This window comes from Sphingomonas aliaeris, from assembly GCF_016743815.1.
Lineage (GTDB): Bacteria > Pseudomonadota > Alphaproteobacteria > Sphingomonadales > Sphingomonadaceae > Sphingomonas > Sphingomonas aliaeris.
Genome location: NZ_CP061035.1, coordinates 1788195 through 1902719, shown reverse-complemented (window position 1 = coordinate 1902719; position 114525 = coordinate 1788195). Strand labels below are relative to the sequence as shown.

The window sequence follows — 114525 nt, the reverse complement described above, 5'->3', positions numbered from 1 at the left end:
CGGCGGCTGGCGTGTCGATAAGGCGCTGGTCTACGCCCACACGTTGCAGGAATCGCGGTTCCGCACCGACGTCATCAGCAAGGCGGGCGCTTACGGCCTGATGCAGGTGATGCCCGCCGCCGCGACCGATATCGCGCGCAAGCATGGGCGGACGTACGATCGTACGGCTTTGTCGCGGCCTTCGGTCAACATGGAAGTCGGGCAATCCTATCTGGAGCAGCTGCGCGACCTGCCGCTGACGGGCGGTCTGCTGCCGAAGGTCATCGCCGCCTACAATGCGGGGCCGGCGCCGGTGCAACTTTGGAATGCTCTGTCGCGGGACGGTGGCGATCCGTTGCTGTACATTGAATCGATCCCGTTCTGGGAGACGCGCGGTTATGTCGCGACCGTCCTGCGCAACTACTGGATGTACGAGGCGCAGGGCGGGAAGACTGCCTCGCCCAGCCGCATGGCGCTGACGCAGGGCATGTGGCCACGCTTCCCGGGCATGGCCGGTGCCGCAGCCGTCCGCCTGACGAACAGCGCAAGCCGCGTCATCGCCAGCATCGCCCGCTAATGCCGATCGACGAGGGCAAGACGTTCCTGCCCGTCAGGATCGCGGTCCTGACCATATCCGACAGCCGCAGGATGGCCGACGACCGGTCCGGCCAGACGCTGGTGGATCGCCTGAGCGCGGCGGGACATGTGCTAGCCGACCGCAGCATCGTGACCGACGATGTGCCTGCGATCGTCGCCAAGCTGGAACGCTGGGTCACGGACGACCAGGTCGATTGCATCATCACCACGGGCGGCACCGGCGTGACTGGCCGGGACGTTACGCCCGAGGCGATCGAGCGGGTCGCGGACAAGATGATCCCCGGTTTCGGGGAACTGTTCCGCTGGCTCAGCTTCCAGACGATCGGCACCTCCACGATCCAGTCCCGCGCCTGCGCCTGCGTGACGCGCGGGACCTATATCTTCGCGCTGCCTGGTTCGACCGGCGCGGTGAAGGATGGGTGGGACGGCATCCTCGTCCACCAGCTCGACAGCCGCTTCACCCCCTGCAATTTCGTGGAACTGATGCCGCGTCTGATGGAGCGCTGAGGCCGCGACACCCTATTTAGTCGCCGTGGTTCCGGACGTCGTCTTCGCCGCCTCTTCTTTCTCGCGAAGGAAGGTAGCAAGCGACCCGTCCGTCTGCGTGAACCAGTCGACGTAATCGGCGAAGTTCTTGTACGTCGATCGCCCGATCGCGCTGACATAGACATATTCGACCAGATCGCCGTCGCCATCCACCGCGATCTTCAGGAACCGCTTTTTGGCGTTCCATTCGTTCGCCAGCTCCGCCGAGAAATATGGCTGCTTCTTGTACCAGGAGGAGAACTCGAACGAGTCGCAGCCCGTATCGTTCTTGCAGTTATAGAAGTTGAGGGTGAATTCGTTGCCGTTCGCCGCGCTGGCGATGTACGTGCTGCCGGTCTTGCCCTTCTTTATCTCGGCCTTGTAGCCGGCCTGAAGTAGAAGCCCCGCAACCGTCTTGATATCGCCGAGATCGACGGTGCGTTCCTGTGCCGTTGCAGGTCCCGCCGCCGCACCGGCGACAAGCATCGCGATCAATCCAGTCTTCAGCATAAAACGACCCCCGTCCTGTTTCCAAGGATGGTATAGAGCGGAAGCGAGACGGGACAATGCCGCATTCGTTCTTGCTTCGTTCTCGCGTGATCGATACGGTTCGGCATGGCCGCGAAGCGTGCAGTACGGGGTGCGACCCTGAACACCGGGAGCGCGCGGTTCAATCTGCCCACGCGCGAAGAGGACGGTGACTGGCTGGACGATCGCGAGACGCTCGACGGCGCCCCGCCCCGCCTGCGCACCACCGTCACGGTAGAAACCCCGCGGACGATCATCACCCGCAACCAGTCGCCCGACATCGGTTTTGACCGCTCGATCAACCCGTATCGCGGCTGCGAACATGGATGCATCTATTGCTTCGCGCGACCGACGCATGCCTTTCACGATCTGTCGCCCGGGCTGGATTTCGAAAGCAAGCTGTTCGCCAAGCCGATCGCGGCGGATCTGTTGCGCGCGGAACTGTCGAAGCCCGGCTATATCCCGCTGCCGATCGCTTTCGGTACGAACACCGATCCCTATCAGCCGATCGAGAGCGACTGGCGGATCACGCGCGCCTGTATCGAAGTGCTGGCGGAAACCGACCATCCGTTGACGATCACCACCAAATCCGACCGCGTTACACGCGATCTGGACCTGCTAGCGCCGATGGCGGCGAAGGGGTTGGTGGCGGTCGCGATGTCGATCACCACGCTCGATCCCGCGATCGCCATGACCCTGGAGCCCCGCGCGCCTGCCCCCGCCCGGCCACTTGCGGCGGTGAAGCGGTTGAGCGAGGCGGGTATCCCCACCTATGTATCGATCGCACCGGTCATCCCCGCCATCACGGATCACGAGATCGAGCACATCCTGGAAAAGGCGGCAGACGGCGGGGCGCGGGCGGCATTTTTCATGCCGGTCCGCCTTCCCCACGAAGTTGCACCCCTGTTCCGCGCGTGGCTGGACGAGCATTTCCCGGATCGTGCGGGCAAGGTAATGGCGACGATACGGTCCATGCGCGGCGGGCGGGACAACGACCCGGAGTTTCACAGCAGGTTCCGCGGTCAAGGCGCGTTCGGCGATCTTCTACGCACCCGCTTCACGATCGCATGCCGGAAATACGGGCTGAACATCGAACGGATATCGGTGCGGCGCGACCTGTTCAGGCCACCCCGCGGTCCGCAGGGCGACCTGTTCGGTTGAGCCGGATTATGCCGCCCATTCAGGCCGCCAGACGATAATCCTTATAGCGCGCGCGAAGTTCGGTCTTCAGGATCTTGCCAGTGGCGGTGTGCGGCAGGTCCTCGACGAACACGATCTCGTCCGGCAGCCACCATTTCGCAACATGGTTCGACAGGTGCGCGGCGATGTCGGCTTCGGTTACGGCGCTGTCCGCCTTGCGCACCACCAGCAGCAACGGGCGCTCATCCCATTTCGGATGATAGATGCCGATCGCGGCGGCCTCCGCCACGCCGGGACAACCGACCGCGGCATTTTCCAGATCGACTGAGCTGATCCACTCGCCGCCGGATTTAATCACGTCCTTCGCACGATCCGTGATCTGCATCGTGCCGTCGGAATGCAATACCGCGACGTCGCCGGTATCGAACCAGTTGTCCGCATCCACCGCATCCTCGGGCGCGCCGAAATAGCGCTGGACCACCCACGGGCCACGCACCTGCAACCGCCCCGACGATATCCCGTCGCGAGGCTGTTCAACATCGTCGTCGTCCAGCACGCGCAGTTCGACGCCGAACGGGATGCTGCCCTGCTTCTGCAACATGTCGAGTTGCGCATCGCGGCTGAAATCCTCCCAGCCCGGCGGCGGACAGGCGGCCGTAGCGACCGGCGACGTCTCGGTCATGCCCCACAAGTGGATGACCTTGATATTCATGTCGAGGAACCGCGAAATCATCGCGCGCGGTGCGGCCGAGCCGCCGACGGTGATCTGCTCGACCGTGCCGGGCGTCTCGCCGGTCGTATCGATATGCTGGAACAAAGCGAGCCAGACGGTCGGCACGCCGCTGGCCAGGGTCACGCGCTCGCTGTTCATCAGACGGCACAGCACCGCAGCGTCGTTGACCTGGCTGAACACCATCTTCGATCCGGCAAGCGGTGCGGCGAAGCACAGGCCCCACGCCGCCGCGTGGAACAGCGGCACGATCGGCAGGATCGACGTGCGTGCGCTGAGCGTCATGACGGAGGGCGACCCGGCATGCATCGCGTGCAACAGGGTCGATCGGTGCGTGTAGAGCACGCCCTTCGGGTTGCCCGTCGTCCCGCTGGTATAGCAGAGCATGCACGGCTCGCGCTCGCCGCCTTCGTACCAGCTATAATCGCCGGTCTCGGAATCGAGCAGGGCGTCGAAACTCCCCGCGCCTTCGGAATCGAAGCAGATGTAGTGCTCGATGCTGCTCCATTCGGACTTCAGGCGGTCGACGATCGGCTGGAACTGCTTGTCGTAGATCAGCACGCGGTCTTCGGCATGGTTCGCGATATAGACGAGTTGCTCGTCGAACAGGCGCGGATTGATCGTGTGCACGACGCCGCCCATCCCGATCGTACCGTACCATGCGACCAGATGGCTGCCGTGGTTCATGGCCAGCGTTGCGACACGATCGCCGGGCTTCAGGCCGAGCCGTTCAAGCGCCTGCGCCAGCCGTTTGGAATCATGCGCGACGCCGGCCCAGCTGGACCGGGTTTCATGTCCGTCCGCCCAGCGGGTTATAATCTCGCGATGCCCGTGTTCGCGCGCGGCGTGATCCAGCAAACGCGGCACGCGCAATTCGAAATCCTGCATTCCACCGAGCATCTGTCTCTCCTACCGCTTGCCGGCGCGTATGACGCCGATGCGGATCTTTATGGAAGCAGCATAATCATGACGCGCGCGGGGGCAATCCCGCCAGTGTAACGAATTGGTTCTGGCGGGATTCGTTCGATCAGCCGACCAGTGCGAGCCGCGTTTCGGACGTCTTCAACTCAACGTTGGTGATGTCCGCGATCCCTTCGATCCGGCCGGCGAGTTCGCCGTCGAGCAGGAAGTCGCGTCCGAGCAGGATGCGCGCCGCGCCGCCGTCCGGCAAGGCGGCATTGATCCAGACTTCACCGCGCGCACCGCGATGTTCCGAGATGATTTCCCACAATTGCCGCATCGCATGTTCCGATCCGACATCCGCGACGATGTTGAACCGGGCGGTGCTGGCCAGTTGTTCGAACGGCTGGATTCGCTTGATCGACACGCGCGGCGTATCCTCGCCCGGACGGCGATCGAGTTCCACCGTGATGACGCCGCACCCGCCGACACGGGCTGCCTCTTCCAGATCGCCGGCGACGACATCGTCGAAACACGTCGCGAAGAACTGGCCCGAGGGATCAGACAGGGTCGCCATCATGTACCTCTTGCCGCGTGCGGAAGTACGCCAGCGGGCATCCTCGACCAACGCCGCCATCGTAGCACCGGCGCGCGTGCCGTCATCGGGGATCTGCAGCTCGGCGAGCGCGGCATATTGGCGCACGCCATGTGCCTTGGCGAGATGCGCGTGGCGATCGACCGGATGCGCGGAGAAATAGAAGCCGAACGCCTCCTTCTCCTGCTCCATGCGCTGCGCCAGCGTCCAGCGCGCCGAGAGCGGCAGCTTGATCGCGGGTTCCTTGGCATCCTCGCCCCCGAACAGCCCCCCCTGCCCGCTGACCTTCGCCTCCTGCGTTCGCGCGGCGGTGGCGAGCAGGGTTTCGGCCACCGCGAAGATCCCTGCGCGGTTGGCGTTCATGCCGTCGAATGCGCCGGCACCCGCCAATCCTTCCAGCTGGCGCTTGTTGAGCAGGCGCGGATCGACGCGGTGCGCGAAATCGTCGATGCTGGCGAACGGTCCGTTCTGATCGCGCTCCACGACCAGCTTTTCCATCGCGCCCTCACCGACACCCTTCAGCGCCGCGAGTGCGTAGCGGACGACGAGACCGTCATCGGTTTCCTCGACCGAGAATTCCGCCTCGCTGGCATTCACGCAAGGGGCGACGCAGGTGACGCCCATCCGACGCATGTCGTCAGCGAAGATCGCCAGCTTGTCCGTCAGGTGCAGATCGTAGCACATCGATGCCGCGAAGAATTCGTGCGGATAATGCGCCTTCAGATACGCGGTCTGATACGTCAGCAATGCATAGGCGGCCGAGTGGCTTTTGTTGAAGCCGTATCCGGCGAACTTGTCGATCAAGTCGAACAGTTCGTTGGCCTTTGCCGGCGTGATGCCGTGCGCATTGGCGCAGCCCTCGACGAAGGTCGCGCGCTGGGCGTCCATCTCCGCCTTGATCTTCTTGCCCATCGCGCGCCGCAGAAGATCGGCACCGCCCAGGCTGTAGCCGGCGAGGATCTGCGCCGCCTGCATGACCTGTTCCTGATAGACGAAGATCCCGTAAGTCTCCTTCAGGATGCCTTCCAGCAACGGATGCGGATATTCGATCGTTTCGTTGCCGTTCTTGCGCCGGCCGAACATCGGGATGTTGTCCATCGGGCCCGGCCGATACAGCGCGTTGAGCGCGATGATGTCCTCGAAGACGGTCGGTCGGACGGCAGTCAGCGTGCGGCGCATGCCTTCCGATTCGATTTGGAACACGCCGACGGTGTTGCCGCTCTGGATAAGCTTGAACGTCGCTTCGTCGGTCCATTCGAGCGAATCGAGATCCAGCGTGATGCCGCGCTTCGCCAGCAACTGAACGGCCTTCTTCAACACCGACAGCGTCTTCAGGCCGAGAAAGTCGAACTTCACCAGTCCGGCGCCCTCGACATATTTCATATCGAACTGCGTGACGGGCATGTCCGACCGCGGATCGCGGTAGAGCGGGACCAGCTGCGCCAGCGGTCGATCGCCGATCACGACGCCCGCCGCGTGCGTCGATGAATGGCGCGGCAGGCCCTCCAGCTTCATCGCCAGATCGACCAGATGCCTGACGTTGCTGTCGGCCTTATATTCGTTCGCGAACTCGCCGACGCCGTTCATCGTCCGCTCGAGCGTCCAGGGGTCGGTCGGGTGGTTCGGGATCAGCTTGGCCAGGCGATCGACCTGGCCATAGCTCATCTGCAGCACGCGGCCGGTGTCCTTCAACACCGCACGTGCCTTCAGGCGACCGAAGGTGATGATCTGCGCGACGTGATCGCTGCCATATTTCTGCTGGACGTAGCGGATCACTTCCTCGCGCCGCGTTTCGCAGAAATCGATGTCGAAATCCGGCATCGACACGCGTTCGGGGTTGAGGAAGCGTTCGAACAGCAGCCCCAGTTTCATGGGGTCGAGATCGGTGATCGTCAGCGACCAGGCGACGACCGAGCCCGCGCCCGAACCACGGCCCGGACCGACCGGAATGTCGTGATCCTTCGCCCATTTGATGAAGTCCGCGACGATCAGGAAGTAGCCGGGGAATCCCATCGAGACGATGACGTCGAGTTCGAAATCGAGCCGCTTGCGGTAATCGTCCTCGGTCGTGTCGGGGGCGAGCCCCTTCTTCAGCCGCTCGGTCAGTCCGGCATGCGCATCGCGCCGCAAGGCTGCCGCTTCGGCATCGCGATCGCCCGCAAGGCTCGGCAGGATCGGCTTGCGATACGGCGCGGACACGGCGCAGCGTTGCGCGACGACGAGCGTGTTGGCGATCGCTTCCGGCAGATCGGCGAACAGCGCGCGCATTTCCTTTGCGGGCTTCATCCACGCATCAGGCGAGGAACGCGGGCGATCCTCCGTCGCAATATAGGTGGAATTGGCGATGCACAGCATGGCGTCGTGGGCCGCGCTGAAATCCTCATCGGCGAAGCAGCACGGGTTGGTCGCGACCAGCGGCAGGCCGCGGGCATAGGCCATGTCGAGCAACGGCCCCTCGGCCCGCCCCTCGATCTCGTCCAGCCGGCGGGTGAGTTCGATATACAGGCGATCGGGGAACAGCGCCTGCAATCGGTCGGCATAGAGCGATGCGCGGTCCGCCTGCCCTTCCGCGAGCAGACGGGTCAGCCCGCCCTCCCGTCCGGCGGTCAGCGCGATCAGCCCGTCCGCATGCTTTGCCAGCGCCTCGAAATCGACATGCGGAGATTGTTCGACCGGACGACCGAGATGCGCGTGGCTGACCAGTGCGCAGAGGTTTTCATAGCCCGTCTCGTCCTGCGCATAGAGCGCGATCCAGTCGAGCGGCGGCTCCATCCCCTCGGGCATGTCGGGCCGGGCGATTCCCAGCATCGTTCCGATGATCGGCTGCACGCCTGCGCCCTTGCAACCATCCGAATAGGCCATTGCCGCATACAGGCCGTTGCGATCCGTCAGCGCGGCGGCGGGGAAACCTAGTTCCTGCGCGCGCTTGGCGATCGCCTTCGGTTCCATCGCGCCGTCGAGCATCGTGTAGGAGGAGAAGATACGAAGCGGAACGAAGGCGGAATGCGACATGCGTGTGACTATGGGGGCGTAGGGTTGATTCGGGAAGCGCGCTTCGTCGAATGCTCGGCGTGATGAGGCGGGCGGTTCAGATTACATTGGTTCACGCGGAGACGCGGAGGCGCGGAGAAGAAGCGCGCCGTGGCGCCGCCGGCATAATATGCAAGCGCTCCTTGAAGGGGCCGCTGCCTGCGGCGCAACACTCCGCGTCTCCGCGTCTCCGCGTGAACCAAATTCGCTAGGTATGACGCCTAGAGCAGCTTTTCGATATCCCTGCGGATGTCCTCGGGCTTGGTCGTCGGGGAATAGCGTTCGACGACCTTTCCGTCGCGGTCGACCAGGAACTTGGTGAAGTTCCATTTGATCCCCGACGTGCCGAGAAAGCCCGGCGCCTGCTTCTTCAGTTCCACGAAGAGCGGATCGGCGTTCGGACCGTTGACGTCGACCTTGGCGAAGACCGGGAAGGTGACATCGTAGGTGAGCGAACAGAAGTTCGCGATCTCGGCCGCGTCGCCCGGTTCCTGCGCGCCGAATTGATTGCACGGGAAACCGAGCACCTCCAAGCCCTTGTCGGCATAGTCGCGGTGGAGCGCTTCCAGCCCTTCATATTGCGGCGTAAAACCGCATTTGGACGCGGTGTTAACGATCAACAGCACCTTGCCGGCATAGTCCGACAGAGCGGCGGCGGTGCCGTCCGGTGCCGTGACACTCAGATCCGTGATCGCCGTCATGCTATCGCTCCCATCAGGCCAGATGCCCTTCGTGTAGCCGAACCACGCGATCCATCTTCGCCGCCAGCCGTTCGTTGTGCGTCGCGACCAATGCCGCCGATCCCTCGCCGCGGACAAGGCGCAGAAATTCGGTCAGCACGACGTCCGCCGTGGCTTCGTCCAGATTGCCGGTCGGTTCGTCCGCCAGCACCAAAGCCGGGCGATTGGCGAGCGCGCGCGCCACCGCCACGCGCTGTTGTTCGCCGCCCGACAATTGGCTCGGTCGATGCGTCAGCCGGTGCCCGAGACCGAGAGCGGTCAACAGGCTGATCGCGCGCTCGTCCGCCTGCGCCCGCGGCGCGTCGCGGACGAGTTGCGGGAGGACGACGTTCTCGGTTGCGTTGAAGTCGGGAAGAAGATGGTGAAACTGGTATACGAAGCCGAGCTGGTCGCGGCGCACCAGGGTGCGGCCGTGCGCGTCCAGTTTGGCGGCCTCTTCGCCAGCGATCATGATCGATCCGGCGAACCCACCCTCCAACAGGCCAACCGCCTGAAGCATGGTAGATTTTCCCGAGCCGGAGGGCCCCAGCAACGCGACGATCTCGCCCCGCCCGACGGTCAGATCGACGCCGCGGAGAACGTCGATCGTGACGCCCCCCTTGCGAGAAACTCCGGGTCAGTCCGGTGACGTGGAGAATGGCGTCATTCATAGCGCAAAACCTGAACCGGATCGGTGCTTGCCGCCTTATATGCGGGATACAGGGTCGCGAGGAAGCTGAACACCAGCGCCATCAGCGCGATCACGACGATCTCGACCGGATCGGTCTTGGACGGCAATTCGGTGAGATAGCGGATCGAGGGATCCCACAGATTCTGCCCCGTCACGAACTGCACGAAGTTCACCACACCCTGTCGGTAGAACAGGAAGATGAAGCCGAGCACCAGCCCCGCGACCACGCCCAGCGCGCCGATCGTCGTGCCGACGACCATGAAGATGCGCATCAGACCGCCGCGCGTCGCGCCCATCGTGCGCAGGATCGCGATGTCGCGAGTCTTGGCCCGGACCAGCATGATCAGCGACGAAAGGATGTTGAACACGGCAACCAGGATGATGATCGACAGAACGGTGAACATCGCCACCCGCTCCACCGCCAGCGCCTCGAACAGTTGCGCGTTCATCTGACGCCAGTCGGCGATCACCGCCTGCCGCCCGACTTTTTCCTGAAGTGGTGCGAGGATCGTCGCGACGCGGTCGGCATCCTCCGTCTGCACCTCGACCATTCCGACGCTGTCACCCATCAGCAACAGCGTCTGCGCATCCTCCATCGGCATGATGACGTACGCCTTGTCGTAATCGTACACGCCGATCTCGAAGATCGCGCCAACCGTGTAGGACACGATCCGCGGTACGGTGCCGAACGGCGTCGTCTGCCCCTGCGGACTGATCAAAGATATCTCGCTGCCGACCGTCGCGCCGAGCGCATCGGCGAGCCGCGACCCGATCGCGATCTTGTTGCTGCCGACCGTCAGCGTGGCGAGCGATCCCAGCACCACTTTCCCGTTGATCGTCGCATTGTTGCGGATGTCGGCGACGCGCATCCCGCGCACCAGAACCGCCTCGACCCGGCCGTTATAGCTGGTCATCAAAGGCTGTTCGATCAGCGGCGTAGCGGAGGTCACGCCCGGCGTGGCACGCGCGGTCGCCACGATATCGCGCCAGTCGGGCAAGCGCCCGCCGATACCCTGGACCACGGCATGGCCGTTCAGGCCGACGATCTTGTCGAACAGTTCGGCGCGGAAGCCGTTCATGACGCTCATCACGATAACGAGCGCGGCGACTCCGAGCATCACGGCGACTAGGCTGATGGAGGCGACGAGGAAGATGAACGCCTCGCCCTTGCCGGGCAGCAGATAGCGCCGGGCGATCATGCGTTCGTAACGGGAGAGGATCATGGTGGCTGCTCTAGGCGTGCCCCTTGCCGCTGGCAACCGAAACACCCTGTTGCGGAATCGTCACAGGGCCGCCGCAATCCGACCATGCAAGCCACATAGCCGGTGACAAACCGCGCCGCGCTGCCTAGCAACACTGTCACTGACACACAGGCAATGGCCGTGGTTCGGGGAATGCTTTCAGAGCCGCCTTAGGGTGTGGCGCGATAGCGGGACAAAGGGGGCTGACGAGCGATCGTCACGCAGGACGCCCGGGTCGGAAACGGCCCGGGCGTTTGCATGTCCGGCGACGTGCACGGACGATTATTCCGTGACCGGTCTGATTTCGGTTCGCCTTTTCCGCCGTTCGTGAGTTGCTGCCCCGATGCGTCTTACACCTCCCTTATGCCTGATCGCCTGCTGTCTGACGGTCCCGGCGTTCGCGCAAAGCGCACCGGATGACGAGGGCGAGATCGTCGTCCTGGGATCCGGGTTGAAGCTGCCGCCGGGAACGCCAGCCTACGGATCCTCGATCATCGATCGCGCGCGCCTGAACAACGAGGCATCCGATCGCGTCGAGAATGTGTTGAAGGACGTTGCCGGTTTCCAGCAGTTCCGCCGCTCGGACAGCCGGTCCGCCAACCCGTCCGCGCAGGGCGTGACGTTGCGCGCGCTTGGCGGCAATGCGTCGAGCCGCGCGCTCGTGCTGTTGGACGGCGTACCGCTGGCCGATCCGTTCTTCGGCTATATTCCGTTCACGGCCTTGTCCGCCGATCGTCTGTCGGGTGTGCGGATCACGCGCGGCGGCGGATCGGGGCCGTTCGGGGCGGGCGCGGTGGCCGGTACCGTCGAACTGGTCAGTGCGACCCGCGCCGATCTGCCGACCTACTCCGGCAGCGGCTTCTACGGCAGCAACGACGCGATGAGCGTTACCGGCAGCATCTCGCCCGATCTGGGCGGTGGCTATGCCACGGTGTCAGGACGGTTCGAGCGCGGCGACGGTTTCTTCACGACACCGGACAATCAGCGCGTCCCGGCGACGGTCCGCGCCCGCTATCGCGACTGGTCGGCCGGCGTGCGCGCCGTCGCACCGATCGACGTCGATACCGAGCTTCAATTCCGCGGGCTGCTGTTCCGCGACGACCGCACGTTGCGGTTCAGCGGGGCAGACAGCGCATCGGAGGGCCAGGACGCCAGCATCCGATTGGTCCGGCGCGGACGGTGGCAGGTCGATGCGCTCACGTATGTCCAGGTGCGCAACTTCGCCAACAAGGTGATCAGCAGCACCAACTTCCGCCTGACGCTGGACCAGCGCAACACGCCGTCCATGGGCATCGGCGGCAAGATCGAAATCCGCCCGCCGGTCGGCGCGGATCATGTCCTGCGCATCGGCGTGGACACGCGACTTGCGGACGGCGAACTGTTCGAGGACGCGTACAGTACCGTCACCGGCCTCGTCACCACGCGGCGCAATGCCGGAGGGAAGACGAGCACCACCGGGCTGTTCGTCGAGGATGACTGGAGCATCGGCCGGCTGGTGCTGACCGGCGGCATTCGCGCGGATCGCTGGACGATCACCAGCGGCTTCTTCCGGGAGGCGAATGCGCTCGGATCGGTGATGAGCGACCAGAGATATGACGATCGTGCAGGGACCGCGGTGACCGGCAGGGCCGGCGCGCTGTACCGCGCAAGTGACGCGGTCGCGGTGCGCGTCGCCGGCTATACCGGCTTCCGCCTGCCGACGCTGAACGAACTCTACCGCCCGTTCGTCGTCTTCCCCGTGACAACACAGGCCAATGCGCGATTGGGGCTGGAGAAACTGCGCGGCGTGGAAGCCGGGATCGACGTGCGACCGGCGGATGGGGTCCGGATCGGTCTGACCGCCTTCTACAACCGGTTGGAGGACGCGATCGCCAACGTCACGATCGGCACCAATCTGCGCCAGCGTCGCAACGTGGATGCGGTGGTGGCAAAGGGATTGGAATTCACCGCCGGCATGACGCGCGGCTCGCTCTCCTTGGATGCATCCTATGCGTTCAGCGACAGCGGCGTGCGGGCGACCGGGGTGTCGGCGGGTCTCGACGGCTTCATTCCCGCGCAAAGCCCGCGTCACGCCGCCAGCGCGACCCTGGGCTGGGTGCCGGCGCGGGACTGGTCGCTGTCCGGCACATTGCGTTATGTCGGCAAGCAATATGAGAATGATCTACAAACCGATATCCTGCCCGGCGCGGTGACGGTGGACGCAGTGGTACGCGTTCCCGTCGCCAAGCATGTATCGCTGGTCGGACGCGCGGAGAATCTGTTCGACGAGACCGTCGTCACGCGCAATCAAGGCGGCTCGATCGATCTGGGCACGCCGCGTACGGTGTGGATCGGCATAAGAGTGAATTGAGGCCGTTCGATCCAGGAATGGCCGAACCAAGGAAGGATAAGCGGTGAGCGACGACATCTATCCGGTGCCGGAAACCTGGGCGAAGACCGCACGTATCGACGCGGCAACCTATGCCAAGGACTATGCCCGATCGCTGTCCGATCCGACCGGATACTGGCTGGAGCAGGCACAGCGGCTCGACTGGATGACCGCGCCGACACTGGCGGACGAAAGCGACTTCACCGAGGAAAAGTTCGCGGTGCGCTGGTTCGCGGACGGGGTGCTGAACGTCTCCGCCAACTGCCTCGACCGGCATCTGGAGGCGCGTGGGGATCAGGTCGCGATCATCTGGGAGCCGGACGCCCCCACCGCCAGCCCGCGCCACATCACGTACCGCGAGCTTCACGCCGAAGTCTGCAAGTTCGCCAATGCGTTGAAGGCGAAGGGTGTGCGCAAGGGCGACCGCGTCACCCTGTACCTGCCGATGATCCCCGAGGCAGCGGTTGCGATGCTTGCCTGTACGCGGATCGGCGCGGTACATTCGATCGTGTTCGGCGGCTTCTCGCCCGATGCGCTTGCGGGCCGCATCACCGATTGCGACTCGCGCATCGTCATCACCGCCGACGAAGGCTGCCGGGGCGGGAAGAGCGTCGCGCTGAAGACCAATGTGGATGCCGCCGCAAAATTGAGCAGCAGCGTCGAGACAATCATCGTCATCAAAGCAACCGGCGCGGACGTGCCGATGACCGAAGGGCGCGATTTTTGGTATGGCGACCTGATCGCCGAAGCGGATGCGGATTGCGCGCCCGAACCGATGAATGCGGAGGACCCGCTGTTCATCCTCTACACGTCCGGATCGACCGGAAAACCGAAGGGCGTGCTGCATTCGACCGGCGGGTATCTGCTATGGGCCAGCCTGACTCACGAACTGGTGTTCGATTACCGCGACGGCGACGTCTATTGGTGCGCGGCCGATGTCGGCTGGGTCACCGGGCATACCTATATCGTCTACGGCCCGTTGGCGAACGGCGCGACGACGTTGATGTACGAAGGCGTGCCGAACTGGCCGAGCCCGTCGCGCATCTGGCAAGTGGTCGATCGCCACAAGGTCAACCAGCTGTACACCGCGCCGACCGCCCTTCGCGCGCTGATGAAGGAAGGCGATAGCTACGTGACGGCGACGGACCGGTCGTCGCTCCGCTTGCTGGGGACGGTCGGCGAGCCGATCAATCCCGAGGCGTGGCGCTGGTATCATCAGGTCGTCGGCGAGGGACGCTGCCCGATCGTCGATACGTGGTGGCAGACCGAGACGGGCGGACAGATGATCACTCCCCTGCCCGGCGCGACCGCGCTGAAGCCGGGCAGCGCGACCTTCCCGTTCTTCGGCGTCGAACCGAAGCTGGTCGATGCGGAGGGCAAGGTGCTGGAGGGCGCGGCGGAGGGCAATCTGGTCATCACGCGCAGCTGGCCGGGCCAGATGCGCACCGTGTGGGGCGATCACGACCGCTTCTTCCAGACATATTTCAGCACCTATCCCGGCACCTATTTCACCGGGGACGGATGTCGTCGCGATGCGGACGGCTATTACTGGATCACCGGGCGGGTGGACGACGTCATCAACGTCAGCGGGCACCGGATGGGCACCGCCGAGGTCGAAAGCGCCCTGGTGCTGCACAAGACGGTGGCGGAAGCCGCGGTCGTCGGCTTCCCGCACGATATCAAGGGCCAGGGCATCTACGCCTATGTCACGTTGAATTCGGGCGAGACGCCGAGCGACGAGCTGCGCAAATCGCTGGTCGCATGGGTGCGGCAGGAGATCGGGCCGATCGCGACGCCCGATGCGATCCAGTTCACGCCCGGTCTGCCCAAGACCCGGTCGGGCAAGATCATGCGGCGCATCCTGCGCAAGATCGCCGAGGGCGACATTTCGAGCCTCGGCGATACCAGCACGCTGGCGGATCCGTCGGTGGTGGACGACCTTGTCGCCAACCGCGTCGGCAAGCCAGCGGACGCCTGAAACGAAACAACCGGCAGATGAGAAGGCCTCATCTGCCGGTTGCCGGAAACTTTGGTGCACCCAGAGCGATTCGAACGCCCGACCCTCAGATTCGTAGTCTGATGCTCTATCCAGCTGAGCTATGGGTGCGTGGAGGCGGTGCAATACGAGCGGGTTTGCGAGGACGCAACCCTGTATCTTGCCTGTTCGGACATTGCGCGTCGCTTTTTCCACGCATAAGCAGTTTCACGATGACATTTTCCCCCGCCCCCGCCCGTCTTTTCCTGTTGGGCGGCGTGCTTTTCGCCGCCGGCGGCTGCGTCGAGCAGCGCAATGCGACCTATCCGTCGCTGCTTCCCCGTCCGATCGAGACTCGCAGCGATGCCGAACCCGTCGTCGTGGTGCCGGTGGCGGAGCCGGATCCGGCAACGGACAAAATCGTCGCGGCCAGCCTGACTGCGGTCCAGACGAGCAAGCGTGACTTCGCGATCGCGGCGCAGCGGGCCAAATCGCTTGCCCGGGTGGCGAAGGGCGATCCGGTCGGCGGGAATCGCTGGATCGAGGCGCAGACCGCGCTTGCCGAACTCGATATCTTCCACGCGCAAAGCCTGACCGTCGTCACCGACCTTGAGCAGGCGGAACTCGCGCGTGCCGCGGAGGGCAAGCCGGCGTATCCGGCGTTGGAGAGCGCACACGCTGTGGCGCAGGCGGAGTTGGAGGCGCAGAAGGCGACGGTCGCGCGGCTGCAGGCGCTGCTGCCGCAAGCCTGACGTGCGTCGGGTCTACCGGAACGCCTTCACCAGCGGCAGGATGGTCGAATAATCGTCCGTCCACGGCGTGAAGCCCGGATAATTTCCCAGCGTCTGCCAGCGATCGTCGCGCGCCTTCAGCGTCGCGATGACCGACGGGTCCCGCGACAAAGCGATCCATGCCGATCCGGTCACCGCGACGCCCGCATTCGCGGGACGATCGAACGTCAGGGATGCCGCCTGCCACCCACCCGACCGTGCGGCGGCCGAGACGACCGGCTCTAGATCGAGGAAACGGTTGGAGATATGCACGAGCAACACGCCGCGCGGCGACAGGACGCGGCCGTACGCGGCGAACGCCTCGCGCGTCATCAGGTGCATGGGAACGGAATCGGACGAGAAGGCGTCCATCGCCAGCATGTCCAATGTCGCGGGGGCGGTCGCCTGCAATCGCAACCGCGCGTCGCCTATCTCGATCTTACCGCCGGGCAGGCAGCGCGAGAGGAACGTAAACTGTTCGCGGGCGATCCGCGCGACCGCCGGGTCGATCTCGTAGAAGCGCCAATCCTGTCCCGGGCGTGCATAGCAGGCGAGCGTGCCCGCCCCCAGCCCGACCACGCCGACCCGCGCATTCGGGCCGTATAGCGTCGGCAGTGCGAGCATCGCCTGCCCGACACCCGATTGCGGGACGTAATAGGCCGTCGGCGTCCGTTCCCGCGCGACGCTGCCGAGCAATTGCGTGCCGTGAATCGTCGTGCCGTGCGCCAATTGGCGGACCGTGGCGTCATGCGTCACGGTGTAGACCCCGAAATAGCTGCGCACCCGCGCATCGGGTTCCATCGATATCATGATCGATCGGTATCCGCCGAACGCCACCAGCGCTCCCGCCAGCACAATCACGAACGCAACGCGCGCACCGATGACGGCGAGCCCCAGGACCGCGATCGTCAGGAACACCAGCCCCGGCGCGGGCATTGCCTCGTCCGTGGCGTGCGAGGCGTGGTTCATGACCACCAGCACTACGGCCGCCATGATGGCCGCGATGGCAAGCGTGAGCAGCCGGGATCGCGTGGGCGATCCGTTCCACAGACGGCGCACCGGCGCGATCAGGAAGCCTTGTGGCGCCAGCGCCCCCGCCGTGAGGATCAGCAGCGGATATTCGTACGTCCAGTCGAACACGATCGGCGCGATCAACGCCGCGAACACGCCACCCAGCGCCCCGCCGACCGACATGGCGAGGTAGAAACCGGTCAGCCGGTCCGGTGCCGGACGCAGGCGGTACATCGCGGTGTGCAGGGCAACCGACGCCATGAACAGCAGGATCAGCGCAAGCCCGGCGTTCAGATACGGCTTTTCCTGATACCCGCCGACCATCACGCCGCCGAAGAGCAGAATAGTGATCGGCGCGATCCGCGTCAGCATGTCCGCCAGATCGCGATTGGCGGCGAAGGCGATCGTGAAGCTCAACAGGTACAGACCGAGTGGCAATACCCACAGGAGCGGCATGGCGACGACATCGGTGGTGATGTAGGTCGACGTGGCGAGCATCAGCCCGGACGGCACGAACGCGAGCGCGATCCACAAGGCGATGCGTACGGGGCGTGGCGCAGGAGTGGCTGCCACACCGTGCGCCTCACCGGTTTCCGCCGTCCGCGGCAACCTCCATGCGCAGGCGGCGACCAGCAGCACGACGAGCAGATATCCGCCCGTCCACAGCCAGCTCTGCGACCGGATCGCGAGCATGGGTTCGACCAGCAGGGGATAGGCGATCAAGCCGCCGAAACTGCCGAAATTGGACGCGGCATATAACGCGTATGGATCCGCGCCGTGGCTCGAAACGCTGAACCAGCGTTGTAGCAGCGGAGCCTGTGCCGAGATCGCGAAGAAGAGCGGCCCGATCGACACCGCGAGCAGCCACGGCACCCAGAAGGTCGGGGCCGCATCGGCCGGCAATTCCATCGTGCTGAGATGCAGCGGCAACCACAGCATCGCCACCACCAGCACCGCCAGATGCACCAAGGCTTGCCGCCGCGCTGCGAAACGGCCGAGCCAATGCGCATAGGCATATCCGCCGAGCAACAACGCCTGATAGACGAGCATCGCCGAGTTCCACACAGCCGGCGCGCCGCCGAGCCGGGGCAATGCCATGCGCGCGACCATCGGCTGGACGAGAAACAGCAGGAACGATCCGCTCAGGATCGCCACGACGAACAGCAGCCGAATGGGCGTGGACGTGTCCTTGGCGGCTATGCTCATCCGGCGCGGTCGATATGATAAAGAATGTGACGTTTGAGCGGACTGCCATCCGGCACTGCGGGATGATCGAAATCTCCACCGACGATACGCGTCATGCCGAGCCGTTCCATCAGGCCCCAGCTTGCCGCATTCTCCGGCACCGTGATCGCGACCACCCGTTCGCATTCCAGAGTGTCCCACGCCCAGTCGAGGCTCGCCTGCGCCGCCTCTCTGGCATAGCCCTGCCCCCAATATTCGCGCGCGAACCGCCAGCCGATCTCTAGCGCCCCGGCAATCGGGGTGTCGGGCGAACCCGGCTTCAACCCGCAGACTCCCAGGATCGCGCCGTCGGCGCGTCGCTCGACGGTCCAGAAAGTGTATCCGAAGTCGGCCAGATACCCCTCCATGCGCACGATCATCGCGTCGTGCGCGGCGTCGTCCGGCACCGGCAGCAGATAGAGCATGACGTCCGGATCGGAGCACATCGCGCGCATCGCGGCACGGTCCCGCACCTCGTCATAGGGCCGCAGGATAAGGCGTTCGGTTTCGATCATGAAGCGTCCGGTCGGTCTATCGCAAATACGACGGTCTCACGCAGCGCAGGATTGCGCGCGTGCGCCGGATGGATGAAATCAAGGTCGTGCAACCGCTGCATGCCGAGTTCCGACATCAGCGCCTGGCTCGGCAGGTTGCGCGCGGCGGTGATCGCCACGACGCGCGGCGCATCGGTATTCGCCCAAGCCCAGTCAAGGGTCGCCGCCGAAGCCTCCCGCGCGAAACCCTGCCGCCAATGATCGCGCGCGATCAGCCAGCCGATCTCCACCTCGCCCGCGATCGGCGTGTCCTCCGCCCCCGGCTTCAGTCCGCAGAAACCGATCGCTTCCCCTGTATCGCGACGCTCGACGACCCAGAAGCCCAGCCCGACGCGACCATAGCCGCGATGTCGCTCTATCGTCGCATCGCTGTCCGCCGCGGACTTGACCGGGCCGAGCGTCGCCATGACCTGCGGGTCGGCCCACATTGCGTGTAACACCGGACGGTCGGCCGCCACAGGGGCGCGCAGGATCAGCCGCTCCGTCTCGACCGCCACCCCTTGCGTCATCCGGCGAGCAATCTCGCCGCGTGCAGCGCGTGATAGGTGAGGACGCCGGAACATCCGGCGCGCTTGAACGCCATCAGCGTTTCGAGAACGACCGCGTCGCGTTCCGCCGCGCCGACTGCGACCGCCGCCTCGATCATCGCATATTCCCCCGACACTTGGTACGCGAATACAGGCACCTGAAACTCGGACTTCACACGCAATATTATGTCCAGATACGGCAAGCCCGGCTTGACCATCACGCTGTCCGCACCCTCGGCGAGATCGAGCGCGACTTCGCGCAGCGCTTCCTCGGCATTGGCCGAATCCATCTGGTACGTCTTCTTGTCGCCTTTCAGCAGCCCGCGCGATCCGACCGCGTCGCGGAAGGGGCCGTAGAAGCCGCTGGCATATTTCGCCGCATAGGACATGATCTGGACGTTGTGGCGCCCGCCGCCTTCCAGCGCATCGCGGATCAGTCCAACGCGACCGTCCATCATGTCGCTCGGCGCGATGATGTCCGCACCCGCCGCCGCCTGATTAAGCGCCTGCCCGACCAGCACTTCTGCGGTCTGGTCGTTCAGCACATAGCCGCCTTCGTCCAGCAAGCCGTCATGGCCGTGCGCGGTATAGGGATCGAGTGCGACGTCGGTCAGCACGCCGACCTCCGGCACCGCATCCTTCAGCGCACGGATCGCGCGGCACATCAGGTTGTCCGGATTGAGCGCTTCCTCTCCGCGATCGGTACGCAGATGCGCGGGCGTATTGGGGAACAGAGCGATGCAGGCGATCCCGAGATCGCGCGCTTCCTTCGCCCGCGCCACGATATTGTCGACCGACCAGCGCGACACGCCGGGCAGCGATGCAATCGGATCCTCGATCCCCTGCCCTTCCGAAATGAACAGCGGCCAGATCAGATCGGCCGGCGTCAGCACGGTTTCGGCATGCAGGCGGCGGCTCCACACGCTGGCGCGGGTGCGGCGAAGACGGAGAGCGGGATAGGCAGCGGACATGCCACGGCTTTTGAAGCCTGCGTTCCGGCGACGCAAGGGTAAGGCACGAAGCTTGCCAAATCAGGCGGGGTGACGTTGTATCATTCGGGCTCGAGGGGCCAGCCAAAGGGGATGTCGGATGATTCGCATGAACACGATAGCGGTAGTGCTCGCGATTGTGCCGGGGGCGGCGATCGCACAGGATGTCCCCTCCCCCAATACGATCCGCGTCATCGCCACCGGCAAGGCCAGCACGCCTCCGGATGTCGCCACGATCGACATGACCATCCGCGGCGAAGGCAGGACGCCGGACGCGGCGACGAAGTCCTTGGCGGATCGTCAGAAGGCGATCTTCGGCGCGCTACAAAAGCTCGATCCGAAATTGACCGTCAACACCGGTTCGATCGGGTTCCGGGAGGTCCGCATCGGCCGGTGCGACGCTAACGGCGGGATGCTCGGCCTTGATCTGGCCGATGCAGCGGAGAGGATGGAAGCGATGACGGACGATCTGTCGACCGGTGCAAATTCCGGCGTCCCGGCGCAGCCCAAGGGCCCCTGCCGCCTGTCCGGCCATATCGCGCAGAGCGAAACCGAAATCGTCATGGCGTCGGTCAAGGATGCCGGCACGGCGGTGGGTCTCGCCGGTCGGCTGGGCGCGGCCAATGCGCGCATCGGTTCGTTCGGCCTGCGCGACACGGCCGCCGCCATCCGGTCCGCCAGCGCCGACGCGATGCGGAATGCCCGGATCAGGGCAGAGCTGTTGGCGACCGCCAGCGGATCGAGGCTCGGGGCGCTGATCTCGGTAATGGACAATGATGTGGGCGGGCGAGACGCATTCTACCGTCCCTTGGGGATTGCCCCGCGGATAGTCATGACGTCGGTTCAGGCATCACCGCCGGTCGAGGTCGCCGTCAGCCCGAAGCCGGTCGAAACCAATGCGCAGTTGATCGTGACGTTCGCGATCGTAAAATGATCGCACGGGCGGGATTGTGACGCCCCCGAAACCGATTGATGTGCGTTAGGGCGCCATGAGCAGAACGATCACATCCGCCGCGATGATCATCAACACCAAATCCCGCACCGGGCAGGCGCAGTTCGATGCCGCGTGCGAGGCGATGGAATCGCTCGATTTCCCGGTCGACGCGCGCGCGGTGCCCGATCCCGAGCGGCTGGAGGACGAGTTGCGCGCCGCGCTCGCCAAGAAGCCGGACCTCGTCATCCTGGGCGGCGGCGACGGAACGATCAGCGGGCTGGTCGATCTGCTCGTCGGGCAGGATGTGATCCTCGGCGTGCTCCCGCTCGGCACCGCGAACAGCTTCGCACGGACGCTCGGTATTCCGCTGGATATTCCCGGCGCGGTCGAGGTGTTGCGCACCGGCGCGCCGCGCCGGATCGACCTGGGCATGATAGACAACGATTATTTCGCCAACTGCGCCGCGCTCGGCATGTCGCCGCAGATCGCGAAGACGGTTCCGCATGGCCTGAAGAAGGTATTCGGGCGGGTCGGTTATCTTGCCTGGGCGACGTATCAGTTCGCCAAGTTTCGGCCGTTTACCTTGATCGTCGGGGAAGGCCCGACCGCGGTGCGGTTGCGCGTCGTGGAGGTTCGCATCTCGAATGGTCCCTATCACGGCGGCACCGAACTGGTGGATGCAGCCGAGGTCGATTCGGGGGAGATCGTCGTTCAGGCCGTAGTCGGCCATGTTAAGCGCCGGTTGGTCAAGAACTGGGCGGCGAGCTTCTTCCGCCATAAGGCCCGTCACGAGGACACGCGCGACTTCCACGGCAAGGCGCTGCGGATCGACACGATCCCGAAGCTGCCGATCTCGATCGACGGTGAGGTTCTCGCGACCACGCCAGTCATGGCGAAGGTCGCGGCGGGGATCATCGAGGTGATGGCGCCCCGCTGACGCCGAGGAAGCGGGTCAGCCGGTCGGGTGCGTGCGGCCGGCCGGCTCGGTCGCGGCGTGCGCCTGTTCCGGGCCATCCTCCGATTCTGACGGCACGACCAAAGTGTCCTTCCGCCACGTCCCGCGCAGATAGAACGAGATCGCAAGCGCCAGCGAAACGGCCGAACCTAGCGGAAACGCCCACCACAAGGCGTCCGCACCCAGATAGGGCCGCGCCAAAATCGCGAAGCCGATCCGCACCGGATAGAGCGAGACCGCGAGGATGATCAGGGGCGCCAGCGTCGCGCCGTTCGCACGCACGGTTGAAAACAACACCATCGTCGCTCCGAACATCACGAACGTCCAGCTGCTGATCAACTGGATATGCCGTGCGATCGGGATCGCCGCGCTTTCCGGGCTGATGAACAACGCCATCACCGGGCGGTCGAACAGGATGATCGCGGTGATCACGGCGAGCGTGATGATCGTGTTGTACAGGATACCGGACCGCGTGATCGCATTCACCCGGTCCCACCTGCCCGCACCGATATTCTGCGCCGCCATGCTGCTGACCGCGACGCCGATCGCCATCGCGGGCATCTGGATATAAGTCCATAATTGCTGCGATACGGCATAGGCGGCGACGGTATCGACACCCAGCCGGTTGACCAGCCCGACCATCGTCAGCCCCGCCGTCGACATGACCAGCATCTGCGCGCCCATCGGCAGGCCCTTCGCGACGATCGTGCGGACGAGCGCCCGGTCTGGCAGCAGGTAGCGCAATTCCGCACCGCGCAACCGGATCGGCAGGTCGCGCGCATAGACGTAGCCGATCAGCCCGAAGGTCGATGCCAGCGCGGCGACCAAAGTGGCGGTCGCGGAACCTGCGATGCCCATTTCGGGGAACGGGCCGATGCCTTTGATCAGCAAGGGGTTGAGCGTCGGATCGACGACCACGCTCAGGACCATGAACCAGAGCGGCGTCACGCTGTCGCCCGTCCCGCGCAGGCCCATCTGGACGAGCACGCCGAGCATCGACAATGGCAGCCCGAGGAAGATCACGCGCAGATAGGACAAAGCCAGCGGCTGCGCCTCGGCCGGTGTCGCCAACAGTTCGAGAATGTGGGGCGCGAATATCCAGCCGAGCGTCGCGATGATCACCGCCCCGCCGACGACCAGCCCTACGGCGGACCCGAATGCCCGCCGCGCGCCCTCGATATCGCCGCGCCCGACCGACTGGCCGACCAGGATCGTCGCCGCCATGCCGAACCCGAAAACGGCGGAGAACATGAGGAACATGATGATGTTGGCGTTGCTCGTCGCCGCCAGCGCACCTTCGCCAAGGAACTGGCCGACCCAGATCGAATTGATCGATCCGTTGAGCGATTGCAGGACGTTGGACGCAAGCGTCGGCAGCGCGAAGGCAAGCAACGTCGCGCCGATCGGCCCGACGGTCAGGTCGCGTTGGCGGCGGGTGGTGGAGCGAACGGCCATTCTCTTCCTTCTCCCCTCCCGGGAAGGGAGGGGCCGGGGGTGGGTGGGCCGATGGGTCGGGCATGGCACGCCCCAAACCAACCCACCCCTGACCCCTCCCTTTCAGGGAGGGGAATCGAATTAGCCCAGCCGCGACAACGCCGCGCCGAGCCTTTCAGCCTCCGCTGCCTTGTCCGCATGATCGGCCCGCGCCTTCTCGACCGCCTCCGGCTTCGCGCGTTCGACGAAACTGGCATTGCCGAGCCGCCCGGCCAGCGCATCCCGCTCCTTCTCCGCCGCCGCGATCGCCTTGGTCAGGCGCGCGCGTTCGGCGTCGAGATCGATCACCCCTTCCAGTGGCAGGACGAAGGTCGCTTCATCCACGACCACCTGAACCGCACCGCCCGCCGGGCCATCGCCTTCGGTCAGATCGACGCGGGCGAGCCGGGCAATCGCCGCGCTCTGCCGCGCCAGCCTTCCCTGCGTATCCGGACCGGCATCGCGCACGTGCACCGGCATGCGGACGCCCGGCGACACGCCCAGTTCGTTGCGCGCGGCGCGAACCTCGCTGACCAGACGGATAAGCCAGTCGACTTCCTTCGCCGCCTCAGGATCGATCGCGCGGGCATCTGCCATCGGCCATTTGGCGACGATCAGGTCGTGGTCGCGCGGGCCCATCTTGGACCACAATTCCTCGGTGATGAACGGCATGAACGGGTGTAGCAGGACCAGCAACTGATCCAGCACCCAGCCCGCGACCGCACGCGTCTCATCCGCCTCTGGGCCGGTCGCGGGGGCGTCCATCTGGCCGAGCACGGGCTTGATCAGTTCGATGTACCAGTCGCAGAACCGGCTCCAGCCAAACTGGTAGATCGCGTTCGCCGCGCCGTCGAAACGGTAATCCGCCAGCGCCAGATCGACCGCCTGCACCGCCTGGATCGTCTCGGCAATGATCCAGCGATTGACCGCCAGATCGGCCTTCGGCGCCTCCAGCGTCGTGCTCGCGACGATGCCGTTCGACTGGCAGAACCGCGCGGCATTCCACAGCTTCGTCGCGAAGTTGCGATAGCCCTCGACGCGCTTCTCATCCATCTTGATGTCGCGGCCCTGGCTTTCCATCGCCGCCATGAAGAAGCGCAGCGCATCCGCGCCATACTGGTCGATCAGTCCGAGCGGATCGACCGTATTGCCCTTCGATTTCGACATCTTGGACCCATCCGCCGCGCGGACCAGACCGTGCAGGTACAGCGTGCGGAACGGCACGTCCTTCATGAAATGCAGCCCTTGCATCATCATCCGCGCGTCCCAGAAGAACAGGATGTCGAAGCCGGAAATGAGCACATCGTTGGGGTAGCGGCCGTGGAGATTGTTCTTGAGCCCCTCCCCTTCAGAGGAGGGGTTGGGGTGGGGCAGTCCGGGAAGCTGGCTTCTCTGCGAGGCATCCCCCACCCCTTGCCCCTCCCCCTGAAGGGGAGGGGTTAGAGGAAACGTCATCAGGCCAGCCCAGCGTCGCGAACGGCCAGAGCGCGGAAGAGAACCATGTGTCGAGAACGTCGGGGTCTCGGATTAGCGTGACCGAAGAATAGGATTTACCACTATTAACCGAATGCTCTTCTAAATAGGCAAAGAGTGGCGCCCAAGCCTGATCAGCCACCTGAAACTTGCAGTCAGACCCGTAGTAATCTTCGATTTGCTTTTTAAGCTCGCACTCATCTTCGGCAACGAAGCATTTTGTCGGAAACACTCCAGTGCCGTCCATTATGCGATCGTCTGTCTTCAAAGGCCCGAACCACGCCGGAATCCGGTGCCCCCACCAAAGCTGGCGGGATACGCACCAAGGTTGGATCCCCTCCATCCAGTTGAAGAACGTCTTTTCCCACGTCTTCGGCACGATCTTGATCGCGCCCGAACGCACCGCCTCGATCGCCGGCTGGGCAAGCGTCGCCGCATCGACATACCATTGGTCGGTCAGCCACGGCTCGATCACGACGCCCGAGCGATCGCCGAACGGCGTCTGGATCGTGCGTGGTTCGCTGTCGTGTTCGACGCCCTCCTTGTCGACGTGCGGGACAAGGAACCCCTCGTCCTTCAGCCGCGCGACGACCGCCTTGCGTGCCTCCGCGGTGGACAGGCCGATCAACTCGGCCGGGATCAGGCCGTCCGCGACCTGCGTCACGTTCGCCTTCGCATCCAGCATGTTGAGCATCTCGCCCGCTTTCATGCCCGCGCGCTTGCCGACCTCGAAGTCGTTGAAATCATGCCCCGGCGTAATCTTGACCGCGCCCGACCCCAGTTCGGGATCGGCATGGTCGTCGGTGATGATCGGGATCAGCCGCCCGGTGATCGGCAGGCGCACCTTCTTGCCGACGAGGTGCGCATGCCGCTCATCCTTCTCGTTCACCGCGACAGCCATGTCGGCGAGCATCGTCTCCGGCCGCGTCGTCGCGACCTCGATGAAGCCGGACCCGTCCTCTAGCGGATAGCGCAGGTGCCAGAACTGCCCCTTGATCTCGCGCGTCTCGACTTCAAGATCGCTGATCGCAGTGCCGAGGCCAGGATCCCAGTTCACCAGTCGCTTGTCGCGGTACAACAAACGAGTGCCGTCTGGTTTCACGGTGTTGTAAAGCTCGACGAACACCTTGAGGACGGCCTTCGAAAAGCCCGGATCCATCGTAAAGCGTTCGTTCTTCCAGTCCATCGAACAGCCGAGCCGACGCAACTGCTGCGTGATCGTGCCGCCGCTTTCCTCTTTCCATTCCCACACCTTGGCGACGAATTCGTCACGGGTGAAATCCGTCCGCTTCTGCTGCTTCAGCGCCATGTTGCGCTCGACCACCATCTGCGTGGCGATACCGGCATGATCGGTGCCGACGACCCACAATGCGTCCTTGCCCTTCAACCGGGCATGCCGCGTCAGGATGTCCTGCAACGTATTGTCCAGCGCGTGGCCGATATGCAGGTTGCCCGTCACGTTCGGCGGCGGATTGACGATCGTCCACGGCTCGGCGCCGGGACGATCGGGGCGGAACTGGCCCTCCTTTTCCCAATGCGCATACCAGCGCGATTCGATTTCGGCGGGGTCGAAGGTTTTGGGAAGTTCGGTCATGCGGGAGGCTTTAGCCAAGCCTCCCGCATTCGTCACCCCGCCGAGTTACTTCGCCGCGGTACCGGTATATTTGTCCATCCAGCCGAGCACTTCGCCATACCATTGGCGGGAATTCTTCGGCTTCAGCACCCAGTGGTTCTCGTTCGGATTGACCAGCAGGCGCGACGGAATGCCGCGGCGCTGCAAGGCGGTGAAGGTCGCCAGACCCTGCGTATAGGGGATGCGGAAATCCTTCTCGCCGGTGATCACCAGCATCGGCGTCTTCCAGGCGGTGACGTAATTGACCGGATTCCATTTTTCGAACGCGGCGGGGTCCTCGAAATAGGCCTTCCCGCCATGCTCCCATTCGTCGAACCACAATTCCTCGGTCTCGTACGCCATCGCACGCGCGTCGAACACGCCGTCATGCTGCACGATGCACTTGAAGCGATCGGGCCACTGCCCCTCGATCCAGTTCATCATGTATCCGCCATAGGACGCGCCGAGGGCACAGGCATTGCCCTCGTCCAGCCAGCCGAACTTCGCCGTCGCCGCCTTCAGCCCCTTTTGCAGATCCTCCAGCGGCCAGCCGCCCCAATTGTTGCGGATCGCATCGGTAAATGCCTGGCCGTATCCGGTGGAGCCGTGGAAATCGACCGCGACCAGCCCGTATCCTGCGCCCGCGAACACCGCCGGGTTCCAGCGATAGGACCAGCTGTTGTTGCTCGATCCCTGCGGTCCGCCATGCACCATATACGCGATCGGCACCTTGCCCGTGCTGCCATACGGCTTCACCGCATAGCCCCAGACGGTGTCGTCGTTCGCGCCCTTGAAGCTGAAACGCGTGACGGTCGGCATGTCGATACCGGCCAGCTTGTCCGCGTTGATCGAGGTCAGCCGCGTCATCCGCTTGCCGTCCAGGCGATAGAAATCGTCCGGCGCAGTCAGGCTGTTCATCGCGAAGACGATCCCCTTCGCGGTCGGCACCACGCCCGAAACGTGCCCGGCCTGCGTCAGCCGCGTGACCTTGCCGGTCGCCGCATCGACCGCGAACGCGGGGTTTCCTGCGTATCGTCGGCGGTAACGTAGATCGTTCTGCCATTGCCGCTCCACGCGATCGACCCGACCGATCGATCCCAGTCCTGAGTCATTGCGCGCACCTGCCCGCTGGCGAGATCGCGGACCATCAGCACCTGACGATCGGCTTCATATCCCGCCCGCGCCATCGCGAAATAGGCGAGCGACCGGCCATCGGGCGAAACCGTCGGCAGATTGTCCGTCCCCTTGTTCGCCGCGGTCAGGTTCACGGGCGCAGTGGACCCGTCCGCCGGGACCGCGAAGATATCGAGGTTGGTCGACAGTGGCTCGATCCGTCCCGCCTCGCGCAGGGCGAAATAGACGGTCTTGCCATCCGGGCTCCACGAGACTTCCTCGCCACCGCCATACGGTTTGGACGGCGCATCGCCTAGCAACGTCTTGGCGATCGCGACGCCGTCCCCCGGCGCGCCATCGGGACCCAGCGGCAGGACGAACAATTGCGATCGCGTGCCATCGGCCCACGTATCCCAGTGCCGCACGAACAACTGGTCGTAGGTGCGACCCTGCCCAGCATTGGGGTCCTTCTTGATCATCGCGGGGGCGAGGCTCGGCGCGCCCGGCAGTCGATCCGCCCAGACGAGGATCCTGTTCCCCGCCGGCGCGACCTTGAACCCTCCAAAGCCGCCCTGAAAACCGGTCAGCTTCTTCGCCGCCGATCCATCGATACCGATCGCCCAGATCGCATCATCGCCGCCCTTGTCCGACTGGAAGTAAATCGTGCGGCCGTCGGCGGAGAATTGCGGCGCGGTTTCGTTGACGTCCGCTTCGGCGGTAAGCCGTTCGGGCTTCGCGCCGCGCCGCGTCAGGTCCAGACGCCACAGGTCGAAACGCCCGCGATCGGCCGCCAGATCGGTTTCGCGCTGTTGCCACACCAGCCAGCGCCCGTCGCGCGACACGTCGGGCGAGGACGCGCGGGACAGCATGGTCACGTCATCGATGGTGATCTGGCGGGCAGCGGCAGGCGTGGCGGCTACGGCGATGGCGAGCAGGCTCGCGGACAGGAACGTCTTCATGGCCGGATGATAGGCCGAATATCCGTGCGGTAGCAACGCCCCCGCACGGCCCGTCAGCGGATCATTGCTGACCGGTAATCCGCGCGATTTCCTTTGCCACCATCTGCTCGACCAAAGTCGGCAATTTGGCGTCCAGCCAGTCGCGCAACATCGGCCGCAACATTTCGCGGACCAGGCCCTCCAGCGTGTCGGATGCACCGCTTTCCGGCTTCACGACCATCCGGGACAGCGCCTCCAGCGGACCGCGCGTCGCCTGCGTCGCTTGCGGCGACAGGATCGAACCGGTGGGCGCGGCTGCGGGTTCGGCGGCTGGTGCTGATGGGGCGGGGGCTTCGGCCGCCAAGGCAGCGGCGCGGACCTGCTCCGCGGGCGTGAGCGATTCGACGCGCGGCGGCTCTACGGCGACAGGTTCCGCGCGGGCAACCGGCGGCGCCGGAGGAATTGGCGGCGTCGGTTCCGGGGCAGCGGACCGCACCGGATCGCTCAGTTCCAGCACCTCGTCCCGTGCGAAATCATGCGCGTCGGCGCGCGGGATCGGCAGCGGCTGGCGCGGGGCGGCGGCGGCACGGCGCGCATTGCGTCCGGCGACCGCGGCGTCGCCCTCTTCCGCGATGATGCGTTTGATCGAGGAAAGGATATCCTCCATCGACGGCTCGGCGCTGATATCACCCATCGACACGACCCTTGAATGCCCGGCTGACGTCAGCAGCGCTCACTTCGGCTTAGTTGCGGGATTTTCCGGGGCTCTGTCAACTGTCGCTCGATCCGCCGGTCCTCTGTCCACCGGCGTGTCGAGGATCGGATCCAGCGGCCGCGTGACTTCGGCGCCCTGCGGCCGGGTCGTCGTGGTGCGCGTCGCGACGGGTGCCGGCTCGCCATCCGATCCGAAGTCGGAGAAGCGGCCCTGCACGCGATCGTAATTCGCGATCGGATCGTAGAGCGGTCCACCGTCCAGGCCCAGATCGCGCGCCTCGGCCCGACCCATCGCCGCCTGCAATGCAAAACGCGCGACATAAGAATCGCGCTTCGCCGTCACCAAGGTCACCTGCGAGTTGAGCAGCTCCTGCTCCGCGTTCAGGATGTCGAGGATCGTGCGGTTGCCGACGCTGTTCTCGGCGCGGACGCCTTCGAGCGACAGGCGGTTGGCGTTCACCGCGATCTCGGACGATGCGATCACCTGCTCCGACGATCGCCACACGGCATAGGCCGCGCGTGTATTCGCGATCACCGCGCGTTCGGCTTCCGTGACCCGCTCGATCGCCTGGCCGCGGAGCGCCTCGGCCTGGCGGACCTGCGCGGCAGGACGGCCGCCCTGAAACAAGGGCAGGCTCAGCGACAGTCCGGCACCGGCGCTCGTTCCGTTCTGGCTGCCCACGGGAAGGTTGGTCCCCTGCCCCAGCGTTCCCAGATAGTTGAAGTAGTTGCCCGTCACGCCGATCCCGACCTGCGGCAGACGCGCAGCGCGTGCGACCTTGATGTCGTACGCCGTCGCATCGCGCGTCTTCTGTGCCGCGAGGAAGGAGGGGTTGTTCTGCAACGCGACTTCGACCGCCGCATCCGGGCTCGGCGGGGTACCCGGGATGGCCGGCGGCGTTTCCAGCGACCCCGGCTCCTCGCCGACCAGACGGATATAGTTTTCGCGGCTGGAGATCAGACGGGCTTGTGCGCTCTGCAACTGCCCGCGGGCCAGCGCCAGTCGTGCCTGCGACTGCGCGACGTCGGTCCGCGTCAGGTCGCCGACCTGGAACCGGTCGCTGCTCGCCTGCAAATTGACGTCCAGCACGCGGACGTTCTGCTGGTTCAGCCCGACGATCGCCTCGTCGCGAATGACGTCCATATACGCGCCCACCACGGCGGTGAAGAGATCGGATTCGGTGCCGCGAAGCCCGAAGCGGCCAGCATCCACCCGCGTCTCGGCGGCCAGGACCGAATTGTGCACCGCGCCGCCCGAATAGATCGGCACCTGCAACGCAGTCTGCGCCGTGGCCGATCGTTCCGGCGAATTGATGCTGGTGCTGCCCGGGCCGCGCAGGACCTGCTGGTTGAACCCGCCCGTCAAATTGACGCCGGGACGCCCCGCCGCCTTGGCGATCGGCACGTTCTCGTCGATCGCGCGGACGTTGGCGCGCTGCGCAGTCAGTGTCGGATTGGTCTTGTACGCCTTGGCCAGCGCATCCTTCAGCGTTTCGGCGCAGGCGGGTGCGGCAACCAATGCGTACGCAGTGCCGAGAAGCAGGGAAGTGCGACGCATTACGGCTAAAACTTTCAGAAGGTGAAGGATTTCGCGACCGCGAAGCCAGGCAACGGTACGCAGTCGATATCCGCAAACGGCAGCAATGCGAAGCCGCCTTCGGTCCGGCGTCCGGCCGCCAGACGCGTGACGCCGCGATCCGACAGGCCACCGACCACCCGGCCTTCGGTCGCCACCTGCGCGACCAGCGCGTCGGGCATGTGCTCGATCGCGCCATCGATGAACAGCAGGTCGTACGGCGCGCCATCGGCATGCCCGGCCTCCAGCGGTCCTTCGACCACCGTCACCTTCGCATTGCCCGCCAGCGCATTCCGCGCGAGTTCGGCAAACGCGGGATCGCTTTCGACGGCGGTCACCGATGCGACGATCTCGGCCAGTACCGCAGCGGTATAGCCGCCCGCGGCACCGATCAGCAGGACGCGGTCCGTATGCTGCAACAACGCCTCGGTCAGAAGCCGTCCGGTCGCGATCGGAACGTTCTGGAAACGTCCCCGGCCCAGCGGCACCGCCGTGTCGCGATAGGCCATCTCTCGCGCGTCTTCCGGCAGGAAGTTCTCGCGGGGAACGCGGTCCATCGCCGCGACGACGCGGGAGTCGCTGACGGCATTGGTCCGCAACTGGCTTGCCACCATTGCATGGCGCATTGCGACGTATCCGTCCGAATCAATCGAGTTGAGCTTCATCTTGCCACCCTTGTCGCATAGCTGTTTTAGCCGTGCAATACACTTGTTCTATCCCGGCGCTTGTATCGCGCCACATCGCACACGCCAAGCGACCCCTTGTCGAAATAGAATAGAAGTGTTGACACAAGCCCCTCCCCGACGCATTTCGCCGCCTCGCTCGTCGAGGCCCGATGGCGGAGTGGTGACGTAGAGGACTGCAAATCCTCGCACCCGGGTTCGATTCCCGGTCGGGCCTCCAGCGAACGAGATGCATCCGCATATCCCGTCCGTCGGGGCCAGGCACATCCGTACTATGCAGCCGACGACCATCGCGCCCTCCGCGGATAATCCTGCATCCTCGGGCTATCGTTCGGCATCGGACCGGCGACGGTTTGCGGGTCTGGCGATGGCGATCGTCGCGCATCTAATCGTGCTGCTCATCATGCTGCGCATCGCGCCTACCCTGCCGACGAAGGAGCAGGAACCGCCAACCACCTTCACGCTGAACCCGGTCCCCAATCCCGCGCCGACCCCCGGTCCGGCGACGCCCAAGGTCGACAAGGCGCGTGAGACCGACAAGGGCTCGCCGCCAAAGACCCCGCCCGTGGCGCCAAAGCCGCTCGCGCCGACCGTGACCCCGACCAAGCCGATCGAACTGCCGCAACTGATCGGCGGCAAGGATATGTTCGACGCGGTCGGGGTGGCGACGTCGAAGCCCGGTCGCGACGGCTCGGGCGACGGACAAAGCGTCGCGGGGGCGGACAGCGGCTCGGCTTACGGTCCGGGGTCGGGTCCCGGCGGCCAGCGACTCTACAATGCCGAATGGTACCGCGAACCGACCGATGCGGAACTCGGCGGCTACCTTCCGCCCCGCGCGCAGCCCGGCTGGGGCCTGATCGCGTGCAAGACGATCGAGAACTATCATGTCGAGAATTGCCGCGCGCTCGGCGAATCGCCGCTCGGCTCGGGACTGGCACGCGCATTCCGGCAGGCGGCATGGCAGTTCCGGGTACGTCCCCCGCGCATCGGCGGGAAAGAACAGGTCGGCGCCTGGGTAAGCATCCGCATCACGCTGTCCGATGGCGGGCAGGTCAGCGCGCGCTAGATCATCCGTTCCAGCGCGGCGATAAACGGCGCGTCGGCCGGCGGCATGTCGAGCGTCCGCATCTCCGCCAATGTGACCCATCTCACCGCGACCGCATCCAGCGCGACCGGATCGCCCGACCAGGACCGGCAGAGATAGAGCAGCAGCAGGAGGCTCCGATCGCCCAGCAATTCGCTCGCGAACGTCGCGGGGCGCAGGGCGGCGGGATCTACGACGATGCCCAGTTCCTCGTCCAGCTCGCGGACCAGCGCCGCCTCCGGCGTCTCGCCTGGCTCAAGCTTGCCACCGGGGAATTCCCAAAGCCCCGCCATCTGCTTGCCCGGTGGACGCTGCTGGACGAGAACGCGTCCCGCATCGTCGATCAGCGCCGCCGCCACCACGGGAAACAGCGCGACGGCCTGAATTTCGACGGAAATCTTTGTCATTCGTTAACGCTCTCCATCTAGATTCCGCCGGCAGCATAAGCGCTTTCCGGGACACGCAGGCGAATGATCATACGCTTCATCACGCGGCTGGCCCGCGACAGCAAGGGCGCCACCGCGATAGAATATGGCCTGATCCTCTCGTTAATCGTCATCACGATGATCGGTGCCTTTGTCGAGGTCGCTAACACCACCGTCGGCATGTGGGGCAACGTGAACACCAAGATGGAGCGCGCGCGCACCAACAGCTAAGTTCCCGGCCGCCGCTAATTTATTTCGACGCTTTAAGTTTTCCTCAACCCTGCCCGCCTAGTTTCGCAAATGTCGATACCGGTTCTCCGGTTCGGCCGGGTGACTGAAGATTGAAACTGGAGACCGGAAATGCAGAAGATTCGTAACTTCATCAAGAATTCCAAGGGCGCGACCGCAATCGAGTACGGCCTGATCGCCGCGCTGATCGCCGTTGCTGCAATCGCTGCCATGCAGGGTCTGGGCAACCAGCTGAAGACCACCTTCGGCAACGTTTCGTCGAACATGAAGGCTTCGTAAGCCGCAACGCTTCACGAAGTTCGGGGGCGGCGAGACGATGTCTCGCCGCCCTTTTCTTGTTCGATCGCGAAGGACGGGTCGAGGTCTGCCGACTTGGCCCGATGTCGGCGTTTTACAGCCGGCCCATCGCCAGGAACTTCTCACGCCGGTCGCGACGCAGCGCGGCGGCGTCCAGCGCAACCAGCCCATTCAGCGCCGCGCCGATCGCGTCGCCCAGCGCGGCGATCGCGCCCGCCGGATCGCGGTGCGCGCCACCGAGCGGCTCCGGCACGATCGTGTCGATGATGCCCAGCCCCTTCAGATCCTGTGCGGTGACCTTCATCGCCTCCGCTGCATCCGGCGCGCGGTCGGCCGTGCGCCATAAAATCGATGCGCACCCCTCGGGCGAGATCACCGAATAGACGGCGTGCTCGAACATCAGAACGCGGTTGCCCGCGGCAAGCGCGATCGCGCCGCCGGAACCGCCCTCGCCCACGACCGCCGCGACCATCGGCACGCCCAGCGACAGGCAGGTCTCGGTCGAGCGGGCAATCGCCTCCGCCTGACCGCGTTCCTCCGCCTGCACGCCGGGAAACGCGCCAGACGTGTCGACCAAAGTCACGACGGGAAGTCCGAGATCGGTCGGCCAGTTCCATCAGGCGGATCGCCTTGCGATACCCCTCCGGCTTGCCCATGCCGAAATTATGCCGCAGCCGGCTGGCCGTATCGTCGCCCTTTTCATGGCCGATCACCATGACGCGCTGACCGCGGAACATCGCGAAGCCGCCCAGGATCGCCTGATCGTCGCCGAACGCGCGATCACCCGCCAGCGTCGTGAAATCGTCGAACAGGCCGGCGACGTAATCCTTGAAATGCGGCCGTTCGCCGTGACGCGCCACCTGCGTCTTCTGCCACGGCGTCAGGCGCGCATAGGTGTCGCGCAGTGCCTTGTCGGACTTCGCCTGCAACTTCGCGACTTCCGCGCCGATATCCACCGTGCCGTCGGCGGCGGTCTCGCGCAGTTCGTCGATCCGACCTTGCAGTTCGGCGATGGGTTTTTCGAAATCGAGGAAGCTTGCCATAGCGCCGGGCGGTTAAGCCCCCGCTGGCGTCCGTCAACGTGAGCCGTTGCGCGTCGCGTCGGTCAGGGGATGACGTTCGTTGACCAAGGCAACCAGCCGCGCGCTGTCGATATGCGTATAGATCTCCGTCGTGGCGATATCGGCATGGCCCAGCATCGACTGCAAGGCCCGCAGATCCGCCCCGCCTTCCAGCAGGTGCGTTGCGAAGGCATGCCGCAAGACGTGCGGGCTCACCCGGTCGGGAGGGATGCCCGCCTCTGCCGCCAACGCCTTCAGCAACTGATACAGGCGGATGCGCGACAGATGCGACTTGCCCGAGGGGAACAGCCACATCCGGTCCGTGGCGACATGCGCGCGCCACACCGCCACCGCAGCGCGCGCGCGATCGGAGATCGGCACCAGCCGCTCCCGACCACCCTTGCCGCGCAGGATGATGAAAGGACGATCAGGCGCGATCGCGTTGCGCGGGAGGGATACGAGTTCGGTCGCGCGCAGACCGGATCCGTAAAGCAATTCGACCAGGGCGGAGAGCCGCAGGTCGTTCGGGTCCGGCGGATCACGATCGATCCGCGCGGTGATCGCGGCGAAAAGGCGATCGACGTCTTTGTGATCCAGCGTCTTGGGCAAAGCACGCTGCGCACCGGGGCGTGGCAAAGCGGCACCCGGATCGTCTGCACGCACCCCTCGTCCTGCAGGAAAGCAAAGAAGCGCCGCAACGCCGCCGATTTTCGCGCGACGCTGGAGCGTGAAAGATCCCGCCACTCCGCGCCCAACCGGGTCAAATCAGCTTCGTTTGCCATCGCCAGCCCCCGGCCGAGGAATTCGGACGCCAGCGCCAGATCGCTGCGATAGGCCGCAATCGTGTTGCGCGCGGCCCCCGCCTCCGCCGCCATCATCTCCAGAAACCGATCGATTGCCGCCCGATCGCTCATCAATAGCCCCTCCCCTTCAGGGGAGGGTTGGGGTGGGGACGATCCGCAAGGTGCTTGCGTGGGGCTCGCGCATCGTCCCCACCCCAACCCCTCCCCTAAACAGGAGGGGCTCGAGAAAACTCGGTCGTCACGACCGCGCGATCGCCTCCGCGGCGATCATCCGCGCCTGACCGCCAAGCCCGACCGCGCGCATCGCGCCCAGCGAGCGATACAGCACTTCCGGCGGGACACCGCGCCACTGCGTCGTCTGCATGCCGATCGCCGCGAGCAGGATCACGAGACCCGGCTGGTTCATCCGCGCCGCGCGGTCGATCGCGCGCGTCCAGCTATTCTCCGCACCGATCCGGACGCCGAACGATTCGGCACCGCTCGATATGTCCTCGGGCGACAGCCGACCCAAACCGGCGAGACCCGCGAACAGCATGCGACGCCGCGTGCCGTCCGTATCGTCCGCGCCCGAATATCCGCCGATATCGCCCGCCGAATAGCGCCGGCCGGCATCGGGGTCGGCCAGCGCCAGCATCGCCCAGGCGTCACTGCCCTTCTCGGCCTTGTCGCGCCAGCGGAGCGCCGATCGGTCCAGCCCGGCCGACAGCATCGAGCGGACGAGCCGATCGACATCCGCGCCCTCCGTATCGACCGGCAGGCGCGCTGCCGCCCGCGCGGTCAGGATCAGGCGAGCATAGCGCCCGTCCGCAGTCTTCGGTTCGTCCCACAGACCTTTCAGCGCGGTCATGCGCTCGGTCCGCGTGCCCGCCGTATAGGCAGTGCGCAGGTCGCGTGCGATGCCAAGTTCCGCGCTCGCCTGATCGTCGTCATTGTCCAGCGAACCGTACAGATCGACCAGCGCGGCATTCGATAGCACGCCGCGCGCGGCGGCATAATCTGCGGGGGCGATCCGGCCGCGCACGTCGATCATCGGCGACAGTGCGCGCCATGCCTGAACGCGGGGATTGACCGTCGCGATCAGCGTTTCGGGGATTTCGGTACCGCTGGCGAGTGCCATGCCGAACCGCCATGCGGTCAGTTGATCGACCGAATTCCATTCGATCGTCACCGCCTGACGTCCCCGCGCCCCCATTCCGGCGACCTTGCGGGCGAGCAGGATGTCGATCCCGCGCGCGGCACCGGACCGTTCGTTCGCCGTCAGTAATTTGCTGGCAGGCTGCCCGGCAAGCCCCGCGCAGATGCTTTTCGCGACCACCCAGCCGCGTTCGCGCGCGGACGGCGCGGCCTTGTCGGCGACCGGGCAGAACGCCCCTGGATCGCCGGTCGCCAGCCCCGCCTGCATCAGCGCATTGTAAAGCTTCGGGGTGTAGTTCTCCGGATCGACGCTCTGCGCGATCGCCCGGCCGGCGACCGATTCGCCCATTCGCACCAGCAGCCAGGACCGTTCGGCGGCGAAATCCGCGCCACTGACCCGCGCCGGCGTGTCGAGCCGCGATACCAACGCCTTGCGCAGCGCCATCGACAGCCAGCGCGATGCGATCGGCGCCCCCAGACGCCGCATCAATTCCTCGACATAGACGCCGTCCGCCCCGCGGAACGCATCCGGCGCCAGCCCACCGTCCTGCGGCCCGGCCACGCCGACGCGGTCCAGCGACCGGTGCGCCGACAGCGCGCGGGCATAGGCCTCGGCTGCACGCACCGCCGCTGCCGCCTGCGCATCGGCCAGCACGGCGGCGACGACCGGATCGACCACCTCTTCGCCAGCCTCCAGAGTCGCGCCCGGCACCGGCGGGGCCGGCGGGGTGGCCGGACGGCCGAGCGTCGCGGGGTTCAGCGTAAGCCCGCCCTGCGACGGCGCGCGCGGGCGCGGCGTGGCGCCCGGTGCGGGGCTTCCCGCCGGATCGTTGAACCCGGGCGGCAGCAGCGATTCGGGACTGTCCTGACCCAGCGCGGGCAACCCCACGCCGATCAGGCAGACGGCAATGGCGAGACGCGCGGTGTTAGTTCGAAAGATTCGCAAGCGGCACCACTTTCTCGACACGCACGGGGGACTTTTCCTGTGCCATGCCGGACAGCACGAACAGTCCGCCCACCACCACGACCAGAATGACGACGAGCGTAACCACCAAGCGAGACATGACAAAACCCTGTACGAACAAAGGAAGGAGCGGCGCGCCATAGTCTTTTGCCGCAGACGCGGGCTCGCTGTATAGCCCCGGCGCGATGTTGCAAAGCCATCCCCCCGAACCACCGGCATCCGATCCCGGTCAGACGCCCTATGCGGGGCGGCCAATCGTGCTCGTCGGGTTGATGGGGGCGGGCAAGTCGACCGTCGGGCGGCGCCTCGCCAGCCGCCTGCGACTGCCGTTCGTCGATGCCGATACGGAGATCGAGACCGCCGCCGGCATGTCGGTCAGCGATATCTTCGAACGTTTCGGCGAGGCGCATTTCCGCGACGGCGAACGCCGCGTGATCGCGCGGCTGATCGACGGCACGCAAAAGGTGATCGCGACGGGCGGCGGCGCCTTCATCCACGACGACACGCGCGCGCTGATCCTGGATCAGGCGGTCGCGATCTGGCTGGACGCGGATGCCGCCGTGCTGGCCGATCGCGTGCGCCGCCGCGACACCCGCCCGCTGCTGCGCGGCAAGGACCCGCGCACGGTGTTGATGGAACTCGCAAAGGTCCGGAATCCCTTCTACGCGCTCGCCCCGATCCGCGTCGCCAGCAACCACGCCCCGCACGAACATACCGTGTCGGCGATCCTGAAAGCGCTTGGACTATGACCGTAATCCCCGTCTCGCTGGATGATCGCAGCTATGACGTCATCGTCGAGAACGGGCTGCTCGCACGGGCGGCTGGGCATCTCGCCCCGCTGTCGCGCGGACGGACGATGGCGATCGTCACCGACGAGAATCTGCACCCGCATCTCGCCACGCTGCAGGCGTCGCTGTCCGCCGCGGGGGTCGCGAGCGAAAGCATCGTCCTGCCACCGGGCGAGGGCACGAAGAGCTGGGCGATGCTGGAACGGCTGACTGATCGGCTGCTCGATCTCGGTGTGGAGCGCGGCGATCACGTCATCGCGCTCGGCGGCGGAGTGATCGGCGATCTGGTCGGGTTCGCCTGCGCGATCCTGAAACGCGGCTGTGGCTTCGTGCAGATACCGACGACGTTGCTGGCGCAGGTCGATTCGTCGGTCGGCGGCAAGACCGCGATCAATTCGCGCGCGGGCAAGAATTTGATTGGCGCATTCCACCAGCCCGCGATGGTGCTGGTCGATCCGACCACTCTGGACACCCTGCCCAACCGTCAGGTGCGCGCCGGTTATGCCGAAGTCGTAAAATACGGCCTGATCGACGATGCCGATTTCTTCGACTGGTGCGAGGCGAATGCAGGCGCGTTGCTGGCGGGCGACGCGGCGGCGCGCAGCCATGCGATCGGGCACAGCATCGCCGCCAAGGCACGCATCGTCGGGGAGGACGAATTCGAGACCAAGGGCCGTCGGGCGTTGCTCAATCTCGGCCATACGTTCGGCCATGCGCTGGAGGCGGAAGCGGGCTTTTCCGACCGGTTGCTGCACGGCGAGGGCGTCGCCGCCGGCATGGCGCTGGCCTATGGTTTCTCGGCTGCGCAGGGCATCGCGCCGGTCGGCGATGCGGCACGCGTGTCCGCGCATCTGCGCTCGGTCGGCCTTCCCGATGGCCTGGCCGCCGCAGGCAGCACGGATGACGGCGCGACATTGGTGGCGCACATGATGCACGACAAGAAGATGTCGGCGGGCACCCTGCCCTTCCTACTCGCGCGCGGAATCGGCCAGACCTATGTCGACAAGACTGTCGATCTCGCTGCCGTCGCGGCGTTCCTCGATAGTCAGCCGCGCTGAATGCCGCGCGGCGTCGCCAAGGCGGACCTGCCCGAAAAGACCTGCCCGGTGTGCCAGCGGCCATTCGCCTGGCGCAAGAAGTGGGAACGCGACTGGGACGAGGTGGTCTATTGCTCCGAACGCTGCCGTCGCACGGGCAAGGCGGGGTGAGCTAATGGCTTCATACCAGCCCCGCGTAATCTCCCACCCGTTCGTCTTGAGCTTGTCGAAGGGCGGGTTTAGCAGGACTGGTGCTTCGACAGGCTCAGCACGAACGGGTGGGAGATGAAATAGGACGGTCAGCCCCGCGCGGCCTGCCACGCGAGCCACAGCCAGCCAGCGATCAGCAACGTACCGCCGATCGGCGTCACCGCCCCTAGCCAGCGCGGCAGGCCGAGCGCCATCAGATATAGCGAGACGGCAAAGATCGCCCCACCGGCGAGAAACAGGATGGCCGGCCCCCGCGCGCCCAATTGCATCGCGACCAGCGCCGCGATCGCGTGGATCAACTGATACTGGCCGCCGGTCTTCAGCCACTCGATCGCATCACCGCTTGCGCCGTGCGCACCGAACGCGCCCGCCCCCACGGCCAGCGCACCGGACAGGCCGGCCAGAATGACGATCCAGTTCATAGCGCGAGTTTCCCCATCACGACGTGCCAATGTGCGTAGATCAACGCCGCAGCCACGACGATCGCGGCGAGCGTGACGGCAAGGACCGCACCCGACACCATGTCCTTCACTGCCTTTATCTCCGGATGGATGCCGGGATGCAGCATGTCGCACAAAGCCTCGATCGCGGAATTGACCAGCTCGATCGCCACCACAAGCGCGCAGATCAGCGCGACGATCGCCCACCAGATCGGTTCGGGCCGCACGATGAGCAGCAGGACAGCGCCGAAGATGACGATGCCGACATGCGCGCGAAAGCTGCGCTCGCGCTGGAACGCGGTGCGCCAGCCGGCAAACGCGAAGCCGGTCCGCGCGATCAGCGACCGGTTCTTCACTTCACCACCGCGCCGCCGGGGGCAACGTCCGGGCGCTTGTCCTGCGTGATGATCCGGTCGCGCGCCGCGCTCAGGTCCCCGGTCTCATACTGCGCCTTCAGCCGTTCCTTGTCGCGCGAGCGGTAATGATCCTCGCTGCGATCGATTTCGGCATTGTCGATGCCGATGCTCTTCATCGCCAGCCGCGCCATCTTGACGGCCGATTCCATCACCTCGCGGACGACGCCCTCGACATGCGAGATCCTTCAGCTTGAGCAGCGACCGCCGGTCGAACGCGCGAACGAAGATCGCGGCCTTGGGAAATGCCTCATGCACGCCGTCGACCAGTTCGGGAGTCATCTGGTCGCCGTCGATGCAGAACATGATCAATTCCGCCTCGCCCGCGCCCGCCTGTCGCAGCAGGTCCAGCCGCGTACCGTCCCCGTAATAGACCTTCGCGCCGAACCCGCCGGCGATGTCGATCATCTCGATATCGGTGTCGATCAACGTCACGGGGATGCCTTGCGCGATCAGCATCTGTGCGACCGTCTGCCCGAACCGGCCATAGCCCACGATCAACGCATTCGCCCCGTCCGCCATTGGGCCATCGCGTTCGCCGCTGTTCACCGGCTCGGCGCAGATCCGCCGGGTGATCATCATCAGGAACGGCGTGGTCGCCATGGACAGCGTGACGATCGCACCGAACAGGCTGGCGGCTTCGGGCGCGATCAGTAGCGCCTTCTGCGCCTGCGCGAACAGCACGAAGCCGAATTCTCCGCCCTGGCTTAGCAACAGCCCGAGCGCGAGCGCCGCGCGCCACCGCATCCGGAACAGCATGCCGATGCCGAAGATGATCAGCCCCTTCGTCGCGATCAGCGCCAGCGCCATGGCGGCGACGAACAGCGGCCGGTCGGCGATCGCGTGCAGATCCAGCATCATGCCCACGGCCAGAAAGAACAGGCCGAGCAGGATCGAGCGGAACGGCTCGACATCCGCCTCCAGCTCGTGCCGGTACGGGCTGTCCGCCAGCATCACGCCCGCGACGAAGGCGCCCAATGCCGTCGACAGGCCCAGCGCCTCCATCACCGCCGCGCTGGCGATGACCGTGAACAGCCCGGCGAACACGAACATCTCGCGCTCGCCCATATTGCCGATGATCCGGAACAGCGGGCGCAGGATGAAGCGTCCGGCGATGATCAGTCCCGCGATCGCCAGCACGGTATAGACGAACAGCAGCCACCCCGGCGGGCCGTTCGCATCGGCCGGATTACGCGACATAACCGCGACGATCGTGATCAGCGGGACGATCGACAGGTCCTGGAACAGCAAAATGGAAAAGGCCCGCTCCCCGAACGGCGTCCGCATGCGGCCCGCGGATTGCAGCATCGGCAGCACCTGGGCGGTCGAGGACAAGGCCAGCGGCAGGCCGAGCGCGAGCGCGGCCGCGATCGACGAATGCGTCGCGATCCACACGACCAGCGACACCGCGACGCCGCACAAGACGACCTGCATCAGCCCCAGTCCGAATATCTCCTGCTTCATCCGCCACAACCGGCTGGGGTTCAGCTCCAGCCCGACGATGAACAGCAGCAGCGTGATGCCCAGTTCCGCGACGCCGATCTTCGATTCGGCATCTCCGACCAGCCCCAGAACGTGCGGTCCCACGACCGCCCCCGCCACGAGATAGCCCAAGGTCGCACCCAGCCCTAGCCGGCGGAACAACAATACGAACACCAGTCCGAACCCGAGCAGTACGACTCCGTCCTGCAACAGCGAAACCGCCTCCCCCGTATCGTGCATCAGCGCGTTCCGCCCTTGGCCGCTGCGATATCGGCAGCCTCGGCCGCCGCTTCGAACGCCAGGCGGATCGACGCATGCCGCGCGCTGTGCGGCAAGGCGGGCGTGAACAGGTCGATCCCGGTCCATCCGGGCAACGGCCCCCTCGCCCGCCAGCCACGCCGTCAACCCATCGCGCGCGGCGGCAAGCTCTTCCGGCGTCTTGCCGATGATGTCCGCCGACAGAAGCGAGGAAGACGCCTGCCCCAGCGCGCAGGCACGCACCAGCATCCCGACCGCACCGACGCGCCCTTCCTCGTCAAGATTTACGTCAACGGTCACCCGGCTGCCGCAGATCGGCGATCTCTTCTCCGACGTACCCATCGGGTCCGCCAGCCGCTCCTGATACGGAATGGTCGCGGCGAGACGCAGGATTTCGGTATTATAAAGAGGCGCGTTCATCCCCGCGATGTAGGACAGGACGCCGCCAAGCACACCCCCTGTTCGAATGACGGGGTACCGGTTGCTTGGCCGCGTCGGTGGCATGCCGGTACTTCGTCAGGGAATACACTCACGCCCCGCTCCAACCGTTCGTCCTGAGCTCGTCATAGGGCGGATTTCGCAGGAAAGGTGCTTCGACAGGCTCAGCACGAACGGATTGCACTGGATCGGCGCGTTCCATCGGCACCCCGTCCCCTCCCGTCCCACCCGTTCGTTTCGAGCGAAGTCGAGAAACCGGCCGCACAACTCGGAACAAGTTTCTCGACTACGCTCGAAACGAACGGCGTTGAGTGAACTCAGCCGTCGCTTCGCTTCCCCCAGGCGCATGATCAACGGTGTTAGCGGGATAAATGCGCAACCAGGCTAACAGGCAGATCTGCCATCCCCCCACCGTTCGTTTCGAGCGAAGTCGAGAAACAGGCCGCCGAACTCGGACCATGTCTCTCGACGATGCCCAAAACGAACGGACGGTGCGGGAGCGAGCCGCGATCCGCAAAGCCCGCCGGAACTCGTCACAACCGGCAAAGGCGCACCCTAAGAAGCAGGCCCGGCCCCATCCCTCGGTCCGAACACCGGCTGCCCCTTGCGACGCCGATCGACGAAATCGGCGATGCTCGCGCTCGTTGCGTTGAGCAGCGGATAGGTTTGCGATCTCACCAGCCAGGTCGGGCGCCTCGAGGGCCCGCCGCTCATCGTGTCGGTGACCAGCACCACCAGCAGGAAGACGAGGCTGGACAGGATCAGTCCCTTGATCGCCCCGAACCCGAAACCAAGCGCCCGATCGAGCGGGCCAAGCACGGACGTGCGCGTGCGCGAACCGAGTGCGTTCGCCACCATCCGGCCACCGAAATAGGTCACCCCCGCAAGGATCGCGAACGCCAGCACCGCTGCGCCGGACACCGTCCCGACCACGCCCGACAAGGCCGCCGCCATCGGCGTGTGGAACAGCTTGATCACGAACACGATCGCGACCCAGGCGAACAGCGACAGCACTTCCGCCACGAAGCCGCGCATCAATCCCATCACCGCCGACCCGAGCACGGCGATCAGGACGAGGATGTCGAGTGCGGAAAGTCCCATAAGCGGCGTCGGATCCCAATATCGTCCCGCCGAAGCGTAGAGCGGATGAAGTCCGCCCGCTAGCCACGCCCGAGCATATGGTCAACGAACCCGCCGAGCGTCCGGAAACCGGTCAGGCTGAGCGGAGTCTTTTCCGACGTCAGCGCGGACGGCACCAACGCGCGTTCGAAGCCCAGCTTGCCCGCCTCCTTCAGGCGCAGCGCACCGTGCGCCACCGGCCGCAATTCGCCCGACAAGGCGATTTCGCCGAACGCCACCGCATCGACCGGCACCGGGCGTTCCGACAGGGCGGAAACCAGTGCCGCCGCCACCGCGAGGTCCGCCGCCGGGTCCTGCACGCGGTATCCGCCCGCAATGTTCAGATAGACTTCGCACGCCGAGAAACTCAGCCCGCACCGCGCCTCCAGCACCGCCAGCACCATCGCCAGCCGTCCCGAATCCCATCCGACCACCGCGCGCCGCGGCGTCGCGCCGCTCGCCAGCCGGACGACAAGAGCCTGTATTTCCACCAGCACCGGTCGCGTCCCCTCCAGCGCGGGGAAGACCGTGGTCCCCGTCACGCTTTCGTCGCGCTGCGTCAGGAACAAGGCAGAGGGGTTGGATATCTCCGCCAGTCCTTCGGCGACCATCGCGAAGACGCCGATCTCGTCCGTGCCGCCAAACCGGTTCTTGATCGCGCGCAGGATGCGATACTGGTGGCTGCGCTCGCCCTCGAAGCTCAACACCGTGTCGACCATATGTTCCAGCACGCGCGGCCCGGCGATGCTGCCATCCTTCGTCACGTGCCCGACCAGCACGACCGCCGTCCCGCGTTCCTTGGCGAAGCGGATTAGTTCCTGCGCCGACGCCCGCACCTGGCTGACCGTGCCCGGCGCACCTTCGATCAAGTCGGAATGCATCGTCTGGATGGAATCGATCACCAGCAGGTCGGGCGGCTGTCCGTTGCCAAGCGTCGTCAGGATATCGCGCGTCGATGTCGCCGCCGCCAGTTGCACCGGCGCGTTGCCGAGACCGAGCCGCCGCGCGCGCAACCGCACCTGATCCGCCGCTTCCTCACCCGAGACATAGGCGACCGATCGCCCCGCCAGCGCCATCTTCGCCGCCGCCTGCAACAGCAAGGTGGACTTGCCGATCCCGGGATCGCCGCCGATCAGCGTTGCGGACCCTTCGACAAACCCGCCGCCTAGCGCGCGATCGAGTTCCGCGATCCCGCTCTGCATCCGGTCCGGCAACGCGACCTCGGCATCCAGCGAGACCAGCTGGAACGACCGCCCGCCCGACTGGAGGTTATGCTTGGCCTGAAACGGCGTGACGGTCGCGCCGGCTTCCTCGACCAACGTATTCCATTCCGAACAATCGGCGCACTGCCCCGCCCAGCGATGCGACACAGACCCGCACGACTGGCAGACATAACGTTTCTGAGGCTTGGCCAATGGCTTTCACGCGTCCCGGTTGATCGGATATTCCCAACATAGCAGCGGAACGAATGCGGAACAAGATCATCCGCGCGCCGGTATCTTCAACCCCCGCTGCACTGCCGGTCGAGCAAGCCCCCGTTCCAGCCACGCCGCCACGTTGGGATAATCGTCGAAGCCTACGATCTCGCGCGCTTCGTAGAAGGTGATCAGGTTGTTCACCCATCCGATCATCGAGACGTCCGCGATCGAATAGGCCTCGCCAAGGAACCACGTCTTTCCGCCAAGCACGCCATCCATGACGCCAAGCAGCCGCTTCGCCTCCGCGACGTAGCGATCGCGCGGGCGCTTGTCCTCCCAGTCCTTACCGGCGAACTTGTTGAAGAAACCAAGCTGCCCGAACATCGGCCCGACCCCGCCCATCTGGAACATCACCCACTGGATCGCACGCCAGCGATCCATTGAACCCTCGCCCAGAAACCGCCCGGTCTTCTCCGCCAGGTACAGCAGGATCGCGCCGCTTTCGAACAGGCCGATCGGCGCGCCGCCGGGGCCGTCCGGATCGATCATCGCCGGAATCTTGCCGTTCGGGTTGAGCGAGACGAACGCGTCGGATTTCTGGTCGTCCTGCGCGAAATCGACCAGATGGACCTCGTATGGCAGCCCCGTTTCCTCCAGCATGATCGATGCCTTCACCCCGTTCGGCGTCGGCAGCGAATAGAGCTGAATCCGGTCGGGATGCGCGGCGGGCCAGCGCGCGGTTATCGGGAAGGCGGACAGGTCGGTCATGCGGATGCTCCTTCGATCGTGCCGGAAAGATAGTCATGGCCCCCGCGCTTCGCTATGCCGCCGCCACCATGCAGCCGACGGACCTCCGCGTCGCCCTTTTCAGCGGCAACTATAACTACACGCGAGACGGCGCCAATCAGGCGCTCAACCTGCTCGTTGGCTACCTCCTGTCGAAGGGCGTTGCGGTGCGCGTCTATTCGCCGACCAGCAGCAAACCGGCCTTCGCACCGACGGGGGATCTGGTGAAGGTGCCCGCCTTCAAACTGCCGGGCGGGCGCGACGAATACAAGCTTGCGCGCGGCCTTCCCGCCGCAACCCGCGCCGATCTGGCGGAATTCGCGCCGAACATGATCCACGTCTCGGCACCGGAATTTCTCGGCCACCGGGCGGTCAGCTATGCCCGCCGCAACAACATCGCGTCGCTCGCGTCGCTGCACACGCGGTTCGAGACCTATGGCAGCTATTACCGGATCGGCTGGCTGGCGCCCGCGGCGATCCGGCTGCTGACGCGCTTCTACAACCGGGTCGATCGCGTGGTGACGCCGGGCCAGTCGATGGCCGATTTGATCCGCGACTGGGGCGTGACGACGCCGATCTCGATCTGGTCGCGAGGCGTCGATCACGACCGCTTCTCGCCCAAGGTGCGCGATCTCGCGTGGCGGCGGTCGCTCGGCATTGCGGACGACGAAGTAGCGATCGGCTTTCTCGGGCGGCTCGTGCTGGAAAAGGGGCTGGATATCTTCGCGGACGTGGTCGCCACGTTGAAGGCGCGCGGCGTGCGGCACCGCGTGCTGGTGATCGGTGACGGCCCGGCACGAGACTGGTTCGCCGAACGCGTGCCCGATGCCGCCTTTGCCGGCTTTCAGCGCGGCGCGGATCTGGGCCGCGCGGTCGCGTCGATGGACGTCCTGTTCAACCCGTCCGTCACCGAAACGTTCGGCAACGTTACGCTGGAGGCGATGGCGGCGTCCGTGCCCGTCGTCGCCGCCCGCGCGACCGGCGCGGTCGACCTGATCGAGGACGGCGTCAACGGCTTCCTCGTCCCGCCGCGCGATGTGGAGGCTTATGCGGACGCGATCCAGCGGCTCGTCGAAAATGACGAAGCCCGCCACGCACAAGGCGCAGCGGGCCATGCCAAGGCGGCGACCTATCAGTGGGACAGCGTCAACCAATCGGTGCTCGACGCGTATCTGGAAGTCCTCGCCGCCCGCGCCTGAACGCCGGCGCTAGCGCCAGTCGTATGTGAGGGGCGCCTCGCGAAAGGCGAAGCGGTCGACATGCCGCGCGACGGCATCCTTCAACGCCTCCAGCTGCCCCTCGGCCGACGCCTCGATCTTCACTGTCAACGCATCCGCCCCGGCGTCGAACGTGACCAGGGCATCGCCCGGCCAATCCGCCCCGCGCGCATCCTTCGGAAACGCGACGGTGCCGTGATCGGCGGTGAATTCCACCGACAAATTATGCTCCCAGTGCTTGCACACCTGTTGCAGGTATTTGCTCGCACTGGCCGTCGGGACGATTGCGGTCGATGTGGTTTTTTCCATATCCTCGCTCATTTCAAACGCTCGATCTTCTGTGCGACCTCGTCCAGCAACGCGGCGACTTCATGCAGCCGGTCGGCGTCCATATCGTCTTCGTTCAGCCGCTGGTGCAAGACCTGGCGGAGATTGCCCATCGCGCGCCGGATCGGCCCGCCATCGGTCCGCTGCCGTTCCGCACCCACCTCCGCAAGCCGCGCGAACAATGCCGCGACCTCGTCCGCGCGCTCGGCCAGCAACGCTTCGCCAGCGCTGGTGACCGCGAACTGCTTCTTCGCGCCCTCGGCCTTGCGCTCCTCGATCATGCCCATGTCGTCCAGCATCGTGATCGTCGGATAGACGACCCCGGGGCTCGGCGCATAGGCGCCGCCGGTACGGGCCTCGATCTCGCGGATCAGGTCGTAGCCGTGGCGGGGTTGCTCCGCGATCAGCCCGAGCAGGACGAGCCGCAACTCGCCACCGTCGAACATGCGACGCCCGCGGCCGGGACCACGTCCACCGGGGCGATCCTCGTCACCGCCGCCCCACCGGAAGGAGAGACCACCCCGTCCGCCAAAGCCACCGCCACCACCACCACCGCGATGCATGCCGTGCCTTTTGTGGCCACCGCGGTCACCTCTTTCGAAAACTATCATTCCAATGTCCTTATATCTTCTAGATGGGTCTAAGATATATCTCAGATTGTTTTCCGCAAGGGGTCGATCGAATGAAATCCCGATGGACGGTGGATGTCAGCGTGGCGGAGGCGGACAGCCAAGCACTGGTCGTGCCAGCCTCCACCGCCTATCTTGCGCGACAATGGCCGACCTGTTCGCATCTTTCGATCCGCCCGCCCGCGAGGCTGCTCCGGAAAACGCGCCCCTTGCCGACCGGCTGCGGCCGCGCACGCTTTCCGAGGTGGTCGGGCAGGATCACATTACCGGACCGGAAGGCGCGATCGGCCGGATGGTCGCCGCGGGGCGACTATCCTCGATGATCCTGTGGGGCCCGCCCGGCACCGGCAAGACGACGATCGCGCGGCTGCTCGCCGATGCGGTCGACCTGCGCTTCGTCGCGATCTCGGCGGTGTTCTCGGGCGTGGCGGACCTGAAAAAGGCGTTTGCCGAGGCGCGCGATCATGCCCGGATCGGCAAGCGGACCCTGTTGTTCGTGGACGAAATCCACCGCTTCAACCGCGCGCAGCAGGACGGCTTCCTGCCCTATGTCGAGGATGGCACCGTCACGCTTGTCGGCGCGACGACGGAGAATCCCAGCTTCGAACTGAACGCCGCCGTGCTCAGCCGCGCACAGGTGCTGATCCTGCACCGCCTCGATGCCGCCGCGCTCACCAAATTGCTCGATCGTGCGGAGGATACGGAGGGTCGCCCCCTGCCCCTGACCCCGGAAGCCCGCGACGCGATGGTCGCACAGGCCGACGGCGACGGCCGGTTCCTGCTCAACCAGGCGGAAACCCTGTTCTCCGTCGACCTGCCCGAACCGCTCGATCCCGCCGGCCTGTCCGCGTTCCTGCAACGCCGCGTCGCGGTGTATGACAAGGATCGCGAGGGTCATTACAATTTGATCAGCGCGCTGCACAAATCGATCCGCGGCAGCGATCCGCAGGCCGCGCTTTATTATCTCGCGCGAATGCTGACCGCGGGCGAGGAACCCTTGTTCGTCCTGCGGCGGCTGACGCGCGCGGCGGTCGAGGATATCGGCCTCGCCGACCCCAACGCGCTGGTGCAGTGTATCGCGGCGAAGGACACGTACGACTTTCTGGGCTCGCCGGAGGGGAACTCGCGATCGCGCAGGCATGCCTGTATCTCGCCACGGCACCCAAATCGAATGCCGGGTACAAGGCGCAGAAGGCGGCATGGCGGTCGGCGAAGGAAACCGGATCGCTGAGCCCCCCGGACAACATCCTGAATGCCCCGACCAAGCTGATGAAGGACATCGGCTATGGCAAAGGCTATGGCTACGACCACGATATGGCGGATGGCTTTTCAGGGCACGATTACTGGCCCGAGGGGATGGAGCCGCAGACCTTCTACGAACCGGTCGAGCGCGGTTTCGAACGCGAGATCGGGAAGCGACTGGATTACTGGCAGAAGCTAAGGGACGAGATGCGCCGCTGAGCGATACCGACGAAAAAGCCTCCCCGGCGCGAACCGGGGAGGCGATGGTATTTCGGTGACCGGCGGCTCGCGCCACCGGCCGCCAGGTTTCAGAAGTCGAAGCGCAACGATGCCGAGATAGTTCGGCCGTTGAGCGCCTGTGCCTCGGTGATGCCGCTCGCCGGAACGGTGGGGGCAGAAACCGAGATGAGCGCGATCTTGTCGAGCACGTTGAACGCGTTCAGCGACAAACGCGTGCGGGCGTCGATGCGATACTGAACGTACGGACTGACGATGACATAGCCGGGCTGCTTGAGCATGTTGCCGTCCTGCGCGAAGCTGCTCGTCGTGCCGTTCACCAGCGTCCCAATCGTCACCGCCCCGGATTCGAGCTGCGGCCGCGCGGCGAAGAAGAAGTTCGCCTGGTGCCGTGGCCGGTTTCCGTTCAGCGTCGCATCCAGCACGTCCTTGTCGATCTTCGCGCGCGTGTAGGTGCCGTTGAGCGTCAGGCTGAACGGCCCGTTGTGCCACGCGCCCTCCAACTCGACGCCCTTTGCAGTGTACGAGCGGTCGATCGGCACGACGATCGACGCGCCGTTGGCGTCAGTCGAGATCTGGAAATTCCGATCGCTGGTCGATGCCCAGAAGCCGGTCGCATAGGCCGAGAAGTCGCTGGAGCGGATCTTGACGCCCGCTTCGGCTTGCTTGACGTAACCGAAAGCGGTTTTCGGATCGGTCAGACCGCCCCCGATCGGATCGTGCGAGGGCGAGAAGAACAGGCGATCCGCGCCCGCACGCGCGCCACGGCTGTACCGGACGAACGTCGATAGCGAGTCCGCGAAGCGGTAATTGGCGCTGAGCGAGTAGGACAGATAGTCATAGTCGTAATTGACGTTGCCCGGCTGGCTCAGCGGTAGCGTCGCGACCTGTCGTTCGGTCGGCTGGATCACGCCGTCGCCGTTCATATCGACCACTGCATAGCCGTTACGGCCGCCGCCGAGATCGGCCCCATAGAGGCGCCCCGTCACCTTGCCGGTATCGAGACGGAGGCTGCCGCCGATCGCCAGTTTGCCGAGCTTGTAATTCAATGACGCATAAGGCGCGATGACCCGGTAATTGACGTCGAACCGCTCGTGATAATTCTGTGGCGCCTGAAGCGTGTAGGCCAGGACGCCGTTCTGCGTGATCGCGCCATCCGGCGTCGCGATATTGACGAATGAAGACGCGCCATTCGCGGCGACATCCTGTACCGTGGTCGTGAAGCTCCAGAACATGTCGATGTCCTGCGAGGAATAATACACGCCCCCGCTCGTGGTCAGCGTCCCAGAACCGACGTCCCAGCCCCGGCTTGCGCGCACGTCGTTGGTCACTGTTCCCAGATCGTTGAGTTTCGCATTAATCGACAGCCCCAGGATCATCAACGTGTCTGCGCTGACGGCCTGACCGGTCTTCGGACCGTTGGCATAGGTTAGGTTGCCGGTGCCTCGAAAGACGTTTGCCGGCGCGATCGCCATGGTAGCAACCTGATTGAACTCACCCGAGTTCGCCGAGAACCGAAACCGCTCGGTCACCGACCATTCGTCGACCTCGAACTGCGCTTCAAGTCCCACTGCGCTGGACACCGCGCGGATGCCGTTACGCCCGCTGGCGGTCGTCACCCGATTATCCTGGTCGAGCATCGGAAAGGACGTGTTGAATTGCGACATCGTGGAGTCACGCCGGACATCCAACCCGGGCAGATTGGCATAATTCGGCGAACCGTTCGTACCGGTCACTCCGATCGGAAACATCGCATAGGTGGGCTGGCGGTCGTTCAGATACTTGCCGTACAGGCGGATATACCCCCCGCCGGCGAATTCGCGCGTTAGGTTCGCTTTGATCTGTCCGCCCTTGAAGGCGTTGAACCCGACCGCGCGCGGGCCTTCGCCCTCGCGGTAGAAGCCACCGACGTTGAAGCGCCAGTCCGCGGCGATGCGACCGCCATAGTTGAAGTCCATGCGATACCGGTCGTGGTCCAGGCCGGCGCTGGCCATGATCGAGCCGCCCTCGACCTCGCCTGTCTTGGACAGGAAGTTGACCACGCCACCCGGCGCGTTGGATGCGAAGGTCGACGCCGATCCGCCGCGGATCGTCTGGATCTGCGACAGACTCAGGTCCGGGCGCAGGAACGCGTCCGACGACGCGAAATGAATATCGCCAAATTCGAGGACCGGCAGGCCGTCTTCCTGCAGCTGCAGGAATTTCGCCCCATCCGCCGCGAGCGGCAGGCCGCGGATCGAAATGGCGGAAAAGCCGTCCGTGCCGGACCCTTCGGACCGGATGCCCGGAATGTTGCCGATGATCTCTGCCACCGATACCGCGGAAATCTTCTGGATGTCGGTGTCGTCCAGCGTGCTGGCCGAGATCGCCGTGTCGAACATGTCGCGACCCTTCGCCACTCCGGTCGTGAACGCCTTGGGTTTCGCGTTGGCGGACTGCTCGTCCGACTGCGCGACGTTCGCCGGCTCGTCGGCCGAAACCGCCTTCGCCAGTGCCGGCGCAGAGAGGGCGAGGTACGAGATCGAGACGATTAGGGAGAAGCGCTTCATGATGAACTCCAGTGCGGGAATGTCACCATCTAGATATCAATGGTAAAAATGTGGTAAATTATCAGTATATCGGCAAATCTTTGGAAAAATCATATTGACATCAAACAATATTGTGCCACTTAATCAATGGACGCATATCAGAATTTGCAGGTTTGGACTAAGACTTATCTATCTTGAAAAAGCCTGATCTAATTTGAAAACATCATTAAACTTATCATCGTTATCTTAATTCTTCAGCGCATGTGTCGGAAAATTGCCATCGAACGTGATCGGGCCAAGCCGGATTGGTGGCGGCCGATCCTATTATAAGAGAGATTAGACCCGGACGATCCGCCGATGGTAGATACGCGCTCAAACCGACCGCATGCTCCGGAGTCCGACGTCCTTTGCCACATTCCGCCCGATGATCGGCATCGCATTGCCCCCGGTCGTTCGGATCCAACCCAGCCGGCTGCAACGTCATGGTTGGTCGCGGAAGCGGCAACGGCCGGCCGGCAGAACGCGATGACCCGTTTCAGGCAATTCGCCGCGATCGACTGGTCCGGCGCGGTGGGCGCGCGGCAGAAGGGGATTGCGGTCGCGATATGCGATACCGGCGTCGACGCACCCACGCTTATCCTGCCGACGGAAGGCTGGGCGCGACACGCCGCGCTCGACTGGCTGCTCCACGACATGCCGGCCGATACGCTCGTCGGCCTGGATCTCGGCCCGTCCCTGCCGTTCGCCGACACAGGCGCCTTCTTTCCGGGCTGGGCCGACAGTCCGCCCGACGCCCGCGCACTCTGGGCACTGGTCGATCGGATCTGCGCCGACGACGCGCATCTGTCGGCAACCTCGTTCGTCGACCATGTCGAGGCATCGCGCCACTTCCGGCATCATGGCGGGCGCAAGGGCGAGTTCTTCGAACGCCACGGGCGGCTGCGCGCCACCGAACAGGCGCAGCGTGCTCAGGGCCTCAACCCCTATAGCAGCTTCAACCTGGTCGGCGCGGCGCAGGTCGGCAAGTCGAGCCTGACGGGCATGCGTGTGCTCCACCAGCTTGCCGGCCGCGTCCCGATCTGGCCGTTCGATCGCCCGACCGGGGGATCGCTGATCGTGGAAATCTACACCAGCATCGCTGCGCTGGGCGCCGGTCGGTCGAAGGGCCGCACCAAGATGCGGACCATCGCCGATCTAAACGCCGCGCTCACCACGATCGGCAGCCTGCCCGTGCCCGGCAATGGCCCGATCGACGATCACAGCAGCGACGCGATCCTGACCGCCGCATGGCTCCGCGCCAATGCCGATCGTGCGGACTTGTGGCATCCCCCCGCCATGACGGATGAAATTGCCCGCACCGAGGGCTGGACCTTCGGCGTAACCTGACGCAAAAGAGCGCCGCACCCGGGCCGGTTTAGCTCAGTTGGTAGAGCGCCAGTTTTGTAAACTGGATGTCGCGGGTTCGATTCCTGCAACCGGCACCACTTCTTTCGTCTCCGCGAAACCGCCACCGCCGCGGGATTCGGTTCCGCCCCCGGCACAATCTCCCTCGATCGGCGTTACCGCTCCCGATGATCGCACACCAGATAAAGGTCGCCAGCTACAACATCCACAAGGGTATCGGGCTCGATCGCCGTCGCGATCCGATGCGTATTCTGGAAGTCCTGCGCGAAATCGACGCCGACGTGGTCGCGCTTCAGGAGGCCGACCGACGCTTCGGGGCGAAGGCCTGCGTCATTCCCGTCCATACGCTGGAGGAGCATTCCCCGTGGAAGGCGATCCCGTTCGGCGTCAATGCCGGGTCGATGGGCTGGCACGGCAACGTCCTGCTCGTCCGCAAGGACGCGGTGGTGATGGACAGCGAGGCGATCCACCTGCCCGCGCTGGAACCACGCGGCGCGGTGATGGCGGATGTCCGCGCGAACGGCGTTCCGGTGCGTATCGTCGGCATGCATCTCGACCTGTCCGGCCTATGGCGGCGACGTCAGGCACAAGCGATCACCACGCATGTCGACGCCTGCGCGACACGGCATCCGACCGTGATGATGGGCGACCTCAACGAATGGAGCGCGGGCAGCGGATGCCTGCGCGATTTCGGCAAGGACTATGATTTCGCCACCACTGGCCCGAGCTTCCACGTCCGCCGCCCGGTCGCGCGGCTCGACCGGATCATGGTCTCGCGTGACTTCAAGGTGCTGGACGCGGGCGCGCATCAAAGCGCCGCATCGCGCAAGGCGTCCGATCACTTGCCGATCTGGGCGGTGCTGGAGGCGGCGTGAACGGATCGGGACGGACTGTCGGCCAATCCTCCTATACTGGAGAAGAGGGACCCCCGAAGCGGGGCGCAACCGGGACGGGTAGAGGCTGCTGACAATGCGGGAAAAGGAACTCCGTCTCGCTCTGGTCTGCTATGGCGGCATCAGCCTCGCCGTCTACATGCACGGTATCTCCAAGGAGATCTGGCGTCTCGCCCGCGCAAGCGAGGCCTTCCTGTCCGATACCCCGCCCGCCAGCGGCAGCCAGGCGGTCTATCGCGCCCTGTTGCAGGAAATACAGGACGATACCGGCCTGCGCCTGCGCGTGCTGGTCGATATCATCGCGGGGGCGAGCGCGGGCGGGCTGAACGGCGTGTTCCTGGCGCAGGCGATCGCGACCGGGCAGAGCCTCGAACCCCTGACGCAGCTCTGGCTCGATTCTGCCGATGTCGAGGCGTTGATCGACAAGGACGCCGCGCCGCAATCGCGCATGTCCAAGGCATGGGCGATCCCGATCGCGTGGATGGCGGCGGGGCGCGAGGGCGGCAAGGTCGACGAGACGGTCGATCCCGAAACGCGCGAGGAAGTGCGGCGGAAACTGTCCCACTTCGTCCGCTCGCGCTGGTTCGAACCCCCGTTCGGCGGAGAACGCTTCACCGGCCTGATCCTCGATGCGCTGGAGGCGATGGCGACGGGTCCGAAAGGCCCGCGCCTGCTCCCCTCGGGCCAGCCGCTCGATCTGTTCGTCACCGTCACCGATTTCCGCGGCCATCCCGAACGGCTGCAACTCCACTCGCCTGCCGAGGTGATGGAGACCGAACATCGCATCGTCGTGCCGTTCACCGATCACGGCACGCCGTGCGAGACGCTCGCCGACCATGCCGAACTGACCTTCGCCGGGCGGGCGACAAGCAGTTTCCCCGGCGCCTTCCCGCCCTTCACGGTCGGCGAACTCGACACCGTGCTGGAGACGCGGGACGCGGAATGGCCCGGCCGCGCGGCGTTCCTGAAACGCATCCTGCCGCGCCAGTTCGCCGCCAATGTCGCCGACAAGGCGGTGCTGATCGACGGATCGGTCCTTGCCAACGCGCCTTTCCGCCCGGCGATCGATGCCTTGCGCGAACGCCCGGCCCGGCGCGAGATCGACCGCCGCTTCATCTATATCGATCCGTCGCCGGGGATGAAGATCCACTTCGGCAACGCCGCGCTCGACAAGCCGAGTTTCTTCCAGACGATCCTGGGCGCGGTCAGCGAATTGCCGCGCCAGCAGCCGATCCGCGACAATCTGGAAGCGATCGCCGAACGCTCAGCACGGATCGAACGCATGCGCGGCATCACCACCGCGATCCGCGGCGAGGTCGAGGCTCAGGTCGGATCCCTGTTCGGCTACACCCTGTTCCTCGATTCGCCGACGACAGCGCGGCTGGCGGGATGGCGTCGTCGCGCGCAGAACGCCGCCGCGACCAAGGCGGGCTATGGCTATGCCGCCTACGGCCATTTGAAGGTCGCCGGCGTGATCGAGAACATCACCGCCCTGCTCTACCATGCCGGGGGCGAGCCGGGTCCGGGCCGCTGGTACCGCATCCGCGATCATATCGCCGCCGCCGTCGCCGCGCGCGGGGTCGGACGCGATCGGCTCCGGCTTCACCGGCGGGGCGAGCAAGGAGACGATCGACTTCCTGCGCGCCTACGACCTCGCCTTCCGCATCCGCCGCCTGCGCCTGCTGGGCAGGCATCTGACCGAATTGGAGGCGGAGGAAGGGCATGGCGATCTCGGCGGGATGCGCGACGCGATCTACGAATCGCTCGCGGCCTATCTGGAAGTCAAGCGGACCGAAGCGCATGCCCATCTGCAACGCGACGTGCGCGAATTGCGCGGCGATGCCGGGCCGTTGCTGGATCGGCTGGGAGAATCACTCGATCTGACCCGGCTCGACGCCGAGACCGACGCCCGCCTCGCGACTGCTTTCGCCGGCCTGCCGCGCGAAACGCGACGGCCGATCCTCCTGACCTATCTCGGCTTCCCGTTCTTCGACGTCGCGACCCTGCCGCTGCTGCAAGGCGAAGGCACCGACGAATTCGACCCGATCAAGGTCGACCGCATCGCCCCCGACGACGCCCGCTCGATCCGCCCCGGCGGCGCGGAGGCGACGTTGAAGGGCATCCGCTTCAACAAGTTCGGTGCATTCTTCAGCCGCGCCTACCGCGAGAACGACTATCTGTGGGGCCGGCTGCACGGCGCGGAACGGATGATCGACATCATCGTCTCCACCCTGCCCGCCAAGATGCGTCTGAAACCGGGCCGCGTCGCCGTGGTGAAACACGCCGCATTCAAGGCGATCCTGGACGAGGAAGAACCCAAGCTCACCGCCGTCCCGGGGCTGATCGAGGCGCTCCGCCGCGAGATCGGGTGACCGCCCCTCCCACACCGCCCACCGTCATCCCCGCGCAGGCGGGGATGTGGATTCACGTTTGAAGTGCACCGTTTGAGAGAGCGATGAATGCCTCGGCGGGTGTCTGGAAGTCGAGGCATTTTCTGGGGGTATTGTTGAGGCGTTCGGCATAGGCACAAAGTTGGCGGTGGGTGATCGTATTGAGATCGGTCTTGCGGGGCAGGACGCGGCGCAGCCGTCCGATGGTATTTTCGACCCCGCCTTTTTGCCAGGGGCTGCGGACATCGCAGAAGAAGGTGGCGACGCCGAGACGATCGCGCAGGCGATGATGCTCGGCGAATTCGGTGCCATTATCGAAGCTGATGGTGCGCCGCATGTCGCGGGGGATGGCGCCGAGCCGCGCTGCGATACGGCTGGCGGTCAAGGCGGCTTTGCGGTGCGGTGGCTTGTCGAGGATGGTGAAGCGGGTCTGTCGTTCGTGCATGACGAGGATGTTGTGGCCGTATCGGGCGAACAGCATGTAGTCGGCCTCCCAGTGGCCCGGCTGGTCGCGCCGGTCGGCCTCTGCGGGCCGTTCGGACAGGGGTATACGGTGCTGGATGAAGCTGGCCGGACTGCCGCCGCGGCGTGCATATCGCCCGCGCCTGAACTTCGCGCGGGGCAGCAGGCGGTGCCAATGGTCTTTCTGCGCCGAGCGGTGATAGACGTAGCGATAGATTGACTCATGGCTGATCACGGTGCGACCAGCATCACGCGCCAGCCGGCCGGCGATCTGTTCGGGGGAATGTCCCATCGCAAGGCCTTTCCTCACGATCTCTCGCAGGTCCGGCTGGCGTACCAGCTTGAAGCGGCCGTCCCAGCGCCGCCGCCGTGCCGCCAGCGCATGCGCCCGCGCCGGGGCATAGCCACCGTCCCAGACCTTCGTCCGCTGGCTATTGCGCCGCCGCTCGCGACCGATCGTCGTATGATCCCGGCCGATCGCCGCCGCTATCGCACGATCCGACAGCCCGGCGGCATGCAGCCGCGCGATCTCGATCCGCTCGTCTAGGCTGAGCTGCCTGTATCTTCGCCCCATCGCACTACCACCCTAGCAGCGGTGCACTTCTTTCGTGAGTCCAGGGGATCCATAATCACCGACCTCCGACGCAAGACCCGTCGCCCGCCCCCTCTGAACCGTCGTAAAAAGAACCGCACCGTCCCCCCGGTATGGTTTCCCGCCTGCGCGGGACTGACGACCGCAAACACAGGCCCCACCCCAAACCCCGCCCCACTAGTCAACCGCGCTGACCCACGTTAGCCTGCACGCATGCAATTCCTGAAAATCCTGTTCTGGTGCCTGCTCGCCTTTCTCGCTGCGATCTTCACCATCGGCAATTGGACCAACGTGCAGATCAAGCTGTGGGGCGGGCTGATCGCGGAAGTGAACCTGCCGCTGCTGCTGTTCGTCGTCTTCCTGCTCGGGCTGCTGCCGACGATGGCCTATTATCAGGCGGTGCGCTGGCGGCTCCGTCAACGCCTGACCACCGCGCAGAATGCCGTGGAGACGCTGCGCGCCACCGCCGCCGTCCCCGCGCCCCGTCTTGCCGCCGATCCCGAACCCTTGCCCGTCGCCGCCCACGCGATCCCGCCGGCCTCCATCCCCACCGCCGTACCGCCGGGTGGCGCGTAATGAGCAACCGCATCTTCGTCGCACTCGACACGCCCGATCTCGCCAGGGCGAAGGCGCTGGCGCAGCGCGTCCATCACCATGTCGGCGGCCTCAAACTCGGGCTCGAATTCTTCATGGCGAACGGCCGGTCGGGCGTTCGCGAGATGGCCGAACTAGGCCTGCCGATCTTCCTCGACCTCAAGTTCCACGACATTCCCAATACCGTCGCCAAGGCGATCCAGGCGCTGCGTCCGCTCGAACCCGCCATCCTGACCGTTCATGCCTCGGGCGGTCGCGCGATGCTGGAGGATGCCAAGGCCGCCGCGCCGACCGGCACGAAGGTCGTCGCGGTGACGATGCTCACCAGCCTGGACGATACCGATCTGGCCAGCACCGGCGTCCGCGGCAGCGCGCACGATCAGGTCCTGCGCCTGACCGAACTGGCGATGGAAGCGCAGATCGACGGCATCGTCTGTTCGGGCGAGGAAGTCGGCGCGGCGAAGAAGGCGTGGCCGAAGGGGTTCTTCGTCGTCCCCGGCGTCCGCCCGTCGAACGGCACGATCGGTGACCAGAAACGCGTCGTCACGCCCCGCGCCGCGCTCGATTCCGGCGCGTCGATCCTCGTCATCGGCCGTCCGATCACACAGGCCGAAAATCCGGACCTCGCCGCGCGCGAGATCGAAGCGACGCTGTAAGACCGCACCGACGCCATATCGTTAGGCTCTCTTTCACCCGATACCGTGTACAGCCGCGCCATGACACTCAACGCCAAGATCTGCGGTCTCTCGACTCCCGAAACGCTGGACACCGCGATACGCGGCGGGGCCAGCCATGTCGGCTTCGTCTTCTTCGCCCCCTCGCCGCGCAACCTGTCGCGGGAACGCGCGCAGCAACTGGCGGCGCGCGTGCCGAATCATGTCACGCGCGTCGGCGTATTCGTCGATCCCGACGACGCCTTGCTCGACTCCGCGATTTCCGCCGGCAGCCTGCAAGCCTTGCAACTTCACACCACCTCGCCCGAACGCGCCGCCGCGATCCGCGCGAAGACGAAGCTTCCGGTCTGGGCCGCAGTTGCGGTGAAACAGAACGTCGATCTTGCCGCCGCCGCCCGCTACCAGGGCATCGCCGACCGCATCCTGTACGATGCCAAGACGCCTGCCGGCGCGACCTTGCCCGGCGGCATGGGTGTCCGCTTCGACTGGACTTTGTTGCAGGGTTTCCGCCATCCGCTGCCCTGGGCGCTGTCCGGCGGGCTCGACCCCGTCAACATGGCGGAGGCGGTCCGCATCACCGGCGCCGAACTGGTCGACGTCTCGTCCGGCGTCGGATCCTCGGCGGGGATCAAGGATCCGGGCAAGATCGCTGCCTTCCTGAAGGCCGCGTCCGCACTCTAACGGGCTTGGCTCGGCGGGCGGACCCGCTTAAAGCCGCCCGATGAACGCCCCACAAACGCCAGATCAAGCAACGCTTAACCCGGCACCGTCCACCCCGAATTCCTTCCGCGCCCAACCCGACGACCGGGGGCATTTCGGGGATTTCGGCGGTCGCTACGTCGCCGAGACGCTGATGCCGCTCGTGCTGGATCTCGACAAGGCGTACCGCGCCGCCAAGGCCGATCCCGCCTTCACTGCGCAGTTCGAGGATCTGCTCGAACATTATGTCGGCCGTCCCAGCCCGCTTTATTATGCCGAACGCCTGACCGAAGCGCTGCGCGGATCCGCGCCCGAGGGCAAGGGAGCGCAGGTCTGGTTCAAGCGCGACGAACTGAATCACACCGGCGCGCACAAGATCAACAATTGCATTGGGCAGATCCTGCTCGCGATCCGCATGGGCAAGACGCGCATCATCGCCGAGACGGGCGCGGGCCAGCACGGGGTCGCCACCGCGACCGTCTGCGCGCGGTTCGGCCTGCCCTGCGTCATCTATATGGGCGCGAAGGACGTCGAGCGTCAGGCACCGAACGTATTCCGCATGAAGCTGCTCGGCGCGGAAGTTCGCCCGGTGAAGAGCGGCGCGCACACGCTGAAGGATGCGATGAACGAGGCGATGCGCGACTGGGTCGCGAACGTCCACGACACGTTCTACATCATCGGCACCGCAGCCGGCCCGCACCCCTATCCCGAACTCGTCCGCGACTTTCAAAGCGTCATCGGCCGCGAGGCGCGCGAACAGATGCTGTCGCGCATCGATCGCCTGCCCGACCTGCTCGTCGCGGCGATCGGCGGCGGATCGAACGCGATCGGCCTGTTCCACCCGTTCCTCGACGATACCGACGTCAAGATGCTGGGCGTCGAAGCGGCCGGCCACGGCCTCGACAAGGAACATGCCGCGTCGCTCGCGGGCGGATCGCCCGGCATCCTGCACGGCAACAAGACGTACCTGTTGCAGGACGAGGACGGCCAGATCACCGAGGCACACTCGATCTCCGCCGGTCTCGATTATCCCGGCATCGGCCCCGAACATTCCTGGCTGCATTCGATCGGCCGCGTCGAATATACTTCGGCGACCGACGTCGAGGCGCTGGACGCGTTCCAGTTCCTCTGCCGCACCGAAGGCATCATCCCCGCGCTGGAACCCTCCCACGCCATCGCCGTCGTCGCGAAACGTGCGCGCGAGATGGACCGCGACCAGATCATCCTCGCCAACCTCTGCGGCCGCGGCGACAAGGACATCTTCACCGTCGCCGAAGCGCTGGGAGTGGAGATGTGAGAGCCGTTTCTCGAGCGGCTTTGTTGGTGACCGCAGCGGTATTGGCAGGTTCAGCGGTCGGCTACCTTGCCGCGATGGCAGGGTTGTCGAGCAATCTCCGTTCGTTTTTGGCAACTTTCGTCGGTGTGATTTTCGGCGTGTATGGCCCAAAATGGCTCAAACGTTCGTCGCCAAAGTCGGGAATGAAATGGTCCAAATGACCCGCCTCTCTACCGCCTTCGCCAAGGCCCACCCCGCGCTCGTCACCTTCGTCACCGCGGGCGACCCGACTCCGCACGCCACCGCCGCCGTGCTCGACGCGCTGGTCGCGGGCGGCGCGGACGTGATCGAACTCGGCATGCCCTTCACCGATCCGATGGCTGACGGCCCCGCGATCCAGGCGGCGAACCTGCGCAGCCTCGCCGCGGGTACGAAAACCGCCGATATCCTGAACATCGCCAAGGCCTTCCGCGCGCGCCATCCGGATACCCCGCTCGTCCTGATGGGCTATGCCAACCCGATGACGATCCGCGGCGCCGACTGGTTCGCCGCCGCCGCGCGCGACGCGGGCGTCGACGGCGTGATCTGCGTCGATATCCCGCCCGAGGAGGATGAGGAACTCGGCCCCGCATTGCGCTCCGCCGGAATCGACCTGATCCGACTCGCCACCCCGACGACCGACGCCGCGCGCCTGCCGACCGTGCTGAACGGCGCCAGCGGCTTCGTCTATTATGTCAGCGTCGCCGGCATCACCGGCCTGCAACAGGCGGCACAATCCTCGATCGAGGACGCCGTCGCCAAGCTGAAGGCCGCCACCATCGTCCCCGTCGCGGTCGGCTTCGGCATCCGCACGCCGGAACAGGCCGCTGCCGTCGCGAAGGTCGCGGACGGCGTCGTCGTCGGCTCGGCGATCGTCGATCTGGTCGCACAGCACGGCGCAGCGGCAGCAGAGCCGGTCCGCGCCTATATCCAGTCCCTCTCGTCGGCGATCCGCGCCGCCCGAATGGAAGTAACCGCATGAGTTGGCTCAACAACGTCCGCAACGCGCTGTCGTTCGTCGTCCCCCGCAAGGAGACGCCCGAAAACCTCTGGCACAAGTGCAAGGGCTGCGGCCAGATGGTGTTCCTGAAGGAACTGGAGGACAATCTCCACGTCTGCCCGCATTGCGAGCATCACGATCGCATCGGCCCCGTCACGCGCTTCGCCTATACGTTCGACGCGGGCAGCTACACGATCATCCCGCTACCCAAGGTGCCGGACGATCCGCTCAAGTTCCGCGATACGAAGAAATATGCCGACCGCATCAAGGCCGCCCGCGCCGCGACGTCCGAAGGCGACGCGCTGATCAACGCGCGCGGCACGATCGACGGGCACAAGGTCGTCGTCGGCGTGCAGGACTTCGCCTTCATGGGCGGATCGATGGGCCTCGCGGTCGGCGAGGCGTTCATCCGCGGCGTCGAAAATGCGATCCTGGACGATTGCCCGTACATCATCTTCACCGCCGCCGGCGGCGCGCGCATGCAGGAAGGCATCCTCAGCCTGATGCAGATGCCCCGCGCGACCGTCGCGATCGCGATGCTGCACGATGCGGGCCTGCCCTATATCGTCGTGCTGACCGATCCGACGACCGGCGGCGTGACCGCAAGCTATGCGATGCTCGGCGACGTGCAGATCGCGGAGCCCGGCGCCCTCATCGGTTTCGCCGGCCAGCGCGTGATCGAACAGACGATCCGCGAAAAGCTGCCCGAGGGCTTCCAGCGCGCGGAATATCTGCTCGATCACGGCATGCTGGACATGGTCACGCACCGCAAGGAGCTGCGTGCGACGCTGGCGAAGGTGGTGGATTACCTGTCGGTAAAGCGCGCGGCGTAACCTTCTTCTCCCCTCCCGCTTGCGGGAGGGGCCGGGGAGGGAAGTCAACGAAAGCGAGGGAATGGAACAGAGAACCCGATCCCGCGAACTTCGTCAAAACGCAACGGAGGCCGAACGCCTGCTGTGGCGCGCCATCAGCGCGCGCAAGATCGCAGGCGCCCGCTTCAACCGGCAAGTCCCCGTCGGGCCATTCATCTGTGACTTCGTAGCGCGATCGTCGAAGCTGGTCATCGAGGTGGACGGCGGCCAACACACGCCGGAGGCCGATGCAAGCCGGACCGCTTATCTTAAAAGCCACGGATATGAGGTCATCCGCTTCTGGAACACGGATGTTCTGCAAAACCTCAACGGCGTAGTTGCAGCGATAACGTCGAAGCTTGCGGCACGCCCCTCCCCCAACCCCTCCCGCGAGCGGGAGGGGAGCAAGAAGGCCGCTCCTCTGGCGGATTGCGCAGCATCGGAGGGTAGCCTCTAAGATGCCCGACCACGCCACCTCCACCAACCCTGCCGTCCAGCACCAGCTCGACCGCCTCTGGGCGCTCTCCCCCGGCGCCGACATCCTCGGCCTCGAACGCATCACCGCGCTCCTCGCCCGGCTCGGCAATCCGCAGGACCGGCTGCCCCCCGTCTTCCACGTCGCTGGCACCAACGGCAAGGGATCGACCTGCGCCTTCCTGCGCGCGGCGATCGAGGCGGCGGGCTATACCGCGCACGTCTATACCAGCCCGCATCTCGTCCGCTTCAACGAACGCATCCGCATCGCCGGCACGCTGATCGACGACGACGCGCTCGCCGCCTTGCTCGACGAGGTGCTGAACGTCGCCGACGGCATCGGCGCGAGCTTCTTCGAGGTCACCACCGCCGTCGCCTTCCTCGCGTTCAGCCGCACGCACGCGGATGCCTGCATCATCGAGGTCGGGCTTGGCGGGCGGCTCGATGCGACCAACGTCATCGCCCGCCCCGCGGTCACCGGCATCGCGCAGCTCGGCATCGACCACCAGAGTTTCCTCGGCGACACGCTCTTGCAGATCGCGGGCGAGAAAGCGGGCATCGCCAAGCCCGGCGTGCCGCTCGTCACGATGGATTATCCCAAAGCGCTGCGCGACCGGATCGCCGAAATCGCCGCCGCCGCCGGTGCGCCGGTCCTCGCGCGTGGCACCGCGTGGCACAGCGACAGCGCACGGACGACGATGCGCTACAGCGATCCCGGCTTCACGATCGCCACGAACCGCCCGCGGCTCGTCGGCACGCACCAGTCGCGCAACCTCGCGCTCGCCATCGCGATGCTCCGCCATCAGGGCGTGTTGAACATTCCGGAGGCGGCGTTGCGCGCGGCGGCGGACTGGGCGCATTGGCCCGCCCGGATGCAACGCCTCGGCAACGGCCCGCTTACCGCGCGCCTGCCCGAAGGAAGCGAAGTCTGGCTGGACGGCGCGCACAATCCCGCCGCCGCGAAACCGCTCGCCAAGGCGCTGCGCCGCATCGCGCGCGGCCGCCCAGTCACGTTGATCACAGGCATGCTCGCCAACAAGGACGCGCCCGGCGTGTTACGCGAACTGTCGCCGCAACTCACCCACGTCATCGCCGTCCCGGTGCCCGGCCACGCGCATCACACCCCTGAAAAACTTGCCGAAATCGCCGCGAGCCTCGGTCCCACCGCATCCACCGCGGACAGCTTCAATGCCGCGATCGACCTGCTCGACGACAGTCCCCGCCTCGTGCTGATCGCCGGAACGCTCTACCTCGCCGGTGAAGTGCTCGCCGCCAACGACGAGCAGCCAACCTGATCTCTTATTGATATTGACTTGCAATAACGAACAGGCGACCTTGCGCTCAAGCCAAGCGGAGTCGCCTATCATGAGCACTGCCAACTCGATCGCCCAGAACACCGCCGCCGCATTGCCGCACGCAATGCCCCCCTGCGCCAACGCCCGGCTGGCGCTGTTCGCGGTGCGCCGGATGGGCGCGAACGGCCTGTCCGACGCGCATGTCGCGCACACCTTCATCAATGGGTTCGGGGAAAATTTCCGTCGGCCGCTTGTACTGATGCGCGCGCTGATGGCCGATCTCGCGGCAAATTCCAGCTGCCCGATCGCCATCGCACCGTGCTGCTGCGGGCGCATCACCTCGGCCGAAAGCGCGCTGCTGACGATCCTCGCCCGCGCGGAAACCGCTCCGGACAGTGCGCGCCTCCTCCTGTCCGATCTGCTCGGCATCCGCCGCATCGACGGCGTCCTGGCCAGCGCCACTGCCGTCGCGCAATCCTTCGCCGATGCGGGGCGCCCGATCGCGGCGTGATCGCCGAAGGGCTGTCTTATTTCGTTCACCAAGGCTAACCTCCCCCGCAATGAACGTGGGGGAGCAAAAACGGATGAACGGCACGACGGACGGGCCCGGCAGCACCTGGATGGACGGTCTGCGCCCCTATGTCGAAAAGGCGCCACTCGCTTCCTTCTTCCTCGGCATATCCTCGGGCTTTCCCTACGCGATGATCGGCGCGACGCTGACCAGCCGTCTGGCGCAGGACGGTATCGACAAGAAGACGATCACCGCCTTCACGCTGGGTTTCCTCGTCTACAATCTGAAGCCCTTATGGGCATGGGCGGTCGATGGCGTGCATATCCCCGTGCTCGGCCGGCTGGGACAGCGCGTGTCATGGCTGCTCTTCGCGGGCATCCTCGTCATGGCGGCTGTGGTCAATCTCGCCCTGGTCGATCCGAAAGCGGATATGGGCGCGACGGTGCTCGCAGCGGTGCTGGTCGGCTTGGCCGGCGCGACGTTCGACATCGTCATCGACGCGTACCGGATCGAACAGTTGAAGCCGTATCAGCTCGGCGTCGGCTCGGGCATGACGCAATATGGCTGGCGGATCGGCTCCGTCGCCGCGGGTGCATTGGCGCTGGTACTGGCCAGCCGGATCGGTTGGTCGGGCGCATACATGGTCTGCGCGCTGTTCGCGCTTCCGGCGATCCTCACCGGCCTGTTGATGGGCGAACCGGAACGCCGCCGCGAACCGGCCGCCCGTCGCGGACTACCCGAAATCTGGGCGTCGATCATCGGCCCGTTCCTCGAATTCTTCCGACGCCGCGGCGCGATCGTCGTCCTGGTCTTCATCCTCATCCACAAGATCGGCGACACGCTCGGTCAGATCGTCCTGCGCCTGCTGCTCAACGATCTCGGCTTCGATAATGACGAGATCGCGATCTACGATATCGGCGTCGGCTTCTGGGCATATCTGATCGGCATCTTCATCGGCGGCGTGCTGTATGCGCGGCTCGGCTTGAAACGATCGGTGCTGATCTCGCTGATCCTGATGGCGATCTCCAATGCCAGCTTCGCAATACTTGCGGGCGCGGGACACAGCGTCTGGGGGCTGGCCGGCACGATCGGGTTCGAAAACATCGCCAGCGGCATCGGCGGCGTGACGGTGATCGCCTATTTCGCCGCGCTCTGCGACCTGCGCTTCACCGCCGCTCAATATGCCTTGATCTCGGCCGGCGCGAGCATCGTCGGCCGCCTGCTCACCGCGACCACGGCAGGCGCATTGGTCGGATCGTTCGGCTATGTGTCGTTCTACTGGATGACCTTCTTCGTCGCGCTGCCCGGCGTGCTGCTGTTCTGGTGGATGAGCAGGTCCGGCCTGATCGACAGCTCGATCGGCGATGCAGGAACCGCAGGCGAAGGCGATGCGCGGGCGGGGGAAACGGCGTGACGCGCGTCTGAACTCCCAACCGTTCGTGCTGAGCCTGTCGAAGCACCTGCTTCAACCACGACGCCAACTCCCCCCCCGTTCGTTTCGAGCGAAGTCGAGAAACAATCACGCAGGACCGTCCAAGGTTACCCGACTTCCCTAGAACCGAACGGTGCAAGAACCCTAGAGCCCCGGACTAACCCGCCGCGAACAACCGAAACCCGCTCGGCAACCTTTTCGGCGCCTTGCCATCCAGCAACTGCTCGATCGCATCGATCGCCGACAACAAACTCCGCTGCGCATAGGGCTTGGACAAACACCCGACCGCCACTTCGCTCGCGCCGACGGGGCAGGATCCGGTGACGAACATCACTGGTATCCCCGCGCCATGCGCCACGCGCGCGACGTCGATTCCGCTGCCATCGGCCAGGCTGACATCCACCAGCATGAGGTCGATCCCTCCGACGCCGTCCCCAGAACGCCGAATCACTTCCATAGCGTCCGCCACCCGGTCCACCGTGGCGACGATCTCGAACTCCTCGTCGCGCAGGAAATGCTCCGTGTCGAACGCAACCAACGGTTCGTCCTCCACGATCAGAAGCCTGCAAATACGCCGTTTCTTCTTGCCGAACAGCATGGTCCGGGAACCGCCTTTGTCCTCGTGCCCAGGTCAAAGCCCCCTGCAGCATCGTTACGCCTGTGTCTCTAACGCGCGCGTTTGAAGTTCGTCGCAACTTTTTTCGTAACTGCGCGCATTTAGGCTGTATCAGCGGGGTCGTGACCAACGCATCAAAATCCGCCGCCGATCCGAAGGACGGTCAACGCATCGCAAAGCTGCTCGCGCGCGCCGGCATCGCCTCCCGCCGTGAGATCGAGCGGATGATCGCCGATGGCCGCGTCGCGCTGAACGAGACGATCATCGATACGCCCGCGACGATCCTTGCCTCGCTCGACGGCGTCACGGTCGACGGCGTGCCCGTCGACGCGCCCACCGCCGCGCGTCTGTTCCTGTATCACAAGCCCTCCGGCCTGCTGGTGACGGAGCGCGACCCCGGCGGCCGCCCGACGATATACGACAAATTACCCAAGGACTTGCCCCGCTTGGTCCCGGTCGGCCGGCTCGATCTGAATACCGAGGGGCTGTTGCTCCTCACGACCGACGGCGAACTGAAGCGCCAGCTCGAACTCCCCTCCACCGGCGTCGAGCGCGCCTATCGCGCCCGCGCCTACGGCAACGTCACGCAGGCGCAGCTGGAGGAATTGATCCACGGCGTAGAGATCGAAGGCGTGCGCTACGGATCGATCAACGCGAATCTCGAACGCCGCACCGGCGCGAACGTCTGGATCGAAATGATCCTGACCGAGGGCAAGAATCGCGAAGTCCGCCGCGTACTGGAATTCCTCGGGCTGAAGGTCAGCCGCCTGATCCGCACGCGCTACGGCCCGTTCCTGCTCGCCGACCTGCCCGTCGGTGGCGTGGGCGAGGTGAAGGGACACGACGTCGCAGCCTTCCGCAAGAACCCGACCAAGAACCCGCCCCCCGAACGCCTGCGCCGCGACGAGAAATTCAGTCAGCGTCCCAAGCCCGAACCGGTCAAGGTCGGCACCGCACGTCCGCGCCCCGACGGCCCCCCGCCCCGCCCCCGGCGCACCCAGCCGCCGCCCCAGCCCGGTTCAGGCCGGCAAGCCCGCGACGCGCATCACCCGCGAAGTCGCCTCCGCCGCCGACCGCGCGACCTTCGTCGACAACCCCAATCGCGGAAAACGCGCCAGTGGCCGCCCCGCCCGCCCCGATCCGAAGGCGACCGGCTGGCAACCTTCGCTCGACCAGGCCCCGCGCGACGCGGCACCCACCGCGACAACCCCCGGTGCCCGCCCGAAACGCTTCTACGACGCAAAGCCGCCCCGCGATGCAAGCGCCGGCGACCGCCCAGCGCGCGTGTTCAATCCCGAACTCGGCCGCAACGTCCGCGCCAAGCCCGCGCGCCCGCCGCGCGAGGCCGGCACCGGCGCACGCAGCGAAACCCGCCCCTCGACCCGCCCCACCCCACGTGGCGGCGGCAAGCCTACGGGTGCCAAGCGCCCCCGACCAACCGGAAATAAGTCATGCGCATCATCTCGGGCCAATGGCGCGGTCGTCAGATCGTCGCTCCAAAGGGTGACGCTACCCGCCCGACCGCGGATCGCACGCGCGAGACGTTGTTCTCGATGCTCACCAGCCGCCTCGGCAGTTTCGAAGGGCTCGCCGTCGCGGACCTGTTCGCAGGCTCCGGCGCGCTCGGGCTTGAGGCATTGTCGCGCGGCGCCGCCTCCTGTGTCTTTGTCGAACAGGACAAGCCCGCGCTCGATGCGCTGCGCCTCAACATCGAAAAACTCGGCGCGCAGGCCGATGTGCGCCCCGGATCGGTCATGGCGCTCGGCCACGTCGTCAAGCCGCTAGACGTGATCCTGATGGACCCGCCCTACGCCTCGGGCGCGGGCGCTGTCGCGCTCGACAAGCTCGGCCGCTCGGGCTGGGTCGGACCCGCGACGTGGATCAGCATCGAGACCGGCCGCGACGAAAAGATCGCTGTCGACGGCTTCGAGATCGATGTCGAACGCGTCTCCGGCAAGGCCAAGCTCACCATCCTGCGCCCCTCCTGATCACCGCCGCAACAGCATCAACCCACCAAGGCTGACGACGCCCGCCACGATCAGATACACCCCGACCAGCGCCAGCCCGCCCCGCGCGGCCAGTGCGGTCGCGGCGATCGGGGCCAGCGCGCCGCCAAAAATTCCGCCCAGATTGAACGCGATCGACACGCCGGTATAGCGCACCCCCGGCTCGAACAGCGACGGCAGCCATCCGCCCAGCGGCCCGTACGCGAACCCCATCACGAACAGCCCGAACGCCAGCCACGCGAACACCACCCACAGGCTCGCCGCGCCCAGCATCGGCCCCATCAGCAACCCAGTGACGATGCACCCGACGAACCCCAGCCGCAGCATCGCCTGCGCGCCCGTCTGGTCCGCCCAAATGCACGACACGACCACGCCCAAAGCAAGGAACAGGATCGCGCCGATCTCAACGCCCAGAAACGCCTGCCGCCCATGCCCCAGCACCGTCGTCCCGTAACTCAGCGCGAACGCCGTCGTCAGATAGAAGAGCGCAAAACACGCGATCACGCCCACCGTCCCCGCGATCGTCGGGCGCAGGTGCGACCGGAACAGCTCGGCGATCGGCACCTTGGGCAAGGTATGATGCGCTGCCGCTTCGCGGAACGCCGGGGTCTCGGTCAGCTTCAGCCGTACCCACAGCCCCAGCCCGACCAGCGCCGCACTCGCCAGAAACGGCACGCGCCAGCCCCAGTCGCGGAATTGCTGATCGTCCAGCATCGTGCCGAGCAGCAGGAAGAATCCGTTCGCCGCGATGAACCCGATCGGCGCACCGAGCGGCGGGAACATGCCGTAGCGATTCTCATATCCGGGTGGAGCGTTCTCCACCGCCAGCAAACTCGCCCCGCCCCATTCGCCGCCAAGCCCGAACCCCTGCGCGAACCGCAGCACGCACAGCAGGAACGGCGCGATCCAGCCGACCTGCGCATAGGTCGGCAGAAACGCGATCGCCACCGTCGCGCCGCCCATCAGCATCAGCGATCCGACCAGGGTCGACTTGCGCCCCAGCCGATCCCCGAAATGCCCGAACACCGCCGCCCCCAGCGGCCGCGCGAAAAAGGCCAGGCCGAAGCTGGCATAGGACAACATCGTCTGCGCCGACGCGCTTTCTGCGGGGAAAAATAGCGGCCCGAACACCAAAGCCGCCGCAGTTGCGTAGATGTAGAAATCGTAGAATTCGACCGACGTCCCGATCAGGCTCGCGGTCAGGATGCGGCGATGTCCGGGCGTCGGGGCGTGGCTGAATGATGCACTCATCCCGCCTCCATACCGCTCCCGCCGCGATTGTCGAAAGCCGCGCGTTGTTCAGGAGCGTGACGCGTTGGGGCTCGGACGGTCCGGTGGTCGATAGGATCCACGCGCTGCTAAGCCGACACGACCGATGCTCAGGAGTCTTTACCCCCCACCCCGTTCGTGCTGAGCCTGTCGAAGCACCTGCCCCAACCACCGGCTCGCCGGATGGCTTACCGCCAGCCTCAAACCACGGTCATCCCCGGATGACCCACCGCCAGCCTCAAAACCACCGTCATCCCCGCGAAGGCGGGGATCCATAACGGCTGCCGGTTCGAAAGGCGCCGTAACCTCGGTGACTATGGATTCCCGCCTGCGCGGGAATGACGATTGTCTGGGCTTATCCAAAGCAGGAACCACAGACCGCTCCGTCAAGCCGCTAGCGCCCTCCCCAACCCACCGTTCGTTTCGAGCGAAGTCGAGAAACCGCCCCACACGACCGTCCCCAAGTTTCTCAACTTCGCTCGAAACGAACGGTGGGGGTTATGCAGATAGAATTGAGGCCTCGTTCAAGTGCCGCTGCGAGAGAGCCTAGCCCCCGCGAGCCCCCGCACCCCCGGCTCGCAACCAACCCTACCAGCCGAACACCCGAACCGCCGTCAGCAACCCCCAATACAACCCGCCCGACAGCAGCATCGCCGCCGGCAGCGTCATCACCCAGGCCAGCGCCATGTTGCGGATCGTCCGCCCCTGCAGTCCCTGCCCGTTGGCGACCGACGAACCGGCCACGGCGGAGGTCAGGATATGCGTCGTGGACACTGGCAGGCCGAACCGCTCCGCCGCCAGGATCACGGAGGCCGCGACGATTTCCGCCGATGCGCCCATGCCGTAGGTCATGTGGCTCTTGCCGATCTTCTCGCCGACCGTGACCACGATCCGCTTCCAGCCGACCATCGTGCCCAACCCCAGTGCGAGCGCGACGCTGATTTTCACCCAGAGAGGAATGAACCGCGTGCCGCTTTCCAGCATCGTCTGATACGCCTCGATCCCCTTCAGTTCGGGCTCGGAAAAGTGCGCGCTGGCGGTCTTCGCCTTGGTCATCAGCCGCGTCGTATCCAGCACCAGATACATGTCGTTCCGCACGTTCGATGCGACGCCTGCGGGCACATTGCTCAGCGCGCCATAGCTGCCGACCCGCGCCGCCAGATCGCGCGACACCGTTTCCACCGCGCCATAGACGCGCGGATCGTCGACCGTCTTCGCCTGCAACGCCGTCGTCAGCACGCCGCGCGCCTCGGCCGGCGCGACATCCAGCCCGCCGGATTTGGCATCGAACGTCGCCGCCGCGCCGTTCGCCGCCTGAATGAAGGCCGGCGTCGCCGCGCTCGGCAGCGTGCGATTCAACGCATAGGCGGTCGGCGCGCACCCAATCAGGATCAGCATGATCAGCCCCATGCCCTTCTGCCCGTCATTCCCGCCATGCGCGAAGCTGACCGCGGTGCAGGTAAAGATCAGCAATGCGCGAATGCCCCTGGGCGGCGGCTCGCCCTCGACCGGCGGCGCATACAAAGCGGGCTTGCGCACCACGCGCTTCATCACAAAGAGGAAGATCAAAGCGGCGACGAAGCCGATCAGCGGCGCCATCCACAGCCCGGTCATCACCTTCTGCACCTGCGCCCAATCCAGCCCGGTTGTTCCCCCGGCCCCGCCGCCCGACAGCAACTGGTTCGCCACGCCCACGCCCAGGATCGATCCGATCAGCGTGTGGCTCGAACTGTTCGGCAGACCGACATACCAGGTCGCCAGATTCCACAGCACCGCGGCCAGCAGCAGCGAGAAGATCATCGCGAACCCGGCCGCGCTCCCCACGTTCAGGATCAGCGCCACCGGCAACAACGTGATGATCGAATAGGCCACCGCGCCCGACGACAGCATCACACCGAGAAAGTTGAAGAAGCCCGACCAGATCACCGCCAGATGCGCCGGCATCGCATTGGTGTAGATCACCGTCGCGACGGCGTTGGCGGTGTCGTGGAATCCGTTGACGAATTCGAACCCCAACGCGATCAGCAGCGCGAGGCCGAGAAAGGCGAACACGCCCAGCGCCAGGCTTTCGCCCACCTGCCGCGTGTCCACGAACACGCTGAACCCGGCATAGGCGAAGCCGCCGACCAAAGCGATCATGAACAGGATCCGCGCGGTCGGGGAGATCGGTCGATCGAACCCGCCATGCGCGGGGACTGTCGCCAACCCCGTCGGCGTGATTGGCACGGACGCAAACGCAGCGGGGGCCGGCTCTTCAGCCGCTATAACGTGTGTTGGCATGATGGCCCCGCCTTTGCCGGGCTACGTTACACGTTGATGACGGTTCCGTGACGATCGCGTGGCCGTCCCGCGCCGGTGCGTTTCACCCGTTGGTCAGGCGCGACGCCATCAGCGGCAGGATCGTGTTCAATGCCTTTAACGGCCGCATCATCACCTTGAACTCGGTGATCCGCCCATCCGCATCCCAACTGATCATGTCGATCCCGTCGATCTGGATCCCGTCGATCGACAGCATGAACTCCAGCACAGCCGATCGCTCCGCGCGCCATTCGCCCACATATCTGAAATCGGGTCGTTTCAGCACCAGCATCGCCGCGGTCAGATACCGCACTGTCAGCACGCGACCGATCTGCGGCGTATGCACGGCGGGCGAATGGAACACGCAATCCTCACCGATCAGCGCCTCCAGCGCCGCCGGGTCGCCGCTCTTCACATAGGCATGCCATCGATCCACTACGTCCATCCGCATCCTCCAGCCGATCCGATTTTGTGCCGGACCGTTAGCGCGCCTCGATGCAGAAAAATACCGCAGGAATTCCGGAAACCCGTCTGTCGGCCCGACTTCGCTACAGATACGGCTTCGCTACAGATACGGCGCCAGGGCGACTCGCACGGTCGCGGGCGTCCCGCCGCGGTCGATCTGCAAGCTGATCTCCGTCCCCGGCGGTCCGGACAGCGTGCGCAACAGCGCGGGAAACGGCGCGCCCGTGATGTGATCTCCGATCTTCAGCCCCGCCGCCGCCGCCGGACTGCCCGTCCCGACATCGGCGATCGTCACCTGGTCGCGCTCGCCGCTCAGCCACAGCCCCGACAGGCCGTAACGGTCCCTCAGCGGTTCCGGACTGGCATGTCTCTGCACCCACAACGCCCTGGCCTTCACTTCGGTCGACAGGTTGAACTGCCGCAGCACGCTCAGCCCGATGATCCCGTCCACGCCGTCGCGCGTCGTTCCGTTGCGCACCATGACCAGCGGGCGTTCGAACCGCGCGCCGCCGAATTCCACCACGTCGCTCCGAACCAGCCGCGCCAGATTGTCCTGTCCGCCGATCCCGCTGGGTCGCACCGGCGCATAAGGCCGCGTGTCGTTCCACAGATCCAGCTCGCGCGCCGATCGCCGGTTGATCGAAAAGCCCCCCGGCGCGCCGGTATCCAGCAGAAAGCGAAAACGCCGCCCATTGATCGTCGCGTCGCCGAACAGTTGCGACGATCCCGTCACGTCGGTCTTGATCGCGTCGCCGATGCGGAAGAACCCCGTCCGGTCCGGCCGCCCGCCCGGATAGGTCCGCCACTCGCCCTTCTCGATATCCAGGTCGCTGTCCGCGCCGGTCAGCATCCCCGCCGCCAATGCCCCGCGTATGTCCGGGCCGAACCCGCTGTCGCGACCGGCAAAGGCCACGCCACGCTGCCGGGCGCCGCCGCCGAACACCACGTCGCGCGCCAGATAGAGCGGCATCGTCACGGGCCCGCCGACTCCCGAGGCGACGAGTGACCGGCGCTGGTCCAGCTTCAACGATTTCGCCAGCACATCGTCGATGATGCTCACAACCGCGCCCGTATCCAGCATGAAGAGATAGGGTCCGGCACCCTGGATGGTCAGCGCCATCACCACCCGCCCGTCCATCAGCGCGACCCGGCTGACGATCGGGCGCGAGTCCTGCACCGCGCTCTCCGCCACCGCGGCGCGCGCCATACCGGTCGCCAGTGCCGCGCCACCCAGGCCGAGCGCTCGAACTACGTCACGGCGGTCCATCCACGATCTCCCCGGAACTAAGCACGGTCTTGTAATGGCCGATCCGCCGCGCACAACGCTCCGTCACGCGCATCCCTGCCCGGCCGAGCCGCGCCCGGGACGAAACCCGTTAGCTCGGATAGCGTGCGAACTTCGGCAGCGCCTCGAACTCGTCCATCCATTTCGCCGCATCCGCCGTCTGGATGCGCGCCTGCGGGGGCAGCGCCTCGATATCGTCCAGGCTCGCCGTCTGGATGTCGATCTTTCCCGGGAAAACCGTGTCGCTAAGGAAGAACAGACCCGTCCCGCACGTCGCGCAGAATTGCCGCTGCACGTCGCCCGACGAATTGTGGCTCGCCGGCGTTCCGGTGATCCTGACCGCCTCGATCGGGAACAAGGCCCAGCCCGTCAGGAACGCCCCCGACGACTGGCGGCATTCGTTGCATTCGCACAGCGCGCTATAATCGGGCGTCCCGTCCGCCTCGTATCGCACCGCGCCGCATCGGCATCCACCCGTCACCATTACCGGCCTCCTTAGCGTTGCCGCTTTGTTCCACACCCGGTTCGACTCCGCAATCCCCAATCCGCTTGCCCCCCGCGCCCGCGTTCCCTACCTGTTCACGAATGTCGCTCAGCCCAGTATCGCAGCAAGAACCGCCCTACATCAACGGGCTGAACCCGCCCCAGCGGGAGGCCGTGCTGACCACCGAAGGCCCGGTCCTCGTTCTCGCCGGCGCGGGCACGGGCAAGACCGCCGCGCTCACCGCCCGGCTCGCGCACCTGCTCTGGACGAAGCGCGTCTGGCCGTCCGAGATCCTCAGCGTCACCTTCACCAACAAGGCCGCGCGCGAGATGAAGCACCGCGTCCGCAACATCGTCGGCGACGTGGTGGAGGGCATGCCCTGGCTCGGCACGTTCCACGCGATCGGTGCGAAGATGCTCCGCCGCCACGCAGAACTCGTCGGCCTGCAATCCAACTTCACCATCCTCGACACAGACGATCAGATGCGGCTGCTGAAACAGCTCATCGTCGCTGCCGATATCGACGAGAAACGCTGGCCCGCGCGCCAGCTCGCCGGGGTGATCGACGGCTGGAAGAATAAGGGCCTCACGCCCGCCGACATCGATGCGGGCGAAAGCGAACTCTACGCCAACGGCCGCGGCGGCGAGATGTATGCCGACTACCAAACGCGCCTGATCGCGCTAAACGCCTGCGATTTCGGCGACCTGCTGCTCCACATGCTCGTCATCCTGAAGCGCGACCGCGAAGTGCTGGCCGAATATCAGCGCCGCTTCAAATACATCATGGTCGACGAATATCAGGACACGAACAGCGTCCAGTATCTCTGGCTCCGCCTGCTCGCACAGGAGCGCAAGAACATCTGCTGCGTCGGCGACGACGACCAGTCGATCTATTCCTGGCGTGGCGCACAGGTGGAGAACATCCTGAAATTCGAGAAGGACTTCCCCGGCGCGAAGGTCATCCGGCTCGAACAGAATTACCGCTCCACCCCGCATATCCTGGGCGCAGCCTCCGGCGTCATCGCCAACAATAGCGGGCGCCTCGGCAAGCAGCTCTGGACCGATCTCGACGTCGGCGACAAGGTCAAGGTCCTCGGCGTATGGGACGGGCCGGAGGAGGCGCGCCGCGTCGGTGACGAGATCGAGGGGACGCAGCGCGACGGCAAGTCGCTGGACGAGGTCGCGATCCTCGTCCGCGCGCAGCACCAGACCCGCGAGTTCGAGGACCGCTTCATCGCGATCGGCATGCCGTACCGCATCGTCGGCGGCTTCCGCTTCTACGAACGCGCCGAAATCCGCGACGCGCTCGCCTATCTCCGCGTCGTCGCGCAGCCGGCGGACGACCTCGCCTTCGAACGCATCGTCAACGTCCCCAAACGCGGCCTTGGCGACAAGGCGGTGCAGAAGGTCCACCAGCTCGCCCGCGCCGAGGGCATTCCGCTCACCACCGCCGCCGCGCGCATCCTCGACACCGACGAACTGACCGGCGCCGCCCGCCGCTCGCTCGGCAACCTCGTCGGCGACATGGCCAGATGGCGCAGCATGGCGGGCGAGATGCCGCACCCCGATCTCGCGCGCCAGATCCTCGACGAAAGCGGCTATACCGCCATGTACCAGGCGGAGAAATCCGCCGAAGCCGCCGGTCGCCTCGAAAACCTCACCGAACTCGTCCGCGCGATGGAGGAATATGAAAACCTCGGCGCGTTCCTCGAACATGTCAGCCTCGTCATGGATAACGAGAGCAATGCCGAGGACCCCAAGGTCACGATCATGACGATCCACGCCGCGAAGGGGCTGGAATATGACACCGTCTTCCTCGTCGGCTGGGAAGAAGGGCTGTTCCCCTCGCAACGCTCGCTGGACGAAGGCGGCCTCGCCAGCCTGGAGGAGGAGCGCCGCCTCGCCTACGTCGCGATCACCCGCGCCCGCCGCCGCGCGACGATCATCCACGCCGCTAACCGCCGCATCTACGGCCAGTGGACCAGCTCGATCCCCAGCCGCTTCGTCGGCGAACTCCCGCCCGAACATACCGATAGCGAGACGACCATGTCCGGCGGCGAAAGCCTGTGGCGCGCCAACTGGTCCGAACGCGCCGACCCCTTCGCCGATGTCGCGCGCGGCACCGGCCGAGGCCCCGGCTGGCAACGCGCCGCGGGCCTGTCCCCCGGCATAGACCCGGCCAAACCCGGCGGCGCCTTCACCAGCCGAACCTTCTCCCGCGAACCCTCGCGCGTCGTGGAGGCCCGAGCCAGCGCCGTCAGCCTCGGCAACAAGGGCCGCGACGACGTGAGCATCGGCATGCGCGTCTTCCACCAGAAGTTCGGCTACGGCGCGATCGCCGAAATCGAGGGAAACAAGCTGGAGATCGACTTCGAGACCGCAGGGCGGAAGCGGGTTATGGACAGCTTTGTTACGGTGGGGTGAGGGATTGAAGACGACGCGCTATTTCGAGGAACAGGTTCTCCGCAAGCGACCCTACATCAAGGTCGAATAGATCGAAACCGTCATGGCCGCCCCGCTGACCAGGATCGTTCAGGAAGACGGGCGCATCAGACTTTGGGCCGGTGTGGTAGACGACACCGGCAAAACCTATATCTTGCGTGTCGTGACGCTGGAAGACGGCGAGACGGTGCACAACGCCTTCTTCGACCGCAATTACCGCGAGGCCGAGTGATGAAGCTGCATTATTATCCCGAAACCGACAGTATCTACATCGAGCTGCGGACGGTGCCCGGTGCCGAAACACGAGAGGTCGCGGACGGCGTCAACATCGATCTCGACGCCGGCGGCAATATCGTCGGCATCGACATCGACCACGCCTCGACCAAACTGGACCTCGCGACGTTGGAAACCACGGCGTTGCCGCTGCGGGATTCGAAGGCGGCGTAAACGCAGCGCCTTCAAACTGGCACTAAGCCGCCACCCGCTCCACCTCGATCCCCGCCTCCCGCGCACGCACTTCCGCGAGGTCATGCGCCGCCTGCATCCGCATCAGCGTATCCGCGCTCAGACCGAACGCCTTCTCGAACCGGATCGCCATTTCAGCGGACCAACCCGCCCGCCCGCCGAGCAAATTGCTCATCGCCTGACGCGTCACGTGCAGTTTGGCGGCGGCGTCCGTCACCGAAAGGCAATGCCGCTCGACGATCTCCGCGCGCAGCCACGCCCCCGGATGCACTGCGAAACTTGAATGAAGCTTGATTCCCATAAAAATCCCAAGCCTACGCCTTACGCGGTCATAAAATTTTTGATATAGTCACAAACCTAGTCAGGAGCGCGCCAGTGGACAGTATCAACCTCGCCGACGCCAAATCGCATCTCAGCGAGATTATCGATCGGGTCGAAGCCGGCGAAAGCATCGAGATCACCCGCCGAGGCAAACCCGCCGCCGAACTTCGCCCGCTCAAGACGCCTCGGCAGAAGATCGACGTCGCGGCTCTGCGCAAGCTGCACGACGGACAACAGATGCAAACCGTCCCTGCCGGAGACTTCATCCGGCAGATGCGCGACGCCGACCGGTATTGATGGTCTATCTGGACACGTCCGCCATCGTCGCAGCGCTCACGCTGGAACCCCATAGCGAGCGCATCATATCGTGGATGGCGGAGCAGCCGGAAGGGACGCTTCATGTCAGCGACTGGTGCGATACCGAGGTGTCGAGCGCCCTTGGTCTCAAACTTCGCACCGGTGCGCTGTCCGTCGAGAAGCGCGCCGAGGCGCTGGCGATGTGGCACGGCTGGCGCGATCGGGTGCTTATGACGTCCCCCATTGCGGCGAGCCATTTCATCACCGCCGCCGCCTATCTCGACCAACACAAACTGGGCCTTCGCGCCGGGGATGCGCTTCATCTCGCCGTCGCGGCCGCCGCCGGACTTCGTATCGTCACGCTCGATCGCATGATGGCGAGCGCCGCGCTGGAACTCGGCATACCGGTCGAGCCGATCTGACCCGTCCCAAACCTGTACCTCACCCTACAACCACATTCAGCAACGATAACCGCAGCCACGCGTATCCCCGTCATATCGGCCCAGTTCGGGCCCCATGAGAGGATATGCCATGAAGATCACACACTTGATCGCCGCTGCTTTGATGGTCGCCGGTATCGGCGCGGCGCCCGAGGCGTCGGCGCAGCGTTATGATGGCGGCGCTTATGCGCAGGACATCCGCTACGACCGGCATGATCGCGACGACCGTCGCTGGGATCGCCGCGACGACCGCCGTTGGGACCGCCGCGACAATCGTCGCTGGGATCGTCGTGGCAATCGCGGCTGGTCGCAGCGGGACAATGGCCGTCATCTCGGCTGGCGCAACGGCCGCGGCGGGCGGGACAATTGCCGCCTCGTCTATCGCAACGGCAACCGCTACACCGTCTGCCGCTGATCCGGCCTGACGAACGGGAGGGGCCAGCGCCCCTCCCGCCCGTCGGCTCACCACCCCCGACCATCGGGCGGACTTCGATACTGCCAAAACTCGATCGTCATCCCCGCGCAGGCGGGGATCCATACTCCCCGCCCAACCCGTTGCAGCGCCCCGACAGCGAAAATCGTCCATCACCCTCACCCGTCGCGCCACATTGTCCGCCGAGCCCCCGGCAAACAAACCCCTGTCCTACACATAAGCCATCACCGCATAGACTGGCGATGACAGATCCCCTCGCCTTCACCCCCCGTCCCCGGCTGCACCCGTCACGACGGCTGGACCCCGCAACGCCAGATTGCCTTTATCGACGCGCTCGGCACGATCGGCATCGTGTCGACCGCCGCGAAATCGATCGGCATGTCGCGCAAATCCGCTTATTCGCTGCGCAAACGCCCCGGCGCGGAAAGCTTCGCCGCCGCGTGGGACGCCGCGCTGGAACAGGGCCGCGCCAACGCGCTCTCCACCGCCATCGCGCGCGTCATGACCGGCGTCGCGAAGCCGGTCTTCTATCGCGGTCGTCAGATCGGGGAGCGGCGCACCTTCAATGATGGCCTGCTGATCGCCGCGTTGGTGGCGACGGCGAAGGACAATGATCCGGCGCTGCGCGAGGCGATGAAACCGTTCGACTGGAGGGAATGATCCCGGTGCGCATTTTGGCCGACACCACCCGTTTCGTCGCGCCGACCACGCGCTTCACCGACGTGCGGCGCGAAAACGCCGGGACTTCGTCACCTTTGCCGGGCGAGCCTCAGCCCGCTTCGACCGCCATCAACGTCGTGTCGGCATATTTGAAGCTGCCCTGGTCGAACAGCGAACTGACCGTGAAGGCGCGCGGCGTGATGCGCACGCCGGTCAGGCCGACCAGCTTGAACGTACCGATCTTCGGTTCCTTGGGCGGCTTGCCGTCGCGCGCCAGAACCTCGGCATCGATGAACAGCTCGTCATGCTTGGTGTAGATGACGTGTGGCGCCAGCGTCATCTCGACCTTGTTGTAGGTCGCGGCGATGCACATCTTGCGCACGATCGCCTCGAAGATGATCGGGGTCGTGGTCGGCACGGCTGCGGCGGGGCGCTCGGCGGTCAAGGTCGTCATCCCTCCCATTTAAACGTTGCGCTGCAGTGCAGCAACCCGCATTCACGGTAAACGTTGTCACCGATAACGGAAACACAGGATTTCGCGTTCGTGTCCGATCCCGCCGCCCTGATCGCCAGTCTGGACCTGTCGCCTCATCCCGAAGGCGGCTGGTATCGCGAGACGTTTCGCCAGCCGGCGCCCGATGGCGGTCGCGGCCTCTCAACCGCGATCCTGTTCCTGCTGGAGGATGCCCAGCGGTCGCACTGGCACACGGTCGATGCCGCCGAACTGTGGTTCTGGCATGCCGGCCACCCTTTGACGCTGCTGATCCACGATGGCGCACCGGCCACGCATCTGCTCGGCCCGGACGTACTTGCCGGCCAGGTCCCGCAGGCGATCGTCCCGACCGGCGCGTGGCAGGCGGCGGAGGCGCGCGACGGTTGGGCTTTGGTCAGCTGCGTCGTCACTCCAGCCTTTGAATTTACGGGATTTAATCTCGCACCACCGGGCTGGTCGCCGGGTTGCGATCGCGCGCCAGAAGCGTAATCGGGTGGCCATGACCGATGGCCTCCCCATGCCCCGCCGCCTGCTCGCGATCGGCGCCCTGTGCTGCGGTACCGCGCTGATCATCATCGACGGCGCGGTCGCCACCGTCGCCTTGCCGACGATCGCGCGCGACCTGCATGTCGATCAAAGCGCGGTCGTCGCGGTCGTCACCGTCTACCAGTTGACGCTGGTCATGCTGCTGCTGCCCTTTGCCGGGCTGGGCGACCGGATCGGGCTGAAGCGGATGTACCAGATCGGGCAGCTCGTCTTCACCGTCGCGACGATCCTGTGCTTCTTCGCCAAGAGCCTCCCCTTCCTGCTCGTCGTCCGCGTCATGCAGGCGGGCGGCGCGGCGGCGGCGCTCAGCGTTTCGTCCGCCTTGATCCGGCAAGTCTATCCGTCGCAGCAACTGGGCCGTGGGCTCGGCATCAACTCGGTGATCGTCTCCAGCAGTGCCGCCGCCGCGCCGACGATCGGTGGCCTCGTCCTCGCGGTCGCGCCCTGGCCCTGGGTCTTCGCCAGCGCGGTGCCCTTCGCCATCCTGTCGCTGTTTCTCGGCCGCGCGCTGCCCGTGTCCAAACCGCGCGACACGCGCTTCGACGTGCTCGGCGCAATCATGTGCGCGGCGATGTTCGGGCTGGTGATCGGCGGCCTCGAAAGCGCAGTACACGGCGACTCTCCCGTCGTCTCCGCCGCGATCGTGCTCACCGGCGCGCTGATCGGTGTGTTCTTCGTCCGCCGCGAACGGCATGAAGCGGACCCGATCCTGCCGATCGATCTGCTCGCCCGCCCCGTCCTCGCGCTGTCGGTGGTCGGCGCCTACACCGCCTTCATCGCATCGATGACGCTATTGCTCTCGACCCCCTTCCGCCTCGCCCAGGCCGGCTTCACTCCGGCGCAGATCGGTGCGGCCATCGCGCCCTGGCCGCTGACCAACATGATCGTCGCGCCGCTTGCCGGCTGGCTGTCGGATCGCATTCCGGCGGGCATACTCGGCGGGATCGGCATGGCGATCTCGATCACGGCCCTGCTGCTGCTCGCCTTCATGCCGCCGGACCCCGGCTGGTTCGACGTCGCGTGGCGAATGGCATTGTGCGGATCGGGCTTCGGCACGTTCCTGCCCCCCAACGCCCGCCTGATCATCGGCAGCGCCCCGCGTGAGCGCGCGGCCGCGGCGGGCGGGCTCGTCTCCACCGTCCGCCTCGTCGGGCAGACGACCGGCGCCACTTTGGTCGCGGCCTTGCTCGCAGCCGGGATCGGCGCGGGCCGCATCCCCGCCTTCGTCGCCGCGACGCTGGCGCTCGTCGCCGGCCTGTGCAGCCTCGCCCGCCTCCGCCCATCGATCCGCAACCCGCAAAAGGAGGAAGTCGCCGAACAGGTCTCGACGCTCAAACAGGCGCGGTAATGGCGCGTTAGCGACACGGCCCGGAACGTGTCCCGCCAAGGCTCGTTCACTCGCCGACATCCAACGAAGCGGAGCGACCACATGCCCTATATCAAGACGCGCGACGGCACGGACCTGTACGTCAAGGATTGGGGCAGCGGCCGTCCCGTCGTCCTGATCCACGGCTGGCCACTGTCGGCCGACAGCTGGGATGCGCAGGCAATGGCGCTGGCCGAGGCGGGCTTCCGCGCGATAGCGTACGACCGGCGCGGCTTCGGCCGGTCGGGGCAACCCTGGACCGGCTACGACTATGATACGCTGTCGGACGATCTGGCGGACGTGCTGGAACAGACCGGCGCCACCAGCGACGCGACTTTGGTCGGCTTCTCGATGGGCGGCGGCGAGGTCGCCCGCTACATGAGCCGCCACGAAGGCAAGGGCGTCGTCGCGGCTGGCCTGATCGCCTCCGTCGTCCCCTATATGTTGAAGACGGAGGACAACCCGCACGGCGTGCCGGAAGAGACGCTGCAGAGCATCGGCGACGGCATCCGCAAGGATCGGTTCGGGTTCTGGACCAGCTTCTTCAAGGACTTTTTCGGCGTCGGCATGATCTCGTCCCCGGTCAGCGACGAGACGATCGACTGGGCCCGCCACACCACGATGCTCGCCGGTCTGAAGCCGATCCTGGAATGCGCCAAGTCGTTCGGCCACACCGATTTCCGCGGCGACCTCCCCGCCTTCCGCGTCCCCACTTTGGTGGTGCACGGCACCGCCGACAAAACCGTCCCGATCGACGCCACCGGACGCGCCGCGGCCAAGGGCATCGCCGGCGCGCAACTGGTCGAATATGACGGCGCACCGCACGGCCTGACCGTAACGGAAAGCGACCGGTTCACCAACGATCTGCTCACCTTCCTAGGCCGCGGTCGCGACGGCGCGGTCAGCAACGGACGCGAGGACGCTGTTCGCTAAGGGATCCGGGCCGACCGTCGGATTGATCGCGGCGGTCGGCCGATCACAGCGCCCACCATCGTCATCCCGGACTAGTTCCGGGATCCACCCAACCGCGAGCAACTCGCCAGGAGATCCGAACGGGTTGCACGCCGCGCGGTGTACCCCCGAACGGGTCCGGGGTTACAGCAATGTTCGAAACCAACCGGTACCAACGTCGACCGATGCCGCCTCAGTTCAGCGGAACGATCATCTCGTCCGGATGCACGACGTTCAGCTTCTTGCGCGTCAGTTCGTCCACCATGTCGGGGTCGGCCTTGCGCGGGTCGAGCAAAGCGACCTTGTTCTGCCATTCCGCCCGCTTGGCGTTCAGCACCACCAACCGCCGTTCGCTCACCGCCAGCTTGCGCTTCACGTCGCCATACGCGCGCGCCCCGTTCGGCCCGAACATCGTATACGCACCCAGCCCGGCGATGACGATTACCGCCACCGCGGGCACGATCGCGCGGCGGAGCATGACGTTGAAGGTGGAACGCTTGGCCATCCGCGATTCCTGTCAGCCCCGGCGCGCGCAATCAAGCGTTTTTTAACCACATTCCGGTTCGACTCCTCACCGCCCGCGCAGCACGCTCCGCCCGGCATAGATCGCCGCATCGCCTAGTTCTTCCTCGATCCGGATCAGCTGGTTGTACTTCGCCAACCGGTCGCTGCGCGCGAGCGAGCCCGTCTTGATCTGTCCGCAATTCGTCGCGACCGCCAGATCGGCAATCGTCAGATCCTCGGTCTCGCCCGACCGGTGCGACATCACCGCGGTATAGCTTGCGCGATTGGCCATCGACACCGCTTCCAGCGTCTCGGTCAGGCTGCCGATCTGGTTGACCTTGACCAGGATCGAGTTCGCGATCTTCTCGTCGATGCCGCGCTTCAACCGCTTCGGGTTGGTCACGAACAGATCGTCTCCGACTAGCTGAACGTTGTCGCCTACCAGATCGGTCAGCGCCTTCCAGCCGGCCCAGTCGTCCTCCGCCATGCCGTCCTCGATCGAGAAGATCGGATAACGCCGCGTCAGATCCGCCAGATACTCCGCCATCTCGCCGCTCGACAGGATCTTGCCCTCGCCCGAGATATTGTACTTTCCGTCCTTGAAGAACTCGGTGGCCGCGCAATCCAGTGCGACCATCACGTCGTCGCCCGGCGTGTACCCCGCCTTCTCGATCGACGACATGATGAAGTCGAGTGCATCCGCCGTGCTGGCGATGTTCGGCGCGAAGCCGCCCTCGTCGCCGACCGACGTCGCCAGACCCTTGTCGTGCAGCCCCTTCTTCAGCGTGTGGAAAATCTCCGATCCGCAGCGCACCGCGTCGAACAGCGTGTCGGCACCGACCGGCACGATCATGAATTCCTGGAAATCGATCGGGTTGTCGGCATGCTCGCCACCGTTGATGATGTTCATCATCGGCACTGGCAGCACATGCGCCGACACGCCGCCGACATAGCGATACAGCGGCAGCCCACGCGCATCCGCCGCCGCCTTCGCGACCGCCAGGCTGACGCCCAGGATCGCATTCGCGCCCAACCGGCCTTTATTCTCGGTGCCGTCCAGCTCGATCATCGCGCGATCGATATCGCTCTGGTCCTCGGCGTCCATGTCGACGACCTCTTCGGCGATCTCGCCATTGACCGCATCGACCGCGCCCTGCACGCCCTTGCCGCCCCATTTCGACGCGTCGCCGTCGCGACGCTCGACCGCTTCATGCGCGCCGGTCGACGCACCCGACGGAACCGCCGCGCGGCCGAAGCTCCCGTCCTCCAGCATCACGTCCACTTCTACGGTCGGGTTGCCGCGGCTGTCGATGATCTGGCGGGCATGCAGGTCGATGATTGCGGTCACGGAACGATCCTTCTAATCACGGAAGAGCGAATGATGGGGCGAGCCTCTATCGCCTAATCTACGATGCGGCAATTCGCCGTCCTGTCGATGGAACCGTAAAGGTCGCTGACCGGTTACGGTCGAGCATTTGAAAAGGTTCGCAATGGCCGAAGACGCCGTGATTTCTCCCGACGCCGCATCCGAAACGGATCGGCCAGCGTCCACACCGGAAACGAACATAAAGAAAGGCCCTGCCATGGAAACCGATACGACTGAAAACACCGAAATCCCGTCGGCGAACCCCACGGCGGCCGAATCCCCCGCACCGGAAAAGCCCAGCGGCCCGGCGCAGATGCTGAAGGACGGCGCATCGCAGCTAACCAAGGAAGCCGGCAACAAGGCGCGAACCTATGTCGAGGACGGCAAGGCCCGCGCGGGCGGCGCGCTGGATGAGCTCGCCAAGCTGATGACCGATGCCGCCGGTACGGTGGATGAGAAGGTCGGCGAGCAATACGGCCAATACGCGCGCAACGCGGCGGATGCGGTCACTGGCTTTTCGGAATCGCTCAAGGCCAAGAATGTCGACGAGCTGATCGGCGACGCGACGGACTTCGTGAAGAAGAGCCCGGCGATCGCGATCGGAACCGCTGCAGCCGTCGGCTTCGTGTTGGTCCGCCTGCTGCAGTCGGGCCTGACCGCCGATACGACCGCCCCGCAGAACGACACGAACGCCTGAGCGTGCGATACGGGGGGTATAGACGTGGACCAACCTCCGTCTGAGAGAATCGGCGAGCTGCTCGGGCGGCTCGTCGAAGACGCCCGCGAAACCGCCAAGGCGGAAGTCGGGTTGTACAAGGCGCAGGCGCTGAACTTCGTCGGCGAGGCAAAGCTTGTCGGCGTTTATGGCGTCGTCGCGCTTCTGCTCGTCAATGCCGCCGTGATTTCGCTGTTCGTCGGCCTGCTGCTGATCGTCCAGCAGCAGCTTGGCCCGATCTGGGCGACGATCATCGTCGTTTTCGGAACCCTGGCCGTCGCCGGCCTGTTCGGCTGGCTAGCGCTCCGGCACGTCCGGCGTCTGTCCGCTAAGGGTCCGGTCAAATGAGCGACATCGCCGCCACCCCGCTTGCGATTGCGCAGGCTCGCTCGACGGCGGCCCGCGCGCGCCTGTCGGATACAATGTCCCAGCTTCAGGCCCGCCTAAACCCACGCATGCTCGCGCAGGACGCCGCCACCGGCCTGGTGGAAAAGGGCAAGAGCGTCGCCGCCGAAGGCATGGAGACGGCCCGGCAGAACCCTGCCGCCGTCGCCGGCGGTGCCGCCGCACTCGGCCTCGTCCTCGCCCGCCGGCCGCTGACCCGTCTGCTGCAGCGACTGTTGCAGTCGGGCGATGATGCAACCGCCGACACACTGACGAGTTTGAAACCCGAACGGCGTCCCACCGCCGAAGAAAGGACCGAACAATGAACGATACCGCCGCTCCGAAGTCGCCCGCCCACGGCGCCCAGTCCGCGCAGACGCAGACGCAGACCAGCGCCAAGCCTAAGTCGACCGTCGACAAGACCCGCGCTGCCGCCAACAAGGCGCTCGACAAGACCTTGGATAGCGCCCGCGACGCGGCCGATCGCACCGCCAAGGCGATCGACGCCAACCCCCTGCCCGCTTTGTTCGGCGGTCTCGCGATCGGCGCGGTTGCCGGCGCGTTGCTGCCCCGCAGCCAGCGCGAGGTTCAGTTGCTCGCCCCCGTTGGCAAGCGGATCAAGGAAACCACGGGTGGCGCTGTGCAGGCCGCGCGCGACACCGGGCTTCAGGAATTGGGCGCGATCGGCCTGTCGCGCACGGCGTTGCATGGATCGGCCGGTAAGCTCGCTGGCGATATCCTGAAGGCACTTGCCACCGCAGGCACTGCGGCGATCCTAGCATCCAAGGAAAACGGCAAAACTGCTGCACCTGCGAACAAGGCGGACTAGCCCCCGGCCCCCGGTGACGCTAAGGCGTACGCGACTTCTGCTTCCCCGGGGGATACACTATCATGAGCAAACTCCATCTCGTCTTCGGTGGCCGCGTCAGCGATCCTCAGACGCTCGACTTCGACGATCTGGGCTCGATCGACGTCGTGGGCATGTTCCCCGATTATAAAAGCGCGGAGAAAGCCTGGCGCGCCGCCGCGCAGCGCACCGTGGACGATGCGGAAATGAAGTACGTCGTCGTCCATCTCCACCGCCTCGTTCAGCCCGACTTGATGGCGAAGCCCGACTAAGAATAGTTGGCAGGTTTTCCCCTGCGCGACGGCTCAAGTCAGTTAGCCCTGCTCCTGTCGAGATCTCTGCGGCGTGTCACACGCCATTAGACAAGCGCGGGGCCGACCACTTAAAGGCGTCGTGCAGGCGCAATCGCGAGACGATCCCCCCGCCCCCCACGTTACACCCCGTTCGTCCTGAGACTGTCGAAGGGCACACCCCAAGGCGCGACCATCTATTTCGACCGAATTGCGCTAAACGAGCCCCGGCCGCCCAACGCCACCTGCCTAGACCGCGGCATATCGCGAACCCGGCAGGGCCCGGTCAAGCCCGGCGGTATTGCCACCGCAACAATGGCTGGGCCAGCAGCGTACCCGCGAGCAAAGCCCCGATCGGCTCTACGAACGTCACCGACAGTTCGAAACTCTGCATGATCAGCGCGAACACCGCCTGTATCGCAAACCAGATGCCGGCAAGCATCGCGATCCGCACCGCGCGGCTCTGGCCCGCCCCGATCGGCAGCGCCGCCGGCAGACCGTACAGCATGAAATACGCGCCGATCAGCGCGAACACCGCCGGATCGAGGCCGGCACCCGGCATCACCGATCCCGGCGTCAGGATCAGTCGGGCCAGCGCGCTGCCGTAGATTCCGGCAAGGATCAGCACGATTAGGCCCGCCGGGCGCAGCGCCTTCTCCACGAAACGGCCGGTGATCAAGAACAGGACAAGGTTGAACGCCGCCGACAATACGTCACGCGGTATGAACGCCGACGCCAGCGGCGAAAGCCACGCGCGCAGCGGATCGCCGTCCCATCCGCCGCCGAGGAAATCCTGTGGGATGAAACCGAAGCGGATCGCGGCCATGTCGGCACCGATCACCGCCATGATCATAACGCCGGCGAATACCGCAAAGGCGACGATCGCGTCGGTGACGCGACCGCGCGGAAGATCGATGCCGCCCAATATCCCGGCCCGGCTTAGATGAATTCGATCTTGGACACCGAATACCAGCGATCGCCCGCGGGAACCGTGACCTCGACTTCCTCGTCCACCTTCCGACCGATCAGCGCACGGCCAAGCAGGGAATTGTACGAGATGCGGCCACCCTTGGCATCCGCCTCGGTCTGGCCAACGATCTGGTAAGTCGCGGGCTTGTCGTCCTCGTCGAGCAACGTCACCGTGGCACCGAACACCACCTTGTCGCCGGACAGTTCCTTGGGATCGATCACCTGCGCACGGGACAATTTGTCCTCGATATCGCTGATCGACGCTTCGATCTGGCCCTGACGCTCCTTGGCGGCATGATATTCCGCGTTTTCCGAAAGGTCGCCGTGCGCGCGAGCCTCCTCGATCGCGTCGACGATGGTCGGGCGCTCCGCTTTCAGCCGTTTCAGATCCGCATTGAGCTTTTCATAGCCCTCTTGCAGCATCGGCATCTTTTCGACGGTCGCCATCCCTTTTCGTCCTTCGTCAATTTCCCCCTGTTGGCCGGCCCGATCGGACCCGCCCGCACGATTATCGAGATAGGGGGATTAAGTGTGCGAGTGCGAATAATAGGATTGCAAAGGCATTACTTCAAGCGCGTGGTTCGCCAGAGCGGTAATAGCCTGCGCCGCCTCGACGCTTGCCGCCGCCGTGGTGAAGTGCGGAATCTTCTGCACCAGCGCCGCCGCACGGATCGGTTGCGAGATCCTTCAGGCTCTGCCAACCCTCCGTCGTGTTGAAGACGAGGTCGATATTCCCATCCTTCATCCGGTCGACGATATGCGGACGACCCTGCGCGACCTTGTTGATCCGCTCGACCGCAACGCCGTTCGCGATCAGGAACGCAGCCGTCCCATCGGTCGCGACGATGTCGAACCCGCAGTCCGCCAGCAACTGTACCGCGGGCAGGATCACCGGCTTGTCGCTCGGCTTGACCGACACGAACACCGTGCCCGATTGCGGCAGAACCGTCCCCGCCCCCAGTTCCGCCTTGTAGAAGGCCACTGGGAAAGATCGATCGATCCCCATCACTTCGCCGGTCGACTTCATTTCCGGTGAGAGGACCGGATCGACGCCGGGGAAGCGGTTGAACGGGAACACCGCTTCCTTCACCGCATAATAATCGATGTGCCGGTCGATCTTTGGCAGGTCGGCTAGCTTCTCGCCCGCCATCACGCGCGCCGCGATCTTGGCGATCGGCGCACCGATCGCCTTGGCGACGAACGGCACCGTCCGGCTGGCGCGCGGATTGACCTCGATGAGATAGACCAGCCCGTCCTTCACAGCGAACTGGATGTTCATCAGCCCGACGACCGACAGCGCATGCGCCAGCGCCACCGTCTGCCGCTCGATCTCGGCGATGATCTCCGGCGACAGCGAATAGGGAGGGATCGAACAGGCGGAATCACCCGAATGCACGCCCGCTTCCTCGATATGCTGCAATACGCCCGCCACGGTCACGTCGGTGCCGTCGCAGATCGCGTCCACATCCACCTCGATCGCATCGCGCAGATATTGGTCGATTAGCACGGGGGAATCCCCGACACCTGCACCGCGGTCTGGATATAGTCATCCAGCTGCTGGAGCGAATCCACGACCTCCATCGCGCGACCGCCCAGCACGTAGCTCGGCCGCATCAGCACCGGATATCCGATCCGATCCGCCGCCGCGACCGCCTCGTCCCGGCTCCGCGCCAGCCCGTTCGCCGGCTGCAACAGCTTAAGCTTCGTCACCAATGCGGAGAAACGCTCGCGATCTTCCGCCAGATCGATCGCATCCGGGCTCGTCCCCAGGATCGGGATCCCCGCCGCCTCCAGCGCCCGCGCGAGGTTCAGCGGAGTCTGCCCGCCGAACTGCACGATCACCCCGGCCAGCGTGCCGTTCGACTGTTCGACATGCAGGATCTCCAGCACGTCCTCCGCGGTCAACGGCTCGAAATACAGCCGGTCCGACGTGTCGTAATCGGTCGACACCGTCTCCGGATTGCAATTGACCATGATCGTCTCATACCCGGCGTCACCCAAAGCGAAGCAGGCGTGGCAGCAGCAATAATCGAACTCGATTCCCTGCCCGATCCGGTTCGGCCCGCCACCCAGGATGACGACCTTGCGCGCCGATGTCGGCTGGCTCTCGTCTTCGGGCTCGCCGAAACTGGGCGCCTCGTAGGTCGAATACATATACGGCGTCTTCGCATCGAATTCCGCCGCGCACGTATCGATCCGCTTGAATACGGGGCGCACGTTCAGGCGATGCCGCAGCGCGCGCACCTCATCTTCGGTAACGCCCCCGGTCATCGCGACGACCGCTTCGTGGATCAGCCCGGATCCGCGCGCGATCCCGCGCTCCATACCACGCAAATTCGCTGACTTTAAAGCAAGATAGGCCAGCTTCTTGTCGCTGAATCCCATCGCCTTCAACCGCCGCATGCCGACCGCCTCGATCGGCAATCCGTGCCTCGAGACTTCATTCTCGGCCGCGATGATCTCTTCGATCCGCTCCAGGAACCACGGATCGAACTTGGCGATCGCGTGGATCTGCGCGACCGTCATCCCCTCTCGCAGCGCCTGCGCGGCGACCAACAGCCGGTCCGGCGTGGCACGGGCCAGCGCCGCCTCGATCTCGGCGCGCGGAGCCCTTCGAGTGCCGCGACCACGTCGAAGCCGCTCAAACCGGTCTCCAGACCACGCAGCGCCTTCTGCATCGATTCGTGGATATTGCGCCCGATCGCCATGACTTCGCCGACGCTCTTCATCGCGGTCGACAGGATCGGTTCGGCGCCCTTGAACTTCTCGAACGCGAAACGCGGGATCTTCGTCACCACATAATCGATCGTCGGTTCGAACGATGCGGGCGTCGCACCGGTAATGTCGTTGGTGATCTCGTCCAGGGTATATCCGACCGCCAGCTTCGCCGCGACCTTCGCGATCGGGAAGCCCGTCGCCTTGGATGCGAGCGCGGACGAACGCGACACGCGCGGATTCATCTCGATCACGATCAGCCGACCGTCCTTCGGATTGACCGCGAACTGGACGTTGGAACCCCCTGTTTCCACGCCAATTTCACGCAACACCGCGATACTCGCGTTGCGCATGATCTGATATTCCTTGTCGGTCAGCGTCAGCGCCGGCGCGACGGTGATGGAATCGCCCGTATGGACGCCCATCGGATCGACATTCTCGATCGAACAGATGATGATGCAATTGTCGTTGCGGTCGCGCACGACCTCCATCTCATATTCTTTCCAGCCGAGCAGCGATTCCTCGATCAGCACCTCGGTGGTCGGCGACGCGTCCAGCCCGGACTTCACGATCGCCTCGAATTCCTCGCGATTATACGCGATGCCGCCGCCCGATCCGCCCATCGTGAAGCTCGGCCGGATGATCGCCGGCAGCCCGGTATGCGCCAGCCCCGCCATTGCCTCGTCCAGCGTGTGCGCGACCATCGACCGCGCGCTTTCCAGCCCGATCCGGTCCATCGCATCGCGGAACTTCTGCCGGTCCTCCGCCTTGTCGATCGCCTCGGCATCCGCGCCGATCATCTGCACGCCGTATTTCTCCAGCGTCCCGTCGTTGAACAAGGCGAGCGCGGTGTTCAGCGCGGTCTGTCCGCCCATCGTCGGCAGCACCGCGTCGGGGCGTTCCTTGGCGATGATCTTGGCGACGATCTCGGGCGTGATCGGTTCGACATAGGTCGCATCGGCCAGTTCGGGATCAGTCATGATCGTGGCCGGGTTCGAATTGACCAATACGATCCGGTACCCTTCCTCGCGCAGCGCCTTGATCGCCTGCGTGCCGGAATAATCGAACTCGCACGCTTGGCCGATGACGATCGGCCCCGCGCCGATGACGAGGATCGAGGAAATGTCGGTACGTTTTGGCATCAATTCCGTCCGTCTTCGCCAGAGCCATCTTCGGCCGAGCCATCCTCGGCAGTGCAGCCCCAGCCGTCATATTCAACGTCGTACAGCAGCTCGATCTGCAGGCACCGAACCGTCAGCGCCTTGATCGACGCATCGTCCGTCGCCTGTTCGCAGCCGAGGAACAGCGACATCTCATTATCTTCATCCGCTTCGCGCTCGATCACCTCGAAGCCGAGCTCGCCGGCGCTTTCCTCCAGCCGGTCCAGCGCCTCGTCCGACCCGCGAAAACTCACATCCACCGCACGCACGATCTCCCGCACGTCGCCATTCTCGCGCAGGCTGGCGAGCACATCCTTGTCCGCCGCCCATTCCTCGGCGAGCCGCTCGGGCGAAACTTCGGGAAGGGTCATGATGCCACCTTCAGGCTGCCGACGAATTTCTCGAACAGATACAGACTGTCCTGCGGCCCCGGGCTCGCCTCGGGGTGATATTGCACCGAAAACGCCGGGCGATCGGTCAGTTCGGATCCGGCGTTCGACCCATCGAACAGCGACACGTGCGTCTCGCGCGCGGTTTCGGGCAGCGTCTCGCTCAGAACCGCGAAACCGTGGTTCATGCTCGTGATCTCGACCACCCCGTCGCTCAGCCGCTTGACCGGATGGTTGGCGCCGCGATGCCCCTGGAACATCTTGCTCGTCTTCGCCCCCACCGCGAGCGCCAGCAACTGGTGGCCAAGGCAGATCCCGAACAAAGGAATGCGCGTTTCGAGCAAAGCACGGATCACCGGCACGGCATAGTCCCCCGTCGCGGCGGGATCGCCCGGGCCGTTGGACAGGAAGATACCGTCGGGCTTCAGCGCCATTACCTGATCGAACGTCGCGGTCGCCGGCAACACGCTGACCTTCGCCCCCCGCCGCGGCTAGGTTGCGATAGATGTTGCGCTTGGCGCCGTAATCGATCGCCACGACATGGGGTTTCGCTTCAGCAGGTTTCTCGACTTCGCTCGAAACGAACGGGGTGTCAGGCATATCGCCCCCGCTCCCAAGTCCGTTCGCTTCGAGCGAAGTCGAGAAGCTGTTCCCGCCATACCCGAACCCCAGCCGCCAGACGCCGCCTTCCCAGCCATAATGCGTCTGCGTCGTCACATCGATCGCCAGGTCCATGCCCTCCAGCCCGGGCCAGGCGCGCGCCTTCGCCAGCAGGTCCGGAATGTCGAACACCCCGTCCGCCGCATACGCGATCACCGCATTGGGCGCGCCGCCGGCACGGATCCGCCGCGTCAGCGCGCGCGTATCGATCCCCGACAGGCCGATCCGCCCGTGCCGCGCCATCCACGCGTCCAGATGCTCGACCGACCGGAAATTGCTCGGCGCGGTCACGTCCTCACGCACGATGATGCCCAGCGCGTGCGGATCGTTCGCCTCGATATCGTCCGGATTGGCGCCGACATTGCCGATATGCGGGAACGTGAAGGTCACCATCTGCCCGGCAAAGGACGGATCGGTCATCACTTCCTGATACCCGGTCATCGCGGTGTGGAAGCAGACCTCGCCCACCGCCTCGCCCGTCGCGCCGAACCCGCGCCCCCACGCCATCTCGCCATTCGCAAGCACCAGCACGCCGGTGGCGCCTTCGGGAGCCTTTACGGGCGCGGCAATGGGTTTGGCGTCGGCCATGCTGGCGGGCACTCCTGATTGGGTAACGATGTCGCTAAGTGGCGGGGGCTAGTCGCGCTTGGCCCTAACGTCAATCTGATAAACCGGGCACCGATCGCTTAAACCCGCTAAGGCACCAGCCGCTTTCAAAAAGGACGATCGATGATTCGGGACGACATCAAGGCAGCACAGATCACCGCGATGAAGGCGGGCGACAAGGAAGCCCGCGCCGCCATCAGCCTGATGCAATCCGCGATCAAGAATCGCGACATCGAGGCACGCACCGGAAAGGCCCCCGACAGCGACGACGCGCTGATCGTCGAGGTGCTGCAGAAGATGATCAAGCAGCGCCGCGAGTCGATCGACATGTTCGTCAAGGGCGGCCGCCAGGAACTCGCCGACAAGGAAGCCGCCGAAGTCGCCGTCATCGAACGGTTCTTGCCCCAACAGATGGACGAAGCCCAGACCCGCGCCGCTATCGACGCGATCAAGGCCGAGATCGGCGCGGAAGGCATGAAGGACATGGGCCGCCTGATGGCCGAACTGAAGGCGCGTCATGCCAGCGAGCTGGACATGAGCAAGGCGAGCGGCCTGGTTAAGGCTGCTCTGAATTAAAAAGGGTTAGCTGACGGTATCTTGGGCATGTCCTTCGACAAGCTCAGGACGAACGGGGGGTATCGGGCAAACCCCGGCCAGTGTTCAGGACCGCCGGTTCCTGCCGCCAATTGACGGACGTCACCGTACATCGGGCAGTTGGACCAGCAGCCTCCCTCCGTTCGTCCTGAGCCTGTCGAAGGACATGCCCCGCGCGAGCTGACCGTGAAAGTACCGCACCACCGTTCGTCCTGAGCTTGTCGAAGGACATGCCCAAAGCACCGCCCCCGCCAAAAGCCCGCCCACGCCCCCTCGACCGAATCGCCACGATCTGTCATCGCGACGACATGACGTTCTGGGCGTACCTTCTGCGCTGCGGCGACGGCAGCTATTATGCGGGGCATTGCGAGGATCTGGGCTACCGGATCGATGCCCATCAATCCGGTCGCGGCTGCGATTATACTGCGCGCCGTCAGCCCATCACGCCGCTATGGTCCCAAGAATTCGAAAGCAGGATTGAAGCGCTGGAAGCAGAACGCCGTATCAAGGGTTGGTCGCGGGCGAAGAAGGAAGCGTTAATAGCGGGCGACTGGATATGCCTTTCGCAATTGGCGGCGTCGCGTGTTGCACGTCCTTCGACAAGCTCAGGACGAACGGAGAAAGGTGGGGGCGTCGGTATCGAGGACGAAAATATAAAATGCGAGGATATCGAAGGCCACGATATCAAACCAACCGTTTGTGCTGAGCCGGTCGAAGCACCAAGACCGACACTTGCCCAACCCCCCGGCCCCATCCCATGACCCTATCCCCCCAATTCCTCGACGAACTCCGCGCCCGCACGCTCCTGTCCGCGCTCATCGGGCAGACCACCAAGCTGCAAAAGGCCGGCCGCGAATATCGTGCCTGTTGCCCGTTCCATAACGAGAAGAGCCCCAGCTTCTACGTCAATGACGACAAGGGCTTCTACCACTGCTTCGGCTGCTCCGCGCATGGCGACGCGATCCGGTGGATGACCGACCAGCGCGGTTTGCCGTTCATGGATGCGGTGAAGGACCTCGCCCAGTCCGCCGGGATGGAGATGCCCGCGATGGACCCGCGCGCCGCCGAAAAGGCGGAGGCGGCGAAGGGCCTGCACGAGGCGTGTGCCGATGCCGCGACATGGTTCACCGATCAGCTGAACGGCATCGCCGGCGCCGACGCCCGCGCGATCCTGGAGAAACGCGGCATCATGCCCGAAACCGCGCGCACGTTCGCGCTCGGCTACGCGCCGGATTCGCGCTCCAAACTCAAGGACGCGCTCAAGACGTACGGGGACCCGCTGCTGATCGAGGCGGGGCTGCTCATCTCGGTCGAGGAAAAGACGCCCTACGATCGCTTCCGCGGCCGGTTGATGATCCCGATCCGCGATCCGCGCGGGCGCACCGTCGCCTTCGGCGGGCGCATCATCGGAGACGGCGAACCAAAATACCTGAACTCGCCCGAAACCCCGCTCTTCGACAAGGGCCGCACGCTCTACAATCTCGATCGCGCAGCTCCCGCCGCGCGCAAATCGGGCCGCGTGCTGGTGGTCGAAGGCTATATGGACGTCATCGCGCTGGCGCAGGCGGGGTTCGAGGAAGCCGTCGCCCCGCTCGGCACCGCGCTGACCGAGGCGCAGCTGGAACGCCTGTGGCGGATGAGCGACGTGCCGATCCTGTGCCTCGACGGCGACAGCGCGGGCCAGAAAGCCGCGATCCGCGCCGCCCACCGCGCGCTGCCGATGCTCGCGCCCGGCCGCAGCCTCGCCTTCGTCACGCTGCCGCAGGGTCAGGATCCCGACGATCTCGTCCGCACCAAGGGCGCGGCGGCGTTCGATGCGCTGTTGAAATCCCCCGATCCGCTCGTCGACAAGCTCTGGGCGCACGAACTCGCGCTCGAACCGCTCGACACGCCGGAACAGAAGGCCGGGTTCAAGCATCGCCTCAACGAACTCGCCGGGTTGATCGCCGACCAGAACGTGAAGCACGAATATATCGCCGAATTCCGCCGCCGCTTCGACGATCTCTACGCCCGCAAGCGCGAACCGTTCCGCCCGTTCCAGCCGCAGCAGCGCACGCAGCGCAAGCCCGGCCAGCCGTGGAAGGCGCCGCCCGGCCCCGTCGGCGAAGGCGCGAAGGGCGTGCGCGCGGGCGGCATCGACCGCATCCTTGCCAAGGCGGTGCTTGCCGGGCTGATCCGCCATCCGGCTGAGATTGCCCGCCATATGGAGGTGCTGGGATCGCTCAAACTGGCCGATGGCGCACTCGGCCGGCTGTTCGAGGCGGTAGTCGATTTGGCACTCGAAGATGCGGATCGCGGCGAGACGCTTGATAGTGATCGCCTTCTCACCATATTGGCGACATCTGGATTTGATATAATCGCGCACGAACTGCTTCGGCCGGACCAGTTGTCGCTATCCTTCACCTTGAGGGATGCGGAGCCGCAAAGGGCGCGCGAGGACCTCGACGAGGCCATCGCGATCCTGGTGTCCCGCCCCGAAGTGGATGCGGCGCTGGCCGATGCGACGGCGGAAATGCAGGCGCGTTACTCGGAAGCCGCGTTCGATTGGGACAAGGCGTACGAGCGACAGGTGGCGCTGGTGAAGGAACAACAGGCGCTCGACGCTCGACTTGCAAATCTGGTGCAGGCGAACGAAGACGCCAGGGCTTTTGGTGCTGAGGGCAATTAATGGCGAAAACGGACATGGCGGAAGCGACCGACATCACTGAAAACGGCGATGCTCCGCTGATCGATCTCAACGATGCGTCGATCAAGAAGGTGATCGCCCGCGCCAAGAAGCGCGGCTACATCACCTACGAACAGCTGAACGAAGCGCTGCCGCAGGGCGAGATGTCGTCCGATCAGATCGAGGATATCTCCTCGGCGCTGAGCGAGATGGGCATAAACATCGTCGAGAATGACGAAGCCGGCGAGGAAGGCGACGAGAAGCCTGCGGACGAGGATGAGGTCGGATCGGTCGACGCATCCGACGACGGATCGCAACAGATCGACGTCAAGAAGAAGGAAGTTGTCGATCGCACCGACGATCCCGTCCGCATGTACCTGCGTGAGATGGGCGCCGTCGAATTGCTCAGCCGCGAGGGCGAGATCGCCATCGCCAAGCGGATCGAGGCCGGTCGCGACACGATGATCCTCGGCCTGTGCGGATCGCCGATCACCTTCAACGCGATCATCGACTGGTCGACCGCGCTCAACGAAGGCACGATGCAGCTGCGCGAGATCATGGATCTCGACGCGATGCTGTCAAAGGATCCCGCCCCCGAATCGCTCACCGACGACGAGGAAGGATCGGGCGAGATCAGCGAGAAGACCGCCGGCCCGTCCTTCAAGGAAGAGGAAGAACCGGAAGAGGCTCCCGCCGACGAGGACGAGGATTCGATGCAGGAGCGGCGCACGCCGCGTCCGTCCGATGACGAGGAGGAGGACAACACCCTCTCGCTCGCGCAGATGGAAGAACAGTTGAAGCCGATCGCGCTCGAACGCTTCGCCAGCATCACCGCGCTCTACAAGAAGTTCAGCAAGATGCAGGGCCAGCGCCTCGACGCGATGGGCGCGGGCGGCGAACTGTCGGCAGCGGACGAACGCAAGTATCAGAAGCTGCGCGAGGAACTCACCGCAGAGGTCGAGAGCGTCCAGTTCCACAATGCGAAGATCGAATATCTCGTCGATCAGCTCTATGCCTATAACCGTCGTCTGACCGCGCTTGGCGGCCAGATGCTGCGCCTTGCCGAGCGCCACAAGGTGCCGCGCAAGGACTTCCTCGATCGCTATATCGGCCACGAACTGGACGAGCAGTGGATCCCGAACCTCGGCAAGCTCGACAAGAAATGGGCGGCATTCGTCGCGGCGGAAACCGATTCCGTCGACCGCATCCGCATGGAGATTTCCGAAATCTCCCAGCAGACCGGCATGGCGCTCCCGGAATTCCGCCGCATCGTCAACATGGTCCAGAAGGGCGAGCGCGAGGCGCGTATCGCCAAGAAGGAAATGGTCGAGGCGAACCTCCGTCTCGTCATCTCGATTGCCAAGAAATACACCAATCGCGGGCTGCAGTTCCTGGATCTCATTCAGGAGGGCAATATCGGCCTGATGAAGGCGGTCGATAAGTTCGAATATCGCCGCGGCTACAAGTTCAGTACCTATGCGACATGGTGGATCCGTCAGGCGATCACGCGCTCGATCGCGGATCAGGCGCGCACGATCCGTATCCCGGTCCATATGATCGAGACGATCAACAAGCTCGTCCGCACCAGCCGCCAGTTCCTGCACGAACAGGGCCGCGAACCGACTCCGGAGGAAATGGCAGAGCGCCTGTCCATGCCGCTGGAAAAGGTCCGCAAGGTGATGAAGATCGCCAAGGAGCCGATCAGCCTCGAAACGCCGATCGGCGACGAGGAAGACAGCCATCTGGGCGACTTCATCGAGGACAAGAACGCGATCATCCCGGTCGATGCCGCGATCCAGGCGAACCTCAAGGAAACCGTCACGCGCGTGCTGGCGTCGCTCACCCCGCGTGAGGAACGCGTGCTGCGCATGCGCTTCGGCATCGGCATGAACACCGATCACACGCTGGAGGAAGTCGGCCAGCAGTTCAGCGTGACCCGCGAACGCATCCGCCAGATCGAGGCAAAAGCGCTCCGCAAGCTCAAGCATCCGAGCCGCTCGCGCAAGATGCGCAGCTTCCTCGACCAGTAAGCCTACCGACCCCCCGCCCCGAAAAGGCGGGGGTTTCGGTATCCGGCGACCTCGCGCCCCCGTCATCCCCGCGCAGGCGGCGATCCATAACCGCGCCGGTCAACGGCTCGCACCCAACCGCGCCGCACGCCAGGCCAGCCACCATCCAGACGAAATTATCACCGCTACGGACCAGCCTCATTGCGCGACGCTTCCAACCGCGCTTCCATCCGGTCATGACAGCGCCCCCCGCCCACACCCCGCGCCCTGCTCGCGAAACGCCCACCGGCATCACGCCCGCTGGCGCGCATCCGGTCGTCGGACGGCACGACGTAGCCCGCGCGGATATCGTCACCGCATCCGATCTCGTCCGGCATTTCGGCCTGTGGCAGGAACGCGCCGCCCGCACCCCCGTCTACGTCATGTTCCGCGGCCGCCCCCGCCTGGTCCTGACCTCGATCGAGGTGATGGAAACGCTCGTCGCGCCGCACGTGCCCGACCGGGGCGTCCAGGCGCTGGATTCAACGGCGTTGCTCGATCTCGTCCGCGACATGATCGTGATCGCGGGGCCGGATCTGCGCATCACCGCGTCGAGCCGCACGGCGCGCGCCTATTTCGGCGAGGCGGTCGCCCCCGGCCTGTCGCTCGATACTCTGGTGCCGATTCCGTCGCGCGAGGCGCTGATCAATACGCTCCACCACGTCGTCGCGGCGGGGGTAAGCCAGACGATCGACCTGCCCTCGCCCCGGCGGGCCGGCGGCATCCTGACGCTGCAACTCGATCCCCATCGCCGCGGCGTCGCCGCGCGGATCGAGGATATCACCGCCCCCGCGCCCCCAGCAGCGGCGACCGGCACGGCGATAACGTTGAAAGATACTTAACCCCGGATACACCACGTCTTTACGCCGTTCGGTATAACACTGGCCCCCAACACGGTTGCAGGCACGCACAGCAGCGCGCCGGTATTTCCCCGGGGGTCTATAGTGTTCGGATCGACGAATCTGGCGCGCGCCGCGGGCAGTTGGGGCATCATCGCCGCCCTCGCCGCAAGCGACGGCGGTGCGACGCATCCGATGGTGCGCCGTCTGTCCACGCGCACCGCGTCGATGCGCGACCTCGCCGACGCGGTCCATGCCTGGTGCATGCTCCACGGCCGCCTTCCCGGCGTGATCGAACATGCCGCGACCCGCAACGCGCAACCGCTCGCACAGACCTGGCTGCACGCCGCCTCGACCGCCTTTACCGAGGAACGCACCTATCTCGCCCGGCTCACCGCCGCCGCCGGTCACGCCCCCTCCACCCCGGGCCAGGCGGAGTCCGAGGCCGCGATCCTGGGCCAGCGGCACGCGCTCGATATGCTCGCACAATCCGATCGCGCGGGCTGCGCGACCGGCGCCGCGACCGCGCTATTGCTCGACTGGACGTCGATCCGCGTCGTTTTGGATGTCGCCGCGCACCGCTTCGGCATCACCCCGCCCGACCGCGTCCTGCCGATCGACGACGAGATCGAAACGGTCGTCGCCACGCTCGGCGAGACGCCCGGCGTCGAACGCGCGATGGCCTTCGGCGCGCAGCAATTGCTCGCCCAGCATCGCGGCCTGTGGGATCTGCTCGAGGCCCGCGCCAGCGCCCGCGATCATCAGTAGTTTTCCTATCGCGCGCTTGCGCTTGGCCGTGACTTCCCTCTATCGCCATACCCGATAGTCGAAACGGGATTGGACGACGGATATGAAGCGCTTCGAAGGCACGCAAAGCTATGTCGCCACCGACGATCTGAAAGTCGCGGTCAACGCCGCCGTCACGCTCCGCCGCCCGTTGCTGGTCAAGGGCGAACCCGGCACCGGCAAGACCGTCCTCGCCTATGAGATCGCCAAGGCCGTCGATGCAGAACTCATCGAGTGGAACGTCAAATCCACCACTAAGGCGCAGCAGGGCCTGTACGAATATGACGCCGTCGCCCGCCTGCGCGATGGCCAATTGGGCGACGAACGCGTCCATGACATCGGCAATTACATCCGCAAGGGTAAGCTGTGGGAGGCGTTCACCCGCCCCAAGCCCCCCCGTCCTGCTGATCGACGAGATCGACAAGGCGGACATCGAATTCCCCAACGATCTGTTGCAGGAACTCGATCGCATGGAATTCCACGTCTACGAAACGAAGGAAACCGTCCGCGCGGTCGAACGCCCGATCGTCGTCATCACCAGCAACAATGAAAAGGAACTGCCCGACGCATTCCTGCGCCGCTGCTTCTTCCACTATATCAAGTTCCCCGATCGCGACACGATGCAGGCGATCGTCGACGTGCACTTTCCCGGCATCCAGAAGATCCTCGTCAGCAAGGCGATGGACATCTTCTACGACGTCCGCGACGTGCCCGGATTGAAGAAGAAGCCCAGCACGAGCGAACTGCTCGATTGGCTCAAGCTGTTGTTGCATGAGGATATGCCGCTGGAAATCCTCCAGAATCGAGATCCGACCAAGGCAATCCCCCGCTGCACGGCGCGTTGCTGAAGAACGAACAGGACGTGATGCTGTTCGAACGCCTCGCCTTCATGGCCAAGCGTCAGCAGAACAAGGGATGATCGCGCCGATCATTTAACCCTGCAACATTCCCGCGCAGGCGGGAATTCGTAATCTCTCGTCTCCGCAACGACTTGGCTGTCAATAGCCAGGCCGCCCCACCGCTCGCGCGTACCGACGCGACGTTTTCGTCCAATTCCGCCACTGATCCATGCGCTACCTTCGCCTCAGATCTCGAGCGTGAAGACGTGCCGCAATGCCGACCCCATTGTTCGCCCCGCGGTTGTCCACGGGCCTGCACAAGGGACTTGTGCTTCGACCCGCCCGGGATCGCACTATGGATCCGGGGGAGATCATGACGAAACTTTGGACATTGATGACGACCGTTGCGGTGCTCGGCTTGTGCCAGCCAGCCAGCGCGGAAACGATACCGGCGGCGGGGCAGACGATCACCACCGCCGACGCGCGCTTCGCCGCCCCCGCGGACTGGACGCTGGAACGCGCCGACAAGATCGTCCGACTGATCGCGCCGGAAGGCGATCTGCGCATGACGTTGGTCGATGTCGGCCCGGCGAAGGACGCCGCCGCTGCGGTCGCCGCCGCTCATGCGCTCGCGGAACCCGGCTTCGCGCGCAAGCTCCGCCTCTCCACCCCGATGCCCGCGCGCGAAGGCTGGGACGAGATCGTGAATTTCGATTACGAAACCTCGCCCAACGAAAAGCGCTCGATCGTCGCCACGCCCTATCGAGCAGGTGCATCGTGGCTCGTCCTGCTCGGTGACGGCGGTTGGGCGACCTTCAACAAGCGCTCGGGCGCTATTAACACGTTCTTCGACAGTATCCGGCCCGCAAAATACGTGAAGGAAAGCTTCGCCGGACGCGTTCCGCACAAGCTCGATCCTGCCCGCATCGCCCTGATCAGGGAATTCGTCGCGGACGGCATGCGGCAACTCGGCATTCCCGGCGCAGGTGTTGCGTTCATCCAGGACGGCAGGATCGTCGACGAAGGCGGCATCGGCGTCCGCGAACTCGGCAAGCCGGAGAAGGTCGACGCGAATACCCGCTTCATGATCGCCAGCAATACGAAAGGGATGACGACGCTGCTGCTCGCGAAGCTGGTCGATCAGGGCAAGTTGCGCTGGGACCAGCCGGTGGCGGACGCCTATCCCGCCTTTCGCCTCGGCAGCGACGACGTGACGAAGGCGATCCGTATCCGCCACCTCGTCTGCGCCTGTACCGGCATGCCACGTCAGGATCTGGAATGGATTATGACCGGCGACCTGAAGACCCCGGCGTCGCGCGTCTTCGACATCATGAAAACGATGCAGCCGACGAGCAAGTTCGGCGAAGTGTATCAATACAGCAACATCCTCGCCGCGGCGGCGGGTATGTCGCCGCGCATATCGCCTATCCCACGATGGAAATGGGTGCCGGCTACGATCGCGCGATGCGGGAGATGATCTGGCAGCCGCTCGGCATGACCGCGACGACCTTCGACTTCGGCGAAGCGCTGCGCGGCAACGTCGCCTCGCCGCACGCCGACGATGTCGATGGCAAGCCGAGCGCGGGCGCGTGGTCGCTCAACGACAGCATCTATTTCGCGCGTCCCGCCGGCGGCGCCTGGTCCACCACACACGATATGGCGCTCTACGCGCTGAACGAGTTGAACGAGGGCAAGCTCGCGTCCGGCAAACAGCTCGTCGCGCCTGCTAACCTGCTCGAACGACGCTTCCGCGGCGTGCCTTATGCCGAGGGCACGACCTACGGCATGGGGCTCGAGAATAACGAGCGCTACGGCGTCCGCGTGGTCCATCACGGCGGGTCGATGGCCGGCTATAAAAGCGACTGGCTGGTCATTCCAGAGGCGGGGATCGGCGCGGTCCTGCTCACCAATTCGGACAATGGCCGCCCGCTTCTTGCCAGCTTCCTGCGCCGCATCCTCGAGGTCGTGTATGACGGCAAGCCGGAAGCTGTGGGCGATATCGCCGGCGTGGTCAAAAGCCTCCGCGCCGACGAGGCGGAAGAACGCAGCCATCTCCAGGTTCCGGCCGACCCCGCCGCGACCGCCCGGCTCGCACCCCGTTATACCAGCCCCGATCTCGGCACGATCACCGTGCGACCCGGAAAGGCAGGCCCCGTATTCGACTTCGGCAGCTTCTCCTCCCGCATGGTCACGCGCAAGAATCCCGACGGCTCGACCAGCTTCGTGATGGCCGATCCTGGGCTGGTCGGCTGGCCATTGATCGTGAAGCCGGGCGACAGGTTCGACGCGCTGGTGATGCGCGATGCCCAGCACGAATATGTCTACACGCCACAACCGTAGCAGCGCGGTCATTGCCGGGATTGTCGCGGTCGCCTGATCGGCGCATCAGCGGCTCATGACTGATGTGCAAGACGTTCGGCGGATGGACGCCCAGGACACGCTGGCGCCGTTTCGCGACCGGTTCGCGCTGCCCGAAGGCGTGATCTATCTAGACGGAAACTCGCTGGGCGCGCTGCCCCGTGCCACCGCCGCGCGCGTCGCGGATACGGTGACCAGCGAATGGGGCCGCGGGCTGATCGGCAGTTGGAACGACGCCGACTGGATCGGCGCGCCGCAACGCATCGGCGGAAAGATCGCCGGCCTGCTCGGCGCCGAACCGCATGAAATCGTCGTGGCGGATTCGACCTCGGTCAATCTGTTCAAGCTGCTGCATGCCGCGATCGGCGCGCGTCCCGGCCGGACCGTCATCCTCACCGAGCCCGGCAATTTCCCCACCGACCTGTACGTCGCGCAGGGCGTCGCGGCGATGATCCCGGGCGCAAGCGTGCGGACCGTAGCGCGCGAGGACATCGTCGCGGCGATCGACGACCACGTCGCGGTCGTGATGCTGACGCACGTCCATTACAAGACCGGCGCGATGTTCGACATGCCGGCGATGACCCGCGCCGCGCAGGCGGAGGGCGCGCTGATGCTGTGGGACTTGAGCCATAGCGCGGGCGCTGTGCCGATCGACCTGAACGCGGCGGGCGCGGATCTGGCGATCGGATGCGGGTATAAATATCTGAACGGCGGGCCGGGCGCGCCCGCATTCCTGTACGTCGCGGACCGGCATCAGGCGGAATTGCGATCCCCGCTGACCGGCTGGATGGGCCATGCCGCGCCGTTCGATTTCGGCGATGATTATGCCGCGGGTGCGGGCGTGAACCGGTTCCTGTGCGGCACGCCGCCGGTGATCGGCATGGCCGCGCTGGAGGTCGGCGTGGACCTGATGCTGGAGGCGGATCGGACCGCGCTCTTCGCCAAGTCGCGGGCGCTCTGCGACCTGTTCGTGGACCTGGTGGAAAGCCAGTGCGCCGGCCTTGGCCTGACCCTCGCATCGCCGCGCGATGCCCGCGTGCGGGGCAGCCACGTGTCCTTCGCCCACGACCACGGATATCCGGTGATGCAGGCGCTGATCGCGCGCGGCGTCGTCGGCGATTTCCGCGCGCCGGATATCCTGCGGTTCGGCTTCACGCCGCTATATGTCGGCTATGAAGATGTCTGGCGTGCGGTGGAGGTACTGCGCGACGTGCTGGCGAGCGAGTCCTGGGATGCGCCGGAATTCCATGCACGGTCCGCGGTAACTTGAGGACACTGCGACCCGTGTGAGGCCCGCGGCACTGTTCCCTCCCACCCCGTTCGCGCTGAGCCCGTCGAAGCACTTGTCCCTTGGGCAGGACCTTGGACAGGCTCAGGGCGAACGGCGATTTGGGGTGTGGACGGTCTAGACGCGTTCTGTCCTGCCAATTGGCCTACCCACCCCCGGCCCCTCCCTTTCAGAAAGGGGGGAAGAAGGGCGGGGTTAGCTGGCGAGCAAAGTCGCATTCCCCCCGCCGCCGTCGTATCCACGCACACCGTACGCTCCGTCGCGAACCGCGCGAGATAGTGCGGCCCGCCCGCCTTGGGGCCGGTGCCCGACAGGCCCTCCCCGCCGAACGGCTGGCTGCCGACGACCGCGCCGATCTGGTTGCGATTGACGTAGATGTTGCCGACGCGGGCGCGCGCGGTGACGCGTTCGATCACCGTGTCGATGCGGCTGTGCACGCCCAGGGTCAGGCCGAAACCGGTGGCGTTGATCGCGTCGATCACGCCGTCCAGCCCATCGGCGGACCAGCGTACGACGTGCAGCAGCGGCCCGAAATTCTCCTTGTCGAGCGCACCGATCGCCAGGATCGAGAAGATCGCAGGAGCGACGAAATCGCCCTGTGTCGCCGGCACCGGCAGCTTGCACAGCGTGGAGGCCGCCAGCGCGGCGCTGTGATCCTGCAGGGATTTGCGCGCATCGGCATCGATCACCGGGCCGATATCGGTCGACAGCAGGCGCGGATCACCGACCGTCAGCGCGCGCATCGCGCCGGAGATCATCTCCAGCGTCGCATCGGCGATATCGTCCTGCAGATACAGCACCCGCAACGCCGAACACCTTTGCCCCGCGCTCTGGAAGGCGGACTGCACGACGTCGCGCGTGACCTGTTCGGGCAATGCGGAGCTGTCCACGATCATCGCATTCTGCCCGCCCGTCTCCGCGATCAGCGGGACGATCGGGCCGTTCCGCTGCGCCAGCATAAGGTTGATCGCGCGCGCAGTCCTGGTCGATCCGGTGAAGACGACGCCGGAAATTCCCTCATGCGCGACCAGCGCCGCACCGACGTCCCCGCCGCCCGGCAGCAGGTGCAGGATGTCGGCCGGGACGCCCGCTTGGCGCAGCAACTCGACCGCGCGCGCGGCGATCAGCGGCGTCTGGCCGGCGGGCTTGGCGATCACCGCATTGCCCGCGGCGAGCGCGGCGGCGACCTGACCCGTGAAGATCGCAAGCGGGAAATTCCACGGGCTGATCGCCGCGATCACGCCGCGGCCATGCAGGCTGAGGATGTTCGATTCACCGGTCGGCCCGGGCAAGGGATCGGCGGGGGTGAACTGCCGACGCGCCTCGGCCGCATAATAGCGCAGGAAATCGACCGCCTCGCGCAGTTCCAGGATCGCATCGCCCAGCGTCTTGCCCGCCTCGCGCACGCACAATGATAGCAATTCGTCGGAATGCGCCTCGTACAGGTCTGCGGCTTTATCCAGCGCGGCGGCACGGCGATCGACCCCGGCGGCGTCCCAGTCGGGCTGCAGCGCCTGCGCCAGCCGCACGGCCTGATCGACAGCACCGGCATCGGCCTCGATCACCGTTCCGACGACGATATTGCGATCGAACGGCGCGGTGACGGGTTTGGCCTTCCCCTTGCCCGACGTCTTGCCGATCATCGGCGCGGCCTTCGGCGTGTTCGCTTCCAGCGCCGCGAGCCGCGCCATCAGCGGACCACGAACCAGCGGATCGGACAGCTCGATCCCCGCCGAATTCACGCGCGACGGTGCGAACAAATCCTTCGGCAACGGAATACGCGGGTTGCGGCGCGGCGACAGTGCGGCGGTCGTCTCGACCGGATGATCGATCAGCGAGTCGACCGGCAAGTCGGCATCCGCCAGCCGGTTGACGAACGAGGCATTCGCGCCGTTTTCCAGCAGCCGGCGGACGAGATAGGCGAGCAATTCCTTATGCCCGCCGACCGGCGCGTAGATCCGCACCGCGGTCGGCGCATTGCCCTCGCGGACGCGCAGCACGTCGTACAATTCCTCGCCCATGCCGTGCAGGCGCTGGAATTCGAATGGAATGTCGCCGGCCGCCGTCTTCGACATCGCTTTGATCGCGGCGACGCTGGCGGCATTGTGCGTGGCGAACCCGGAATAGATCACGTCGTTCGCAGCGAGCAGGCGGCGCGCGCCCGCCAGATAGGAGACGTCGGTCGAGGATTTGCGGGTGAACACCGGATAATCGACGAAACCGCCGACCTGGCTCGCCTTGATCTCGCTGTCCCAATAGGCGCCCTTGACCAGCCGGACCATGATGCGGCGATCATGCTTGCGGGCCAGCGCGACGGTCCAGTCGATCATCGGCAACGCGCGCTTCTGATACGCCTGGATGACGATGCCGAACCCGCGCCATCCATTCGCGAAGAGCGCGTCGTCGGAAACCAAAGCCTCGATCAGGTCCATCGACAGGTCCAACCGGTCCGCTTCCTCGGCATCGATCGCAAGGCAGATGTCCGCCGCCGACGCCGCCAGCGCCAGTTCGCGCAGCCGGGGCAGCATCTCGGCCATGATCCGGTCGCGCTGCGACCATTCGTAGCGCGGGTGCAGCGCGGACAACTTAACCGATACGCCATCGACGCTCTCGACCTCGCCCGGGCCGCGCGCCTTGCCGACCGCCTCGATCGCGCCCTTATACGCGTCGAAATAGAAGTCGGCATCGGCTTGCGTCCGCGCCGCTTCGCCCAACATGTCGAACGAATGCGTCTCGCGCCCCTGCCCGCCACGCTTCAACGCCTCGCCGATCGTCCGGCCGAACACGAAATGATGGCCCAGGATCCGCATCCCCTCGAACAAGGCACGGCGGATGACGGGTTTGCCCAGCCGCGTGACCGCCTTGCGCGCGATCGCGGCCCAGTCGTCCACCTCGCCCAGCGTCACGACGCTGCCGGTCAGCATCAGCCCGAACGTCGATGCGTTGACGAACAGAGACTGCGAGCGGCCGAGATTGGCGCTCCATTCCTTACCGCCGATCTTGTCCGCGATCAGCCGGTCGCGCGTCGCCGCATCGGGAATGCGCAGCAACGCTTCCGCCAGGCACATCAAGGCAATGCCCTCCTCGGTGGACAAGGCGTAGCTTTGCAGCAGGCTGTCGACCGCATTGCCTTCGCCGCGCGATCGCACGCCCTCGACCAGATCGCGCGCCAGCGCGTGCGTCGCGGTGAGTTCCTCCGCGGGCGCGCGCGCCTGTTCCAGCCGTTCGGAGACGCACACCTCCTCGTCCATCCGGTAGGCCGCATGAACTGCGGAGCGATCGAGCGAGGCAATGGAGGGCGTGGTCATGCGGGCGCGTCCTGTTGAGTAGAGATCGTCCTTTATCCTCTCCCCCGCCAGCGAATAAAGTGGACATATCGCGCCGCGAACAGGCAAATATCCTGCGCTCGACGCAGAATGCAGGAATTCCGCCATGTCATCATCCCACCGCCTCGACGCCCTCGATCGTCGCATCCTCCGCGCGCTGCAAGAGGACGGTAGGATGTCGAACCTGGCACTGGCCCGCGCGGTCGGGCTGACGCCGACCCCGTGCCAGGAACGCGTGCGGCGGCTCGAACGTGACGGCTTTATCACCGGCTATGCCGCGCGGCTCGATCCGACACGGCTGGATCTCGGGCTGACAGTGTTCGTGCAGGTCACGCTGGACCGCACGACGACGGATGTGTTCGGCAGCTTCGCGACGTCGATCCAGTCCTTCGCATCGATTACCGAATGCCACATGGTCGCGGGCGGGTTCGATTATCTGCTCAAGATCCGCTGCCGCGACATGGCAGATTACCGCCGCATTCTGGGAGAGGAACTGGGATCGATCGCCGGCATCGCGCAGACTCACACCTATGCTGTAATGGAGGAAATCAAGACGGAGACGGCTTTGCCGGTCTGATGCGGCTCGGGAAACAGCGACCGGCAGGCAGGCGGTTTCAAACGTCGGCGCCAAAAATTAACTTCTTGTTAACCATTTCCCGCCACGCTCCCCGCGACCGGGACGCAATAGGGGATCGCAAGCAGTGCATCGGGCCGTCGTATGGGCAATGAGCGTCGTCGCGGCAGCGTGCGTCGCCGTCGCGCCCGCACGCGCGTCCTCGCTGCTCGGTTATGTCGGCGAATGCGTCCCCTTCGCCCGCGCCGCCTCCGGTATCCAGATATTCGGCGACGCATGGACATGGTGGGGCCAGGCCGATGGCCGTTACAAGCGCGGTGCCGTGCCGCAGGTCGGCGCCGTCGTCGTGTTCGAAAAAATCCAGCCGCCTCCGCTTCGGCCATGTCGCCGTCGTCAGCCGCGTCGTCACGCGCCGCGTCGTCATGGTCACGCACGCCAACTGGTCGCGCCAGAACGGCAAGCGCGGCCATGCCGAACAGGATGTCACGCTGACCGACGTCTCGCCCCGCAACGACTGGACCGAGGTGAAGGTCTGGTATCGCGACATGGACGGCCTCGGCGGCGGGACCTACCCCGTTTACGGCTTCGTCTACGGCGCACCCGACGGCGATCGCACCGCCGCCACCCGCGCCCGAACCGCCCCCGAACTCACCGGCCGCGACCCCGACTATGTCGCCGCGCTGATCGACGCATACTGATCCTCAGGCTTCGATACCCGCTTTCCGAAACCGCACCATCCGGGGCTGTCCTACCGCGTCCAACTCTGGCATCACTCGTCGTCACCGCGTGGCGTGACCGTGATCGCCCACGCGATCCTCTCACGGGCATGCGGAGTGTGTGACTTTGTGTGAACTTACGGGCGTGCAGCAATGTTTCTGAATTTCCTCGACGAGCTTCGCGCAGCCGGCATCCCTGCCAGCCTGAAAGAACATCTCATCCTGCTGGAGGCGCTCGACGCCGATGTGATCGATCGCACGCCGGAGCAATTCTACTACCTCTCCCGCTCGGTCTACGTGAAGGACGAGGGGCTGCTCGACAAGTTCGACCAGGTCTTCGCCAAGGTGTTTCGCGGCATCGCCACCAGCTTCGGCACGCAGAATGCGGAGATTCCCGCCGACTGGCTGAAGGCCGTCGCCGAGAAATATCTCACGCCCGAGGAAATGGAGGCGATCAAGTCGCTCGGCTCCTGGGACGAGATCATGGAAACGCTCAAGAAGCGGCTGGAGGAACAGCAGGGCAAGCATCAGGGCGGCAACAAATGGGTCGGCACCGGCGGTACCAGCCCCTACGGCAATAGCGGCTACAATCCCGAAGGCGTCCGTATCGGCGGCGAAAGCAAGCACAAGCGCGCGCTGAAGGTGTGGGACCAGCGCGAGTTCAAGAATCTCGACAACACCAAGGAACTCGGCACCCGCAACATCAAGATCGCGCTCCGCCGCCTGCGCAAGTTCGCACGCGAGGGCGCGGCCGACGAGCTGGATATCGACGCGACGATCGACGGCACCGCGCGACAGGGCTGGCTCGACGTCGTGATGCGCGCCGAACGCCGCAACGCCGTCAAACTGCTCCTGTTTCTAGACGTCGGCGGCTCGATGGATCCGTGGGTCAAGCTGTGCGAGGAACTCTTCTCCGCCGCGACCACCGAATTCAAGAACCTCGAATTCTTCTACTTCCACAATTGCCCGTATGAAGGCGTGTGGAAGGACAATAAGCGCCGCTTCGCCGAGCGCACGCCGATGTGGGACGTGCTGCATAAATTCGGCCACGACTATAAGCTCGTCTTCGTCGGCGATGCATCGATGAGCCCGTACGAGATCACGCATCCCGGCGGCTCGGTCGAACATTTCAACGAAGAATCGGGCGCGGTGTGGATGCATCGCATGACCACGACCTATCCGGCGGCGATTTGGCTCAACCCAGTCCCGAAGGAGCAATGGGGCTATTCCCAGAGCGTGAAGATCATTCGCGAGTTGATGACGGATCGCATGTTCCCGCTGACGCTTGCGGGACTGGATGACGGGATGCGCGAATTGACCCGGAAACGGTAGTCACACTTCGCAGCCGCCCGCATTACCGGGCGGCAACCTCCTGATTTCAGGCGTTAAGTGCCGCCAGCTTCTCACGGAACATCTGCGCCAGCGCCAGTCGCCGCTCGCGCGCTTCGTCGGTCAGCGCGTTACGCGCTGCGACCTGTTCCTGCATTGCACGCCGTTGGTAATAAAGATGATCCGATACCATCGAAGTCGTCCCCGCAAACGAATTCCCCTGCCCCGCCGGGCGATGCTGCATAAATGCGACATATCCCAATGCTTTGTGGCGGGTTGAAGCTACTGTGCGGCAAAGCGATGTTTTACGCCGAAACCGCGTCGATTCCTGTTTCCCGGCCCGCGAATCACCTTTGATACGCGTCGTTGATACCGGCCAGCCAGCCGGCGCGCGGCTCCGGTACGGCCTCCACCGGGGCCTCCTGCGGAATCGCACCGTCGAACGTGATCCCGGCGCTCTTTCCCGTCGACCATACCACCGTCGCGTCCACCGCCGGCGCCTTGCCGATCGCGATCCGCAATTTCATACCGGTCGACAGGACGTTATCGTGCGATACGCCCGCACCCGTGTCGCTCACGTTGCGGACGCGGCATGTGATTTCGGCGTTCGATCCGGCCATCGTGATGATCGCGTTCCGAAAAACGCTCTCACGTTTCGCCCGCGCATCAGTCACCATGTCGCACCACCTTTCGATCTCGCCACCGGTCCTACGACGAAGTGGTTACCGAAAGTTTAAAGCACTGGATCAATACAACAAATGCTGCTGCACAGCCTCGGCCCACGCCGCCTCGTCCGGCCGGGTGATCGCATCCAGATCCGCCGCGACCGCCGCCCGATCGTCCACCCATTCGCGCAGCCCCGGGCCACCGTTGATCACGTCTATCGCCAGCTTGCCGAATTCATATTCGTACGGGAAATCCCGCCACAGATCATAGTCCGGATATAGCGCCCGGATCGCCTTGAACCCCGCCGCCTGCACGCGCCACGGCCGGAACCGTCGGTGGTCGTATCCCGGCCCCTCGGCATGGATGAACACGCCGTTGCACAACGTATCGACATGCTTGTGGAACGTCGGCTGGAACCAGAAATCACGCAGGCTGCATCCCTCCAGCCACTTCGGCGCGATCCGGCGCATCTCGGCAATGACCGCCTTCGCGTCGATATCGGGCGCACCGAACAGTTCCAGCGGCCGCGTCGTCCCGCGCCCCTCGGACAGGTTCGCGCCTTCCAGCATCACCGTCCCGGCATAGGCCCGCGCCATGTTGACGTTCGCGGCGTTCGGGCTGGGATTGATCCAAACGCGGTCCACCGGCCAACCGTAGCCCGGCGCATCGTCCGGCGCCCAGCCCTCCATCCCGATCACGCGGTACTCCACGTCGATCCCGTACTGCGCGATGAACCAGTGCCCCAGTTCGCCCAGCGTCATGCCGTGCCGCATCGGCATCGGCCCGGCACCCACGAAGCTTTCCCAACCGGGCAGCAGCGTCAGACCCTCGATCGGCCGCCCGGCGGGATTGGGCCGGTCCAGCACCCAGACGGATTTGCCGTGCGCTTCCGCCGCCTGCAGCACGTACAACAGGGTCGTCACGAACGTGTAGATGCGGCACCCGACATCCTGCAAATCGACCAGCATCACGTCGAACGTCGCCATCGGATCCGCGGTCGGGCGCCGCACTTCGCCATACAGGCTGAACACCGGCATGCCGTAGGTCGGATCGGTGAAGTCCGGCGACTCCATCATATTGTCCTGCAGATCGCCGCGCACGCCGTGCTGCGGCCCGAACACCGCCGACACGTTCACCCCCGCCGCGATCAGCGCATCCAGCGAATGCGTCAGGTCCTCCGTGACGGAGGCGGGGTGCGCCAGCAGCGCAACGCGCTTTCCCTCAAGCGGCTGGCGCAGGACCGGGTCGGACAGCAGGCGATCGATACCGAATTTCATGACGCTTCAGGTGCCGCCAGCCGCGCCGTAAAGCAATCCCGGTTATGGAAATCGGGCGCGCCCGCGGCATGATCCAGCGCCCAGAAAGACTTCGCACCGGCTTCCTCGATCACCGCACTCAGCCCGATACGAGCAGCATCGGGGGCCAGCCCGTCCGCCGCCAAAGCGACCTCAAGACGAAAGCAATCACCCTCGCTCGAACCCCGAACGTCCGGCGACCCCGCCAGCACGAGGTCCCGCATCCCCTCGCGATACAAGTCGAAACAATACGCCGCCCAGTCACCGGATGGCGAGAAGTTGAACTCGGAATACCCCGCCCCTTCCTCCGCCCGAACGAACAACTCGAAACAGGTCGTCTTCCACAACCCGTCCGTCCGCTCCCCCGCCGCGCGCTCGGGCAGCAGCACGCCCCCGGCCCCCTCGACCCGATAGTCCAGCCGCCACCCGTCCGCCGTCACCGCAACGTCCACCCGAACCGACCGCGCCGCAACCGGCGGATAATCGGGATGCGGCACCAGCGTCCACGATCCCGCCAGACCCACGCCATCCACGCCCGTCACCCCATCTGCCGCTTCACGCTCGCCATCGTCTTCTTGCCGTAGGGCGGCTTCAGCCCGGCCAGCTTCGCGACATCGAACTTCGCCTGTTTGAACACCGCCTTGGCATGGCTGAACGTCATGAAGCCGTCGCGCCCGTGATACGATCCCATCCCCGAAGGCCCGACCCCGCCGAACGGCAGATCCTCCATGCTGACATGGAAGATCACGTCGTCCACCGTCACCCCGCCCGAGATCGTCCGATCCAGCACGCGCCGCCGCTCGCCGCCATCACCGCCGAAATAATACAGGCCCAGCGGACGATCGCGACCGTTCACTTGCCGGATCGCATCGTCGATCCCCGAATAGCGCCGCACCGGCAGCAACGGCCCGAATATCTCCTCCTGCATGATCGCCATGTCGTCATTGACGTCGGTAACGATATGCAAAGGCATCTTGCGCGCATTGGACGCGCCGAAATCCTCGCCGCCCGGATTGACCACCTCC

Annotated in this window: 101 protein-coding genes, 3 tRNA genes and 13 pseudogenes (2 of these 117 running past the window's edge); 62 read left to right on the top strand and 55 right to left on the bottom strand. The window is 65.3% G+C overall.

Translation table 11 applies throughout. The annotated features are described in order from the left end of the window. Together H5J25_RS09015 and moaB are read left to right on the top strand one after the other, a co-directional pair. On the top strand, positions 1–556 hold the end of the coding sequence (locus tag H5J25_RS09015) for a lytic transglycosylase domain-containing protein (protein WP_225883460.1). The gene continues 1241 nt to the left of window position 1, outside the view; 556 of the gene's 1797 nt are visible here — the last part of the coding sequence; its start codon lies off the left edge, out of view; the stop codon is at positions 554–556. Further along, the gene (moaB, locus tag H5J25_RS09010; RefSeq protein ID WP_202095777.1) at positions 556–1083 is read left to right on the top strand and encodes a molybdenum cofactor biosynthesis protein B; all 528 of its coding nucleotides are present in this window, start codon (positions 556–558) and stop codon (positions 1081–1083) included. The genes H5J25_RS09015 and moaB overlap by 1 nt, the downstream gene beginning before the upstream one ends. A 12-nt stretch (positions 1084–1095) precedes the next feature. Here the strand turns inward: moaB and H5J25_RS09005 are convergent, their stop codons facing one another. Then, positions 1096–1611 (bottom strand): YbjN domain-containing protein, encoded by a 516-nt coding sequence (locus tag H5J25_RS09005; RefSeq protein ID WP_202095776.1) that lies wholly within the window; start codon positions 1609–1611, stop codon positions 1096–1098. 105 nt (positions 1612–1716) lie between these two features. Here H5J25_RS09005 and H5J25_RS09000 point away from each other — a divergent pair, with 105 nt between their 5' ends. Then, entirely contained in the window at positions 1717–2790 is a 1074-nt protein-coding gene (locus tag H5J25_RS09000; RefSeq protein ID WP_202095775.1) for a PA0069 family radical SAM protein, read from the top strand. Between the two features lie 19 nt (positions 2791–2809). On the opposite strand, the gene H5J25_RS08995 is transcribed toward H5J25_RS09000, so the two are convergent. The 5 genes and pseudogenes from H5J25_RS08995 to H5J25_RS08975 form a co-directional block, all read right to left on the bottom strand. After that, a complete protein-coding gene (locus H5J25_RS08995) occupies positions 2810–4399 on the bottom strand; it encodes a long-chain fatty acid--CoA ligase (RefSeq protein ID WP_202095774.1) in 1590 nt (529 codons plus the stop codon). A gap of 127 nt (positions 4400–4526) precedes the next feature. Then, a complete protein-coding gene (dnaE, locus tag H5J25_RS08990; RefSeq protein ID WP_202095772.1) occupies positions 4527–8006 on the bottom strand; it encodes a DNA polymerase III subunit alpha in 3480 nt (1159 codons plus the stop codon). A 239-nt stretch (positions 8007–8245) separates the two neighbouring features. After that, positions 8246–8725, bottom strand: coding sequence for a glutathione peroxidase (locus H5J25_RS08985; RefSeq protein ID WP_202095770.1), 480 nt, complete (start codon positions 8723–8725; stop codon positions 8246–8248). A 13-nt stretch (positions 8726–8738) separates the two neighbouring features. Beyond that, positions 8739–9414: pseudogene (locus H5J25_RS08980) on the bottom strand (ABC transporter ATP-binding protein). Beyond that, complete coding sequence (locus H5J25_RS08975) at positions 9407–10657, bottom strand: lipoprotein-releasing ABC transporter permease subunit (RefSeq protein WP_202095768.1); 1251 nt, start codon at positions 10655–10657, stop codon at positions 9407–9409. The pseudogene H5J25_RS08980 and the gene H5J25_RS08975 overlap by 8 nt, the downstream one beginning before the upstream one ends. 361 nt (positions 10658–11018) lie before the next feature. Between H5J25_RS08975 and H5J25_RS08970 the strand changes: the two genes are divergently transcribed. Together H5J25_RS08970 and acs are read left to right on the top strand one after the other, a co-directional pair. Then, complete coding sequence (locus tag H5J25_RS08970; RefSeq protein ID WP_202095766.1) at positions 11019–13025, top strand: TonB-dependent receptor; 2007 nt, start codon at positions 11019–11021, stop codon at positions 13023–13025. Between the two features lie 43 nt (positions 13026–13068). After that, complete coding sequence (gene acs, locus H5J25_RS08965) at positions 13069–15021, top strand: acetate--CoA ligase (protein WP_202095764.1); 1953 nt, start codon at positions 13069–13071, stop codon at positions 15019–15021. 52 nt (positions 15022–15073) lie between these two features. On the opposite strand, the gene H5J25_RS08960 is transcribed toward acs, so the two are convergent. Further along, positions 15074–15150 (bottom strand) — tRNA-Arg (locus H5J25_RS08960). Between the two features lie 101 nt (positions 15151–15251). On the opposite strand from H5J25_RS08960, the gene H5J25_RS08955 reads away from it, so the two are divergent. Next, positions 15252–15770 (top strand): hypothetical protein, encoded by a 519-nt coding sequence (locus H5J25_RS08955; protein WP_202095762.1) that lies wholly within the window; start codon positions 15252–15254, stop codon positions 15768–15770. Between the two features lie 12 nt (positions 15771–15782). Here H5J25_RS08955 and H5J25_RS08950 read toward each other — a convergent pair whose 3' ends face one another. Genes H5J25_RS08950 through hemB form a run of 4 tightly spaced genes read right to left on the bottom strand, consistent with a single transcriptional unit; the run spans position 15783 to position 20075 of the window. After that, the gene (locus H5J25_RS08950; protein ID WP_202095761.1) at positions 15783–18005 is read right to left on the bottom strand and encodes a spermidine synthase; all 2223 of its coding nucleotides are present in this window, start codon (positions 18003–18005) and stop codon (positions 15783–15785) included. Next, entirely contained in the window at positions 18002–18538 is a 537-nt protein-coding gene (locus tag H5J25_RS08945) for a GNAT family N-acetyltransferase (RefSeq protein WP_202095759.1), read from the bottom strand. Before H5J25_RS08945 ends, H5J25_RS08950 begins: the two co-directional genes overlap by 4 nt. Then, on the bottom strand, positions 18535–19086 hold the full coding sequence (locus H5J25_RS08940) for a GNAT family N-acetyltransferase (RefSeq protein WP_225883459.1): 552 nt from the start codon (positions 19084–19086) through the stop codon (positions 18535–18537). The genes H5J25_RS08945 and H5J25_RS08940 overlap by 4 nt, the downstream gene beginning before the upstream one ends. Next, entirely contained in the window at positions 19083–20075 is a 993-nt protein-coding gene (gene hemB / locus H5J25_RS08935; RefSeq protein WP_202095755.1) for a porphobilinogen synthase, read from the bottom strand. The genes H5J25_RS08940 and hemB overlap by 4 nt, the downstream gene beginning before the upstream one ends. A gap of 118 nt (positions 20076–20193) precedes the next feature. Between hemB and H5J25_RS08930 the strand changes: the two genes are divergently transcribed. Together H5J25_RS08930 and H5J25_RS08925 are read left to right on the top strand one after the other, a co-directional pair. Then, positions 20194–21027 carry an SIMPL domain-containing protein gene (locus tag H5J25_RS08930; protein WP_202095753.1) on the top strand — a complete coding sequence of 278 codons (834 nt, stop codon included), beginning with the start codon at positions 20194–20196 and terminating at the stop codon, positions 21025–21027. Positions 21028–21082: 55 nt separating this feature from the next. Then, entirely contained in the window at positions 21083–21964 is an 882-nt protein-coding gene (locus tag H5J25_RS08925; RefSeq protein ID WP_225883458.1) for a diacylglycerol/lipid kinase family protein, read from the top strand. A 15-nt stretch (positions 21965–21979) separates the two neighbouring features. Here H5J25_RS08925 and H5J25_RS08920 read toward each other — a convergent pair whose 3' ends face one another. The 7 genes and pseudogenes from H5J25_RS08920 to H5J25_RS08890 form a co-directional block, all read right to left on the bottom strand. Further along, positions 21980–23437: an MATE family efflux transporter gene (locus tag H5J25_RS08920; protein WP_202095751.1), complete on the bottom strand. Its 1458-nt coding sequence runs from the start codon at positions 23435–23437 to the stop codon at positions 21980–21982. A gap of 120 nt (positions 23438–23557) precedes the next feature. After that, positions 23558–24784 (bottom strand): annotated as a pseudogene (locus H5J25_RS21625) (class I tRNA ligase family protein); the annotation flags it as partial. Positions 24785–24803: 19 nt separating this feature from the next. Further along, positions 24804–26522, bottom strand: a complete 1719-nt coding sequence (locus H5J25_RS21620; RefSeq protein WP_404829597.1) for a valine--tRNA ligase — start codon at positions 26520–26522, stop codon at positions 24804–24806. A 45-nt stretch (positions 26523–26567) separates the two neighbouring features. Next, positions 26568–28612, bottom strand: a pseudogene (locus tag H5J25_RS08905) (prolyl oligopeptidase family serine peptidase). A gap of 61 nt (positions 28613–28673) precedes the next feature. Further along, positions 28674–29285 (bottom strand): DUF2497 domain-containing protein, encoded by a 612-nt coding sequence (locus tag H5J25_RS08900; protein WP_202095747.1) that lies wholly within the window; start codon positions 29283–29285, stop codon positions 28674–28676. A gap of 39 nt (positions 29286–29324) precedes the next feature. Next, positions 29325–30863 carry a TolC family outer membrane protein gene (locus tag H5J25_RS08895; RefSeq protein ID WP_202095745.1) on the bottom strand — a complete coding sequence of 513 codons (1539 nt, stop codon included), beginning with the start codon at positions 30861–30863 and terminating at the stop codon, positions 29325–29327. A 14-nt stretch (positions 30864–30877) separates the two neighbouring features. Continuing rightward, positions 30878–31546 (bottom strand): protein-L-isoaspartate O-methyltransferase family protein, encoded by a 669-nt coding sequence (locus H5J25_RS08890; protein ID WP_202095743.1) that lies wholly within the window; start codon positions 31544–31546, stop codon positions 30878–30880. A gap of 164 nt (positions 31547–31710) precedes the next feature. Between H5J25_RS08890 and H5J25_RS08885 the strand changes: the two genes are divergently transcribed. Both H5J25_RS08885 and H5J25_RS08880 read left to right on the top strand, forming a co-directional pair. Then, positions 31711–31784 (top strand) — tRNA-Cys (locus tag H5J25_RS08885). 54 nt (positions 31785–31838) lie between these two features. Then, positions 31839–32630, top strand: coding sequence for a hypothetical protein (locus H5J25_RS08880; RefSeq protein WP_202095741.1), 792 nt, complete (start codon positions 31839–31841; stop codon positions 32628–32630). Here the strand turns inward: H5J25_RS08880 and H5J25_RS08875 are convergent. Further along, entirely contained in the window at positions 32627–33055 is a 429-nt protein-coding gene (locus H5J25_RS08875; protein ID WP_202095739.1) for a (deoxy)nucleoside triphosphate pyrophosphohydrolase, read from the bottom strand. The two genes, H5J25_RS08880 and H5J25_RS08875, sit on opposite strands and share 4 nt — an antisense overlap. Positions 33056–33118: 63 nt before the next feature. Between H5J25_RS08875 and H5J25_RS08870 the strand changes: the two genes are divergently transcribed. Continuing rightward, entirely contained in the window at positions 33119–33304 is a 186-nt protein-coding gene (locus tag H5J25_RS08870; RefSeq protein WP_202095738.1) for a Flp family type IVb pilin, read from the top strand. Between the two features lie 129 nt (positions 33305–33433). Beyond that, a complete protein-coding gene (locus H5J25_RS08865; protein ID WP_055779010.1) occupies positions 33434–33601 on the top strand; it encodes a Flp family type IVb pilin in 168 nt (55 codons plus the stop codon). A gap of 112 nt (positions 33602–33713) precedes the next feature. On the opposite strand, the pseudogene H5J25_RS08860 reads toward H5J25_RS08865, so the two are convergent. The 4 genes and pseudogenes from H5J25_RS08860 to H5J25_RS08845 all read right to left on the bottom strand — a co-directional run bounded on the left by H5J25_RS08860 (position 33714) and on the right by H5J25_RS08845 (position 37681). Next, a pseudogene (locus tag H5J25_RS08860) lies at positions 33714–34662 on the bottom strand (acetyl-CoA carboxylase carboxyltransferase subunit alpha). A 33-nt stretch (positions 34663–34695) separates the two neighbouring features. Next, positions 34696–35594 (bottom strand): annotated as a pseudogene (locus H5J25_RS21340) (tyrosine recombinase). 127 nt (positions 35595–35721) lie between these two features. Then, a complete protein-coding gene (locus H5J25_RS08850) occupies positions 35722–37563 on the bottom strand; it encodes a hypothetical protein (protein ID WP_202095737.1) in 1842 nt (613 codons plus the stop codon). Beyond that, a complete protein-coding gene (locus H5J25_RS08845; protein ID WP_202095736.1) occupies positions 37544–37681 on the bottom strand; it encodes a hypothetical protein in 138 nt (45 codons plus the stop codon). The genes H5J25_RS08850 and H5J25_RS08845 overlap by 20 nt, the downstream gene beginning before the upstream one ends. Positions 37682–37766: 85 nt before the next feature. Between H5J25_RS08845 and H5J25_RS08840 the strand changes: the two genes are divergently transcribed. Genes H5J25_RS08840 through H5J25_RS08830 form a run of 3 tightly spaced genes read left to right on the top strand, consistent with a single transcriptional unit; the run spans position 37767 to position 39577 of the window. Beyond that, on the top strand, positions 37767–38330 hold the full coding sequence (locus H5J25_RS08840) for a shikimate kinase (protein ID WP_202095735.1): 564 nt from the start codon (positions 37767–37769) through the stop codon (positions 38328–38330). Further along, the gene (gene aroB, locus H5J25_RS08835; protein ID WP_202095734.1) at positions 38327–39427 is read left to right on the top strand and encodes a 3-dehydroquinate synthase; all 1101 of its coding nucleotides are present in this window, start codon (positions 38327–38329) and stop codon (positions 39425–39427) included. The genes H5J25_RS08840 and aroB overlap by 4 nt, the downstream gene beginning before the upstream one ends. Next, positions 39428–39577 (top strand): DUF2256 domain-containing protein, encoded by a 150-nt coding sequence (locus H5J25_RS08830; RefSeq protein WP_202095733.1) that lies wholly within the window; start codon positions 39428–39430, stop codon positions 39575–39577. A 128-nt stretch (positions 39578–39705) separates the two neighbouring features. Here H5J25_RS08830 and H5J25_RS08825 read toward each other — a convergent pair whose 3' ends face one another. The 7 genes and pseudogenes from H5J25_RS08825 to H5J25_RS08795 all read right to left on the bottom strand — a co-directional run bounded on the left by H5J25_RS08825 (position 39706) and on the right by H5J25_RS08795 (position 45952). Beyond that, positions 39706–40038, bottom strand: a complete 333-nt coding sequence (locus H5J25_RS08825) for a DUF423 domain-containing protein (RefSeq protein WP_202095731.1) — start codon at positions 40036–40038, stop codon at positions 39706–39708. After that, positions 40035–40412 (bottom strand): diacylglycerol kinase, encoded by a 378-nt coding sequence (locus H5J25_RS08820; RefSeq protein ID WP_202095729.1) that lies wholly within the window; start codon positions 40410–40412, stop codon positions 40035–40037. The genes H5J25_RS08825 and H5J25_RS08820 overlap by 4 nt, the downstream gene beginning before the upstream one ends. Continuing rightward, positions 40409–42191 (bottom strand): annotated as a pseudogene (locus H5J25_RS08815) (cation:proton antiporter domain-containing protein). The gene H5J25_RS08820 and the pseudogene H5J25_RS08815 overlap by 4 nt, the downstream one beginning before the upstream one ends. Then, positions 42191–42629 (bottom strand): annotated as a pseudogene (locus H5J25_RS08810) (iron-sulfur cluster assembly scaffold protein). Before H5J25_RS08810 ends, H5J25_RS08815 begins: the two co-directional pseudogenes overlap by 1 nt. A 573-nt stretch (positions 42630–43202) precedes the next feature. Next, the gene (locus H5J25_RS08805; protein ID WP_202095727.1) at positions 43203–43748 is read right to left on the bottom strand and encodes a CvpA family protein; all 546 of its coding nucleotides are present in this window, start codon (positions 43746–43748) and stop codon (positions 43203–43205) included. 59 nt (positions 43749–43807) lie between these two features. Further along, a complete protein-coding gene (radA, locus tag H5J25_RS08800; protein ID WP_202095726.1) occupies positions 43808–45181 on the bottom strand; it encodes a DNA repair protein RadA in 1374 nt (457 codons plus the stop codon). Between the two features lie 66 nt (positions 45182–45247). After that, positions 45248–45952, bottom strand: a complete 705-nt coding sequence (locus tag H5J25_RS08795; protein ID WP_202095725.1) for a glutathione S-transferase family protein — start codon at positions 45950–45952, stop codon at positions 45248–45250. A gap of 68 nt (positions 45953–46020) precedes the next feature. Here H5J25_RS08795 and H5J25_RS08790 point away from each other — a divergent pair, with 68 nt between their 5' ends. Further along, a complete protein-coding gene (locus H5J25_RS08790; RefSeq protein ID WP_202096204.1) occupies positions 46021–47169 on the top strand; it encodes a glycosyltransferase family 4 protein in 1149 nt (382 codons plus the stop codon). A gap of 9 nt (positions 47170–47178) precedes the next feature. Here the strand turns inward: H5J25_RS08790 and H5J25_RS08785 are convergent, their stop codons facing one another. Together H5J25_RS08785 and H5J25_RS08780 are read right to left on the bottom strand one after the other, a co-directional pair. Continuing rightward, positions 47179–47496, bottom strand: coding sequence for a DUF2218 domain-containing protein (locus tag H5J25_RS08785; RefSeq protein WP_225883457.1), 318 nt, complete (start codon positions 47494–47496; stop codon positions 47179–47181). An 8-nt stretch (positions 47497–47504) separates the two neighbouring features. Further along, positions 47505–48077, bottom strand: a complete 573-nt coding sequence (locus tag H5J25_RS08780; protein WP_202095723.1) for a PadR family transcriptional regulator — start codon at positions 48075–48077, stop codon at positions 47505–47507. A gap of 211 nt (positions 48078–48288) precedes the next feature. Here H5J25_RS08780 and H5J25_RS08775 point away from each other — a divergent pair. Continuing rightward, positions 48289–49604, top strand: a pseudogene (locus H5J25_RS08775) (replication-associated recombination protein A). An 89-nt stretch (positions 49605–49693) separates the two neighbouring features. On the opposite strand, the gene H5J25_RS08770 reads toward H5J25_RS08775, so the two are convergent. Then, entirely contained in the window at positions 49694–52171 is a 2478-nt protein-coding gene (locus H5J25_RS08770) for a TonB-dependent receptor domain-containing protein (RefSeq protein ID WP_202095722.1), read from the bottom strand. Positions 52172–52675: 504 nt separating this feature from the next. Here H5J25_RS08770 and H5J25_RS08765 point away from each other — a divergent pair. From H5J25_RS08765 to H5J25_RS08750, 4 genes and pseudogenes are all read left to right on the top strand, one after another. Continuing rightward, the gene (locus H5J25_RS08765; protein WP_202095721.1) at positions 52676–53536 is read left to right on the top strand and encodes a hypothetical protein; all 861 of its coding nucleotides are present in this window, start codon (positions 52676–52678) and stop codon (positions 53534–53536) included. Positions 53537–53558: 22 nt separating this feature from the next. Next, positions 53559–53634, top strand: a tRNA-Thr gene (locus H5J25_RS08760). A gap of 87 nt (positions 53635–53721) precedes the next feature. Then, positions 53722–54429, top strand: a complete 708-nt coding sequence (locus H5J25_RS08755; protein WP_202095720.1) for an endonuclease/exonuclease/phosphatase family protein — start codon at positions 53722–53724, stop codon at positions 54427–54429. A 94-nt stretch (positions 54430–54523) separates the two neighbouring features. After that, positions 54524–56819: pseudogene (locus tag H5J25_RS08750) on the top strand (patatin-like protein). Between the two features lie 52 nt (positions 56820–56871). Here the strand turns inward: H5J25_RS08750 and H5J25_RS08745 are convergent. Further along, a complete protein-coding gene (locus tag H5J25_RS08745) occupies positions 56872–57873 on the bottom strand; it encodes an IS30 family transposase (RefSeq protein WP_202095718.1) in 1002 nt (333 codons plus the stop codon). Between the two features lie 231 nt (positions 57874–58104). Between H5J25_RS08745 and H5J25_RS08740 the strand changes: the two genes are divergently transcribed. The 11 genes from H5J25_RS08740 to H5J25_RS08690 all read left to right on the top strand — a co-directional run bounded on the left by H5J25_RS08740 (position 58105) and on the right by H5J25_RS08690 (position 66718). Then, positions 58105–58467 (top strand): hypothetical protein, encoded by a 363-nt coding sequence (locus tag H5J25_RS08740; RefSeq protein ID WP_202095716.1) that lies wholly within the window; start codon positions 58105–58107, stop codon positions 58465–58467. Further along, positions 58467–59141: an orotidine-5'-phosphate decarboxylase gene (gene pyrF, locus H5J25_RS08735; protein WP_202095714.1), complete on the top strand. Its 675-nt coding sequence runs from the start codon at positions 58467–58469 to the stop codon at positions 59139–59141. The genes H5J25_RS08740 and pyrF overlap by 1 nt, the downstream gene beginning before the upstream one ends. A gap of 60 nt (positions 59142–59201) precedes the next feature. Next, complete coding sequence (locus H5J25_RS08730; RefSeq protein ID WP_202095713.1) at positions 59202–59840, top strand: phosphoribosylanthranilate isomerase; 639 nt, start codon at positions 59202–59204, stop codon at positions 59838–59840. 40 nt (positions 59841–59880) lie between these two features. Next, positions 59881–61155, top strand: coding sequence for a tryptophan synthase subunit beta (gene trpB / locus H5J25_RS08725; protein ID WP_202095711.1), 1275 nt, complete (start codon positions 59881–59883; stop codon positions 61153–61155). Between the two features lie 26 nt (positions 61156–61181). Next, positions 61182–61355, top strand: coding sequence for a hypothetical protein (locus H5J25_RS08720; RefSeq protein WP_202095710.1), 174 nt, complete (start codon positions 61182–61184; stop codon positions 61353–61355). Continuing rightward, entirely contained in the window at positions 61352–62155 is an 804-nt protein-coding gene (gene trpA / locus H5J25_RS08715) for a tryptophan synthase subunit alpha (RefSeq protein ID WP_202095709.1), read from the top strand. Before H5J25_RS08720 ends, trpA begins: the two co-directional genes overlap by 4 nt. Further along, positions 62152–63006: an acetyl-CoA carboxylase, carboxyltransferase subunit beta gene (accD, locus tag H5J25_RS08710; protein WP_202095708.1), complete on the top strand. Its 855-nt coding sequence runs from the start codon at positions 62152–62154 to the stop codon at positions 63004–63006. Before trpA ends, accD begins: the two co-directional genes overlap by 4 nt. Before the next feature lie 61 nt (positions 63007–63067). Then, positions 63068–63481 (top strand): endonuclease domain-containing protein, encoded by a 414-nt coding sequence (locus H5J25_RS08705; RefSeq protein ID WP_202095707.1) that lies wholly within the window; start codon positions 63068–63070, stop codon positions 63479–63481. Between the two features lies 1 nt (position 63482). Then, positions 63483–64793, top strand: coding sequence for a bifunctional folylpolyglutamate synthase/dihydrofolate synthase (locus H5J25_RS08700; protein WP_202095706.1), 1311 nt, complete (start codon positions 63483–63485; stop codon positions 64791–64793). 70 nt (positions 64794–64863) lie between these two features. Continuing rightward, positions 64864–65304 carry a DUF6628 family protein gene (locus tag H5J25_RS08695; protein ID WP_202095705.1) on the top strand — a complete coding sequence of 147 codons (441 nt, stop codon included), beginning with the start codon at positions 64864–64866 and terminating at the stop codon, positions 65302–65304. A 73-nt stretch (positions 65305–65377) separates the two neighbouring features. Then, positions 65378–66718 (top strand): AmpG family muropeptide MFS transporter, encoded by a 1341-nt coding sequence (locus tag H5J25_RS08690; protein ID WP_202095703.1) that lies wholly within the window; start codon positions 65378–65380, stop codon positions 66716–66718. A 175-nt stretch (positions 66719–66893) separates the two neighbouring features. On the opposite strand, the gene H5J25_RS08685 is transcribed toward H5J25_RS08690, so the two are convergent. Further along, positions 66894–67334 (bottom strand): response regulator, encoded by a 441-nt coding sequence (locus H5J25_RS08685; RefSeq protein ID WP_202095702.1) that lies wholly within the window; start codon positions 67332–67334, stop codon positions 66894–66896. Between the two features lie 140 nt (positions 67335–67474). Between H5J25_RS08685 and H5J25_RS08680 the strand changes: the two genes are divergently transcribed. Together H5J25_RS08680 and rsmD are read left to right on the top strand one after the other, a co-directional pair. Beyond that, complete coding sequence (locus H5J25_RS08680; protein WP_225883456.1) at positions 67475–68800, top strand: pseudouridine synthase; 1326 nt, start codon at positions 67475–67477, stop codon at positions 68798–68800. A gap of 3 nt (positions 68801–68803) precedes the next feature. Further along, on the top strand, positions 68804–69340 hold the full coding sequence (rsmD, locus tag H5J25_RS08675; protein ID WP_202095701.1) for a 16S rRNA (guanine(966)-N(2))-methyltransferase RsmD: 537 nt from the start codon (positions 68804–68806) through the stop codon (positions 69338–69340). Here rsmD and H5J25_RS08670 read toward each other — a convergent pair whose 3' ends face one another. The 5 genes from H5J25_RS08670 to H5J25_RS08650 form a co-directional block, all read right to left on the bottom strand. Further along, the gene (locus H5J25_RS08670) at positions 69341–70609 is read right to left on the bottom strand and encodes an MFS transporter (protein WP_202095700.1); all 1269 of its coding nucleotides are present in this window, start codon (positions 70607–70609) and stop codon (positions 69341–69343) included. A 606-nt stretch (positions 70610–71215) separates the two neighbouring features. Next, on the bottom strand, positions 71216–72766 hold the full coding sequence (locus H5J25_RS08665; RefSeq protein WP_202096202.1) for an inorganic phosphate transporter: 1551 nt from the start codon (positions 72764–72766) through the stop codon (positions 71216–71218). 223 nt (positions 72767–72989) lie between these two features. Next, positions 72990–73370, bottom strand: a complete 381-nt coding sequence (locus tag H5J25_RS08660) for a nuclear transport factor 2 family protein (protein WP_225883455.1) — start codon at positions 73368–73370, stop codon at positions 72990–72992. Positions 73371–73490: 120 nt separating this feature from the next. Next, complete coding sequence (locus H5J25_RS08655; RefSeq protein WP_202095698.1) at positions 73491–74657, bottom strand: aspartyl protease family protein; 1167 nt, start codon at positions 74655–74657, stop codon at positions 73491–73493. A gap of 109 nt (positions 74658–74766) precedes the next feature. Then, complete coding sequence (locus tag H5J25_RS08650) at positions 74767–75159, bottom strand: GFA family protein (protein WP_202095697.1); 393 nt, start codon at positions 75157–75159, stop codon at positions 74767–74769. A 101-nt stretch (positions 75160–75260) separates the two neighbouring features. On the opposite strand from H5J25_RS08650, the gene H5J25_RS08645 reads away from it, so the two are divergent. The 3 genes from H5J25_RS08645 (at position 75261) to H5J25_RS08635 (ending at position 78047) form a co-directional block, all read left to right on the top strand. Next, complete coding sequence (locus tag H5J25_RS08645; protein ID WP_202095695.1) at positions 75261–77582, top strand: ATP-dependent helicase; 2322 nt, start codon at positions 75261–75263, stop codon at positions 77580–77582. 82 nt (positions 77583–77664) lie between these two features. Beyond that, positions 77665–77832: a hypothetical protein gene (locus H5J25_RS08640; RefSeq protein WP_225883454.1), complete on the top strand. Its 168-nt coding sequence runs from the start codon at positions 77665–77667 to the stop codon at positions 77830–77832. Then, a complete protein-coding gene (locus tag H5J25_RS08635; protein ID WP_202095693.1) occupies positions 77832–78047 on the top strand; it encodes a DUF2283 domain-containing protein in 216 nt (71 codons plus the stop codon). Before H5J25_RS08640 ends, H5J25_RS08635 begins: the two co-directional genes overlap by 1 nt. A 22-nt stretch (positions 78048–78069) precedes the next feature. Here the strand turns inward: H5J25_RS08635 and H5J25_RS08630 are convergent, their stop codons facing one another. Continuing rightward, on the bottom strand, positions 78070–78366 hold the full coding sequence (locus tag H5J25_RS08630; protein WP_202095691.1) for a HigA family addiction module antitoxin: 297 nt from the start codon (positions 78364–78366) through the stop codon (positions 78070–78072). A gap of 74 nt (positions 78367–78440) precedes the next feature. Between H5J25_RS08630 and H5J25_RS08625 the strand changes: the two genes are divergently transcribed. From H5J25_RS08625 to H5J25_RS08610, 4 genes are all read left to right on the top strand, one after another. Then, positions 78441–78683 carry a type II toxin-antitoxin system Phd/YefM family antitoxin gene (locus H5J25_RS08625; RefSeq protein ID WP_202095689.1) on the top strand — a complete coding sequence of 81 codons (243 nt, stop codon included), beginning with the start codon at positions 78441–78443 and terminating at the stop codon, positions 78681–78683. After that, entirely contained in the window at positions 78683–79105 is a 423-nt protein-coding gene (locus H5J25_RS08620) for a type II toxin-antitoxin system VapC family toxin (RefSeq protein ID WP_225883453.1), read from the top strand. The genes H5J25_RS08625 and H5J25_RS08620 overlap by 1 nt, the downstream gene beginning before the upstream one ends. Before the next feature lie 109 nt (positions 79106–79214). Beyond that, positions 79215–79538 carry a hypothetical protein gene (locus H5J25_RS08615; protein WP_202095685.1) on the top strand — a complete coding sequence of 108 codons (324 nt, stop codon included), beginning with the start codon at positions 79215–79217 and terminating at the stop codon, positions 79536–79538. Between the two features lie 369 nt (positions 79539–79907). Then, a complete protein-coding gene (locus H5J25_RS08610; RefSeq protein ID WP_202095683.1) occupies positions 79908–80216 on the top strand; it encodes a hypothetical protein in 309 nt (102 codons plus the stop codon). 109 nt (positions 80217–80325) lie between these two features. Here the strand turns inward: H5J25_RS08610 and H5J25_RS08605 are convergent, their stop codons facing one another. Then, the gene (locus H5J25_RS08605) at positions 80326–80670 is read right to left on the bottom strand and encodes a hypothetical protein (RefSeq protein WP_202095681.1); all 345 of its coding nucleotides are present in this window, start codon (positions 80668–80670) and stop codon (positions 80326–80328) included. 90 nt (positions 80671–80760) lie between these two features. Between H5J25_RS08605 and H5J25_RS08600 the strand changes: the two genes are divergently transcribed. The 3 genes from H5J25_RS08600 to H5J25_RS08590 all read left to right on the top strand — a co-directional run bounded on the left by H5J25_RS08600 (position 80761) and on the right by H5J25_RS08590 (position 83554). Next, positions 80761–81198, top strand: coding sequence for a cupin domain-containing protein (locus H5J25_RS08600; protein ID WP_202095679.1), 438 nt, complete (start codon positions 80761–80763; stop codon positions 81196–81198). Positions 81199–81208: 10 nt separating this feature from the next. Next, positions 81209–82603 carry an MFS transporter gene (locus H5J25_RS08595; RefSeq protein WP_202095677.1) on the top strand — a complete coding sequence of 465 codons (1395 nt, stop codon included), beginning with the start codon at positions 81209–81211 and terminating at the stop codon, positions 82601–82603. A gap of 81 nt (positions 82604–82684) precedes the next feature. After that, on the top strand, positions 82685–83554 hold the full coding sequence (locus H5J25_RS08590; protein WP_202095675.1) for an alpha/beta fold hydrolase: 870 nt from the start codon (positions 82685–82687) through the stop codon (positions 83552–83554). A gap of 211 nt (positions 83555–83765) precedes the next feature. On the opposite strand, the gene H5J25_RS08585 is transcribed toward H5J25_RS08590, so the two are convergent. Next, positions 83766–84077, bottom strand: a complete 312-nt coding sequence (locus H5J25_RS08585) for an FtsB family cell division protein (protein ID WP_225883452.1) — start codon at positions 84075–84077, stop codon at positions 83766–83768. Between the two features lie 66 nt (positions 84078–84143). Continuing rightward, positions 84144–85424, bottom strand: a complete 1281-nt coding sequence (eno, locus tag H5J25_RS08580; protein ID WP_202095674.1) for a phosphopyruvate hydratase — start codon at positions 85422–85424, stop codon at positions 84144–84146. Between the two features lie 235 nt (positions 85425–85659). Here eno and H5J25_RS08575 point away from each other — a divergent pair, with 235 nt between their 5' ends. The 5 genes from H5J25_RS08575 (at position 85660) to H5J25_RS08555 (ending at position 87660) form a co-directional block, all read left to right on the top strand. Continuing rightward, positions 85660–86139 (top strand): hypothetical protein, encoded by a 480-nt coding sequence (locus H5J25_RS08575; protein ID WP_202095673.1) that lies wholly within the window; start codon positions 85660–85662, stop codon positions 86137–86139. 24 nt (positions 86140–86163) lie between these two features. After that, positions 86164–86505, top strand: coding sequence for a phage holin family protein (locus H5J25_RS08570; RefSeq protein WP_202095670.1), 342 nt, complete (start codon positions 86164–86166; stop codon positions 86503–86505). Further along, entirely contained in the window at positions 86502–86867 is a 366-nt protein-coding gene (locus tag H5J25_RS08565) for a DUF3618 domain-containing protein (protein ID WP_202095668.1), read from the top strand. The genes H5J25_RS08570 and H5J25_RS08565 overlap by 4 nt, the downstream gene beginning before the upstream one ends. Beyond that, entirely contained in the window at positions 86864–87370 is a 507-nt protein-coding gene (locus tag H5J25_RS08560) for a hypothetical protein (RefSeq protein WP_202095666.1), read from the top strand. The genes H5J25_RS08565 and H5J25_RS08560 overlap by 4 nt, the downstream gene beginning before the upstream one ends. A 62-nt stretch (positions 87371–87432) precedes the next feature. After that, a complete protein-coding gene (locus tag H5J25_RS08555; protein ID WP_202095664.1) occupies positions 87433–87660 on the top strand; it encodes a DUF4170 domain-containing protein in 228 nt (75 codons plus the stop codon). Positions 87661–87964: 304 nt separating this feature from the next. Here H5J25_RS08555 and H5J25_RS08550 read toward each other — a convergent pair whose 3' ends face one another. The 5 genes and pseudogenes from H5J25_RS08550 to carA form a co-directional block, all read right to left on the bottom strand. Then, on the bottom strand, positions 87965–88603 hold the full coding sequence (locus tag H5J25_RS08550) for a rhomboid family intramembrane serine protease (RefSeq protein ID WP_202095662.1): 639 nt from the start codon (positions 88601–88603) through the stop codon (positions 87965–87967). 14 nt (positions 88604–88617) lie between these two features. After that, positions 88618–89094, bottom strand: a complete 477-nt coding sequence (gene greA / locus H5J25_RS08545; RefSeq protein WP_202095660.1) for a transcription elongation factor GreA — start codon at positions 89092–89094, stop codon at positions 88618–88620. 78 nt (positions 89095–89172) lie between these two features. After that, positions 89173–92504: pseudogene (carB, locus tag H5J25_RS08540) on the bottom strand (carbamoyl-phosphate synthase large subunit). After that, positions 92504–92893, bottom strand: a complete 390-nt coding sequence (locus H5J25_RS08535) for a ribonuclease E inhibitor RraB (protein ID WP_202095658.1) — start codon at positions 92891–92893, stop codon at positions 92504–92506. Before H5J25_RS08535 ends, carB begins: the two are co-directional and overlap by 1 nt. Further along, positions 92890–94159: pseudogene (gene carA / locus H5J25_RS08530) on the bottom strand (glutamine-hydrolyzing carbamoyl-phosphate synthase small subunit). The gene H5J25_RS08535 and the pseudogene carA overlap by 4 nt, the downstream one beginning before the upstream one ends. Positions 94160–94300: 141 nt before the next feature. Between carA and H5J25_RS08525 the strand changes: the two are divergent. From H5J25_RS08525 to kynU, 10 genes and pseudogenes are all read left to right on the top strand, one after another. Then, complete coding sequence (locus H5J25_RS08525; RefSeq protein ID WP_202095655.1) at positions 94301–94753, top strand: GatB/YqeY domain-containing protein; 453 nt, start codon at positions 94301–94303, stop codon at positions 94751–94753. A 326-nt stretch (positions 94754–95079) separates the two neighbouring features. After that, positions 95080–95532, top strand: coding sequence for a GIY-YIG nuclease family protein (locus H5J25_RS08520; protein WP_202095654.1), 453 nt, complete (start codon positions 95080–95082; stop codon positions 95530–95532). Then, complete coding sequence (gene dnaG, locus H5J25_RS08515) at positions 95529–97439, top strand: DNA primase (RefSeq protein WP_202095653.1); 1911 nt, start codon at positions 95529–95531, stop codon at positions 97437–97439. The genes H5J25_RS08520 and dnaG overlap by 4 nt, the downstream gene beginning before the upstream one ends. Further along, a complete protein-coding gene (gene rpoD, locus H5J25_RS08510; protein ID WP_202095652.1) occupies positions 97439–99466 on the top strand; it encodes an RNA polymerase sigma factor RpoD in 2028 nt (675 codons plus the stop codon). The genes dnaG and rpoD overlap by 1 nt, the downstream gene beginning before the upstream one ends. Positions 99467–99681: 215 nt before the next feature. Beyond that, entirely contained in the window at positions 99682–100326 is a 645-nt protein-coding gene (locus tag H5J25_RS08505) for a PAS domain-containing protein (protein ID WP_202095651.1), read from the top strand. A 102-nt stretch (positions 100327–100428) separates the two neighbouring features. Then, positions 100429–101091 carry a DUF6975 family protein gene (locus tag H5J25_RS08500; RefSeq protein WP_202095650.1) on the top strand — a complete coding sequence of 221 codons (663 nt, stop codon included), beginning with the start codon at positions 100429–100431 and terminating at the stop codon, positions 101089–101091. An 82-nt stretch (positions 101092–101173) separates the two neighbouring features. Then, positions 101174–102028, top strand: a pseudogene (locus H5J25_RS08495) (AAA family ATPase). 293 nt (positions 102029–102321) lie between these two features. Beyond that, complete coding sequence (locus H5J25_RS21135; protein ID WP_202095648.1) at positions 102322–103425, top strand: serine hydrolase domain-containing protein; 1104 nt, start codon at positions 102322–102324, stop codon at positions 103423–103425. Next, entirely contained in the window at positions 103383–104288 is a 906-nt protein-coding gene (locus tag H5J25_RS21130) for a serine hydrolase domain-containing protein (protein WP_202095646.1), read from the top strand. Before H5J25_RS21135 ends, H5J25_RS21130 begins: the two co-directional genes overlap by 43 nt. Before the next feature lie 55 nt (positions 104289–104343). Next, positions 104344–105576 (top strand): kynureninase, encoded by a 1233-nt coding sequence (kynU, locus tag H5J25_RS08480; RefSeq protein ID WP_202095645.1) that lies wholly within the window; start codon positions 104344–104346, stop codon positions 105574–105576. Here kynU and putA read toward each other — a convergent pair. Further along, a complete protein-coding gene (gene putA, locus H5J25_RS08475) occupies positions 105477–108902 on the bottom strand; it encodes a bifunctional proline dehydrogenase/L-glutamate gamma-semialdehyde dehydrogenase PutA (protein ID WP_202095643.1) in 3426 nt (1141 codons plus the stop codon). The two genes, kynU and putA, sit on opposite strands and share 100 nt — an antisense overlap. 124 nt (positions 108903–109026) lie before the next feature. Between putA and H5J25_RS08470 the strand changes: the two genes are divergently transcribed. From H5J25_RS08470 to H5J25_RS08460, 3 genes and pseudogenes are all read left to right on the top strand, one after another. Then, positions 109027–109497: an Lrp/AsnC ligand binding domain-containing protein gene (locus tag H5J25_RS08470; RefSeq protein WP_202095642.1), complete on the top strand. Its 471-nt coding sequence runs from the start codon at positions 109027–109029 to the stop codon at positions 109495–109497. A 148-nt stretch (positions 109498–109645) separates the two neighbouring features. Beyond that, positions 109646–110192 (top strand): annotated as a pseudogene (locus H5J25_RS08465) (CHAP domain-containing protein). A gap of 171 nt (positions 110193–110363) precedes the next feature. After that, positions 110364–111542 carry a vWA domain-containing protein gene (locus tag H5J25_RS08460; protein WP_202095640.1) on the top strand — a complete coding sequence of 393 codons (1179 nt, stop codon included), beginning with the start codon at positions 110364–110366 and terminating at the stop codon, positions 111540–111542. 46 nt (positions 111543–111588) lie between these two features. Here H5J25_RS08460 and H5J25_RS08455 read toward each other — a convergent pair whose 3' ends face one another. The 5 genes from H5J25_RS08455 to H5J25_RS08435 all read right to left on the bottom strand — a co-directional run. After that, the gene (locus H5J25_RS08455; protein ID WP_202095638.1) at positions 111589–111732 is read right to left on the bottom strand and encodes a hypothetical protein; all 144 of its coding nucleotides are present in this window, start codon (positions 111730–111732) and stop codon (positions 111589–111591) included. Positions 111733–111886: 154 nt separating this feature from the next. Continuing rightward, complete coding sequence (locus H5J25_RS08450) at positions 111887–112216, bottom strand: PilZ domain-containing protein (protein WP_202095636.1); 330 nt, start codon at positions 112214–112216, stop codon at positions 111887–111889. A gap of 69 nt (positions 112217–112285) precedes the next feature. After that, on the bottom strand, positions 112286–113482 hold the full coding sequence (locus H5J25_RS08445; protein WP_202095634.1) for an exo-beta-N-acetylmuramidase NamZ family protein: 1197 nt from the start codon (positions 113480–113482) through the stop codon (positions 112286–112288). After that, positions 113479–114033 (bottom strand): DOMON-like domain-containing protein, encoded by a 555-nt coding sequence (locus tag H5J25_RS08440; RefSeq protein WP_225883451.1) that lies wholly within the window; start codon positions 114031–114033, stop codon positions 113479–113481. The genes H5J25_RS08445 and H5J25_RS08440 overlap by 4 nt, the downstream gene beginning before the upstream one ends. A 5-nt stretch (positions 114034–114038) precedes the next feature. Further along, positions 114039–114525, bottom strand: the final stretch of a protein-coding gene (locus tag H5J25_RS08435) for a coniferyl aldehyde dehydrogenase (protein WP_202095632.1). Its footprint extends 929 nt past the window's final position; only the last 487 of its 1416 coding nucleotides appear in the window; its start codon lies beyond the right edge, outside the window; its stop codon occupies positions 114039–114041.

Coding starts and splice junctions, on each gene's coding strand:
- moaB (WP_202095777.1), top strand. CDS start 556: ATGCCGATCGACGAGGGCAAGACGTTCCTGCCCGTCAGGATCGCGGTC.
- H5J25_RS09005 (WP_202095776.1), bottom strand. CDS start 1,611: ATGCTGAAGACTGGATTGATCGCGATGCTTGTCGCCGGTGCGGCGGCG.
- H5J25_RS09000 (WP_202095775.1), top strand. CDS start 1,717: ATGGCCGCGAAGCGTGCAGTACGGGGTGCGACCCTGAACACCGGGAGC.
- H5J25_RS08995 (WP_202095774.1), bottom strand. CDS start 4,399: ATGCTCGGTGGAATGCAGGATTTCGAATTGCGCGTGCCGCGTTTGCTG.
- dnaE (WP_202095772.1), bottom strand. CDS start 8,006: ATGTCGCATTCCGCCTTCGTTCCGCTTCGTATCTTCTCCTCCTACACG.
- H5J25_RS08985 (WP_202095770.1), bottom strand. CDS start 8,725: ATGACGGCGATCACGGATCTGAGTGTCACGGCACCGGACGGCACCGCC.
- H5J25_RS08975 (WP_202095768.1), bottom strand. CDS start 10,657: ATGATCCTCTCCCGTTACGAACGCATGATCGCCCGGCGCTATCTGCTG.
- H5J25_RS08970 (WP_202095766.1), top strand. CDS start 11,019: ATGCGTCTTACACCTCCCTTATGCCTGATCGCCTGCTGTCTGACGGTC.
- H5J25_RS08955 (WP_202095762.1), top strand. CDS start 15,252: ATGACATTTTCCCCCGCCCCCGCCCGTCTTTTCCTGTTGGGCGGCGTG.
- H5J25_RS08950 (WP_202095761.1), bottom strand. CDS start 18,005: ATGAGCATAGCCGCCAAGGACACGTCCACGCCCATTCGGCTGCTGTTC.
- H5J25_RS08945 (WP_202095759.1), bottom strand. CDS start 18,538: ATGATCGAAACCGAACGCCTTATCCTGCGGCCCTATGACGAGGTGCGG.
- H5J25_RS08940 (WP_225883459.1), bottom strand. CDS start 19,086: ATGACGCAAGGGGTGGCGGTCGAGACGGAGCGGCTGATCCTGCGCGCC.
- hemB (WP_202095755.1), bottom strand. CDS start 20,075: ATGTCCGCTGCCTATCCCGCTCTCCGTCTTCGCCGCACCCGCGCCAGC.
- H5J25_RS08930 (WP_202095753.1), top strand. CDS start 20,194: ATGATTCGCATGAACACGATAGCGGTAGTGCTCGCGATTGTGCCGGGG.
- H5J25_RS08925 (WP_225883458.1), top strand. CDS start 21,083: ATGAGCAGAACGATCACATCCGCCGCGATGATCATCAACACCAAATCC.
- H5J25_RS08920 (WP_202095751.1), bottom strand. CDS start 23,437: ATGGCCGTTCGCTCCACCACCCGCCGCCAACGCGACCTGACCGTCGGG.
- H5J25_RS21620 (WP_404829597.1), bottom strand. CDS start 26,522: ATGACCGAACTTCCCAAAACCTTCGACCCCGCCGAAATCGAATCGCGC.
- H5J25_RS08900 (WP_202095747.1), bottom strand. CDS start 29,285: ATGGGTGATATCAGCGCCGAGCCGTCGATGGAGGATATCCTTTCCTCG.
- H5J25_RS08895 (WP_202095745.1), bottom strand. CDS start 30,863: ATGCGTCGCACTTCCCTGCTTCTCGGCACTGCGTACGCATTGGTTGCC.
- H5J25_RS08890 (WP_202095743.1), bottom strand. CDS start 31,546: ATGAAGCTCAACTCGATTGATTCGGACGGATACGTCGCAATGCGCCAT.
- H5J25_RS08880 (WP_202095741.1), top strand. CDS start 31,839: ATGCAGCCGACGACCATCGCGCCCTCCGCGGATAATCCTGCATCCTCG.
- H5J25_RS08875 (WP_202095739.1), bottom strand. CDS start 33,055: ATGACAAAGATTTCCGTCGAAATTCAGGCCGTCGCGCTGTTTCCCGTG.
- H5J25_RS08870 (WP_202095738.1), top strand. CDS start 33,119: ATGATCATACGCTTCATCACGCGGCTGGCCCGCGACAGCAAGGGCGCC.
- H5J25_RS08865 (WP_055779010.1), top strand. CDS start 33,434: ATGCAGAAGATTCGTAACTTCATCAAGAATTCCAAGGGCGCGACCGCA.
- H5J25_RS08845 (WP_202095736.1), bottom strand. CDS start 37,681: ATGTCTCGCTTGGTGGTTACGCTCGTCGTCATTCTGGTCGTGGTGGTG.
- H5J25_RS08840 (WP_202095735.1), top strand. CDS start 37,767: ATGTTGCAAAGCCATCCCCCCGAACCACCGGCATCCGATCCCGGTCAG.
- aroB (WP_202095734.1), top strand. CDS start 38,327: ATGACCGTAATCCCCGTCTCGCTGGATGATCGCAGCTATGACGTCATC.
- H5J25_RS08830 (WP_202095733.1), top strand. CDS start 39,428: ATGCCGCGCGGCGTCGCCAAGGCGGACCTGCCCGAAAAGACCTGCCCG.
- H5J25_RS08825 (WP_202095731.1), bottom strand. CDS start 40,038: ATGAACTGGATCGTCATTCTGGCCGGCCTGTCCGGTGCGCTGGCCGTG.
- H5J25_RS08805 (WP_202095727.1), bottom strand. CDS start 43,748: ATGGGACTTTCCGCACTCGACATCCTCGTCCTGATCGCCGTGCTCGGG.
- H5J25_RS08795 (WP_202095725.1), bottom strand. CDS start 45,952: ATGACCGACCTGTCCGCCTTCCCGATAACCGCGCGCTGGCCCGCCGCG.
- H5J25_RS08790 (WP_202096204.1), top strand. CDS start 46,021: ATGCAGCCGACGGACCTCCGCGTCGCCCTTTTCAGCGGCAACTATAAC.
- H5J25_RS08785 (WP_225883457.1), bottom strand. CDS start 47,496: ATGGAAAAAACCACATCGACCGCAATCGTCCCGACGGCCAGTGCGAGC.
- H5J25_RS08780 (WP_202095723.1), bottom strand. CDS start 48,077: ATGCATCGCGGTGGTGGTGGTGGCGGTGGCTTTGGCGGACGGGGTGGT.
- H5J25_RS08770 (WP_202095722.1), bottom strand. CDS start 52,171: ATGAAGCGCTTCTCCCTAATCGTCTCGATCTCGTACCTCGCCCTCTCT.
- H5J25_RS08765 (WP_202095721.1), top strand. CDS start 52,676: ATGACCCGTTTCAGGCAATTCGCCGCGATCGACTGGTCCGGCGCGGTG.
- H5J25_RS08755 (WP_202095720.1), top strand. CDS start 53,722: ATGATCGCACACCAGATAAAGGTCGCCAGCTACAACATCCACAAGGGT.
- H5J25_RS08745 (WP_202095718.1), bottom strand. CDS start 57,873: ATGGGGCGAAGATACAGGCAGCTCAGCCTAGACGAGCGGATCGAGATC.
- H5J25_RS08740 (WP_202095716.1), top strand. CDS start 58,105: ATGCAATTCCTGAAAATCCTGTTCTGGTGCCTGCTCGCCTTTCTCGCT.
- pyrF (WP_202095714.1), top strand. CDS start 58,467: ATGAGCAACCGCATCTTCGTCGCACTCGACACGCCCGATCTCGCCAGG.
- H5J25_RS08730 (WP_202095713.1), top strand. CDS start 59,202: ATGACACTCAACGCCAAGATCTGCGGTCTCTCGACTCCCGAAACGCTG.
- trpB (WP_202095711.1), top strand. CDS start 59,881: ATGAACGCCCCACAAACGCCAGATCAAGCAACGCTTAACCCGGCACCG.
- trpA (WP_202095709.1), top strand. CDS start 61,352: ATGACCCGCCTCTCTACCGCCTTCGCCAAGGCCCACCCCGCGCTCGTC.
- accD (WP_202095708.1), top strand. CDS start 62,152: ATGAGTTGGCTCAACAACGTCCGCAACGCGCTGTCGTTCGTCGTCCCC.
- H5J25_RS08705 (WP_202095707.1), top strand. CDS start 63,068: ATGGAACAGAGAACCCGATCCCGCGAACTTCGTCAAAACGCAACGGAG.
- H5J25_RS08700 (WP_202095706.1), top strand. CDS start 63,483: ATGCCCGACCACGCCACCTCCACCAACCCTGCCGTCCAGCACCAGCTC.
- H5J25_RS08695 (WP_202095705.1), top strand. CDS start 64,864: ATGAGCACTGCCAACTCGATCGCCCAGAACACCGCCGCCGCATTGCCG.
- H5J25_RS08690 (WP_202095703.1), top strand. CDS start 65,378: ATGAACGGCACGACGGACGGGCCCGGCAGCACCTGGATGGACGGTCTG.
- H5J25_RS08685 (WP_202095702.1), bottom strand. CDS start 67,334: ATGCTGTTCGGCAAGAAGAAACGGCGTATTTGCAGGCTTCTGATCGTG.
- rsmD (WP_202095701.1), top strand. CDS start 68,804: ATGCGCATCATCTCGGGCCAATGGCGCGGTCGTCAGATCGTCGCTCCA.
- H5J25_RS08670 (WP_202095700.1), bottom strand. CDS start 70,609: ATGAGTGCATCATTCAGCCACGCCCCGACGCCCGGACATCGCCGCATC.
- H5J25_RS08665 (WP_202096202.1), bottom strand. CDS start 72,766: ATGATCGCTTTGGTCGGCGGCTTCGCCTATGCCGGGTTCAGCGTGTTC.
- H5J25_RS08660 (WP_225883455.1), bottom strand. CDS start 73,370: ATGGACGTAGTGGATCGATGGCATGCCTATGTGAAGAGCGGCGACCCG.
- H5J25_RS08655 (WP_202095698.1), bottom strand. CDS start 74,657: ATGGACCGCCGTGACGTAGTTCGAGCGCTCGGCCTGGGTGGCGCGGCA.
- H5J25_RS08650 (WP_202095697.1), bottom strand. CDS start 75,159: ATGGTGACGGGTGGATGCCGATGCGGCGCGGTGCGATACGAGGCGGAC.
- H5J25_RS08645 (WP_202095695.1), top strand. CDS start 75,261: ATGTCGCTCAGCCCAGTATCGCAGCAAGAACCGCCCTACATCAACGGG.
- H5J25_RS08640 (WP_225883454.1), top strand. CDS start 77,665: ATGGCCGCCCCGCTGACCAGGATCGTTCAGGAAGACGGGCGCATCAGA.
- H5J25_RS08635 (WP_202095693.1), top strand. CDS start 77,832: ATGAAGCTGCATTATTATCCCGAAACCGACAGTATCTACATCGAGCTG.
- H5J25_RS08630 (WP_202095691.1), bottom strand. CDS start 78,366: ATGGGAATCAAGCTTCATTCAAGTTTCGCAGTGCATCCGGGGGCGTGG.
- H5J25_RS08620 (WP_225883453.1), top strand. CDS start 78,683: ATGGTCTATCTGGACACGTCCGCCATCGTCGCAGCGCTCACGCTGGAA.
- H5J25_RS08615 (WP_202095685.1), top strand. CDS start 79,215: ATGAAGATCACACACTTGATCGCCGCTGCTTTGATGGTCGCCGGTATC.
- H5J25_RS08605 (WP_202095681.1), bottom strand. CDS start 80,670: ATGACGACCTTGACCGCCGAGCGCCCCGCCGCAGCCGTGCCGACCACG.
- H5J25_RS08595 (WP_202095677.1), top strand. CDS start 81,209: ATGACCGATGGCCTCCCCATGCCCCGCCGCCTGCTCGCGATCGGCGCC.
- H5J25_RS08590 (WP_202095675.1), top strand. CDS start 82,685: ATGCCCTATATCAAGACGCGCGACGGCACGGACCTGTACGTCAAGGAT.
- H5J25_RS08585 (WP_225883452.1), bottom strand. CDS start 84,077: ATGGCCAAGCGTTCCACCTTCAACGTCATGCTCCGCCGCGCGATCGTG.
- H5J25_RS08575 (WP_202095673.1), top strand. CDS start 85,660: ATGGAAACCGATACGACTGAAAACACCGAAATCCCGTCGGCGAACCCC.
- H5J25_RS08565 (WP_202095668.1), top strand. CDS start 86,502: ATGAGCGACATCGCCGCCACCCCGCTTGCGATTGCGCAGGCTCGCTCG.
- H5J25_RS08560 (WP_202095666.1), top strand. CDS start 86,864: ATGAACGATACCGCCGCTCCGAAGTCGCCCGCCCACGGCGCCCAGTCC.
- H5J25_RS08555 (WP_202095664.1), top strand. CDS start 87,433: ATGAGCAAACTCCATCTCGTCTTCGGTGGCCGCGTCAGCGATCCTCAG.
- greA (WP_202095660.1), bottom strand. CDS start 89,094: ATGGCGACCGTCGAAAAGATGCCGATGCTGCAAGAGGGCTATGAAAAG.
- H5J25_RS08535 (WP_202095658.1), bottom strand. CDS start 92,893: ATGACCCTTCCCGAAGTTTCGCCCGAGCGGCTCGCCGAGGAATGGGCG.
- H5J25_RS08525 (WP_202095655.1), top strand. CDS start 94,301: ATGATTCGGGACGACATCAAGGCAGCACAGATCACCGCGATGAAGGCG.
- H5J25_RS08520 (WP_202095654.1), top strand. CDS start 95,080: ATGACGTTCTGGGCGTACCTTCTGCGCTGCGGCGACGGCAGCTATTAT.
- dnaG (WP_202095653.1), top strand. CDS start 95,529: ATGACCCTATCCCCCCAATTCCTCGACGAACTCCGCGCCCGCACGCTC.
- rpoD (WP_202095652.1), top strand. CDS start 97,439: ATGGCGAAAACGGACATGGCGGAAGCGACCGACATCACTGAAAACGGC.
- H5J25_RS08505 (WP_202095651.1), top strand. CDS start 99,682: ATGACAGCGCCCCCCGCCCACACCCCGCGCCCTGCTCGCGAAACGCCC.
- H5J25_RS21135 (WP_202095648.1), top strand. CDS start 102,322: ATGACGAAACTTTGGACATTGATGACGACCGTTGCGGTGCTCGGCTTG.
- H5J25_RS21130 (WP_202095646.1), top strand. CDS start 103,383: ATGGAAATGGGTGCCGGCTACGATCGCGCGATGCGGGAGATGATCTGG.
- kynU (WP_202095645.1), top strand. CDS start 104,344: ATGACTGATGTGCAAGACGTTCGGCGGATGGACGCCCAGGACACGCTG.
- putA (WP_202095643.1), bottom strand. CDS start 108,902: ATGACCACGCCCTCCATTGCCTCGCTCGATCGCTCCGCAGTTCATGCG.
- H5J25_RS08470 (WP_202095642.1), top strand. CDS start 109,027: ATGTCATCATCCCACCGCCTCGACGCCCTCGATCGTCGCATCCTCCGC.
- H5J25_RS08460 (WP_202095640.1), top strand. CDS start 110,364: ATGTTTCTGAATTTCCTCGACGAGCTTCGCGCAGCCGGCATCCCTGCC.
- H5J25_RS08455 (WP_202095638.1), bottom strand. CDS start 111,732: ATGGTATCGGATCATCTTTATTACCAACGGCGTGCAATGCAGGAACAG.
- H5J25_RS08450 (WP_202095636.1), bottom strand. CDS start 112,216: ATGGTGACTGATGCGCGGGCGAAACGTGAGAGCGTTTTTCGGAACGCG.
- H5J25_RS08445 (WP_202095634.1), bottom strand. CDS start 113,482: ATGAAATTCGGTATCGATCGCCTGCTGTCCGACCCGGTCCTGCGCCAG.